This is a genomic window from Methanoplanus limicola DSM 2279 (assembly GCF_000243255.1).
GTDB classification, from domain to species: Archaea; Halobacteriota; Methanomicrobia; order Methanomicrobiales; family Methanomicrobiaceae; genus Methanoplanus; species Methanoplanus limicola.
This window is the reverse complement of the sequence record NZ_CM001436.1, coordinates 1,572,628-1,687,970: the sequence shown is the minus strand read 5'-3', so window position 1 is coordinate 1,687,970 and position 115,343 is coordinate 1,572,628. Positions and strand designations below refer to the sequence as shown.

Sequence of the window (115,343 nt, the reverse complement as noted above, 5' to 3'; positions counted from 1 at the left end):
TTCAACATTTACCGCTTCTGCCGGGTAATTGCAGTAGTCAGTGACACCTACAATTTTATCTCCAAGGCCAAGTGCATACAGTATCTCAGTGTTGGCCGGAGCAAGAGAGATTATTCTCTGTGGATAACCTTTAATTTCAATCTCCTTTCCAAAGTCGTCAATTACAGTCACTACCCTGTCACTGTCCTCCGGAGATACAGCAGGTCCTGAACCGGATGCAGAATCTGAATCTGATGAAAGAGCCGCCGGAGTACTTCCCGACTGGCTGCCTGTTGATGTTTTTGCAACTGAGAGGTGGTCATCATGTTTTATCGGATATGGAAGTCCAAGGAGTGCCGGGACTGCGGCTGAGGTCATTCTGCACGGATTGTCAGTTAAGAGTGATGTCCACATGAAATAACCATCATCTGTTCTGTATGTCAGGAGGTTGTCCACCGGAGATTTGCCGTTCTTTATAAAACTGGTTGGATCTTCCCCGGCGGCGATAAGTGCCTGTATAACCCATGAATCAGATGCAGTATTTGATGAACTCGATCCGCCGTAATTAAAACCACCGTCTTCACCCTGACTGTTCCTGAAGAATTTCATCGCTGATTTGACTGATGAATCAGATGAACTCCTGCCTGCTGAGCAAAGGGCCATAACAGCAGAGGATGTATCATCATTGTCACTTTCAGCATCAATTGTCCACCCAAAGCCTCCGTCATCATTCTGCTGTGATTCAAGCCACTGTATTGACTTTGAAACGTCTTCTCCGGCAGCTGAAAGTGCCATAACAGCCCAGTTGGTAGTATAGATATGATCACCGTACTGCCCGGAATCTTTCTCTTTACTTTTCAGGAGAGAGACAAAATCCGCTCCTTCAAAACTGCGTGGATCTTCACCGGCAGCAATCAGAGTCAGAATCATCTTTGATGTCTCTGATGTACCATCCAGCGCAACAGTCTCAGGTGCAATTGACTTCAGGTAATCTATAGCAGAAACACCTCCGGACTTACATTCAGACAGGTCATCTCCGGCAGCAGAAAGAGCCAACATAACCCATGTTGAAGTACCTGGGTTTGAATCTCGGTCTGATTCACCAAAGCCGCCGTCAGATTTCTGGCATGACTTCATGTAATTTATCGATCCTGTTATCTCCTGGTCTGAAAGACCCATAGGGTAACTGTCTGCCGGGCAGACCAGTACTAACAAAAGTACGGTTAAAAATATTGATAATAATTTTTTTCTCATTTATGATGTCCTCTTTTATATTTCAGAATAATTGCAGCAGAAAGAACTGACATTAAAGCAAATACCGGCATTACAGATGAACCGGATTTTTCCGGATTCTGATTTTCCCCGGGCAGATTATCTTTCTCTGCTGCGGAAATTGCAGAAGAGTCACTCTCTGATGAGATCGTTGCAAGAATGAATGAAGATACACCCTTTTTGGATGTACCCTTAAATGTCACCATACCTCTCTCATCATCATTGAGGATTTCGGGTGTAATTATCTCGGTACTGCCATCATTCAGTATATGAATTATTCTGAATTCAGAGATGCTGCCTTTACTGTTCAGAAGTTCTTCTGACACTGTCATGTATACAGTCGCAGATTCAATATCCACACCGTTTTCAATATTCTCTTTTTCAGCATCAAGCTCATAGACCGCATTGCCGATGATTTTTCCTGTTCCTGAGTTCTTCAGCATCCGGTTAATATTTTCAGAGTCTATTTTATCAGGTATTGACAGAACAAGCTGGCCGTCAACAGGTATGCTGTTCATCTCCATATCAAGGTAAGCTTCAGCTCCGGTTATGGAATCTTTGACCACCGGAGATGTAGACATTAGTATGGATTCTATCTCACCGGAAGTTACACCATCACGGACATTATAATCCTTAAACCTTATTTTTAGAGTTAAATCGCCCCGCGTAATTATCAGCGTATTTTTATCCTGTACAATATCCTCTCCGGAGGATATTGCAGAAATGATATCTATTGATAAATAGATCCTGCTGCCTTCAAGAGTAAGGGAGGAATCCTCCGGCAGTCCGATTACCACATCGACTGAACCGGTTCCTTCAGAAACTTTTCCCCCGGATGTAGTTGCAGCTGCACTACCTCCGCTGAAAGAGCCTGATCCGCCGGAAGAAGATGAGGAAATACTGGCTTTAAGTGCAATCTTCTGAGCCGATTCTTCAGGTACAGTCTCCATGCTCTCGCTGTAATACCATAATACTTCATCCCCGTTGCTTAATTTATAGACATTGGCACCAACACTTGGAGAATTCCCGTTTACCTGATACATCCAGCCGGAACTTCCTTCATTATCCCTGCCCTGCACTGATTTAACAAAGAGCGTACCATATTCGGAAAACCAGTCATCATCAACGACAAACGGAATTCCCTGCACGTGGAGGATACCAAGAGCAGTACCTGTTTCTACAGCATAGACTTTTCCGCTGTTAACAGCAGTTACATTAAATGTACCTGATGTCAGAGTTACAGGAGTATATGTGAGCGAACTTCCACCGCCACTTCCTCCTCCACTGCCGCCGCCTCCGCTGGATTTTGCGTGGGCTGAAATAAGACCATAAACTGAAAATCCAGTGGAACGGACATATATTCTGGTATAATTTCCGGCAGTCGCATATGAAGAAGGTGACAGAATCTCACTCTCTCCGTCATCCTTCCACCTTATTATCCTGACCTTTGAAATCCCGCCCTGACTGTCAATCCAGGTATTTTTTACAGTAAATGTGAGGTTTACTCCCGAAATTGATGATTCATTTGTAAATCCTGTTTTTGTGAAATAGACAGTATATGCAATACTGTCACACACAAGATTTGAATCTGTGCATGCAACAGAGAAAGCATTCTCTGCATCGGGCATCACATCCGGAGAGATGTTAGTCTCAACTGTGGCATTCCCCTGGTAGTCACTCATTGTAAAATTAAAGTTCACTGAGGCATTGCCAACATCAGGACTAATTTCACTGCCGTTTATTCCCGGAGAAGATATTATCACTGAAGTAACTTCACCTGAAAGTACATCACCTGATCTGGTATAATTTCCGGTCTGAATCATCACCCCTGTCCCGTCGGGTTTTGTATATTCTGCAAGTCCGCCTGACTCATTCCAGCCAGAGAGATTAATCTTTATATCCTGTTTCCCGGACTGTGAACCTGAAATTTTTACACCGGGAACATCAGCCGAAACAGAATTTTCGGCTGTTTTATTCACCGGTGCAGTGATTACGTTTATTTTAAGACTAACAGAGCGTGATTCAGTTTCATCACTGTTATATACTGTAAGTTTTGCAGTATATTCACTGACATTTGTGTACGTATGCAGTACGGAAACACCTGAAAGACTGCCGGAGATATGATTGCCGGAACCATCTCCAAAATCAAGGACAAACTTCTTTACATTTTCGCACCCTGTTGCAGAAAAACTTACATTAAGTGGTGATTTTCCGCCTTCAGGGGATGCATACAGATGTGGTTCTCCAAGTGGCATTTCCGGGCCGAAACAGTAGAGAGAATCGTAATATGCACCGCCGATATAGAGCATCTCATTGTCAATTACCGGAGATGAACCCCAGAATGCCGCAAAGTAACCACCGGCAGGTTCTGCCTGTGCATATTCCCATATCCTGCTTCCGTTGACAGGACTTAAACAGATCACCCTGCCGGATTTTTCATTGGTGGCAAAATATACACTGTTCTCTGCAGCAGCAGGAGATGCTGCAACGCCGGCAGATGAATAGGACCATTCTTCAGTCCCGTCTTCTGAACTGTACTTATGAAGACCGTCCTTTTCACCGACATACAAATATCCGTCAATGAATGCAGGCGTGCCTGCACCGTTTGGTGAACTGATGTCAGTTTTCCAGATTTCTTCACCTGAACTCTTGTTTACTGCATAAAGGTACGATGAAGTGGTGAAATAAACTGCATCAGTGCCCATAACAGGGGACGAGAGTATCTTTTCAGGTGATACAAAATTCCAGTTCTCATCAAAGGTCTCATAATTTAAAGAGTAAAGTTTCTGAGAATCTCCGGCAGCGAAATAGACATTTCCGCCGGACACAACAGGAGAACTCCTGTATTCCAGTGTTCCTCCGCCGTTGTAGGTCTTAACCTCATTGCCATCAAAATCAAATTTCCTCAGTATTCCCGTAGTCTGGGAAACTGCAAGAAGATAATTTCCTGAGACTACGGGAGATGAGGTTGCCTGACTCCACCACCGGGGTGAGTTATCAAGTGTTTTTGTCCAGTTGGTTTTTCCGGTACCCATATCAATGGCATACAATACTCCGTTTATGCCTCTGACAAATACTCTGCCCCCACCTGTTGCAGCGGCTGCCAGGTAAGAACCGACTCCGCTGGCAAGTGTGTTCTTCCAGAGATACATACCGTCACTCTGGTTATAGCAGTAGAGGTAATAGTCATCCTTTTTGTTTGTCGTCCACCAAGTGGAGAAGAAGACTTTGCCATCCGCAATTACAGGCGGAGTTTCAACATCGCCGGAGACAGGAGCTGTACTCCAGCGGATGTTGGAGGTTTGTGGACCTTTGATCTGTTTTTTTAGAACAGAAACCGTAATATTGACTGAATTTTCTGAGTCTCCCGGTGCCGGATATATTCCTTTCCCTGAATCACAGAACCCATAGACAAACTGGAGATTGTCCCCGTCTTTTAAAACATTACCGGCAAGCCCTTCTGTTTTTCTCTCACCGTTGATGTATTCAGACCAGCAGTAAGAAAGATCATCTGTCCGGTTTATCCCCTGAATTCCGGTAAGCTCAAAAGTCTTATGCAGAAGGTATGACGAATCATCTGTATAAAATTCAAACCCTCCTGTCTCTGATGCTTGTTTCAGTGCTGCAAGATCAGACGTCGCATTTACTTCATACTCTGCTGAAGGGTTGTTTTTAGGTGAATATCTGAAATCCGGCCCTTCCTCAAGTGTAACTGCACCGTTCCAGCTGAAATTATCTTTACCGAAGCAGTAAAGAGTATTGTAATATGCACCACCAATATAGAGCTTTTCATCATTAATCACCGGAGATGAACCCCAGAATGCTGCGAAGTAACCACCGGCAGGTGCTGCCTGTGCATATTCCCAGATCAAAGTGCCGTCACCGGGATTCAGACAGATTACTTTTCCGCCTTTCTCATTGGTGGCAAAATATACACCGTTCTCTGCAACAGCAGGAGATGCTGCAACGCTTGCTGATGAATAAGACCATTCCTCAGATCCGTCTGCCGAATTGTATTTGTGCAGACCGTCTTTCTCGCCGGCATAGAGATACCCGTCCATGAATGCAGGCGTGCCTGCACCGTTTGGTGAACTGATGTCAGTTTTCCAGAGTTCTTCACCTGAACTCTTATTTACTGCATAAAGGTACGATGAAGTGGTGAAATAAACTGCATCAGTGCCCATAACAGGGGACGAGAGTATCTTTTCAGGTGATACAAAATTCCAGTTCTCATCAAAGGTCTCATAATTTAAAGAGTAAAGTTTCTGAGAATCTCCGGCAGCGAAATAAACATTTCCTCCGGATACAACCGGAGAACTCCTGTGTTCAAGAGTTCCTCCGCCGCTGTAGGTCTGAATCTCATTTCCTTCAAAATCAAACTTTTTTAGTATTCCCGTTGTCTGGGAGACTGCAAGAATACAGTCTCCTGAAACTACAGGAGAAGAAGTTGCCTGGCTCCACCACTGAGGCGAATTATCAAGGGTTTTTGTCCATTCTGTCACCCCTGTATCCATATCAACAGCATACAATACTCCGTTTATGCCTCTGACAAATACTCTGCCCCCACCTGTTGCAGCGGCTGCCAGGTAAGAGCCGACTCCGCTGGCAAGTGTGTTCTTCCAGAGATACATACCGTCACTCTGGTTATAGCAGTAGAGGTAATAGTCATCCTTTTTGTTTGTCGTCCACCAGGTGGAGAAGAAGACTTTGCCATCCGCAATTACAGGCGGAGTTTCAACATCGCCGGAGACAGGGGTTGTATTCCACAAAAGTTCTCCACTTACAGGTCCGGCGCATTCATCTGCTGTATTATCCTCATAATTATAAAAGAGATTATCGCTCTCTGGTTCAGACTGTACAACCGGATTTATAACCTGATTAGTATCTGAAGAATCCGGACTGAAAGATTCAAAAATACCTGAATTTGCAGAATATAACTCTTCTTCACCGGTGTTATTCAGGATATCACCTGTAAAATCTTCCGGACAAATTACTGATTCAGTATCCTGTATGCATAAAGAAGAGTTCATATAATCAGTGTCTGACGCTGAAACTGTCCCTGACAATAGTGTAATAATTAAAAAAAATACTATTACTGAATTAAATGTCCGTGTATTCGTACCAAATATCATAAAATAAACTCCGGAATTAATTTCATAATATTGGAATTCAGAAGATATATAATTCACCCTAATTTTAGATAACTAAAAATAAGTTTGGTTCATTTGCATGATATTTTTGCGCACAACCCCGAGATATCTCCGGAATAATATATTCCGTTAGCTATGGCTCCCAGTGTATCAGGCAGTTTCTTTTCTGAAGTAAAATCAGAAAATTCACCGAAGAGATATACAGGAATATTATTATTCATCGATAAAGCTTCAATATTTACAATATTACTGTCGCCGACACACATGCCGGCAACTATGACCGCATCGGACTGTGAAATAACTTCAGAGAGTTTAGCCAGTATTGCACCATCGGGAGGAGAGAAAGGCATAACCGACAGCACTTCGATCCCAACTGATCTGGCTGCAGAATAATCCGAATCATCAATTGAGAGAATTCCGGCAGTCAGTTCATGTCCGCATTCATAAAGGGCATACATTATCTCACAGCCCGAACCTCCGCCGGAGATGATATGAATTTTAAGTTTTTTAGCTGATTTTTCACCTGATTCAATTAAGGACACTATCCTTGGTTTCTTTGTTATAGGATTTACAGCTACAACTGCATTAATGTCATAAAATTCCGAGAGATTTTTCTGTGTAATGACTTCATTTGGCAGACCGGACAAGCATATTTTTCCTTTATTCAATAAAATTAACCTGTCACAGTACTGGGATGCAAGATTTAAATCATGAAATACTCCTATCTTTGTCACACCGGAAAGACCCTTTATCAGGTTCAGTATCTCCATCTGGTGATTGATATCAAGGTGTGATGTCGCCTCATCCAGCAGAAGCACTTTTGGCTGCTGCGCAAGCGCCCTTGCTATAATCACCCTCTGCCTCTCACCACCGCTTATCTCTTTTACAGATCTCTCTGCAAGATGTCTGATATTGCATTTATCTATTGCCTGATTCACAATTTCAGTATCAGTGGCAGATTCCTGGCTGAATCTGCCTATGTAGGCATGACGGCCCATCATCACAATATCAAAGACTGAATAATCAAAGGATACTGCAGTCTCCTGTGGGACAACACCAAGGGTTTTTGCCATCTCTTTTGGCGAAACCTTTGATATATTAAGATCATTAATATTCACAATTCCTTTGGAGAGGTTTAAAATACCTGCAATGGATTTAAGAAGAGTACTCTTACCCGAACCATTTGGTCCAATAATCCCTACAAATTCCCCTTCTCCCGATGAAAAAGAGATGTCATGGATTATATCCTCCTCACCACCGTATCCAGAAGAGATATCATCTACAATTATCATGCTTTCATCCTCTTTCTGAGCAGGAGCAGGAAGAATGGCGCTCCAACGAATGCAGTAATTACTCCGACCGGCATTTCATTGAAAAATGTTCTTGTCATATTATCAGCCCACAGCAGGAATAATCCTCCGGCAAACAGTGATGAAGGTATAAGCACCCGGTGATCAGGCCCGACAATGAGGCGCATAACATGTGGTGTAATAAGGCCGATAAAACCTATCGCACCCGCAATCGCAACCGCAATTCCGGCAACAAGTGAACTTGCAATAAGAAGAACTTTCTTCAGCAGTTCAACATCAACTCCAAGAGTGCCGGCATCATCCTCACCGAGGGAAAGGATATTCAAATCCCTTGAGAAGAAGAGCAGAAATACTGATGCAAGGATAATTATCAGGCCGGTAAGTGCATCTGTCCACCCCACATTCCAGAATCCACCCATCAGCCAGAAGACTATCTGGTGAAGACTTTTCCCGGCATTATACATAAGAAATGAGAGTATGGCCGAGAAAAACATAGATAATGCAACTCCGGAGAGAAGAAGAGTCTCAACAGGAGCCCGCCCTTTTTTTGTTGCAAGTACATAAACCATAAGTGTCGCCCCGGTTGCACCTGCGAATGCAAAGAACGGAAGACCGGCACCTGCAAAGATTACTATTGAAATCGCAGCACCAAGCGCACCGCCTGAGGATGTACCTATAATATAAGGGTCAGCCATTGAATTTTTAAACAGCCCCTGCATCACAGCACCGGCAACAGCCAGACCGCAGCCTACAAGAAATGCAGAGAGTATTCTTGGCAGCCGGATGTCCAGTATTATCAGATTTGCAGTCTGATCTGCACCTGAAGGATTTAGAAAAATGCCCAGAAGGGTGGACAGTTCTACCTCTGTCGGCCCGAGGGTTATTGAGAAGATAATACTGACTATTGATATTATCAGAAGAATCAGGATTATCAGAATATTTTTTTTCTTCATTACAATTGTAAAATATTATGTTGTGTTAAGTAAAATTATTTTGTATCTGTAAGTTGATCTGAAGACAAATCATTTTATTCACAACACTTCCGAATGAAATATTGTAGGACAATTATGTGCTGTCAATAATTTCTAATTCTGACCGGCTTCTCTTCAGTTAAGAAGGTCTATCTCCGAAGAGGCAATATCATACAGACTGTCCCTACTAAGTTCTGCAAGTGAATAGTAGCTGCCACCCGAATGCTCGGCCAGCATTTTGCAGTAACCAATCTGCATCTTTAAAAAATTATTCTCTGAATTTTCAGTGTCAATAAATACAGCGTGAATGCCATTGCTTCTGATCTCTTCTGAAACTTTTACAAGTTCCTCTTTTATATTTCCGGAGAGTGACCTGTTTGACCTGCCGTCAGTAATACATACAAGCATTGGCATTATTCTGCTGTTCTTCCTTTTTTCCCTTAATAAAGTTTCAAGACCTTTAAAAAGTCCGGCAGACAGGGGCGTCCTCCCCCCGGTTGGGAGTTCTTCAAGAGATTTTTTTGCAAGATCGACACTTGAACAGAGCGGAAGAAGAAGGTCTGCCTTATCGCCCTTAAACGCCACAAGACCAACCCTGTCCCTGTTTATGTAGGAATCACCAAGCATTGACATTACAGCACCTTTTGCAGATTCCATCCGGTTCATTGCACCCATAGATCCGCTTGCATCCACAACAAAAACACATGCAGCAGATACTTTTCCAACCCTGACTTTTTCCATCAGATCCGATTTATTGATACTCACCGCAATACCAGCACTACTGCGCTGGTTCTGATATGGCGCAGCAGCCCTTAATGTAGCGTCAAAGGCTAGGTCCAGACCAGAAGAAGAACTTTTTGATGACCTGTAATGGCCTGTTGAAGATAAAGACTCACTTCTTTTACCGCCGGAATTTCTTCTTTTTAACCGGTCTCTTACTGAAATATATTTAATCTTATCCGAATCCACAGGTTCTCCCGCCAGATGTATTTTTTCAGAAGAGTTTGCCTCACCACTTATGTCACCACAGCTATTTTCAGAAGGTTCCCTTCCCGAGTTCCCGGAATTCCCGTTATTGGAATCAGCACCGCCACTATTGCCCGAATTTTCAGATTTTTCTTCTGTTCCGCTTTTCCGGTTATCACCACTATTTACGGATTTTTCCGGTTCTGAACCGGAAGTTCTGCTTTCAGGAGGGGCTTTTTCATCATCCGGATGGTCATCATTCCGGTTATTAAAAAGATCATCAAGCATCTCCTCATCCAGCTCAGGCTCTTCAAATGGCTTTCTCCTCATCCTGTGAGGAAGGGCAAGCTTCATGGCTTCTCTGATATCCTCATCAGATACAGTCTTCCTTCCGTCAAGAGCGGCTACTGTCTTTGCAGTTCTCATAATAGTGATCTCTGCCCTGTGTGTCTTGATTCCAAGACTTATACAGGTATCAACGATAAGTCTGATTTTTTCATCCGAAATTTCAGTAACAGGGAGGATCTTTTTTGCAGAAACTATTATTTCCCGGAGTTTGTCCTGCATTTCAGAGAATAAAGCACAATATCCTTCAGGATCTCTTTCAAAAAGCTCCGCAGCCCTTACAATGTTCATCCTGAGATCTGGATTGAGTATTCCCTCAACAGTTACCTGAAGACCAAAGCGGTCAAGAAGCTGTGGCCTTAATTCACCCTCCTCAGGGTTCATGGTCCCTATAAGAATGAATTTGGAGGGATGTGAGAGCGAAATGCCCTCCCTTTCAACAACATTAACTCCCATTGCAGCAGAGTCCAGAAGAATGTCTGCAACATGATCATCCAAGAGGTTAACCTCATCTATATACAGTATGCCACGATTTACTTCCGCAAGAATGCCAGGTTCTACAGCTTTTGTACCTTCTTTAATTGCCTTCTCGATATCTATTGTACCAACTACCCGGTCTTCCGTAGCGCCGAGAGGGAGATTAACAATCTTAACCTGCCTTATGGTATAATCATCTCTGCCATCCCTCTTCCGGCATGACTCACACATCTCTTCTTCATTTTCCGGATTACAGTTAAAAGGGCAGTTTTTCATCACAGAAATTTCCGGAAGCACTTCTGATAATGCACGTACAGCCGTTGATTTTGCTGTTCCCTTGTCTCCCCTTATAAGAACTCCACCTATTGCCGGATTAACAGCATTTAACAGCAGGGCTTTTTTCATATATTCCTGCCCCACAATTGCTGAAAAAGGTAATATTCTCCGTTTTATCGGATAAGACATCAATTCAGTTTTGGCACACGAGTTAATAAAAATATGTTATTATTTGTTAATCATTAGCACAAATAAAAAATAATGGCTACGCACAAAAATTGTTTTAAATTTTGCTAACTGGAGCATGAATAAGTACTACCTTTCTCTGTGGATGTTAAGCTCCTTCAATGAATATACATCTATGGAACCACCCTGAATATTACCCCCGGAATCATCCATCCGGTCTTCAATATCGCCTTCAATATCCATGTATGCCTCTTTTAACCGGTCCAGAACATCGGGATCTGCATTCCATAAATTTCTTGCTTCTGCCTCTAAAAGTCTTCTTGAGATCTCCTCAAGTGCCCATGGATTTTTTTCCGAGAAAAAACTCCTGTTATCCTCATCAAGAACAAATGTCTCTGTAATATTATCAAATATTGAATCATCCACTTCTCCGGTTGTTGCTTCCCATCCGTAAACATGTGTTACTCTCTTTGAAATATCCCCGGCACCTTTATATCCATGTCTCTTCATTCCGTCAATCCATTTTGGATTTAACAGTTTTGTCCTGACAACACGCCGGATTTCATCGGCAATTGTTCTCACCTCAACCTCATCCCGGTGCCGCGTATCTCCATAATAAACAGGAACATCCTTATGTGATACTGACCTTGCTGCAATTGTAAGCCCGCCGTGATTGCCGAAATAACAGCAGCACCCAAGCAGATCATATTCATCCGTCATTGCAACATTGAAAGTCATATCTACGGATTTCAGGCTTAAAACCATATCATCTCCTGCCGGAGTTCCAAAATTATCCCTCCCGTAAGAATAGCTGTTCCACTCAAGGAAAATATCTGCAAGGTCCGCCTCTTCTTTCCAGGCGGAAGAATAAACAGCCAGATTTACTCCGTTTCCATAGGTCCCCGGGCGGTTGCCGAATATCCTTGATGTGGAGGGATTTTCCCTGCCATGTTTTCTCAGGAAATTAATCTCATCCGGCTCATCAAGGTTTAAAACTGCTTTTACAGCATCATCCATAAATTCAATGCAGTTGTAGAAATTATCCCGCATTATTCCGCTGATCTTAATTGTTACATCAATTCTTGGTCTGTTCAACTCATCATATGGAATGATCCTGAAAGAGACTACCTTGCCGGATTTCCACACCGGCTCAGCACCTATAAGTTTCAGAATCTGTGAAAATACCTCACCGTCACCCCACATAACATCAGTTGAAACCCAGTAAAATGCAATATTTTCTGGATATTTCCCATTATCATTAATGTACCTGTTAATGACCTCTTCAGCAAGACGGCTGCCTATTCTCCAGGCTGCCTTTGTCGGAACCCTGTATGGATCAAGAGAGTACATATTCCTGCCTGTCGGGAGAATTTCCGGATTTCCTCTTGTGACAAGTCCTGAAGGACCAGGCTCAATAAAACCACCGGAAATTCCGTTCAGAAGCGAACCAATCTCGTCAGTATTCTCAATTCTCTGATTTATGTCATTTATTTTCTCATAAAGCAGCCTGAATTCAGGTTCAAGTCCCGGAGAAAGAGCAACTCCAAAGAGATTTCTGGAAATTATTTCAGGTATTTCCCTGGATATTGTATATGAAATAAAAGATTTTGCAATCCCTTCAGATTCCTTTTTAATCTCAGGATCCACGGCAGAAGCAGGATTATCATTTCCCGGAGCACCAGTCTCCGCTTTTGCCTTATATATAAACTCCAGCAGTTCTCCTTCATATTCAAGTATGGAGTAAATCATCTCCGTCCTTCTGTCACCTTCAGGAAGATGCCCAAATATATGCATGCCATCCGGAATTTTAGTCTCATATGTCTCAGATACCACCTTGTGGGCAGCCTCAATGATCTCATCAAAGGAAGCTTCCATGTACTTCAGACCTCTTAAATTGATGGATAACCCGATTCCCGTCTCTTCAAGGAGATCTTCTATAGTATGTGTCAGGGCATGTGCACGTGCCTTGTCAGTCACAGCAGCCCGGCGATATTCGGAGATCTGATCTTCAAGCTCCTTTAAACTGCCATATAATTCGCTGTTTGCCATGACAGTCTGCATATGATTGACAATTGTTGCACAGGCACGCCTCTTTGCCGTTGTTCCTTCCGGAGGATTGTCAGAATTGTAGATATATAAATGCGGGATATTGCCGATTGCTATGTCCGGATAGCACGAACCGGAAAGACCTATGCTTTTTCCGGGAAGGAACTCAAGATTTCCATGAGTGCCGACATGGATTATAACATCTGCATCAAAGGTTTCACCAATGTAATTGTAAGTTGCAAGATACTGGTGGGTCGGGGGAATCTCCGGGTCATGGAGTAATTTGCAGGCCTTCCCATCACAACGCGAACCGGCACACCCTCTTTTGGGCTGAACACACACTATGGCATTTTCAAAATTCAACCCGCTCACAACAATTTTTCCATTGTAAACCATTGCAGGCGGGACACCATCTATCTCCTCACCCGGAGGATTGCCCCAGGTTTTAATCATATCTGACCGGACTTTCTCAGGAAGGGCAGAAAAAAACTGCATGTAATCATCAGGAGCTATAAGGGCCAGAGCACCACCTTTTTTGACGATCTCATCCACTGATGTCCACCGGAATTCTGATACTGCCTTCTTTGACATAATTTCATTTATCAGATCTTCACCTGATTCAGGCGCTCTTACATTATAGCCTTCCCTCTTCAGTGCCCTGAGAACATTGGATACACTCTCAAGGGTATCAAGATTTGCACCTGATCCAACAGTCCCTTCAGATGATGCACAGGGTTTGTTATGCAGAATAATTGCAATTTTTCTCTCTGCATTTGATTTTTTCGATAACCTCATCCACCTGAAAATGCGTTTTGAAAACCGGACTATTCGCTCTTCTGAAGGGAGGCGAAGATTTGTCTCAGCTCCGGATTCAGCATCTTTCTCGGCAAATGATACAGGGATCATCTCTGTCATCCCTGAAAACTCAGGAAGGGCAACTGTCCATGCCGCCTCCGAACCTGACATGCCGGATCTGGAACTGTGCCATTCTTCCTCAGTGTCATGATAAAATGTGAGTGGATGAAATACCGGAATACTAAGCTCTTTATAGCATCTGATAAGAGCATCCCGATCCCGGCTCTGGATGAAAGATCTCAGATCAATTAAAGCGTCAAGCTTTTCAGGCATATACCTTTTTATACATTCCTCTCCTGAAAGAGCACCGAGATCATCATCACTGCTGCTAAAGCAGAAGACAGCAGTAACATTTGAGAACTTTTCAAACTCCCTGATTAGGGCATCCACACTTCTTAAATCTCCGCAGATCCACTGGGACCTCAGGAAAATAATTCCGACATTATATTCATGCACCTTTCCCCTGTACATAAAATATTCATCAGAACTGTCAAAAATAAAAGGGCTGTCGGGGTGATATATGCCTTCCCAGCGTGTGACTGTGGGTTCATCATAATGCAGATCCATCCCAAGAACTTTTACTGCACAGAATGCAAGCATATTGTACAGATTCTCAAGCCCGCCGTAGAGAAAATATGTGCTCACCGCAGATACAACAGAAAGGGGAACTGTAGACGCCGACCAGAAAAGGTCAGAAAAACCATAGGAGATCACGGGAAGATCTTTTGGAAATCCTTCAATAATATCATCCCAGTAAGAATCATGAGAGGGGTGGATGAGAACAAGATCAGAATCAGCAAATGATTCAATACACGCTCTAACCTTACTATCATCCGCCTTTAATTCATAAACATTCCATGAAGTCAGATTAAAGTCTATTCTCTCAGCAGCCTTCTTCAGGAGTGATATCTCACTCCCCCATGAAATTAATGTAATATTAACCATGTCTGAATTATCCGGATATTATTTTAAAACAGGCTTTACAGGAATAATATACGGCCTGTCAAATTCCATATTTATTTTAACCTCAATTCCGTACACATCTCTGATAATATCATCCTTTAAAAGATCAGCAGGTGTTCCGAAACATTTCATTGACCCTTCGGAGAGCATGACTATTTTGTCACAGTAGCGTGCAGCAAGATTTAAATCATGCACCGAGACAATGACGGTCAGGCCCTTTTCATCTGCCAGCCTGCTTACAGTATCCATAACTTCCATCTGGTGCCGGATATCAAGATTGCTCGTAGGTTCATCCATCAGAATTACAGGTGTCTCCTGCACAATCGACCTTGCAATCATAACCCTCTGCCGTTCACCGCCGGAGAGTTCCTTAACTTTTCTGAATGCATAATCCTCAACTCCCAGCAGTTTCATCCCTCTGTAAACTTTCTCAGAATCTTCCGGACTTATATTCCAGTTCAGATGAGGCTTTCTGCCCATAAGAATGGTCTCAAAAACTCTTGATGAAAGACCGTCGGGGAGTGACTGCGGGACATATGCAATCTGTCTTGCAATATCTGTTCTGTCCATGGATGATATGGGAGAGCCAAAAATGCTGATCTCACCCTCAGGTTTTAATATCCCGTCAATGCACTTAATCAGAGTGGTTTTACCCGAACCATTGGGCCCTACAAGACCTAAAACCTCTCCTTTTTCCGCTTCAAAAGATATTCCGGAAAATACAGGTTTTTCCCGGTATGAGAAGGACAGATCTCTTACAGCTAGTGCTACCATCCGGAATCACTCCTTCTAAGAAAGAGATAAAGGAAGAACGGGACACCGAGAAATGCTGTCATTATCCCAACCGGAATTACAGAAGGATATATAATTATCCTGCTTAAATTGTCGGCACCCAGGAGAATTACTGATCCTACAAGTCCTGAAGCAGGGATAAGTACCCTGTGATCACTTCCGGTGATCATTCTGGTAATATGCGGTGCAACAAGTCCTATAAAGCCGATTGTTCCGGTAAAAGCAATAATTACAGCTGTAATTACTGATGCAATGAACATAAATACAGTCATTGACCTCTCAACAGGAACACCAATGCTCTTTGCAATTTCATCACCTTCCGCAAGGGCATTCAGGTCCCATGCTCTATAGATAACATACGGTGTAAGGATCAGAAGAACAACCGAGACAATGCCTAATTTCATCCATGTCGTCTGGTCAAGCGACCCAAACATCCAGTAAACAACAGCCGCAGCCTGATCAGATGTTCCAAAATACTGAAGAAGTGAAGTTACAGCAGAAAAGAGATACATAATGGCAATTCCGGCAAGTATCATTGAAGATGAATCAAGCCCTTTCTGCCTTGCCATTGCATAAATTCCAAATGATGCGAGCATTGAGAAGAGAAAGGCAAGAATTACAACAAACATGCTGCCTGACAGGAATGCAATACTACCAAAAAGAACAATGGCAACAGAAGCACCACATGATGCAGCAGATGCTATACCAAGCGTAAAAGGGCTTGCAAGCGGGTTTCTCAGTATTCCCTGCATAACAGTTCCGGCAATTGCAAGGCCAAACCCGGCAGCTATTGCAAAAAGGATTCGATGAAGCCTGATATCCCACACCACTATCTCTGCTGTACCCTGCTGTCCCGTAACAGTTCCGGAAATCAAAGAGGATAATCTTTCAGAAAGACCGTTTAAAAATGCCCTGTATGAATCAATAATTGAGAGATCACCTGAGCCTATAGTTATGCCATATCCGGCAAGGAATATTATCAGAGCAATAGCAACTAAAAAAAATATCTTCTTTTTTGCTTTTAACTCCCGGCATTTCTGGTTGAATTGGTCTTCATTGGTCGTCATGATAACAGATTTGCCGATATTTTAAGGAGAGACAAAAACCCCGTGCTCATTTAAGTCATAGTCAAGGCCCTGAAAATCAGAAAGATATTTCTGGTGAATCTCCTGCGGATCTATATCTGAGAATTTCTCCGGGTAGAACCATTTTGCAAGATAAAGAATACCGATAAAATGCTCAGGCCCCCCAAATATGTCATTATTGATTATATGAAAGCGGTTATCCTTTACTGCCGGAAGTGTGCTCCATCCGGTTCTGCTTTTAAGATCATTATACACCTGAAGGGTTTTAGAATTGTCATCATCAGCATAACCTCCAAAAGCAAGCTTTCCTGAGCCTGTAAGTTTTACTATTATTTCCGGACTGCCAAATAATATGGACTCAGGGTTAACCACCGGATATTCAGGTGTCGCATTACTGAAAATATTTTTACCACCGGCAATTGTTATCTTTTCATCATAACCGGACCCTTCGGCACAGCTTTTATAATCATCCCAGCTTTCAAAATAAACCCTGACTTTCTCATCTTCAGGAATTAAATCTGCAATATCCTGTACTGTGTTCATCTGTTTTTCATAAAATTCTGCAAATTCTTCGCCTTCCTCCTCACGGTCAGCAATGACAGATAATAACCTGACCTCATCTGCATAATTTTCCGGATTGAATAAATCAAAACGGAAAACCCGTATATCAGGGTTAAGGGATTGTATATTCTCCTGAATTTCATCAGATTTATCCTTCATAAAATCTGCATATATAAATACCGAGTCAGGTTCCAAAGATATTATTTTCTCAGTATCGGAAGACCATACGCTCCCGACATTTGGAAGATCTGCATATTCTGGGAAAAAGATATCATCTTCAAGAATATACTTCCCGACTCCCGCTATCTTTTCATCATCATAATCAAGTGACCGGAGGGTCTCAAGAATTTCAGAATTCATTATAACAGCCTTTCTTATCGGCTTGTACAGGGTAATTTCCTGCCCGGATGTATCTGCGACTGTCTTTGGCATCCCGTCCCAGTGATTATAGATATATACCCCATCTGCAAGTGAATAATCAGGAGAACCGGTTCCGTTATTTACAGAATATTTATCTGACAGGTAATTTAATATGGCCCTGCTTATCTCATTTTCGCTTATTACTCCGTTATTGTCCGTATCTTCCGGAAGAACAGATGCTACAGCCATAACTCCGTGGACAGAGCATGACATAATCAGTGTAATAAATGCAGTTATTAATATTGCCCGGATACAGTTCATTATTTACCACCTCTTCTTACAATAAATGCAATTAAACCCGGAATGATCAGAAATGATAAGAGCGAAATATTCAGAGGACTCTTTTCTGCCTCTGCTGGTTTGTCAGAATTAATATCATTTACAAAATTAGAATTATCACCTGACATACAATTTCCTGATTTATCATAAATTGCAGTAAATGCTCTGGAATTTTCAATATCTTCCACTATAACTGTAACCGGATTATCACAAATATCAGGACATTTTACATTAAAAGAGAATATTTCGTCTCCGGGAAGAGTGATTAACAGACTATTTCCTGTAATTCGGTACATATCATCCGGCATACCGGACCTGATAAGTTCAAAATTTCCGGGAAAACAGACTGCAAGAGCAGACAAAAAATCATTGGAACCTGTAACTGTAATTTCATATTCATCTTCCCCACCGGAAACGGGATATATTGAATATTTAATATCATCAGCCCCAGTACCTGCCGAAACTCCTGCAATACAGAAAGTCAGCAGTATTAAAAGTTCAAAATATCTGAATCTCATTATGACAATATCTGATATGATTTTAACTATTAATAAATTTTTTAAAAGTGTTACAGATTAAACATAAATAGATTTTTTTAAAATCAAGTGTTATCATTAATTATATTATGGATAATTCATATTGCAAAAAACAAAAAACCATAGAATATTTATATTTTCTGGAAATCTCTTCGTATATGAATAACATGATTTAAACAGAAGAATGTAAATTTCAGATTGTATCATCTGATTAGATTATAACTGATAAATGTAGCTTAAACCGTATAAATTAATACCATAAAACTTACAATAATGATACTTAATATGAGGGAAAAAAAGATAGTTGCTAACTTTGCCATAACAACAACAATATTATTATGTTTGTGCCTGTTATTATTTACTGTCCCTGTGGCTGCGGTATTTGAATTTGAAGGCATACCGCTGGAGATATCAGCTCAGGGCAAAGTCAGCGGTGAAATTCTTACGTTCGGAGATTATGGAGTGAGAGAACCTCCGGCAGAATTGTCTTTTAACCTCCCGTCCAATCCGGAAATGGCCAGAATTTATGTAGGAGTATGGGGTGGGACTGAAAAATATACCGGCAGCGCAGAGATTAATGTCAATAATCTCGAAAAGATAACATACAGACTCTTTGGTGAACGCGATAAAACCGGAAATATCTATGTTTCCGGCCATGGAGTTTACTGGATTGCAGATGACATTTCAGAATCGCTCCATCCCGGAGAAAATCACATATATATTAATACAAGCCGTGGTGAAGAGGGAAATAAACTTGATGGCAGACTGTACTGTGTATTTGTGGTTGCGGCAGTTGAGGATAACAGCGGTTATATCACCCAGTACTGGATTGCCGAAGGGAATGAAAACCTTCATGGAGAAGGATGGTCCGGAACTAATCCCACAAGACATGATTTCACAGAATATGTATTTGATGGAGCAAATCTGAATGGTCTTGAATCGGCAGAACTTACTGCGGTTATGCTTGCAACAAATAAAGGGCAACCGGATTATATAATTTTTAACGGGCAGGATCTTGGCATTGAACCAAATAATGCAGATGCTTATCCGGCAGGTGCTAGAGACATAGGAAATGAAATATCAATGGATGCCAATGGTGGTACCGGAACTGAAAGCAGATATGTCGATGCTGAAATATTCGATGTAACCGGACTTATCAGTGGAGATAATACCGTTATTTTTGAGAGGGGAAGAGACTCAGATGGTGATGGTAAGATGGATACATCAGGTACAATACCTGAAGGAGAAGACTATATCCATGCATGCAGCGCCATCCTGGCTATAAAAACAAAAGACGATTTATCACCAAAATTTCCGGATTATAGAATAGATTCTGTTACTACAGAGAATGCCTACGATGGAGAAGATGCAGTAATCAAAGCAGAAATACGAAATTATGGATTTTATTCAGCAGAACCTGTCACTGTTATATTCAGTATAAATGGAGTTGAAATAGGCAGTGAAACCATAACTCCTGAAAAGACAGGCATATTTAATGCACAAACCGGATGGAATGCAAAAAAAGGTGATCATAAACTGACGGCTGAGATTAGAGGTACTGATGTATTAGCCGGAGATAATTCTAAAAACCATATCTCTGAAAAACAGATTACCATTGGCACACTTCCGGACCTTTCTGTAAAAATACAGAAGCCATACAAAAAAGGTGAAGATAATGAAGAAACCGAGAAAACTCCATTATCGCCTCTGCCTCTGATAGGCGGACTTATTGGATTTTTTATGCTCCGGAATAATGGCCGGAAAAAAACAGCACTGATTATGGCATTACTGGTTGTTATATCATTTGCTGCAATAGCACTGCCTGTTTCAGCTGAAAGTCAGACATATTCTGAATATACACTTCCTATAGAGATTACCAACAGTGGAGGAAGCAGTGTTGATGAATATACCATAACCCTGTATATGGACGATGAAAAAGCTGCATTTAAGATAGTTTCAGAACCGATTCAGCCGGGTGAGAGCACGAAAGTAGATCTCTTCGTATTTACTGTTCCGGGAAATCATAAACTTAAGGCAATAATTAATGAAGACAGTTCCATGAAAGAATCTGACACTTCAAATAACATCTTTGAGGGATATTTTGAATTTGATTAAATATGAGGCAGTAATTTTAATTCTAATCTCTTTTGCAGCTGCATCATCAGCAACATATGCCGGTGACAATCCTATAACTACCGTATATAATGAAAAGATCAACGGAGGTTATATCTTCTCAACCGGAAACAGCACTTACAGCGGACAGTTGAACCCGGATGACAGTTACTCTGTATCATTTGATACAGCACTTCCGGAAAATTCCGAAGTGAAATTCAGCAGGGCATATGTGTACTGGGGATGGAGCAAAAACGGACAGTCAGCAGTTTATCCGGACATCTCACTATCAAGAACAGATGAAATAACGGGAGATATCAGCACTGATAATTCCGGAGATATCGCAGCAGAACTGAACAAAGTATCTGAATATACAGACAGCAAAGGATTTGTCAGCTCAAATGATTTCTTCTCAGGTGTTTATGCCTTTGAAACAGGAGACATTACTCCAGGTATAAATAAATTTATCCTGACAGCAGAAAACACCGGCGATAATGAGAGTACATTTGTAATACAGGGAATTGGCATCCTGGCTGTATATGAAGATCCTTCCGGGAAAACCGGGACTATATGGATAAATGAAGGGTGCGATATGCTCTCTGCAACATATGGGATTACTCCGGAGATGGCAACCGGAACTGCATTCTTTGAGGGAAACATTGAGAAAAGCAGGGTAAATTCTGCAAAGATGCATCTTATTGCACCTTCCGGCGGATATACCAGAACTGACACTCCTGAAAAAAATGCTGTTTATTTCAACAGGAAAGATGAAAATAAGATGCCCGGTTTCTTTGAATCAATTTTACTCATGCTCTTTCCGGGATACAACGGAAAAACCTGGACTGATGCATTTGATTCAGATGAAATACAGCAGATAGGCATTGACACCCGTGATGTGACGCCGTGGTTAAAGGAGAGCGGGAATTTTGTAAAAGTCCGTGATCAGGGAGATTACATGCTTTTCACAAACGCGATACTGTTTACTGAAGAGGAGACATAAAGAGATGCAGCTCTTAAAAACTGAAAAAATATCAAAAACCTATAACAATTCCCTGAATGCCCTCTCAGAAGTTAGTTTTACACTTGAAAAAGGTGAATTTACGGCAATTTCCGGACGGAGTGGAAGCGGGAAAAGTACATTAATGAATATTCTTGGCTGCCTTGACAGGCCCACATCCGGCAGTATATATATTAATTCAGAAACTGTGAATTATTCAGATACAGGAAAACTTGTACATCTCAGAAGAACAGTTTTTGGATTTATTTTTCAGCAGTTTAACCTGATACCAAATCTTACTGCAAAAGAGAATATCGAATATCCGCTGCTCTTTAACTACCATGACAAAAAGAGCAGATCTAAAAGGTCAACAGTTCTTCTTGAAAGAGTCGGACTTTCAGACAGGGCAAAGCATTATCCGTCAGAACTCTCCGGAGGAGAACAGCAGAGGGTCGCTATCGCAAGAGCACTAATTAATAACCCGTTAATTGTGCTTGCCGATGAGCCAACCGGAAATCTGGACCTTAGAACCGGACAGGAAATACTCGGGCTGATGCGTGAGATAAACAGGACGCAGAATACTACATTTCTTCTGGTTACACATGACAAAGACTGTGCTTCCTATACTGACCGGGTGATCACCCTTGCAGACGGAAAAATGATCTCAGATGAAAAAAGAGAGAATGACAATAAAGAACATCCTTTCAGCCGTGAACCGGATGGAGGTGCTTAATGTCCCGAATTGCTGACTTTGCAGTAATATCTGCAAGGCAGGTGTTAAGAAAACGGGCAAGGCTTTTCCTTACCGCACTGGGTATTGCCATAGGAGTTGCGGCTGTAATCGGTATTGTGTCACTCGGAGAGGGAATAAGATACCAGTCTGTCGAGATGATCAAGGACCAGTCAGATCTTACATTCATTGAAATCACCGGAGATATGCGTGGAGGAACTATAATACCGCTTACAGATTCAAAACTAAGTGCCATATCATCAGTTCCGGGAATTTCATATTCAGAACCGGTTCTGAAAGGGTCCTTTGCATCTGAAAGGCAGACATATCTGAGTGTGACCGGCATAGATCCGGGAGGCTTTAAAGAACTTTTTTCACCGGAATTCCAGAGTGGGGAGATTTATAAAGAGAATAGTTATGAAGTTATTCTTGGAAGTGATATTGCTGAAAAGTTAAGGCGGTACGAAGGAATAAGATATGGGGATACTTTCACTGTTCTTATAAGAGGATATGATGAATCAGGAATGCCTGAAGATCTAAAAGAAGAGCTGACTGTTGCAGGAATACTTCGGGAGAGAGGTGATGATACTGACAATCTGGTTATTATGGACAGGAATACTCTCCATGAGATTATAGAGTCCGGTGATTATTATGATTCTGTCTATGCAAGAGCCGTTTCACCTGAAGATGTATTCCCTGTTGCAGACAGTATAAAAGAGATGGGCCTTGGAGTCACAGGTTCATTTGAAGAGATTGAATCGGTAAACAGGCTGATGGATACGGTTATTCTTGTCCTCTCGTTTTTTACAGGAATTTCACTGATTATTGGTGCCCTTATGATCATCAACACAATGGTTATATCAGTATTTGAGAGAACACGGGAGATTGGGATAACTATGGCAGTCGGAGCTTCGCACAGGGATGTCATATTACTCATTCTCCTTGAGTGCCTGTACATCGGAATAATAGGCGGAATTCTCGGAGATGTTGCCGGAATTATTCTATCTGCCGGAATTAACACAATTGGAAAACCATTTGTCATCTCACAGATGGGTGAGGGTTTTTCAGGGTTTGCAGAAACTGACATCACCCTGATAACTCCTGAGCTGCTCGCTGCCGGAATAATAATAGCCGTCTTCCTTGCAATTGCCTCAGGCATTTATCCTGCAATAAAGGCATCAAGGCTAAACCCCGTTGAAGCAATCCGCTCTGTAAGGTGATGTGTGTAATATGACCCGGGATATCAAAGCAGAAAGTGAAAAAACAAGTCATTCCCACAAATTCGGAAATTCACGTGAGATACAGAATTCAAAAATAATTTTATTATTTTCTGTTTTTTTTGCCACACTTCTCTTATTCCCTCAGGCAGTCTCTGCTGACAGTTATGTGGGCGGTAAACCTCCTGAAACAATACATGACGGTGTTGTTTCCGGCGGACTATGGTTTGATTCCCTGCATGGTCCCGCAGGCTCATCCGGGCAGCCAAACAGCATAGAAAAAGAGTTCAGCATTCCGGAATTTGATAACATTGAATGGGCCCGCCTCTATGTTGTAGTTTACTGCGGCAATATGCAGAAGAATTATGAGGGTATTGCCGAGGTCAGCTTCAACGGCGGAGAAGGGACCAGAATCCTGGGTACTGAAATACTGGACAGGGAATATGTATTTGAGATGGATGGCGGAACAACCCCTGTAGAAGTAAACGGACACTGTAACCGCGTTTCAAGTGACTATCTGATGTGGTATGATGTTGCAGATGCAATTAAATCAGGAGATGTAACAGCATACGTAAGCACTGATAAGGCTCCGGGATATACTGGTACATTTGACGGGAGAATTAAAATCCTGACGCTTGTTGTGGCATACAATGACGGAGATAATGACGAGGTGTATTACTGGGTTAATCAGGGACATGATGTTCATTCCTATTATGTTGAAGATGATGGAAAGACATACGAAGGCAAAACCTCCTTTGATACAACAGATCTTCCTGAAGAATTCAGTGAAGATCCGGCAGCATATCTTTCAGCAGTCCATCTTGCAAGCGAAAACGGGATATATACATTCAACAACGGTTACCTTGATTCCAATCCATCACAGGGAGGTTACAGCGGTTCTCAGACATGGGATGTTACGGATTCTGTAACTGATTTCAGAAACAGCGTAATGACCTATTCAAGAGATGTTGACGAGGGGGCATTTTATAAGATAATTCTTGCAATGCTTTCTGTACGCTATCCCGGAGAAGATGCAGGGGATATAACTGTACAGTCTATTCCTTCCGGAGCTGAAATTATTCTTGACGGAGATAAGACCGGATTTAATACAAACTTCACAATAAAATCAGTTGAAACCGGCGAACACAAAGTGTCGGTAAGTCTTGAAGGTTATAAAGAACCAGATGAGAGAACAGTTAACGTTCAGAGAGGAGAAGAGAGCGTATCCGTATTTAAACTGGTGCCCCTGACCGGTTCAGTCAGCGTCTCTTCAGAACCTTCCGGAGCAAAAATATATCTTGACGGTACTGACACCGGAAAAATAACAGATTCGGAATTAGAAGAGATATTAGTTGGTGAGCATACTGTCTCAGTAAGTCTTGGAGGGTATGAACCTTCATCAAAAGAGATTACAGTTGATGAAGATGAAACCACAGATGTTTCCTTTACTCTCACGCCAATAACAAACGGAAACGAAGATGGTACATACGGATATTCCGGAAAAAAACTGAATGAATGGAAGACAGAGACTCTTAACGGCGGACTGATTATAGCAGATTCAGGCAGCTACAGTGGACTTCTGGATAATGGTGATTCAAAAGATTATCAAATTAAAGCCAGTATTCCAGAAAATGCTTCATTAAAGGAAGCAAGGCTTTACATCTATTATACCTGGTCACATGATACGGATAAGAGAACCGGCCTTAAACCTTCTGCTGAAGTTCTCTTTGATGGTTCACTGCTGCTGAAAGATGCTTCATATTCTGACAGAAAAGGGGAAGGAGTATATGATTATCTGGTTCAGACTGAGTGTTTTGACGTTACTGAAAAATTTGACCCCGAAAACGGAAACCTGATTTCGGTTAAAAATCAGGGAGGAGAGGATACAGCCTTTGCTGTGTACGGGGCACTTCTGGCAGTAGTATATGAAGATCCTGATGCTCCGCTTATTACGTACTGGATTGATGAGGGGTGTGATGCAGTTTTAGCATCAGATCAATTTGAAACAACAAGCGAGCAATGCACAACCACTGCAAAATTCAGTGGCAATATAATACAGAATTCCATAAATCAGTCAAGCCTGATTATAATAAGCACTGCTGCAACAGGGGAAAATGATGAAGACAATAAAATTATATTCAATGGCTGGGAATGGCAGAATTATCTTAAAGGTGGGGCCTCCTCGATATCACAGGCCACCCTTGACGCAAAAGCACTTATTAAAAATACCGAAAACCTGGCTGAAATTCAGAGCTACATAGCAACAGAAAATGGGGATTACCTTGAAAACAGGAATGCATTTTTAGTTGTTGAATATGATAACTCAAAAACGGCAGAGAGTATTGAAGAAGAAATAAAAAATGAATATGAAGATCTGTATAATTACGAATCCACAGAATTTTCACCCTCTTCATCTCCAGGAAGTTACCCCGCAAAATATCTAATCACGACTAAAAACGGTTATTCAGAACCTGTGCAGATAACTCACGACAATGGCACCCTGACTCTGATTATAAGTCAGGGAAGCAGGATAGAAGACAGTTTTGGGTATACTGTAAATCAGGTTCTGATAAGAGAGGAAACAATCAAAAACGAAACCCTATGGAAATACACAATCGGACCTATAGGATCCGGTTCTGACATTCCTATAAGGCTGAATGGAGCTTTCAGAGCCAGCAATTCCGGAACAGATTATGAATCAGATTCAGGAGAATATGAGTATAAATATTCTCTTCTGAGGCATTCCTCAGAAGAAGAAACAGAGGAGATAAGTGCCACATTTATAGACGGAAGTTTTTCAGCTTTAATTAATAATTTCGGCACTTATGAACTGATCCGGAGCAAAAGCCTGATAAATCAAAGTGATGAAAAAGAGGACGCTACGCCTGAAAGCAGTCAGTTTTACAAAAATTTATTCCTTAATGGAATTAATTATCTGTTTAATAAAGATGTTATTGGCAATCATTCAGCAACTGAAATATTATATAACAAATCAAAAGAGAAGGGAAATAAAGCTCTCATACAGACGCGGGAAAATATATCCTGCTTATATGAAAAAGCTGTTGTCAGAGAAAGACTGGATCTCTCTGCACAGCTCTTTAATCTCTCGGTTTATTCCAATCCTTCAGGTGCCGGGATCTATGTTGATGGTGACTATACCGGAAAGACAACTCCTGTAGTTATCAATGACCTTGCCGGGGGAAAGCACAGTATATCCCTTATATCATCAGGATATAAAACACTTGTAGAGAAGATTTTCCTGACCGGAGATTCTGAACTGACTTTTGACCTTGATTCCGGAAACAATCACCTTCTTGAAGAAAAAAAAGATGAATCCATTGCAACATATAATGACCTTCCTGATGTTGGCGGAATATATGTGACATCATCCATAGAAGGTGCTGATGTTTATATTGACGGCTATAATACCGGCATGACTACACCTGCGGTTTTCAATGGGCTTGGTTCTGGAAAACATACAGTTAAAATCAAAAAAGGAAAGATTGAGTTCAATAATGACAAAATCAAAATTCAGGTTGTGAAGAACCGAATTACAAGAGTTCAGTTTGACAATGCAAACCATTACTATCTAAATGCAGAGGTTGTCTCAGATAGTTATGAAGACCTGCCATTTACAGTAAACGGTAGGCCTCCTGAATATGAAATTCCAAAGACGGCCGAAGTAAACCTTGGATACTCATTCATTACAATTCTGAATAACGGAACATATCTCTCACACAGCATTAATGTATTCAGCGATGATGAAACCGAAAAGATAAATCCAAGGGATTACAGGTTTGGAAAAGTTTTTGTCGATTCAGTACCAGCAGGTGCTGAAATCTATGTTGACGGATTCGCCACCGGATACAGTACGCCCTATTCAATAGATAACATCTCTGACGGCAGGCATATTATTTCTGTATCCAGACCGGGCTACATTGATGAAGAGAAGGAGATTCTCTTCGCACCGGATATTTCAGATATTGATAAATCAGTTAAATTTATCCTTAAGCCATATCTGTACGGTTCACTTGAAGTGACAAGCACACCTCCCGGCGCTAAAATTTATCTTTATGGTAAAAATACAGGTGAGGTAACTCCGCAGATATTCAGATATATGGATCTTGGTGCGATTGACATCCGGATTGTCGGAGACAATAATGCAGTTCTTAGAGAGGATGTTATTATTGAACCTTATTCTCTTACAAGATGTAATGTCACCCTTTCAGGGTGAAATTGTATCTCATAAAAAGTCATTAATTACCAGCTGGTTCACAGATAATGAATGAAAAAGTACACTGGTTTATAGGAGCAAAGATCAAAATTAACAGCATTTCAAAAGAAATTCCTGCATATCAGCAGCATATAAATATATTAGTTTTTATGCAGCTACGTGGCTTAAATATAGAAAGGAGAGACTATTTGACCAGGGGGAATCGTCAATGCAGTTCATCAAATAAGATGAAAATAAAGCATAATTTGAGCTTAAATTAGACAATAGCCAATTATTAGATCATATTTTGTTCTCAGAAAACCTCTCAGGATTAAATCACGCACAATATACTGCCGGAAGAACCGAGAAAATCAAATACGTATGAATCAGAATCTTACGGACATAACAACATAAGCAATATTCCTGATAGTAAAGGCACTAAAATGAAGGCAATAAATTTATTTTTAAAAAATATTGATTATAGCTGGTTTATCCTGCCAATGAAGTACCAGGCTATCTTTGCTGCATCTCCCGTATCGACATATCCGTTGTCATTGAAATCAGCTTCCGGCAGTATCTCAGTGGTTTTCCCGGCTACCATATAAGCAACATTGGAAACGTCACCAATATCAACATATCCGTTTTTATTGAAATCTCCTCTCTGCGTTACAGTGAATGTCCCATCCTTAAAGCCCATATTATGATAAATAAATGATTTGTCACTCCATGATGCATTTTTGCCTTCAAATACACAGGTTTTACCGGCTTTGTCTGCCGCAGCTTTAACTATAAGGTCAATTACAGGTACATCACCGGCAGCTGTAATTCCCGCTGTGTTTGTAACAGCAAATTCCGCATAACCTGAAGTGAGATTTGCATACAATGAGGAATTTGTAATCACTGATTCATTTACAACTATATCAGTTATACTGGCAATTGAAGTATCCCAGGTTATTGTTGCAGCAACTCCTGCTGCATCTGTAATATTTCTTACAAAGACCGGAATAGTAACACTTCCATTATCATATATACTCATATCCGGAACTACAAATGACGGCTCTGAACTGTCAATATACTCAATCTTCAGGATTGATGCCATTGCATACATGTTGTCACCCTTTACAGGGTCATAGCTCTGCATTGCTGCGGTGTTTGCACCGTCCTTAAGAGCATCCTTTACATCATATGCTGAAAATCCAACCTGAGGTTTACTCTCATATTCGGGCCAGAAGCCTTCATATTCCATATCATTGAAGAAGAATCTGCTCTTATTCACATCGCCGGCACTTGCGAGGAGTGCAACAGATATAGCTGAAGAAACACCGGATGACTCAACATGGGTATATTCAGCAAAGGCTGTAGCCTCCTCACTTGTAACAGCATAATTTGAATAGGCATAGATCATGTCAAATTCTTCGTTTATGATAATGCTTCTCACCGGTTCTGAGGCAGATTCATAGACTAAAACAAGACTGGCTCCGTAGATGCCGTAGTTGTTGTCCGTATCATTGGTTATGACCATACTGTTGCCGGTTGTGTCAAATTCATCTGTCACGTCAAAGACATACAGGCCGTACGGATAGTCATAACTTCCAAAGCTCTTCTGGTCAGAATATTTCGCAACCGGAGAGACAGTCTCGCCATTAAACGCCAGGGTGTAAGCCGGGTCACTGCCTTTCTTGTTGTAGGTGTACGGCTGATAAAGGCGTGCTTCAGTTACAGTTGCACCTTCCGGAACAGGAAGATCGTCGTAAGTCCAGTTGAACTGCATCTCGGACCAGAAAGAACCGCTGTAGGCAGTATCTCCCGTAGAATACAGAAGATCATAATGTCCTTCAAATGAAGATACCGTCTCAAGGTCACTTCCGCCAGTATAGCTCTTGCCTTTATATCCGTTGTAAACAACAGTCTCTGAAATAGTCATCCGGTTGTTGGTCTCATCTGTTTCTGTGACTGATGAACCCGAGTCAGCAAGTGCAGTGATATTTACAGACTCTCCAAAGGAACGGATCTCAGGATCGATTATACTGATAGTTGTGCTGTTGCCGGCACCAAGTCCTGAAACAGGGACTGTAGTCATATTTCCGTTTACTGTAAATAAGACACTAAAGGAGTCTGATGCAGTTGTACCATTGTTCCTAACTACGGCAGTAACTGTATTTGGTTCATTTGCAAAAACCTCATTTGCATTTGAAGATAAGCTCACAATTTCAAGGTCAACAGATGGTGCAGATGAATACTCAATCTTCAGGATTGATGCCATTGCATACATGTTATCACCCTTTACCAGGTCATAGCTCTGCATTGCTACGGTGTTTGCACCGTCCTTAAGAGCATCCTTTACATCATATACTGAAAAACCAATCTGTGAAGTACTGTCGTAATCACTCCAGAATCCGGCATATTCATCCCCATTGAAGAAAAATTTACTTTTACCGGTTTCATCGGCATTTGCAAGTACTGCTATAGTAGTTGCTCCATCAACATTTTCTGAGTCAACATCTTCAAAATTAGAATAAGCGGTTGCTTCCTCACTTGATGCAGCATATTTTGCATACGAATAAAGATTGTCAAATTCCTCATTTATCCAGATCTTCTGGTAAGGTCCGGAATTATCCTGCTGATAGACCACAACAAGGAAACTGCCCCAGATTGCATAATTATTCTCCGCTTCAGGAGTCAGTGTGACACAGTTCCCGGATTTAACAAAAGAATCTGTCACATTATATACATACATACCGGAAGGAACATCATAATAGCCAAAATATTTCCTGTCCATATACTCTGATTCAGGATCATATTTCACACTGTTAAATTCAAGTGTAAAGGAAGGATCACTTTCCATGCTGTTCCAGGAATATCCCTGATAAAGGTAAGCACCAGCAATTTCAGCATTATCCGGAACCATAAGATCTTCATTACTCCAGGAATAGGTCTTTTCAGTCCAGTAAGCGCCATTGTAGGCAGTATTTCCGGATGAGTACAAAACATCAACATATCCTTCAAAATATGCTGTGGTATTCAGATCGCCGCCTCCGGTGTATCTCTTGCCCTTATAACCGTTGTAAACCGCAGTTTCAGTTATTTCAAGATAATTGTCTGATTCATCAGTTTCCAAGATTGCTTCACCGGAATCAGCAAAAACTGAGATATTGACACTCTGCCCGTCTGAAAATATTGACTCATCAAGAATTTCCACTGTTGTTGAATTTCCGGCGCCAAGGCTTTCTGCTTCAATTTTTGTGACACTTCCAGCAATATTAAAGGAAACTTCAAATGGCCCTGAAGCATCTGTGCCATTGTTTTTAATCTCAGCTATAATTGTATTCGGTTCACTTGCGAAAACCTCATTTGCATTGCTCTTAAGGCTCAATACTTCAAGATTTACATCAGATTCCGGATAGCTTACACACATTGCGGAAATAATAATTTTATAATACGAGCCTGTCCTGTCATACTCAAAGGCATTGGATTCACCTGCGCTAATTACTCCACCAATATCCCAGGTATTATTACCAAAAAAAGCACCTACAGGCGTTCCGGAAGTGAGAACATCACTGTTAAATGAATATGTCCCGTCTTCACTTACCAGATAAATTGACGAAAGATTTGCGCCTGCAAAACCATCGTCAGCAGATGATAAATCATATGTTACTGAACCTGTGTATGATTCATCATAATGTGAAACAACATCGTGGCCCTGCTTAATCCAGTACATGACTTCTTCCCCGTCTCCGTCATCATAGGCAATCAAAAGAACAACTGCTTTTATTCTTCCGTCAAAAGTGCTGTCAACCTTGGATGTCCATGCCTTAACTCCAACATTTTCAGAAGAGATCTGATCTTTTACATCATACCAGACAAGATAATCACTTGTAACACGGTTACAGTGGTCATTTACTTCAACCGGCCCTGTGCCACCTTCACCAGGGAAAGAATATGGTACATTAAACTCCTGTATGCCCAGCAGATCATAGCTGTCATCTCCGTCACCGTCGAATTCAACCGTAAGATTGCCTCTTCTGTTATCTTCCATATTTCCACAGTAAACAACGGCATAGAGTCTTGCCCATTTTATATCCGTGGTTTCCGGGAGTGTAAATTCCTTCTCTGCTGAAGTTTCCATCGCGTGGTAAGAATCAAACCAGATTCCGCCGGAAACAGTTCCTGTTTTAACATCTGAAAGCTCAATTCCTCCGACATAACTGTCTGCCGAAACCACCCCACAAATTGAGATAAATCCAATAATAATAAGAAATATCAACAATTTACTTAAAAATAATGAGTTCCCGGAGATATCGGGATCAACAGATATTTTTTTTAACCCACACAAAGTAATATTTTTTTCAATCATTTTAACACATCATGAATACAATCATGTAGTTATTAATACCAAATATAATTTTTTAAATAATCTCAAAAAAGTCATTCATGAAACAGTGAACTGTTTCATAGGAGTAAATCATATCCGCCCATAGATATACAAATATAAATAATCGTACATAAACTGATCTTAAAAGAGGACAAAAACCAGAACAATAGTTATTATTTTTGCCAACATGCTTACAGCATATGTCTTACATGTAATAATAAATCCATCTTTGCCAAAAAGTGAAAGGTACAGTGGGAAAGAATATTTAAGATATATTATTGTAATTACCACCATACTACCCATAACGAGAGTAACCAATGCCTGTTCCATATTCAGAACCCCGGTTTCCATCAGGGTACCAACAATTGCATATCCGGCAGAAAAATGCATAAACTGAGCAACAAGAGCCGCTGTACTCTCACCGGGAAGTCCGATAAGATTTAATACAGGACCAAAGATGGAAGCTATCATATCCATAAATCCGGCAAGGGATAAAAGATAAAATATCATTATTGCACCCGCAGTTATAGGAATTATCTTTTTAAGCCTCGGTAGAGATTTCTGAACCCCTGCTTTTAAAGTCACGCGGTTTATTTTTTTCAAACCGGAATCTGCATCACGAACGATGGATTTTGAACCTACAGGCTCAGTATTTTTTTCAACAAACATATGGCTGTATATCACTGCCCCGGCAGCCTGAATAAAGGATGAAAACAGATTCAACAAAGTATATATTATTCCGGTAACAGGGCCAAGAAGAACTATTGCGGTTGGAAACTGAACCCTTAAAAGAGATTCACCAAGCACTGTTGGAAATGTTCCGATTAACAAAGACGGAACAATCTCCTTCTGACTGATTTTACCTTCGCGATAATATTCGGCAAGAATTGATTTTCCGGCTGTGGAATTAATGGCCATTGACACTATTGATAATGAAGATGCATATGAAAGACCCGATATCCTGCTTAAAGGTCTGCTTATTATCTCAAATTTCCTAATCAGACCGGTTTCATTCAGTATATTCACAAATATTATTCCAATACTAATAAGAACGACAGCTTTGATTAAATATTCCAGAATAATAAAAAAGGAGACGTAGTAAGACATATTTTATTAAATGTACCCTATAGTCAGAATAATTAATTAATAATTCTCATTTTGAATCAGCAAAAATGCAATCATTCGGATAACTGTGGCAGATAGTTGGATAATCCATAAAATGTAGTAAAGTCAGTCCTTTTTGCGCAGGACAAAAAATACCAGAAATAAAATTCCAATTGCAAGTACAGGAACACCTGCCGGAAGAGCAGATTTTTCAGAAGATGAAGGCTGTACATCTCCGGCGCTTTCTTCGGTTCCAGTAACCACTGCATCCGCATCACTGATATTTTCCATACTGCTGACAGAAACGGCACCGGATTCAGATTCAGATTCAGTTTTCATCACAGAGATAGCATCTTCAGTTTTTTCACCCCCGGTTCCTGCAACCACCCCCGTTTTAGCCGTAATCATTCCGCCTTCTGCTCCGGCAGTCACATATGGCCGTACAATCTTTACAACCGTCATGGAATAGTCGGCGGATGAAATATCATTCAGACCTACAGGTCTGCTTGCAGCATAAACCCTGTATAATCCCGGATCAGGCGTGCCTGAAGCCGTGGAAGTATCCCATTTATAATTCCACCTGCCACTGTTTACTGTAACCCTTACAAAACTGCCGGGATCATCAGTAACAACCGCAGACTGAATGTCTTCAGGGTTTGCACCGCCGGATGGAAGATTTGGCCCTGCAACAAAGAGATATACATAATCTGAAGGTGAACTGCCCCCAAGACTGATGACATCTCCGGCATAGAAATCTTCTGCTGACGAAGGAGAAATAAATATCAGACATATAATAATAAATATGACAGAGGCAACTCTAAAAACAGAATTTTTATTCAAACCGGAATAATTCATGTAATTCTGAATTGGATCTTAAATACCAAATAACCTTCGCCTGAAATAATTCAGGAACAATAAGCAGGCGAATCCCTTTACAAATCTGCGGGAACAACCTTAGTTTATAATAGTCATCCCTGTACTGGTAATTCAGCCTGTACAAAGATAAAAGATGAAACATTATGATAATCGATACAGACATTTCATGAAGAGATCAATCTGACGATAGCAGACTATAAACAGTTTAAACTGCATAAATACCGGGATATATGATACCCGGAAAAGTGCTCGTGGCATATGCTACACGATACGGTTCAACCAAAGATATAGCCGAAGCAGTCTCAAAAACAATCAGAGAAATGGGCATTGAAACGGACTGTATGGATATCAATTCAATCAACCCTGAAAACCTCTCTGATTATGATGCCTTTTTTGTCGGAAGTCCGCTTCACCTTGGAAAATGGCTTCCGGAAGCAAAGGAATTCATGCAGTTCCGAAGAGACATCCTGAATAAAAAACCGGTTTTTATTTTTACATGCGGAATTACAATCAAAGATAAGACAGAGCATATTCTGAAAAAAGCTGAATTTGCAATATATGAATTCTCAGAATACATAAAGATAGATGAAAAGGGATTTTTCCCCGGAAAACTGACAGTTTCAGATCTAAATGAATCTGACAGCCAGATTGTCCGCCTTGCAGGAGTTGGCGAAGGAGATTTCACAGATACTGTATCTGTCATAATATGGACAAAAGATATCGCAGATAAATATTTTGTAGATGAATAATTCAGAGATGATAATTCAATATATTTTGGGTGTATAATAAATGGAAGACAAAAAATGGTTCATATCGCTTGCAGGTATGCTGATATTTGTCTCTTTCCTTCTTTACTTCCTGCATTTCCTGATATTTCATGATCTTCACCATATTGAAATTTTTGCACTGCATGAACTTGCATTCCTGCCAATAGAAGTATTAATAGTTACACTTGTAATTCACAGGATGCTTGAGAGCCGTGAGAAAAAAAAGAGACTCGATAAGATGAATATGGTCATTGGAACATTCTTCAGCGTCATTGGGACTGAACTGCTTGAGATTTTCTCAAAGGATAACCCTAATATCGAAGATGCCGGGAAAGAACTTAAAATATCAGGAGAATGGACAGACAGTAAATTCAGAGAGGTAACAGAGAGGATAAAGAGATATTCATTTAAAATAAGTGAATCAGGAGTTGACATCTGTTATCTTAAAAATTTCATGAAAGAAAAAGAAGATTTTCTGATAAAAATGCTTGAAAACCCGGTTCTCCTTGAACATGAGTCATTTACTGATCTCCTGCAGGCCACATTTCACCTGGCAGAAGAACTTCATAAAAGGACAGATATCTCCCTCTGTCCGGAAACTGACATTAGACATCTTGAAGGGGACATAAACCGGGTATATCCTCTGCTTGTTACAGAATGGCTGTCATACCTAAAACATCTGAAAGACAATTTCCCGTATCTTTTCTCACTTGCTATAAGGACAAATCCTTTTGACAGAGATGCAGAAATATTTGTCCGGAATTAAAACTCTATATATTATTTATTCCGCCGAATTGTGCCAGGGACAATTCGGGCAATATTTACAGCAGGAAAGATTCATATAATTCAATAACTATATTGCACAGAACAGGGGATAAAAAACCGAAATGTTAAAGATAAATTTTATAATTATAGTGAAGAATAAACCGGAGAATTCTTTAAAATGATAAAAACAGACATTTTGCTTGATTTCATAGAGTCAAATACAGGCAAACCGTTATCTTCGCCAAGGTCGCTGTTTGGAACAGGTGATGAAAAATTATTTGGAATAACAGAATTGTGCAGAGAAACAGGCAGTATAATATTAAAAACAGAAGATGGAGAAGAATTTGTTCTATCAATAACCAATGCGAAACAGGTGATAGAACTCCTGCTCACAAATCCGGTTGTAGCACTAGATACAATAGAGAATGAAGAAATCCCAGCATATATTGAAGAAATTGCAACAGATAAAGAAGAAGATGAAACCAAAAGCGGTAAAAATAAAAAAACACTTCTGTACATATCTGACCTCGTAGTTCTCTCAGGCATTGCATCATATGGATGGGCAAAAACCCCAAAAGGAGATAAATTCAGAGCTATTGCAATCCGCAGGAGACAGATCAGCAGTAATAATGACCACAAATTAAAAGAAAACAAGTTAAAAGAATCAAAATCTGTTACAGAAAGCAAGGCTAAGAGATTATTAACTGAAAACAAGAAAGAACCGGCTAAAAAAAACACAAGTATAAAGGATAAAAATATTGATAAAAAAGAAAATAAGCCGGCAATCCTGATAACTTACGTTACAAAACACGGCTCAACCGCAGATATAGCCTGGACTATAAGAAATAGTTTCTTCGATGCCGGATATAAGGCAGATGTCAAAAAAATTCAGGATGCAGAAGATATAAGGCAGTATTCACTCATTATTATCGGAACTCCTATTTATGAGGGTAAATTAATGCCTGAAACTGAAGAATTCGTAAAACTTCACAGAAATTATCTAAACAAAAAAAATACTGCACTTTTCATAACCGGATACTCACTCAGAAATAAAAGTCCTGCCGGAATACAAAAAGCTGAAAAGCTTGCAGAAAAATTAGCCCGGCATGTTGATCTTGTAACAACCGGTTACTTTGGTGGAAAACTGGATGCAAAAAATATACCTGTAAAAGAAAAGATCAGCTCACTATTCAGAGAGGGTAAAATTCCCGGAGACTACAGAGACTGGCGGCTTATCGGGGAGTGGGCAGACAGCCTTAAAGAATATATATGATATTTATCTCAAATTTAATTTAACACCTGAATACTATTTCCGATCTGAAAATAAGTCATTAATATTCAGTTCTTCCCTGATGAAACAGAAAGGATCTTCTGAATAAAAGTCATTATTCATGTAATTAGCGCGGACTCTGCATCCGCCACCACATAGCATTTTATGCTGACAGTTTTTACATTTCCCTTCAAGCAAGAGTGTTTTCTTTCGGAAAAGTGCTATTACAGGATTATTACCGTCACCCCAGAGACTGCTGAAAGGTATTTCATTTATGTCACCTATACAAAATTCATCAGACTGTGCAAACTGACATGGATAAACATACCCCCTGTGACTGATATTTGCCACCCTGGTTCCGGCACTGCACCCGCCATTCAATGATGCAACAAGATGTTTTGCAGCAGCAAGATCCTCTGAACCGTCACGGTTCATAGAAGCCAGAAGATGAATTGCATCCTGCGGCGCATCAACGGTTAAAAACTCCATAACAGCAGGACTGATCTCTTTTGCTTTTCTGTACAGAAGACTTAACACACCATTAACTTCGTTTTCCTCAAGCTGAAAATTATTGTAGGCTTCAGCTCCTCTGCCACTTGGAACAAGCCAGTACAGGCAGAACCTTGATGCACCAAGATTTACAGCAAGATCAATCAAATCCTCAAGTTCGCCATAATTTTCTTTGTTAATAGTTACACGAACTCCGCTTCTTAAACCGGCATTCCGGCAATGTTTAAATGCAGTAGTTGTGAGTTCAAAAGCATCAGAAGAACCACGAAACCGGTTATGGGTTTCGGCACTGGCTCCGTCAAGGGAAATACCAACATAGTCAATACCGCTGTTTTTTATATCAAATGCAGATTTAGCAGTAATCAGAGTTCCGTTAGAGCTTAATGCAGTAGCAATTCCCTTACTGCGAGCATAACCTGCCAGTTCAAATATATCCTCACGGAGCAGAGGTTCACCGCCGGTAAATATAATCAGCGGAATACCCATACCCGAGAGATCATCAATTAAAGAAAGAGCCTGTGAATTTGACAAATCTTCATTCCCTGAATCTGACCCTGAACTGCTGTAGCAGTGTTTACAGAACAGATTACATCTGTTTGTGACATTCCAGAATATTACTGGCTTATCAGTCCCTGAAAATGCAATATTTCTCCCTGATGACTGATTTCTGGAACCATGAAGGTGGCGGGACATCTCACTGACAGTTCCCCTTCCATGCAGACACTGCGTTATTCTGTTCATCTCAGACCATCTCCGTTTTCATCAATCCTGACTGCCGGGACACGCTTGAGCTCCTCTGAACTGAACATTACAACATAATCCCTGACAGGTATACTTTCTGCAATTTTTTTGACCTCCTCATGTACTTCTTCCCTGCTGAACCTGTGGTGAACGGTATAAACCGTATAATTCCATTTATCTGGGACAGATTTCCGGAGATAACAATGGGAAACACCTGCATGCGAAGCAAGTTCATCATAACCATCCCAGTCCGGTGGGACACTCCAGGCAACCAGGGCATTCGCCATTATACCAATTTTCCTCTGATTAATCCTGGCACTGATTTTTCTTATAGCGCCCTCATCCTTAAGATTTTTAATACGGAAAATTACCTCTTCACCACTGATTCCAATTTTTCTCCCTACTGCGTTAAAAGGTTCCTCCTCAGAAGGCAGACCCCTCTCAAGTTCCTTAATCAGCATGTAATCAATCCTGTCCAAAATTTTCATCTCCGGTAAAACAGGTGAAACGAACGTCAATTTTATATTTACAGATTGTTGGGAGGTTAATAATGTCTTCAGCCATTACGCCGGTTCTCTGCATAATATCAGATAATATCTCAGAAATTCTCTCTTCTGTCGGTGCAGAAATGGTAAACCAGACAGAGTAGTAATGCTCACGTAGATAATTGTGAGATACTTCTGAATAACTGTTTATAATCTCCGTAATCTCATGATGCCGGTTATCGGGCATATGAATCGCAACAAGGGTTCCGGCTTTAAGCCCAAACTTCCGTGACTCAAGAGCCGGAATAATCCCCCTGATTATGCCGCACTCCTGAAGTGACAGGAGCCTGCTGAGCAGTTCACCGACTGAAATCCCGATTCTTGTGGCAATCAGATCCCATGGCTTTGCAACAAGAGGAAAATCATCCTGAAGGGCATCAAGAAGGATGAGATCAGTCCTGTCAATGCAAATATCAGAATCTATAGTATCACCCCATCCGGTTCGTACGGGCACCAGGGATCTTCTCCAAGTATTTCTGTATCGTCATAATCCGGCATTTTAAGACCGTCACACCACCCTGCACCCGGATTCTGCATTCTGGCATACGCCCGTGCACGACATCCACCGCAGACCGTTTTATAGCCACACTGTCCACATTTCCCCTTAAGCTGACTCTGATCCCTTAAGGAATTAAACAGAACTGAATGTTCCCATATATCTTTAAAAGAAGTTTCACGAAGACTGCCTGCACTAACAGGAAGGTAAGGGCACGGAGTCACTTCTCCGGTTGCAAATATACGGCAGTATGATATTCCGGCAATACAGCCACGTCCCCATCCTTTATCTTTAAGCCCGGACTCATCAGCAATACGGCGAAACTGCGGGGCACAGGTTGGTCTTACAGAAATATCGCCATCTCTGTACCTGAACAGAACTTTTTGAATAAGGGATTCATAATCATCGGGGTTCTGCAGTCCCATTTTACCTCCTCTTCCTGTATGAACCGGAAAGAAGAGATGATAGTCAGAAACATCCATTGAAGTACCCATATCTATCACATCTTCAATATATTCAATCTCAGGCTGCATCACAGTCATATTAATTTTGACCCTTATTCCGGCATCATGACAATGCCCAACTGCTGCCACTGCCTTATCCCATGCTCCCCTAACCCCCCGGAATTCATCATGAACCTCAGGATTCACAGAATCAATACTGATAGCAGCTGCTTTCAAACCGCAATTTTTAAGTTTAACAGCTATTTTTTTATCAAGGAGAAAACCTGAAGTTCCAATAGCCATTGTAAGTCCGCATTCATTCCCGTACTCTACAATATCAAATATATCCTCCCTGAGCAGAGGTTCTCCCCCGCTCAGGATCAAAACAGGGTCTCCTGTCTCTTTTATCCCATCAATGACGGCCTTTGCCTCATTTGTTGAGAGTATATCGTCAGGATCCATGTTTCCGGCATCCACATAGCAGTGTGCGCACTTCAGAGGACATCTGAGAGTAATATTCCACGAAATCAGGCGCGGAGGATTATATCCGGCGTTCAATTATTCATTCCCTCGGCCACACGCTCCCCCAGTTCATGATCAGCCTCTGATAAATTAATAATCATTCTCTTCTGAATTTCTTCATCTGCATGCATCAGTGCATCGGCAATATTACCCACAAGGTGATCCTGCTCAGATTCCGATAAAGATCTGTACCTCTCACCGGCCTGCTGAAAATCATTCATACGGGTTATCTTCTTTCTGGTCATTACACCATGAAGAGAGCGTCCAGGAAAGGTTGGCCCGCCAGTCTCACGTGGAAATCCGCCTTCAAGGCTGTTTGGTTCAAAATTAACAGTTCCGGTAAACTGTGGTGACATCTGCATATTGCCGTCCTGCTGGTGGTTGGTGACCGGAACTTTGGGGCGGTTGACCGGAATCTGGAGGTAATTTGGGCCGAGACGATGCCGCTGTGTATCAGCATATGAAAACATCCTCCCCTGAAGAAGTCTGTCAGCAGAAGGTTCTATCCCGGGAACAATTGAAGCCGGACAGAATGCAGCCTGTTCGATCTCTGCAAAATAATTTTCAGGATTTTTATTCAGGATCATCCTTCCGACCGGCATTAGTGGATATTTATCTTCAGGCCATGTTTTTGTTGCATCAAGAGGGTCAAATTCAAGCTTCTCTTCGTCTTCAAATTCCATCATCTGAACACATAGTTCATACTCAACATCTTTTCCGGATGCTATCCATTCGTAGAGATCACGGGTTGCGCAGTCCGGATCCTCTCCTGCAAGGCGGGTTGACTCAAAACGGTCAATCGTTTCTATGCCGGCGGAAGGTTTCCAGTGATATTTGATATAAATTCCTTTTCCTTCTTCGTTTACCCAGATGTATGTGTTGACACCAAAACCTTCCATTTTCCTGTAGCTTTTAATCGTACCTCGATCAGAGAAAAGCCAGGTTATCATATGGGTTGATTCGGGTGAAAGTGATATAAAATCCCAAAAACGACTGTTTGCAGCCGAACTTGTAGGGTAATTTGTATCAGGTGCAGGTTTAAATGAATGCACCATGTCAGGAAATTTGATAGCATCCCTGATAAAAAATACAGGAAGATGATTTCCGACAAGGTCATAATTGCCGTCTTCAGTATAAAACTTTACAGCAAAGCCACGTGGATCACGCACTGAATCAGCAGAACCTTTTGATCCTACTACTGTTGAAAAACGTACAAAAACAGGGGTTCTGACATCCGGATCCTGAAGGAATTTTGCTTTTGTATAGGGAGCCATGCTCCTGTAAACCTGAAAATATCCATGAGCACCCGCTCCATTTGCGTGAACAACGCGTTCAGGAATACGCTCACGGTCAAAGTGTGCAAGTTTCTCAATCAGGTGTACGTCCTGCAGCAGAACACCGCCTCTTTCTCCTGCTGTAAGGGAATTCTGGTTGTCACTAACCGGCACTCCCTGATTTGTTGTAAGGGTGTTTTTTTCCATCTCCCATCACATGCTATAATCATCCAGATCAGACTTATAATTTATGTTTATCAAATTTATTAAGAACTAAAATTAAATCGACTGAAACCTGACTTCACGCCATTGTTAGGCACAGTATCTTAAGAAATGTCTAATTTATGACTCATTTATTAGGATTAAATGCCTTATAGAACATGAAAATTAAATATAACAGCTCAAATTATGTGTCTGATTCATAAGCACATCATATTATAAATTTCGGAGAATATGTCAGCATTATTCAGTTTCAGGCTGATTTTAAATCTATGTGCTTAAATTTCCGGGAATTTGAACTGAAAGTAAGGGTAGATAAAAAAATTGTAAAAAATAGATTATGGCGGTACAAATACTATTTTACGGATATAATTATCAGGACACTGCCAATATTCACCGGTCATTACCAGCTAAAAAAAGAAAATTTGGCCGGAAATAATTTACAGAACAAAGGGTGTCAGTTTTTCAGCGAGGCTTTCAACCTGGGATATTGCCGTCCCAATATAATTGTCCGGGAGTAAAAGCTCTTCAATCTCTTCAAATGTCAGATACTTTGAAACACCCGGATTTTCGGCAAGAATTGCAGCAAGCGGCCTGTGCAGTTCAAGTGCAGTCATGCTGCTCATTCTTATAATTTCATGGGCCTCCTGCCTGTCCATTCCTCTCTTTGTAAGTTCAATCATAACAGATTCTGCCATATTGACACCATTAAGAATATTCAGATTCTTCCGGATGTTATCTTCATTGAGTTTCAAACCGGAAATTACTCCGATCATGAGATTTAAGATATGGTCTGTCAGAATTGATGATTCCGGGAATGTTACCCTTTCGCATGATGAATTGGTAAGATCCCTTTCATCCCACAGAGTATTGTTCATAAGTGCAGGTTCAACCATCGCCCTTACAATACGTGCAAGCCCGCAGACCTGTTCTGATTTTATAGGATTTCTCTTATGGGGCATGGTGGATGATCCGACCTGTTTTTTGCCGAATGCCTCTTCCATCTCACCGATCTCAGATCTCTGCATCATTCTGACCTCAACCCCTATTTTGTCAAGTGTGGTTGAGACATTTGCCAGAAACATGACATATTCTGCATACCTGTCACGCTGAATAATCTGGTTTGAGACATCTACCGGATGAAGTCCAAGATATGCCATCATCGAGACCATAATTTCATGACCGGATTTTCCCATTGCTGCCTGGGTTCCGACAGCACCGGTCATCTGTCCTACTGCGACACGCGGCCTCATCTGCTCAAGCCTTTCTATATGCCTTGCAACCTCACTCGCCCAGATAGCAAACCTGAGGCCATACGTTGTCGGAACTCCAATCTGTCCATGCGTTCTTCCGGCGCAGACAAGCGTTTTTGTCTCCGTTGCCCTTTCAAGAAGTACACTTAAAAGTTTTCTGAGTTTTCCCTCTATCAGAAACATGCTCTCTTTGAGCTGAATACCCGTAGCAGTATCAAGGATATCATTTGATGTCGCGCCATAGTGAATCCATCTTCCGGACTCACCGCAGACTTCAGTTACAGCTTTGACTATTGCCATCATGTCATGGCTGATCTCATCCTCGATCTCTTTGGCGCGTGTTAGTGATGCATTCTTTGCCAGTTTAACGATCTCATCCGCTGCTTTTTCAGGAATCATACCGTGATCTGCTTCTGCCTTTGCAAGCGCAACTTCTGCCTGAACAACAGCAGCAAAACGATTTTCTTCGCCCCAGATCTTCTTCATCTCAGGTGTACCGTATCTGAAATCAATGGGATGTATTGCCATAGTAATTACTGGTATGTAACTCGTTTATAAAATTGGTTTTCAGTCATGTTCCGGACATTCAGATAAATATCTCATAAAAACTGTAAATATTATCAGGATTCAAAGAGAAATTAAGATTTAATTTTAAATTCAGCATCAATAACGTCCTTATCTTCCTCATCCGGCAGCAGTACCCATCCGGCGACATATGCAATAATGCCTGCGCCGTATGCAAGAGCCATAACAACAAATACTATCCTTACAATATTCGGGTCAATGTCCAGTCCTCTGCCTATTCCACTGCATACACCAGCTAAAATCCTGTCATCTTTACTTCTGTATATCTTATTCATTAAATTCACCTCTGCGGTGCCTGCACAGGCACAGCACAATAATACAAAATGTGGCAACACCAAATATGTAAGTAATGGGTAATATTGAAGACTGGTTTCCTTACGAGAGTTTCAGGCCAAACCAGGAGACGATGTTAAATACAGCCGCAGAAGCGGCACGGGAGAATAAAATCTGCCTTATTGATGCACCTACAGGGAGCGGAAAGTCAAGCATAATCTCGGCAATGCTTGCAAACGCAAACGGAAGGAAAATTGTAGTCGCAGTAAGGACAGTGAGTCAGCTGAATATTTTTATCCGGGAGATTGAACTTATTAAAAGGAAGAAAAGAGTTAAAGCAGCCTATCTCATAGGCAAACGGAATATGTGCCCTATGACCGGAGAAGGAGACATATATCACCTTTGTGAAGGACTTAAATCCTTCTCATCATCTATAATGAGAGACCGTGCGCAGAAGGGATCTCTCGTTCCGGCCAATGATGCGGTTATAAAAAATCAGATCAAAAGGCAGGATCCGGATCGCCCGCTCTTATGCCCGTATTATATCAAATCCAAAGTATTTGTTGAAAATGACGGCATGAAGATGATACCATCAAACGGTCTGAGGGCAAAAGGTGAGGAAGTATCAAAAAGCCTTGTAAACCCTGACAGGATCAAAACCCTCTGTAATGAGATCTGCCCTTATGAGGTGATGCTTCAGGCAGCCAGGGATGCAGACATTATACTTCTCAACTTCCATCATCTCTTCAACGAGACAATAAGGGAGCAGATGTATCTCTCAATCGGGATTGAAGAGAACAATACCATGCTCCTTATTGATGAGGCTCACAACTGCTCTGACACTGTGCAGAGCATTCAGACTATAAGCATAAGCGAAAAGACCCTTGATCATGCCCAGAATGAACTGACCCACATGAAGAGCAGAATAAAGGGAGTTGAGGCAGTACAGGGAATGCTTCCAAGGGTCAGGAAATTTATGGATGGACTTAGAAGATCAGTTAAAAAAGAGGACTATTTCGATCCGGCAATGTTCTCAAGATTCATACTCAATGAATCCCTCTACAGCAAAATGGAGGATATATATGATGACCTCAACCGCATCTATGAAGCAATAAAAGAGAAGAAGATCCAGGAGGGAGATTTTAAAGAAATACCGCTTGAGAGAGTGATGGAATTTTTCTTCAGAATTATTCAGGCAACAAAAGATCCGGCATTTCTCACAATATACAAAAAAAATGATAATATGATCTCACTTGAGGTCAGAAATATTGATCCGGCATCAACCCTAAAAGAAATTGCTAAAAACCATTCATCATGTATAATGATAAGCGGCACTCTTTCTCCGGTTGAGAGCTTTAAAAAGCTCTATTTTGAGGACACTCCGGCGGTGACACTCTCACTGCCAAATTCATTCCCTAAAAAAAACCGGGCGATTTACTGCTCAAAAGATGTTACTTCCACATTTTCAAAGAGAAAGGACAGAGATAACCTTGAGAGAATTCACAGGTACATTCAGGAATTTGCAAAAGTAAAAGGAAACCTTGCGGTGTACTTCCCGTCATATGATATGCTCAACAATATTGCAGTTGACATTCCACAAAAAATAAACGGAAAGGAGGTATTCATAGAATCACCGGAAGCACAGGTTGCCAACCGCGATTTAAGGAAATTTCTGTCACTTCCGGAGACTGGCAAATCCGGAATAATATTTGGCGTATGTGGAGGAAAATGGAGTGAGGGGCTTGACTACAGAGGTGATCTATTAAACGGGGCAATAGTGATAGGGCTGCCTCTTGCACCATATAATGATGTCAGAAAGATGGTCATTGACTATTTCAGAAGTAAATTCGGTCCTGAGGGTGAGTTTATATCATACACACTTCCGGCAATAAACAAAGCCCTTCAGGCTCTTGGAAGAGTACTCAGGACTCCGGATGATACAGGTGTTCTGCTTATTGGTGAGGCACGTTTCCTTGAATCCGGGGTGAAGAAAGGACTTCCGCCATGGATGCAGGACGAGATGGTTGTCTGTGATATATCACAGTTTTCAAAGGATATGACCAGGTGGAGATGAAAAATAAATGGTATTCAGATACATCTGAGGAATAATGAAGATTAATTCCGGGAGATACCCATTTAATTACTGGTATGTCAATGTATGGTGGAGTGATGAGAGAATAATCAGAGTCAGTTTTTCCAGGAAGCAGGATGTGACAGGTGGTGAGATCCCGCCGGAGATAATGCTGTACCTCAACGGTAAAAACCGGAATCTTTCAATGTTTAAATCAGCTGCAACAGAAGAAGGACATCCATACTGCGGAATTTACAGCATTGTGAAAGAGATCCCGTACGGAGAGACAATGGCTTATGGTGAGGTTGCAGAGAAAGCAGGGACAAATGCGAGAGTTGTCGGCACTGCAATGAAGAGAAATCCGACACCGCTGATTGTTCCATGTCACCGTGTTGTTGCCAAATCCGGAATCGGAGGGTTTAATCCTTCTGTTGAGATTAAAGAGGCACTCCTCCGGATGGAAGGAGTTAAAATATTAAACCACAATATTATTTCCACCACGGAAAAACACCCTGACGGTCATAAATAAAACAGTGAGAATTATTTCCTGCATGAATCTGAAAGAATTGACGTGGCAGAGCAGATGTAGTATCTTTCAGTTGATAATTCAAATTAATCGCCATATTACCTTCTGAAAAATATCCTGATTGTCCGGTGTTAAATGATCTCTATTTATGAATTCCGGAAGCTAAAATTAATACATGAAAATTGCAGTCCTTGGTGCCGGTGCTGTCGGCCTGTGCGTTGCCGGAATGCTCTCTAAAGTATGTGACGTACATGCAGTTACACGCCGGAGGAATGCAGATGCAATAAATAAAGACGGCCTTATCATGACCGGAATCTGGGGCAGTGAAACTTTTCACTTTCCATGTTCAGAAAATCTGCCTGAGGGTGCTGATTTTGACTACATCTTTATCACATCAAAATCTATTGCAACGAGGGATATATGTGAACAGTTCAGTGACCGGTTCGGAGATGCTGATGTCATCAGTCTTCAGAACGGAATCGGCAATGAAGAAATCATTGCAGGTTATACTGACAGGGTTATTGGTGCAATGATAATCACCGGATTTGAATGGCGTGGCGACGGGAAAGTCCATGTCTCAGTTGAGGCAGCTCCTGCAAAATTAGGCAGATTTCCGGGAGGTACAGACGAAAGGGTCGAAACCATCGTAAAGCTTCTTCAGAGTTCCGGAATAAACGCTCTTGCTGATGATAATGTCAGGGGGTCTCTGTGGGGAAAAACCCTGTACAACTCTGCACTAAATCCACTTGGAGCAGTTATGATGGTGCCCTACAAAGAACTTCTGGATAAAAATGCATTTAATATCATAAAAGAGATCATAAACGAAGCTTTTCTGGTTCTTAAAGAAGAAGGCATTAATCCGGGCTGGGATAATGCAGAAAGCTACCTGAAATACCTTAAAGAAAAGCAGATTCCGGATACTGCTGATCATCATTCTTCAATGTACCAGGATATATCAATGGGCAAAAAGACCGAGATTGATTTTATCAACGGTGCAATAACTGATCTTGGCAATAAACACAATATAGATACACCTGTAAACAGAACAATTGTAAATCTGATAAAATTCAGGGAAAATCTGAAAAATGCCTGACAAAACTCCTGCAAAACCGGCATTCCGGACAGCAATAATTCTTGCAGGCGGAGAGGGAAAAAGAGCCGGGGGCAGGGATAAATACTTTTTTTCTTACAGGGGAGAGACATTTATAAAAAGGCTGATTGAAAGTCTTGAAAATGTCGTTGATGAAATAATAATCGTTGCCAAAAACGAAGAGAAATGCAGTCATTTTTATGGTATTGAAAACGTCCATATTGTAAGTGATATCGTTAAGGGGAGAGGGCCGATAGGAGGACTTCAGGCAGGTGTACCTGAAGCAAAAGGAGAAGTAATATTTGTATCTGCCTGTGATATGCCTTTTTTAAATCCTGATGCCGTTAACTGGCTTTTTGAGCATATAAATGATCATGATGCCATAATTCCGGCATGGGATGAAGATAAGATAGAACCGCTTCACGCTATTTACAGGCGTGACGCCCTTGTGAAATATCTTAAAACCCATAAATCACTCTCCCTTAGGGCCATGATTCGTGAACTGAACTCAAAATTCATCAGCGTTGAAGAGTTCAGAGATGTTGATCCAAATCTCAGGACATTCACAAATATCAATAAATTGGAAGAACTTGAAAAACTTGAAGAAGTAAATAAAATACACTGACATGCCCGCACAGGTCCGTATCATTGCAATAGGAAAAATAAAAGAGAGATATATCAGTGAAGGCATTGAAGAATATTTAAAGAGGCTTCGACCATACGCCGGAACTGAAATTATGCAGGTGCCCGATGAGAGCATTCCGGAAAAAGCATCGCCTGCAACAGAAAAATCTATTCTCAATAAGGAAGGAGATAAGGTCTTAAAATATATAGGCTGTGAAGACTTTGTAATCCTTCTTGACCTTTGGGGAAAGGAGTACTCTTCTGAAAACATTGCAGAGATAATCAGTGAACAGGAACTCTCCTGCCGTGGAAAAATTATATTCTGCATAGGGGGCAGCCTTGGGGTATCGGATGCACTAAAAAGCCGTGCAGATATCAGATGGAAACTCTCCAGCCTCACATTCCCGCACCAGTTCGTCCGGCTGCTTATTGTAGAGCAGATATACAGGGCTTTTAAAATATCACGAAAAGAGAAATATCACAGGTAATTATAGTATAATGCAGAACTTTCCAGAATAGTCCGGAAAGTTTGCTTATTACTATGAAGTGCGGTATAAGTGCATGGTTTGGAATAATCTCCGTCACACTCCGATTATCGCAAAACATTATGCAGTGCACTATAAAACCTGGAAAAAACAGTTAAAATTTTGATTGGGGCTCGAATCAGAATCAAAAATTTACTATATTAATTTCAGTGCCCGCCACCCGACACTCTTCTTCCTGTGGCATCCCTGGAATAATTACCAAACTCAAAACTTTTCAGGAGGTCAGTACCACTGAATACAGGGCCGTCCCTGCATACCCGAAGCCCGGCGTCATCAAGGCAGCATGAACCGCAGATGCCGACTCCGCACTTCATGTATCTCACAAGCGAGAACTGCGCCCGGTCAGAGAGATCCTTCTCATTAAGAATCCTGAGGACATTCTTCATCATGATCTCCGGACCGCAGACACAGATTGTATCGTAGTCTTCCGGATCAACCCCGGATCCACCCCGACCGGCACCTGCCAGAAGATCAGTTACAAAACCATGATGACCATAACTTCCGTCATCTGTCGATATACGAAGATCTGTTAGACTGCCAAGTTCATCCTTATAAACAATCTCATCAGCAGTCCTTGCACCAAGAATGAAAGTATCTGCAAGACCTTCAAGAGCAAGCGGGCGCAGTGGTGCAGCGCCAACCCCTCCGGCAATCACAAGAACACGCCCCTCTGGAGTATATCCGTTTCCAAGCGGTCCTTTTATGCCGATTGTATCCCCGACATTAAGGGAGAATAGCGCCTCCGTTGCCTCTCCGACTTTCTGAACAGTAATTGACGAAGGTGATGAAAATCCCATTGGCACCTCATCAACGCCCGGAATCCAGACCATACAGAACTGCCCTGCCTTTGAACTGAAGCATCCGTCAAATTCAAACGTCTTTATAGTTGGTGTCTCATCCCTGATTTCAGTAATTTTTACCGGAACCGATGCTATCTCATGCATGTGCACAACCTCTTAAATCCTCAATATTTTCGCCTTCTTCAGAGTACAGATCGCCGCATATCTCAGAAAAGATCCCGACATTATCCAGAACCCCACTGCCGATCTCAACCGCAGATGCGCCTGCCATAATCATCTCAATGACATTGTCTGCATCCGATATGCCGCCGCAGCCGACAACCGGAATTCTGCATGCTTCATACAGATCATAGACGCATTTAACGGCAACCGGAAATATGGCCGGCCCTGAAAGGCCACCTGACCCGTTTCCAAGCACAGGCCGTCTCATAGCAGTGGAAATCCTCATCGCACGGACTGTGTTCACTGCAACTACGGCAGAAGCACCGCCCTCCTCTGCCGCAAGACCTGACTCAGTTATATCAGTAACATTCGGAGTGAGTTTAACCCATACCGGAATTCCGGTTTTCACAACAGCCTCTGTGCACTCCTGCACAAGTTCAGGATTACTGCCGATCTGTGCGCCATAACCTTCAGCATGCGGGCATGAAACATTCAGCTCAAAACCTCGAACCGAAGCCATACCTGAAAACCAGGACGCAACCTTAGAGAATTCATCCGGATCTCCTCCAAATATGCTGACAATAACCGGCCTGCCCTCAAGCCCCGACAATTCAACCTTAAAATCCTCAGAAGGGTTTGGAAGCCCCATTGCATTCATTACAGCACCGTCATATACCTGAACGCATGGTCCTTTGTGTCCTCCTTTTGGATAAGGACCTATTGATTTTGTCACAACCCCGCCTGCACCAAGTGAGAGCATCCTCTTAAGTGAAGCACCTGTAGTACCGAGCACACCTGCGGCAAGAATTAGGTGGTTGTCAAGACTGACACCACCGACAGCAATATTTTCCTCTTTTAACAATGACACCATAACAACTGAGATAGTATTTGGAGTTATTTTATTATTATTGTGTTTAAAATGTGTACACACTAATGACAGTCCTCTCAGTAATCGGTGCAGGTAAAGTTGGAAGTGAAGTGGCATTCCTTTCAGCTGTAAGAGGTCTCGCAGATGAGATAATTCTTTATGACAATATACCTGACTTTTTAAATGCCCAGAAACTGGATCTCCTCCATACCGGAATTAAAACTGAAATATCAACAGATCCGGAGAAGATAAAGGACTCTGACATTGCAGTTTTCGCAGCCGGAATTCCGAGGACACCTGCAATAAAAACAAGAGCAGACCTGCTTGAGGCAAACCTTGCTGTTGCAGGTGAATGCGCACAGTATCTTAAAGGTTTTTCCGGAATTCTGATCACAGTCACAAACCCGATGGATGCCAACAACTACTTCTTCAAAAAGGCGCTTGGACTGAAAAGAGAGCAGTGCATCGGTTTTGGCGGACAGCTCGACTCGGCACGCTTTTCACTGTACCTCAAAGAAAGGGGATTTGCCGGAGATGCATTTGTTATCGGGGAGCATGGTGAGCACCAGGTACCGCTGTTCTCAAAAACAGACGGGGCAGGCCGCAAAATTGACGTAATAACAAGGGAAGAGATTCTCTCGGAGATGCAAAGGGCCAGTATGCCGGTTATATCAGGCAAAGGGGGAACAGTCTTCGGCCCGGCGTACCACATATCATCATTACTTGATGTAGTGATATCCGACAGGCGTGAGATAATGCCCTGTTCGGTAGTGCTTGACGGTGAATATGGCCTTAAAGACTGCTCGATGGGCGTTCCGGCAAGAATCGGTCGTGAAGGTATTATTGAAATAATCGAGTGGGAACTTGACGAGTGGGAATATGAAAAGATAAAAATGGCTTCAGAACACTTAAACTGCCTGTGCAGGAAGGTCTGAAATATGCAGCAGAGCCTATTTACCAGCATAGAAGAGAGAATACAGAATGACGTAAACAGGGACGGCCGGAGCAACAGCCGTCCGGAAAACAAAAAGGAAATAAAAGGCTTAAATAACGACAATCCAAAATTTACAGCAGAAGATGCCGGAGTGAAAAATCCGGATGAGATAAATATAGCTATAAACCAGGTTGAATACTCAAACGAATTTAACGGATCTGTCGTCCATATATTTGGCAGGGAAGAATCAGGTAAAGCCCGACATATTCAGGTTACAGGTTTTCGGCCCTACTTTTATGCACCCAAAGAGGCAGTGCAGGAGGCCTGGCTTCCCGGAGGATATGACCGGGATTTATCCGGGAACTACATCTCAATTCAGGGTGAAAAACTTGGAAGAATAATTACCGCAAAACCCGGAGATGTCAGGGAATTCCGTGAGGGCTTTAAACATTTTGAGGCGGATATACCCTTTGCAACCAGGTTTATGATAGACAACGGACTTACAGGAGGAGTCTCTGTAAAAACTGAGATTACAGATTACAGAGAGATCACTTCATCAGAAGTAAACTCTCCGGCAAGAGTCTGCATAATCGACATAGAGTGTGAGGATGAGAGAGGATTTCCGGATGCAAACCGCGAGAGGATCAACTGCATAACCTGCTGGGACTCCTATGACAATGAATATCAGACATTTGTATGGCTTATAAACGAAAACGGGCCAGAGACTGTTTCAACATGCAACAACTGCCACAAAGTTGTAATCTGTGGGAATGAGAAGGATCTCCTGAAACGGTTTATTGCATATATTGCAGAAAAGGATCCCGATGTTCTCTCCGGGTGGAACTTCACCGATTTTGATATGCCCTATATCCAGAAGAGAATAGAAGTCCTTGGGGTGAGTGACGAAGGACTCTCAAGACTGCCCGGAGGACCGTCAGCAAGAAACCCTGTCCGAGGTAGGGCAGTCTTTGACCTTCTGACCGGATATAAGAAGATGCAGGGCGGGAGAAAAGAGTCATACCGCCTTGATGCAATTGCCGAAGAGGAGATAGGCGAAGGCAAGATACGCTACACAGGAACAGTATCTGATCTCTGGAAATACGACCCGAATAAGCTTATCGAGTACAATGTAAAAGACGTTGAACTCTGCGTAGGCATAAACAATAAAAATAAAATTGTTGAATTTTACAGAGAGATTGCAAGATATGTCGGCTGTCCTTTAGACCGGACGCTTAACTCTTCAAATGTAATTGATATTTTTGTGCTCCGGAAAGCCTATGGCAAATACATACTTCCGTCAAAAGGCTATGCAGATGCCGAGGAATTTGAGGGAGCAACAGTCTTTGACCCTTCAAAGGGCGTAAAGGAGAATGTCATTGTCCTTGACTTAAAATCACTCTATCCTATGTGCATGATGACTATTAATGCCTCACCTGAAACAAAAGATAAGAACGGCGAGCTAAGGGCACCCAACGGTATCCGGTTCAGAAAAGAGCCTGATGGCCTTACAAGAAGCATTATCAGCGATCTTTTAAAGGAGAGGGATGAGAGAAAGGCAGAGAGGAATAATTATGACTACGGCAGTCCGGAATACGAACTATATGACATACAGCAGAATGTCTTAAAAGTCATCATGAACACTTACTACGGAGTAAGCGGATATGCACGGTTCAGGCTCTATGACCGTGATATCGGATCAGCTGTCACATCAGTAGGACGTGCCATAATTGAACATACAAGGAAAATAATTGAGGGGATGGGATATGCCGTAATATATGGAGATACCGATTCCTGTATGGTAAACCTTCCTGTAATGGAGAGAGAGGAGACGATAAAAACTGCCCGTAAAATTGAAGAACGCCTTAATGAGAGTTATTCAGAATTTTCACAAGACGTTCTTAATGCAGAAAGCCACTACTTCTCGATAAAATTTGAAAAGATCTATGAGAGGTTCTTCCAGGCCGGAAAGAAGAAGAGATATGCCGGATATCTCGTCTGGAAAGAGGGAAAAGAAGTCGATCAGATTGATATTGTCGGTTTTGAGATGAAAAGAAGCGACTCACCCCACATTACGAAGGAAGTTCAGCTGAAGGTCATGGACCTGATCCTTAAGGGAGCTGATAAATCAGAGCTTAAAAATTATCTGGGGGCTGTAATTAAAACCTACAGAAAAGGTGGATATACTCTTGACGATGTCGGAATTCCCGGTGGCATCGGAAAAGAACTATTAAGTTATGAAAATAAGGATGCACACATAAGAGGTGCAATCTATTCAAATGAGAATCTCGGTACTGACTTTAAACGCGGCAGCAAGCCAAAAAGAGTCTATATAAAAACTGTTACTGCAAAATATCAAAAGACCGACGTTCTCTGCTTTGAGTATGCTGATCAGGTACCCAATGAATTTATAATTGACTGGGAGACGATGCTGGATAAAACAATCAAACAGCCGATATCAAGAATTATTGAAGCCATAGGGATTCCATGGGACGAAGTTGATCCTTCAAGAACAACTCTCTTTGATTTCGGAATGTGATTAAATGAACCGGGAAAATAATGAAATTAAATTAAGGGGCTGGATTGAGAAGGGAGGCAGAGTTTTCTTCAGGGATGACCTCGCGAAATTAATCCGGGACTGTCCCGAAGTTGTGCCGGAATGGCTCTCAGACTGCGGCGGGGAGTTTTATCTGGAATGGAACGGGTGCCATGCAAGGGATTATATGGGTATCATTCCGGGCAGAGGAGATGCCGGAATAATTTTCTGCAATGAGTCTGAAAACAGAAGAATTGTTCCTGATCTGCCTCAACTTTCCGTTGAAGAAGCGGTCACAGAATCTGTCAGGCTGAGAGCAGAATGCCTCCCACCCGGAAAAAAGGCTGTTGTGGCATTTTCAGGAGGCGTTGACTCCGCTCTGATTGCAAAGCTTGCCGGACTGCCGTGCGTAACAGTCGGACTTAAAGGTTCACATGACCTGAAGCATGCTGAAGAGGTTGCCTGCATGGCAGGTATTTCAGATGTCGAATTTATTGAGATTGACAAAAATGAGATTAAACCCGCACTACATAAGGTACTTGGTGTAATTCCGGAGAAGACACCTGTTGAGGCATCTATCGCAGCAACAATGTACTTCGTAACTAAATGGGCGGGCGAAAACGGGTACGAGAGGGTGCTTGCCGGACAGGGCGCGGATGAACTTTTCGGAGGGTACGCAAGGTACCTGGAAACGGATGACATCAGAGAAACACTAAAACAGGATTTTAAAAGCCTTTCCCGGCAGGGGATGCGTGATCAGTCGGTTGCTGAGATGAACGGTACATACCTCTCATGCCCATATCTGGATATGAGAGTCGTGCGCGCTGCACAGTCCCTGCCGCCTGAAACACTGATTGTGAATGGTATACGGAAATATCCCCTGAGAGTCACTGCATCCGCCCATATGCCAAAAGAAGCCGCATTCTACGCTAAAAAAGCGATGCAGTATGGCAGTGGCATCTGGAAAGACATACAAAGGCAGGCACGTCAATATGGTTATAAAAATTCGGTACAACAGTACCTGGAACATTTAATAGTATAACATAAAAGAGGGTCTTTGAATAATGGTTTCTGATAACGAAGTTGAAAGCATAGCAAATCTTGCTGACATAACAATTGATAAAGATAAACTGAAGCAGTTCACAACACGCTTCAATGATATTCTGGAATATTTTGACATACTGGACCGTGTAGAGATGAAAGAAAACACAGGCTTTGACCTTGAAAATGTATTCAGGGATGATATAGTTGAAGAGTCATTAACACAGGAAGAGGCACTATTAAACGCCGGTGAGACCGAAGACGGCTATATCAAAGCGCCAAAGGTGATGTAATGCAGAGTTTTTCATTTACGGAAGAGGACAGGTATAATGCATTTATCACAAGAATTGATGAAGCAGAATACGGAGAAGGAGTCTTATCCGGAATTCCGGTTGCGGTAAAGGACAATATATGTACAAGAGGGATAGAGACAACCGCAGGATCAGCAATACTGAAGGGATTTACATCGCCATACGACGCTCACGTAGTTACACTCCTGAAAAAAGCCGGTGCCGCAATTATCGGAAAGACAAATATGGATGAATTCGGCATGGGTACAACAACGGAAAGTTCAGCATTCGGACCTACATTAAATCCAATAGATCCCGAACGTGTACCCGGCGGATCGTCAGGCGGAAGTGCTGCGGCAGTCGCATCCGGAATGGTTCCAATGGCTCTTGGAACAGACACAGGAGGTTCAATCAGGTGCCCTGCATCGTACTGCGGAATAGTCGGACTTAAACCGTCATTTGGGCGTGTATCAAGATATGGTCTTATAGCATACTCAAATTCACTTGAGCAGATCGGCCCCATGGCAGAAAATGTATCCGATGTCTCAAAGCTCATGGGTGTTATTGCCGGATATGACAGAAGGGATTCAACTGCATATGATCGCCCTTACAGTCACACACCTAATGCCGATATAAAAGGCAAAAAGATCGGGATTCCAAAGGAATACTTCGGAGAAGGCGTCAACGAAAAAGTTGCAGAGACAGTCAGGGATGCAATATCAGTTCTTGAATCACTCGGCGCTGAAACTGTTGAATGCACGATACCATCAATGGAATATGCACTTGCAGCCTACTATGTCACATGCACAAGCGAGGCATCATCCAACCTATCAAGATTTGACGGCGTAAGGTTTGGTCCACGGGTTGAAAAGAAGAAACAGTGGCATGCCGAATACAGGGATTTACGCGGCGAAAAGTTCGGAGAGGAAGTACAGAGAAGGATCATGCTCGGAACATTTGCACTCTCGGCCGGATATTACGGCAAATACTACGCAAAGGCATGCACTGCAAGGGCCAATATCAAAAATGACTTCCTAAGAGTATTAAAAGATGTAGATCTCATAGCGGGGCCGACAATGCCCAATATAGCACCAAAGATTGGAGAGCTTGAGGATCCGCTTGAGATGTACTTAAGTGACATTCTGACAGTCCCTGCAAACCTTGCCGGAGTGCCTGCTATATCAGTGCCATGTGGAAAAGTTACCGGAATGCCTGTAGGGCTTCAGTTAATTGGAACACACTTCAATGAAGAGGGTGTGGTTGATGCTGCATATGCCTTTGAAGAGGAGGTGGCATAAAATGTCTGAAGCAGATTCAGTCAAATCTCCGGAGATGAAAAAGGATCCAAAAGATCTTAAAATCATTATTGGTCTTGAGATCCACTGCCAGTTGAACACAAAAACCAAACTCTTCTGCGGATGTTCAACCGACTACCGTGATGATGAACCAAACACCCATGTATGTCCCATATGCCTCGGACTCCCAGGTGCCCTGCCAAAACTGAACAGACAGGCAGTAATATATGCACTTAAAGTTGCCAAGGCACTCAACCTTGAGATTCCGGAATATTCCGAGTTTTCAAGGAAGAACTACTTCTACCCCGACCTTCCAAAGGGATATCAGGTAAGCCAGTACGACAAACCGGTTGCGGAAAGAGGTATTCTCACAGTCGAAGATGACGAGGGTCATGAAAAACCAATTAGAATAACAAGAATTCACCTGGAAGAAGATCCCGGAAGGCTGGTTCACAAGACCGGGAGGGACAGGGCAGGCTACTCACTTGTAGATTACAACAGGAGTTCAATACCACTCATTGAGATAGTCACCGAACCGGACATATCATCGCCAAAAGAGGCACGCCGCTTCTTAAATAAACTGAGATCAACACTCGAATATCTTGATGTATTTGACGGTGAGCGCGAGGGTTCGATCAGAGTGGATGCAAATATATCACTTGAAGGGCACAGCCGTGTGGAGTGCAAGAACATCTCTTCCTACAAAGGTGTGGAAAAAGCCCTCAACTTTGAGATCACAAGACAGAGAAATATGATCAGAAGAGGGCAGGAGATAACCATGGAGACCCGTCATTTCATGGAGGCAAGAGGTATTACCCAGGGTTCAAGAAGCAAAGAGGAGGAGAGCGATTACCGTTACTTCCCGGAACCGGACCTAAGACCACTGAGGGTCAGTTCATGGGTTGCAGATATAGAACTGCCCGAACTGCCTGACGCACGCCGCCAGAGGTTCATTGACCAGTACAGCCTCTCTCCAAACCATTCCAAAACCCTCATCGGTGACATTAAGGTTGCAGATTTCTATGAGGAAATTGTAAAACCAGGATGTGATCCTGGCCTTGCAGCAACCTGGGTTGCAGATACACTCCTTGGAGAACTTTACTACAGGGAGATGAAGATAGACTCAGTTCCGGTTGAAAACTTTGTTGACCTTATTGCTCTCCTGAAGCAGAATGAGATCACCGACAGAGTTGGGGTCGATGTTCTCCGGATAATGCTTGACGAAGTAAAAGAAGGAAAGGAAGCAGAGATGCCATCTGATATTGTGCAGAGGCTTTCACTTGGTAAAGCCGGAGACAATGAATTTGATGACATTATCGCCAGAATCGTAGATGCAAATCCACAGGCTGTCGCCGACTATCACGAAGGTAAGCAGAATGCCCTGAATTTCCTTGTCGGGCAGGTTATGAAAGAGACGAGAGGGCGTGCAGACCCGAAGGCTCTCAATAAAATAATGGCAGAAAAGATTGCCCCAAAGGAGTGAAAATCCTAATATGCATCTTATCATCGCAGAGAAAAACATAGCAGCACAGAGAATTGCAGGCTTTTTAAGCAGCAGCGGGAAACCAAAAACTGAGAAAGACAATAATGTCAGTATTTACAGATTCGATGATAAAGTTGCTCTTGGGCTTCGCGGCCATGTGGTGGAAGTAGACTTTGAGGAAGGGTACAAAAACTGGCGAAGCGAGACACACACACCAAGAACACTCATCGATGCAGGAATTATAAGAAAACCCACCGAGAAGAAGATTGTTGCACTGATTAAAAAACTCTCAAAAAAGGCAGATCTTGTAACAATAGCTACTGATTATGACCGTGAGGGGGAGTTGATCGGTAAAGAGGCATATGAGATCGTACGGGAAGCCAATAAAAAAGTTCCTGTGAACAGAGCAAGATTTTCAGCCATTACAAAACAGGAGATATCAGCCGCATTTGATAATCCGGCAGAGATCGATTTTGACCTTGCCGCAGCCGGTGAAGCCAGACAGGAGATTGATCTCGTCTGGGGGGCATCACTTACACGGTTTATATCGATAGCTGCAAAGAGGGGAGGTAAAAATATTCTCTCTGTAGGAAGGGTGCAGAGTCCTACTCTGGCAATGATCGTTGACAGGGAGAAAGAGATTGGAGAATTTGTACCTGTACCATACTGGATGCTCAGTATCATCTCTGAAAAGGATAAAGAGCAGTTTGAGGCAAGACATACACATGGGAGATTCGACCTGAAAGAAGAGGCCGAAAGCGCACTCTCAGGTACAAAAGAGCCGGTGGAGGTCACAGAAAAGAAGGAAGGTTCAAGAACCGACAAGGCACCTGCACCTTTCGATACCACAGGATATATCGTTGCAGCATCAAGGCTTGGCCTTAGTGCATCAAATGCAATGAGGGTTGCAGAAGACCTCTATATGAACGGATATATATCATATCCAAGAACGGACAATACCGTATATCCGGACTCACTTGACATAAAAGGAATTTTAAATGAAATTAAGAAATCTTTCAGACGTGATACGGAATGGGTCATTGCCAATATAAGGGATACCCCAACAAAAGGCAAGAAGACAAGTACTGACCACCCGCCAATTCACCCGACAGGAGCAGCAAAACCCGCTGATCTTGATGAAAAATCATGGAAGGTTTATGAATTAATTGTCAGGAGATTTCTGGCAACACTCTCTCCTGACGCAAGATGGAAGACACTAAAATATCTGTTAAATGCCGGGGGGGAAGAGTACACATCCACCGGGCAGAGGCTTGAATATGAGGGCTACAGAATGGTGTACCCCTACAGCCAGGCCAAAGAACAGGTGCTGCCCGATTTATCAGAAGGTGAAAAACTCCCGCTTGTAGATACAGTACTTGAGGAGAAGGAAACACAGCCTCCGCCCAGGTATTCACAAAGCAAATTAATCCAGCAGATGGAAGAACTCGGTCTTGGTACAAAATCAACAAGGCACGAAGTAATCGGAAAACTTATTTCAAGACGTTATGTTGAGGACAATCCCTTAAAACCCACCCAGGTGGGTATGGCAGTCACAGAGTCACTTGAAAAGCATGCGACCCTGATTACAAAGCCCGACATGACAAAAACTATTGAAGACCATATGGAGGAGATCAAGAGATCAAGCCGCTCTAAAGAGGAAGCGGTGAATGAATCCAGAGGTATGCTCAACCAGATCTTCGATGACCTTGAGAAGAATGAGGAGGCTATCGGTGAGGAGATCATGGACCGCACTGCTGAGGAGAGGATTGTCGGCAAATGTCCGGTCTGCAACTCAAATCTCATGATTAGAACCACAAAGGGAATGGCACAGTTTGTTGGCTGTACCAATTATCCTGACTGTTCATTCAACCTGAATCTTCCTTCTGTACAGTGGGGCAAGGCAATACGTGACGATGACAACATCTGTGATCAGCACAACCTGCACCATGTAAAGCTCATAAGGGCTGGTGCAAGGCCATGGGAGATAGGATGTCCGCTCTGCAACCACATAAGATCAAACATTGAAGCTCTTGAGATGATGGATTCAGTCAGTCCCGAGATTATCAGAAGAATGCATGAAAATCACATATACTCTGTTTTTGAGATCTCAAAGCTGCCTGTTGCAGAAATTGCATCCAAAATGAACTTTTCTGATAAACAGGCTTTTGAATTTAAAAAAGAAGCAGAAGGCGTTCTGGAAGAACTGAGAAAGAGGTCTGAGGTTAAGAAATTTGTCAGAAAAACCATCCCTCCAAAGAAGGGAAGGAGCCACTCCAAAGTTTCAAACGGGCTGTTTTCTCTGGGTATAACTGATCTTGGAAGACTCAGCTGTGCCAATAAGGATTCACTGAAGTCCCTGAAATTAAATGACGAAGAAGCAGAGAAATTAATCTTTGAGGCAAAACTGATCCATAACAAAGGAATTTTTAAGGAGGTGGGAATTCCCGCGATCAGCGTTAATAAGTATTTCAAAGCCGGATTTATAGGTCCTAATGACTTATCTACAACTCATCCGGCGTATTTAAGCTATAAGTCCGGAATCAATATTGATACTGTTCACAAGCACGTAAGCATTATCTGTGAGAATAACGGTATAGCTCCGCCAGCAGGGATGTCACGTAAGACCTTTGAAAAAGGCAGAACTGAACTTATGTCACTGAAAAGCTTTGAAGAGGAGATGCTTGAAAAAATGTATTATGCAGGAGTGCTGAACTTTAAGACTCTTATTGAAGCAGATGCAGACAGACTTGCAAAGATTACCGGAATTACCAGGAAAAAAATTATGGACTTTAAAAAAGAGGCGGAGAATAATAAGTGAGAACAATGATTGACTGGAAGAAGTGGAGACATATCACAAAACTTGATCCTGACAAGATCCTCAATCCGGCCGATATTGAAGATATTGCAACAAGCGGCACTGACGCGCTGATGCTCTCAGGGACACTGAATATTACAGAGGAAAACCTGACATTACTGAGAGAGCAGGTCAGGGAATATGGTGTACCGATGGTTGTTGAACCTGCTGATCCTTCAGCTGTTCTGTACGAGGGTATTCAGGGCCTTTTTGTACCAAGTGTTCTGAATACTCCGGATATCACCTGGGTTGTAGGCAAGCACCAGTACTGGGTAAAGAAAAACCGAAATATTAACTGGGATATGGTTGTTCCGGAGGCATATATTGTATTAAATCCAGACTCTTCAGTAGGAAAAGTTACAAAGGCACTCTGCAATATTTCCATTGACGAGGTTGTCGCATATGCAACTGTTGCTGACCGCTATTTTAAGTTCCCAATTGTATATATCGAATATTCCGGCACATACGGAAATCCCGAAGTAGTTAAGGCAGTATCTGAAGTTATGGAATACTCAGTACTATACTATGGCGGCGGTATCAACTGTGGTGAAAAAGCGGCTGAAATGGGAGAATTTGCCGATACAATAGTTGTCGGAAATGCAGTATATGACGAGGGTGCAAAGGCACTTATTGAGACAGTTAAGGCTGTCAAATAATTTTTATGCCGGAAATTGAGATTGTTCTTTTAGAGCCGATATATGAGGGAAATATCGGCTTTGCAGCCCGTGTCATGAAAAATTTCGGGTTTTTAAACCTCACTCTCATAAACCCTCCGCCTATTGGTGATGAGGCTATTGCAAGATCATCTCATGCCAGGGATGTTTTGGATAACGCAAGGTATGCTGAGAGCCTTGATGAGATTATTGAGAAGAGCAATATGCTTATTGCCACAACAGGCGGTCTTTCAAAGTCAGTCTCCAACCCGATGAGGATGCCTTATTATTCACCGGATGAGATCAGGGATATTATCGGTGACGTAAAAGGCAGGGTCTCAATAATATTTGGCAGGGAGGATCAGGGCCTTTCAAATGAGGAGATCAGGCGCTGTGACGTGATCTGTACAATTCCAAGTTCCTATAAATATCCGATTGTTAATATATCACATGCTGTCGGGATTATTGCCTATGAACTTGCCGAAATAAAAAAAGAAGAATTTCCTCTCGCTACAAGGATTGAGATGGACTCATTTTATGACCATTTTGATCATTTTCTGGATGTGATCGGTCATCCGGATCACAAGATGGAAAATACATCAACTATGATCAGAAGGATATTCGGCCGGACAAAACTTACAACAAGGGAAGTATCCACCCTTCACGGGCTTTTGAGGCGTGCGGAATGGCATATCTCAGGTGATGAAGACGATCTTATGTATTAATAATTCAGGTTCTTATCCATTTTTCTGAAATAATCCTATGAAACAGCGCACTGTTTCATTCATCATCTGTGAACCCGCAGGCTCATGAGTGACTTTTTTGATATTACTTATATCGGCAGAATCCGGAATGACCGGAATCAATACCGGCAATGCAATGATTTTCCAAAAAACAATATTACTAATATAATATATTAACCGGTTTTAGGATGTAACCCAAATTGTGCCGGCCCTGAAAATTTAAAAAAGAAAAAATTCAGGTTAAAATAGACCTCAGTCAGCAATCGCGATAAAATTCTCAAGAATTTTAAGCCCGGCGTCACCGCTTTTTTCCGGGTGGAACTGTGTCCCCCAGGCATTCTTATTCCTGACAGCTGATGAAAAAGGACAGATATAATCAGTTTCTGCGATTGTATATTCCGGAGCTGTATCTGCATAGTATGAATGGACAAAGTACACATATGTCTGATCTTTTATGCCCTCAAAAAGAGGATCACTGCCGGTTAAAGTCAGATTATTCCAGCCCATATGCGGAATTTTAAATCCCTCCTTCTTCTCAAAACCCCTGACTCTTCCGGGTACAAGTCCAAGGCCCTCATGAATACCATATTCCTCACTTATTTCAAGAAGCATCTGCATTCCAAGACATATGCCAAGAACAGGGCGTTTTTCAACAAATTCAAAAAGAGTGCCCTTCATATCATCCAACTGTTCCATCCCTTCCGAAAATGCCCCGACTCCGGGAAGGACAACCCCGTCAGATGCCATAATCTCCTCACAGTCAGATGTAATAACAGCTTTTGCTCCGGCCTTTTCAAGGCCTTTCTTTACACTCCTTATATTCCCAAGCCCGTAATCAAGAATAGCTACTTGTGTCATCCGGTCCTCCTCTTTTTCTCCATTCTCCTTTTGTAATCCATTCTTCAGAAAGATTGTTCTTCTCCTTCCATGAATTCAGCTTCTCTTCCCATGTACTCCAGAGTTCAGGGTAATTTTCCTTAATAATCTCAAATGTTGCAAGGTCACTTGACGGACACATGAAACACCCGATTCTGTCTATCCTCTCTTCATAAAGTTCATTATAAGGTGCCCCTTCCCTGAAGAGATAGAGAAACACATGCATTGCTGTCCAGTGCTGTATCGGTGCGGCAGAAAGCTGCACCTGCACCTTGAAATTACGCCATATGCGGGGGCTTTTCATCCTTGCAAGTGATTCATATTTTCTCTGTCCGATAAATGAAAGGCATTCACCCCATTTTTCGGTGATGATGGACTTTACAGGGTTAAGTTTGCATACGGCGCAGCACCATCTGACATCCACCGCAGGCGGGCCATGAATTTCAAATTTATTAATAAATTCTTCAGCGCCACTTGTATTTATAATCTCAAGTCCGTATTTTTCAGAAACATCAGTTATATTTTTGTAGGTCTCAGGAAATTCAAGTCCTGTATCTGAAAATATCAGCGGAACTTTGCCGATTGCCTTCAGAACAATCAGAAGTGTTGCAAGGCTGTCCTTTCCGCCGGAATACGAGACAGTTGCAGGCATATTCGGGTTTTTTTCAACTACAGAATTTGTAAATCTTACTGCTTCGGACTCATGACTGTCCATAATATATTTATTGGAATTTACTGCATCATCCCAGGTTGCAGCGCCGGGTACGCACACCGAGGGTTTTGGCTTTCTGGTCCTGACAATCTGCCCTCTCTCCATCTCCTTTGATTCTTCATATCCGACCTTCGACCTTCCGACAGCTATAGCTTCCATATCTCTTGAAACCAGGAATACTTCATCTCCGGCTTTCACATCCGGATGCATATTCACAAGACCGGGGGCTAAAAGACTTGTTCCGGATTTAACAGGTTCTACTGCACCATTGTCAGCTATTACATAGCCTTTCTCCGGTCTGAAATACTGTGATGCATGGACACGCGGCAGAACTTCCCATCTCTTCTCATCCGGAAGATAGCGTATGGCACAGACGACTGCTCCACCCATGATAACCTCCTCCATCCGATCCTTATCAGGAACTTTATTGAGGATTACAAGGTGACCTTCCGGAATGAGTATGGTGCCGAAATATTCAGAATATATTTTATTGATATGCTCAATATCCTTCTCAAATGCCGGCCTGATGTCGCCGGGTGGTGTAACAGAGACCTGTCTGGTCTCTGCACCGCATGAGCATTTTTTCCCCAGAACAGGAGTATGACAGGCATCGCACCAGTTCAGGACAAGTTTTCCAAGAAATGCTTTGGACATTATCCTTAATATCTGGTTTTAACCGGATAAAAGAGGTCGTTTTTTGCAGTACCTTTTTTTATTCATGTCACCGAAATCATAATTAATTATCATAATATATATTCTTACATATCTGATTGTGTAAGTTTCAGATTTTTAAAATTTGTGACTAATCCGGATTTCTCTGGTGATAATATGAGACCTATTCTGATAACTGCGCTGTTTGCATTCCTTCTGTACCTCTTCCTCACCGCAGGGTCCGGAAATGATGTACCTGGTATTTGGTCTTATGGGGAAATTGTAGCCGGAATTATTGTTGCAGGGCTGACTGGTCTAATATCCGGGAGGTTCTTCTGCGGTAGCAAAAATTACCGCATGGCAAATCCCGCAAGATGGATTTTACTGATTGCCTACATAATTCCTTTCTTCACAGAGATGACAAGGGCAAACCTGGACGTTGCCGCAAGAGTGATTACCGGAAATATACGCCCTGGAATTGTCAGAATTTCACCGGGGCTTAAGAGTGACCTGGGCATTACAATCCTGGCAAATTCAATAACTCTCACTCCCGGAACCCTGACCGTTGATACAGATGAAGAGTCCGGAGACCTCTTTATCCATATGATAAATGTCCCAACGGGTGTGGAGGACAGAAAAATAACGGATGATAAATACCTCTTCTCTTATTTTAACCTTAAAGAGTGGGTCAGGAGAATTACAGAATGAAAGGAATCTGGATAATTCCGGCGATTTTCCTTGTCATGCTGATCCTCCTGGCAATGGTCAGGCTTTTTGCCGGCCCTACATCACCTGACAGGGTTGTAGCCTTTGATTCAATAAACACCCTGACCGTTGCACTGATGGTAATCTTAGGCATATTCTTTGGGGAGCTCTTCTTCGTTGAGGTTGCGATAGTCTATGCCCTCCTGTCCTTTGTCGGGACCTTGTTCATATCCAAATACCTTGGAGGAGAAATATGAACATTTCCGGCATTCTTATACCGGTTTTTCTGGCCATAGGACTGGCATTCAATGCACTCGGGGTAATCGGAATTCTGAGATTTCCGGATGTCTATACAAGGCTTCATGCAGAGACAAAGATGACCACATTCGGAACGATATTTATCTGCCTTGCAGGGATTGTGTACTGTATATCTGAATACTTAACTATGGCAGACAACCGGTTTATTGACCTTGCAGCGAACATAATTATTGTCCTTATAGCACTTGCATTCACAAATTCAGTTGGGTCACATGCAATTGCAAGGGCTGCATATAAATCCGGTCAGAAACCCAATCCATCGGTTGTAGACAGACTTTCGGAGGTTTCCGATGACAGTTGATCCAGTACTTATATTCCATGCCATTCTGCTTACAGGGCTTGTTATCTCTGCCTTAGCAATATATCACCTTAAAAATCTCCTTTCGGCAGCGATTGCATTCGGAGTTTTCAGTTTTCTCCTCTCACTTGAATTTTACCTGCTCCAGGCGCCTGATGTTGCAATTGCTGAAGCCGGAATCGGTGCAGGCCTTACAACAGCAATTTTTGTCATTGCTATTCGCGGGACAGATGCGGATGATGAAGAGAGGGAGGCCTTAAGATGAATGCAAAAAAGATCCTGACATCAGTCATAATCATAATTATTGCAGGAGCATTTATTCTCCCGGCTGCTACCCTTGAATTCGGCAGTCCGGCTAACGGAGATATGGACAGTTACATTATAGAAAACGGTCAGGAGATGGCCGGAGCAAATAATATCGTATCAGGTGTTGTCTTTGATTTCAGGGGATTTGACACTCTCGGTGAGGCAACTGTCCTTTTTACTGCTGTTATAGGTGTAACTCTTATTTTCAGGAAAAGAGGGGAGGATGAAGAGTATGAATATGAGTAAAATTGTCCGGACATCGGCGAATATTATCCTGCCGTTTATTCTTGTATTCGGGTTTTACATAATAATCCATGGTCATCTGACACCCGGAGGAGGTTTTCAGGGCGGGGCTGTTGTCGCAACCGGAATTGTACTCATGATTGCCGCAAACCGGTACGAAAGAATTTCAGAGATTTTTAAGTCTGAAACGATGAAAAATTTAGAGTATCTTGGCCTTCTGCTCTTCATATTCACAGCATTCACAGCAGTCCTTTCAGGGTCAGCATTCTTCTTCAACTGGCTTGCCAATGGCGGGATAATTTTTGGAGATACTGTAACTTACGGGGCAAATCCTGGTTTTCTGAATACTGCGGGTGTCATTCCGGTGATGAATATTGCAGTAGGTATTGAAGTTTTTGGGGCTATGAGTGTGATTATTCTTTATATGCTTCACGGGATTAAGGAGGAATCATGATATGATTCTTCAGAATTTTCCGTATTTTGCAGCCGGAATTATTATCATTATCGGGATTGTGATAATGGTCACTCAAAAAAAACTGATAAAAATTATTATGGGGCTGGCACTGGCGGAAGCGGGTGTTAATCTGTTTCTGGTTTCAACGGGATACATATACGGATCTTCTGCACCTATATTTACCAATGCAGAACCGGGCACAATGTCATACCCGGTTGTCCAGGCGATGACGCTTACAAATATTGTAATCGGGATTGCAACAACCGCTCTTCTTCTGTCATTTGTGATAATAATATACAAAAAATACGGCACTGCCGATGTCGATGAGGTAAGGAGGCTTCGGGGATGATTCCGGCAGTGATTATGGACAATCTCCCTGCACTTCTTATTGCAGTGCCTCTGATTGGCGCATTTACAGTACCCATTGCAGGCAGGTTCAGTGATTCTTTAAGATCTCTCTGGTTTATTCTGATAAGTCTTGCAACTCTTGCTGTAGCATTACTCCTGACATACGAGGTTCTCTCCTTTGGAACTGTAGTCTATACATTTGGTGCATCCAGCCCTTCCCTTACAGTTCCTCAGGATTCAGGCGGAATTCCATTCAGGATTATTTTTACTGTTGATGCAATGAGTGCCTTTATGGCAGTATCTGCATCTATAGTTGGTTTTACCGTTGCTCTGTATTCAATAGTATCAGATTCGGGACTTTCCATAAAAGATAACTATTTTGCACTTATTCTTCTGATGCAGGCCGGAATTTTAGGCATGGTCTGTACTGGAGATCTGTTTAACTTCTTTGTATTTCTGGAGATAAACTCACTTGCAGGAGCTGCCCTTGTTGCCTGCAGGGTTGATAAAGGGGTTGCAGTCGAGGCCGGACTTAAATATGCAGTATTATCAACTCTGAGCTGCCTCATGATTCTCTTCGCTGTCGGGCTTTTCTATGGGCAGTATGACGCACTCAATATGGCAGTAATTGCAGATAATATACAGTACGGGATGCTGGATAAAATTGCACTTGTGCTGATGGTTGCTGCACTTGCGATGAAATCCGGTGCAGTGCCTATGCACTTCTGGACACCTGACGGCTATTCTATGGCACCTTCATCTGCAACTGCATTTCTGGTTGTTGCAAGCCAGGCAAGCCTTTACGGACTCTTCAGGGTTATCTTTACTATATATAATATAACGCTCAACTGGGCCCTTTTAGGCTGGATAATAATTATAACCGGAATTTTATCAATGGTTATAGGTGTCACAATGGCTATCCCGCAGAAAGATGTAAAGAGGCTTATGGCCTACCATGCAGTATCGCAAACAGGATATATGCTCCTTGGAGTTGGTGTTGGCCTTGCAGTACTTGGTGATGACATAATGATGAATAATATCGGGATAACTGCTATAGAAGGAGGAATATTCCATATCATCAACCATGCAATTTATGCGAGTCTGCTCTTTCTAACCGCAGGTGCAGTCTTTTACAGGACGAGGACAAGAAATATGAATAAACTCGGCGGTCTTGGGCACAATATGAAGTGGACCATGCTATTTTTTATTATAGGTGCACTGGCAATTGCCGGAATTCCGCCTTTAAACGGTTTTTCATCAAAACTTCTGATTTATAAGTCTATCTTCGTGTTTAATCCGGTACTATCTATAATTGTAATGATAGTGTCGGTTCTGACACTTGCGTCCTTTGTAAAGGTATTTCATTCAATCTTTATGGGGCCTAAACTTCCCGAGTATGAAAATGTCAGGGAAGTTCCACGTCCTATGCTGATTGGAATGGGTATTCTTGCATTACTTATATTTTTCTTTGGAGTATATCCGCAGGCAGTGGTAGATGTTCTGATTACACCCGCAACAAATGCCCTTGTAAATCAGGACGGATACATATCGGCAGTTCTTGGAGGTAGCTGAAATGGTCCTGCCCGAGACACTGTATACGGAATATGGTGCCTGGAGTCCGTTATACTGGATTATCGGATTTATAGTCGCGCTTATAATATCCTGGATTTTCCTTTTGATGGGTGAATCAGACTACAAGAGTTATACAGAACAGGTAAAACCATATCTGTCAGGCAATGCCGAACCGGATAAAGGTGATGTACACATCCGTGCCGGAAATATGTACTGGGGTTTTACAAAAGCACTTAAAAGATATTATGATATTCTTATTCCGGTTCATACCGGAATTTTGACTGATTATATTCTCTGGTTTCTCGGAGCTATGGCCCTTATAATGGTAATTATTCTTGGAGGCGATCTGTTATGAGGCTTTCAGAATCGTTTAACAGGTCACTGTGGTTATTTCACTTCAATTCCGGATCGTGCAATGGTTGTGATATTGAGATAATTGCAACCCTGATGCCCAGATATGACCCAGAGAGGTTTGGAATGAAGCTTGTAGGGTCACCAAGGCATGCCGATGTCCTTCTTGTTACAGGGCCGGTAGTTCATGCAATGGCAGACCGGCTCAGAAGAGTCTATCTTCAGATGGCTGATCCGAAGGTTGTAATCTGCATCGGTTCCTGCGGGCAGTCAGGAGGGGTTTTTTTTGATTCCTACAACCTTGACGGCCCTGTCGGTGATGTTATTCCGGTTGATATATATGTGCCCGGATGTGCACCGCGGCCCGAAGCAATAATTGACGGTGTTGTGAAAGCGATATCAAAACTTGAGAGGCTTGAGGGGGAGAAGAGATGACTGCAGCTAAGAGGATAGTTCTGGATATTTCAGAGGTTGAAGAGAGACTTAAGAGTTCACTTGGCAGAAAGGTAATATCCTCTGAAGTAAAGATTCACGCCGAAGGAAGGGCAGGAAAGAGGAATGAATCCCTCTGGATGAAAATCGAAAGGGAAGTAATACATGATGCTGTCAGAGAGGTAATTGACATTGACTTTCCCCATCTTGGAGTGATCTCTGCTGTTGACGCCGGAGATGAGATAGAACTGATCTACCATTTCTACATATTTTTTGGTCTTTACGGGTCTGAAAAAGCGATTTACTTTACTGTACCGGTACCCAAAAAGGATCCGGTCATCCCCACAATCTCAGATCTCATTCCCGGGGCGGTATATACAGAAAGAGAGAAGCAGGAGATGATCGGGATTACAGTTGAAGGTATTCCTGACAGACGCAGGCTCTTTCTCCCCCCTGATTTTCCTGAAGATGTATATCCCTGGAGAAAGGATGAATGTGGCATTCCTGATTCAATGATAAAAAACCTCTGGAAATCAGAGAGACCCACAGGCAGGCCAAATCCTCCTGTAAAGCCAAAGGAGAAGAAAAAAACGGGTTCTACGAGAGATGGAAAAGATGGAAATAATTCCGGAAAGGAAAATGATTCCCCGTTAAAAGCAGATGAAACTGAAGGCTCAAAGCCGGCAGGTGAGAAATCCGGAGAAAATAATAACTCATCTGAAAGACAGCAGGTGAACAAAAATGAGTGACCCTTCAAAAAGACCCACATATAATATCCCGATTGGCCCGACACACCCATCACTGAAAGAACCGGTTCATTTCACATTTAAGATGAACGGTGAGGTTATTGAAGATCTGGATTTTGAGCCGGGTAAGGTGCACAGGGGTATCGAATGGATGGGCATGCGCAGAAATCCGGTTCAGATCGTTCACCTGACTGACAGGATATGCGGGATCTGCGGAGTGTCGCACACCCTCTCTTTTGCAAAGGCAGTCGAGCAGATCGCTGGCATTGAAGTTCCGGAGAGGGCACATTATATCAGGACTATCCTTGCCGAGTTTGAGAGGATACAGTCACATATACTCTGGGCCGGAGTTGCTGCACATGAACTTGGCTTTGACACACTCTTCAATCTGGCATGGCGTGTGAGGGAGGAGTCTATGGACCTTCTGGAACTCATCACCGGAAACAGGATCAATTACGGGATTGTTCAGGTAGGAGGCGTCAGAAGGGACATTGAACCGCACAAATATCAAAGAATTGAAGAAGGACTTTCATATTATGAGAATCTGCTTGACAAACTGCTGAAATTATTTCTGCATGATAAGTCTATCACTGTCAGGTGCAGGCACTGCGGGATTCTTACATACAAAGCAGCCCTTGAGTTGTGCACCGTAGGCCCGACTGCCCGTGCAAGCGGTGTCAGTATGGATGTCAGGGCCGATTCGCCTTATGCAGCCTATGGAGATGTGAAATTTGATGTTATACTGCCGGATGTGTACACTGATAAAATAACCGGGGATGTGTATGACAGAATTGTTGTCCGGCTGCTTGAGGTCGGTCAGTCTGTTTCGATTATCCGGCAGTGCATCTCACAGATGGAGGACGGGTCGGTTTTGTGGGAAGAAAAAATGCCAAAACTGCTTGCGGCCTGCAAAAAAGCAGAAGGAGAAGCGGTTGGAAGGGTTGAAGCACCCAGAGGAGAATGCCTGCATTATGTACGGATGCAGAAGGCTGACGCACCATATTCGTGGAAGGTCAAGGCTTCAACGTACTCCAATCAGATGTCATGGCTTGAGATTCTCCGTGGCGAACAGATTGCAGATATTCCAATAATAATTGCCTCAATTGATCCCTGCATGTCATGCACAGACAGAATTACGGTTGTCAGGAATACAGATTGTGGTATGGGAAGTAAAATGCTCACCAAATCAGAACTTCATAAAATGTCTGTTGAAAAGACACGGAGGATTTTGGGATGAGTTTTATCTCCGGAATCCTGACTGCGGCTCTTGGCACTGTGGCCATTGCAGTTTTTGGAATTGTTGCCGGGCTGCTCCTCCTTGGAATTGACAGAAAATTTGCCGCACACATGCAGGCAAGAGTCGGCCCTCCATTAAGGCAACCGTTCATAGATGTTGCAAAACTTTTCTGCAAGGATAACATCGTCCCGGAGAGTGCGGTCCCGTCAATATTCAATGTTGCACCTGTTATAGCTCTGGCATCCTCAATAACCATTTTACTTTATATTCCGGTGGGGAGTACTGCACCTCTGCTTGGTAAATTCGGAGATATCATTCTTGTTATGTACCTGCTTAATGTGCCTGCTCTTGCAATGATTGCCGGTGGGTTCTCATCCGGTTCTCCATATGCGACAATCGGAGCACAGCGGGAAATGATAACTATGATTGCATATGAACTTCCCCTGATAATTGTAGTCATTACAGTTGCCTGGAGGCTCTCGGCTGCCGGATTATCTGATCCCTTCTCTCTGGGTGTGATTTCGGGAGTAACATCCAAAATTATAATCTGGGATGTGCTCGGCCCTGTGGGAATTGTTGGCTGTATACTTTTTATGCTGATTCTTGTATTTGTAACTCCGGCCGAACTTTCAAGAGTGCCCTGTGATACTCCGGAAGCTGAAACTGAACTATGTGGAGGGCTTTTGGTTGAATATTCCGGGAGAAACCTTGCATTATTTTATCTTGCCGGGGGCGTTAAGACATTAGCAATGCTGGCCCTTATTGTAGCAGTGTTTCTGCCCTGGAATCTGTCATGGTTTATTTCACTGCCTACGATGATTGCTCCGGTTGTTGACCTTTTATTTTACTTTCTAAAACTGGTTGTGGTTCTCTTTTTCTCAGTAACTTTAATCAGGGTGAGCATGGCAAGATTCAGAATAAACCATTTGGTTTCGTTTTACTGGATATACATCACTCTAATCGGTCTCTTTGCGCTGTTCCTCGTCGGAATTGATGCTTTTATTCTGGAGGGTGTTTAAGTATGAAATTTATGCCCACGGTTGCAGAGGTGTTAAGACAGGTTATCAAAAAGCCGGCAACAAACCTTTTCCCCGCAAAATATCTGCCAAAGTCAGTTAACGGATTTTTATCAGATGTATCCGAAGGGAAGGCACGAATAAATCCGGCAGTTAATACTCCGGATAACTACAGGGGTAAAATTATATATGACCATGACATCTGCATAGGCTGTAAAATATGCACAAGAGTCTGCCCCGCTCATGCAATAGAATTCATTGATGATACAAGAACCATCAGAATTTATGTGACTCAGTGCATATTCTGCGGACAGTGCAATGATGTATGTCCGGTAAAATGCCTGCATATGTCAGATGAATTCCTCCTGGCAAATGAGAACAGGTACGCTGAAGATCTGATTGTGGAATAATAGTCCTGCAATTAAGAACCGAAACAGCATATTCTTTTAATGCACGGACGCCCTTTCAGGAATTATCAGAGTATAACTGAGAGAATTTTGGAAAGTGTACCTTCATTGCAACAGGCATTCACTAATTTTACAGCAGTCTGTCTGCACACAGACGATATATATGATATTCAGGTAATGAGCGTAATTTTTCATAAGATATATTCTCCATTATTCAGTCTGTTTTATCTCCGGTGAGGGCGGCAGGATCACTCCCCTTATCCATCATTAGTTCACTCTTAATCTCTTTAATCAGATCTCCAGTATGATCGGCTCCTGTCAGTTTCACCAGAATTCCGGCAGACTCAAATACATATTCAGCCGATTTTCCTGCAAGCGGCTGTTTTGAATATATGACATCCGGCTTGCAGGTTAAGAGAAATTCCGCAGAACGGATCCCTTTCTGTCTTTCCAGGCCGACCACAGGATTGGATATTGTCTCCTTTCGCATAAGTTTTGCATCTTTGATACTGAATTCCAGAATTGTGAAATACGGGGCTTCTCCAAAGTGAGGACAGATTTTCCCTTCCGGATTTTCTGTCGGGACGGCATATCTCAGGTGTAATTTCTCTTTTGGTTCGTAATGGATAACAACCCTCTCAACATTTGGAACAATTTCATTGATTTTTAATTCTATCCTTTCGCTTGCATTATGAGCCTCTGAAAGATCTAATCTCTTCATATTGACAGTTGCTTCAACAAAGATGAAACGCCCGGAATTTCTTGCAGTTAGATCTTTTATTCCAGTCACCATTGGGTCTGATAATATTGCAGATTTGATCCTGTCCCTTGTATCATAATCTATTGACGCATCAAGCAGGGTTCTCATACTGTCTTTTAGTATCTCCCACCCGGAATATGCAATGAAAAATGCCACTATTGCAGCTGCAATGCTGTCCACCGGAATTCCAAAGTACTGGGCAAAGAGTGCAGAGAATACCACTGATGTTGAGAGTACATCAACGATATGCTGTTTTCCGTCTGCTATCAGACCAGGAGAGTTGTATTTTCTACCCATCCGGACTTCATATCTGCCAAGAATATATGGAACGGAGATCAGCGCAGCAACTGCAAAGAGCACCCAACCGCTGAATGATACAGTAGTATCTCCTCCGGATACAGCCTCAGTAAGTATCTCCCAGGCTGTCAGGAATACGAGGAAGGCAATAATCACAGAGACCAGATTTTCAATTTTGTACAGTCCGTACGGATAATTTTCTCTCTTGAGACATGAGAGCCAGATACCGGCAATAAGTGCAATTGAAGCAAGAACGTCTATGAATGAATGTATAGCATCTGCTTCAAGTGCAAGGCTGCCTGATACCCATGAGAGGTACAGTTTTACAATTACAAGCATTGTATTGACTATAAGTGAATACCATGCCACCCTTCTGACAATTGAGTCCTCAGCTTTCCGGTCTAAATTTCCGGTAATTTCTTCCTCCATATTTCTGCCTGCAATTATTATTTTTTCAGATAATCTCTGTTTATTTGATTCTTAATTCAGAGAACTGCTTTATGAGACAATATCGTGATAATTATCCTGCCTTAATCTCAATAAATAATATCGGATTTGGTATTGTTAATTTATTCCCTAAATTTTATGAATCAGAGATAAATTCTAACCGGAAAGTTCCAAATCCGGATGAGGTATTCTTTATGAGTAAGTTGATATGCCCTTTTTGTTCACCGGAAGAAAAAGATATTGTTTTTAAAAATTCACTGTGGTATGCAAGATGGGATGATTATCCCGCAAGTCCGGGGCATCTTCTGATCATTCCCTTACGTCATTGTGTGGATTATTTTGTACTGACTGGTGCTGAGATAAAAAAACTTCCTGAGATGATAATTCAGGCAAAAGAAATTCTTGATGAGAAGTTTTCACCCGGAGGATACAATATTGTCACAAATGTCGGTGAGGCTGCTGAGCAGACAGTTATGCACTGCCATATCCATATAATCCCTCGCTATTATGATAAACCGGACTTTCCTACGGGCGGGATTAAAAAAATAGTATTCAATAAAAAGAAATTCTGAGCAGAAACATATGATTAAAAATATTATTTTTAGTCAATCCCGCAGAAGTTCATATAATAGACACATTATAATTATCTTCCGCCGGCGCCACCACCGCCAAAACCTCCTCCGGCACCAAATCCCCCTCCGCTTCCGCCCTGCGAAGGCGGCGTGAATGTGCTTATGGAGTAAAATCCTGCATACCAGAGATAGTGGGGATAGAAGTACCCGGACTCAGATATGTTTATATTGAGTTCCTTCATCGCCTTTTCGACATTTTTGCCTGCGCCGAGTGCAGTGCCGTAGATGAGCCATTCGCCCCACATATTGATGTCGTCAGGACTGTATTTCTTTATCTGGCTTAAGTCGGAGAGGAAATTTTTGAATGAGTCCCATTCAAGCTTCTCTTTGTAGTAATCCTCTTTCCAGTTTCCAAATACTGTGGAAGGAAATACCATTGCCACCACTGCCTGGACAATCATCACTATTCCAAGGAATATTGCTATGAAGATCATTCCTGCCGCATCTTCGGCAAATACAAAGAGGGCAACTGCCAGCAGAATGTAAATTATTCCTCCGATTATGAAGGGCAGAAGAAGGCCCCTTCCGTCTGTTGCATATTTTCCGGATATGGACTGATCAGAACCACTGGTGAGTGACTGGAGGTTCTCCTTTACTGCGAGGGCCAGATGTTCATCGGCCGATGAATGTTTTGCACTCTTTGCAATGCTCTCAAAGTATTCTGTATCGAGAATATTGTCATCTCCGGAATAAAGGGAGACAAAGTTTAAGACATTCTGTTCATATCTGTCCGGACTTTCAGGATCAAGAAGTTCTATCAGGATGCCTTTCTTATCCGGCTTTTCACTCATCCGGAGTTTTTTCTGCTTATGGAGAGAGAGTAGGGTTGCATAAAAGCCGTTCTCGTCAGATTCAAAGGCATCTTTGCTGAATACGAGGTTTACCTGCCAGGGAGTAAGTTTTTTGTTCGGAATTGTGCTCAGGTATTCCGGGACTGTAAACTTTTTTTCCCGCCCCGATTTAAGGTAGAGCAGTACAAATAAAAACGGCGTCAGGATAACGAGTATCTTTCCGATTAGCAGTAAAATATCTGCAAGGAAAAATCCAATGCTGTAACTGTCATTTGCAGATTCTGTCTTCTCTTTTACTCCGGAGATCTGCCTCTTGTATCCTTTAAGTGACTGTAATGCCTCCGGATTCATCAGGAATTCAGTCTCTATTATTTCATCCTCTGGTGAACTTCCGGTGATGACTACCCTGCCATCTTCCTTTTCGATATTGTATGAAGGTGGATGTGTGAATACTTCGGTTATGTCATCCGATTCAAGAACAATTTTTACATTTTTATAGGGAATATGCTCACTTGCAAACATCAGGTTTACATGGACTGCTTCATCGTCATATTCGATTGGAGGGTAGATGTTGTATGTATATTCAACCTCATATTTTCCAGGCTCAAAGTAATTGAGGTTTAAGATTCCGGCCTCGTTTTCGTACGCTTTGTCTGTTACAAATGATTTTGCCTGAGAATCTTTGCCGATTATATACACTGCACCGGACTTTGTTTTGACATATCCAACGGTTCCATCCGGCGCTCTGACTCCGGTGAGTTCTATATATCCGCTGTTCTGTATTTCATCCGGGTTTTCTGACCATGTAAGCGGAGCTGCCCAGACTCTGTACAGCATGCGGTATTCTCCGGATGACTGTACGTTATAGACATATTTTTCAGTCAGGGTACCGTCTTCACTCCAGGTGACTTCATAGGATTCGGCTGTGAGATCTCCTCCAAAGTCTGCCGGCAGTGACTGGAATGCCCCTGCAATGATTATAGAAAATAGGCCGATTAAAAGGGTTGCAGTTATAATTACTGCAATCTGTTTCTTTTCATCCATTATGGTTTACCCATTCAGAATTTTATTTCCGGAGCTTTTTCAAGGTTTTCGTCCGCAAATTCAAGGTAATCTAGCTTCTGCATGTGGATCATGTTTCCGATTATGTTTGACGGGATTGTCTCAAGCATGGTGTTGAACTGCTGTGAGATGTTGTTGTACGTATATCTCTGCCTTGCAATCTCATCTTCAATATCCTTTATTGATGACATAAGTTCCTGCACTGTCTGTGATGTCTTGAGATCAGGGTAATTTTCCATCACTGCAAAGAGCCTGCCGAGAACTGATCTTGATTCAGCCTCGATTTTGTTCAGATCTCCTGCACCTGCGCTGCCTACGCTGCTTCTCATCTTTGTTACAGATTCAAGTGTTGATTTCTCAAATTCTGCATAGCTTTTAACTGAGCCGAGAAGCTGTGAGATCATGTCAAGACGCTTTTTCATAGCGACTTTGATCTGTCCGAGTGTTGCCTCTGATGAGTTTTTAAGGCTGAAGTATCTGTTGTAGATGCTTACTGACCACAGTATGAGCACTATTACAACCAGTATGATGACTCCGCCGATAATTAGTCCTAACATTTTTAATCCTCGTGTTTTTTTGTATTAGTTCAGTTTTAATTCAGTTTATATTAATTTATATGATGATCCGGGTATTCTAAACGATCAGAAGTATTTATCCGGAGAATTCATTTCATCTCTGATAGCTTAATTCCGGCAGAGTGCACCTTCCGGATGAGATCATCATCACGGAGCACTGATCCTTTTTCAAAATAGCCGCGTATTGCCATTTTATCAGTAATATTGTATCCAAGGGCCTCAAGCGGCCTTGACATGGCATCTATTGCAAAATCATTCTCTTTTGGATCAATCTGTTCACAGACTGAAAAGACGAGTGCTTCCCTCTTTTTATCCTGAAGCCGTGAGCTGTATCTGCCAGGCCTTTTGCCATGAAATGTATAGTAAGGATATAATCTGTCAATAAATGTCTTAATGAGGCTTGTTATGTTGTAGTTGTACACCGGAGAACCGGTGATTAATATGTCTGCTTCCTCTACTTTGGGGTAGATCAGATTCATTCCGTCATTGAACTGTGAGCAGGTCAATGATTTTCTGCATTTTTCGCACCCAATGCATGAATTTAGGGTATAGTCACGCAGGAACAGGATTTCAGTTTCCATGCCGGAATTTTCTGCACCGCGGAGGATCTCTTTCAGGATTATATCAGTATTGCCACCTTTTCTCGGACTGCCACTGATGCCAAGTACTTTCATGAGTATTCTGTTTTTCCGGGAAGGTTGATATAATTATTTTGTAATTGTGATTTACAGTTTCTAAAATCCAACAGCAGGTATTCTGTGAATTTTCAGATTTCAGAACCTGTAATTCGGGTATTAATTTTACCGGAATTTCATGATAGTATAAAACTCCGGCCAGTGGATGGAGAAATCAGTTGTACCACATTTCCGGATCAAAACCGATTCTTTTTAAATGTAGATCGTTCAATAAAATATTATATTACCACATTTATCAGGATATATATAACATGAATATTGAGAGCCGGATTGAACTGCTGAAAAAAGAGATCATTAAGGATGATTTTCTACAGGGGCGGGGACTTGGCAACGAAGTTCCTTTCTGGATTTTTGATTACCCGCCTGAGAGTGAACTGCTTATCCGGCATTCAATGGAGAAGATCGGAGATATACTGGATAACAATTCCATTGGCTATATTGAGATTGATCTCTATGAGATGTGCCTTGAGACGATAAACAAAAAGATCAGACCGGAAAAACTGATTGATTTTGAAGCAAAGAAAGGTTCTGATGAACTGCTTAAAAAACTTAAAATTATTCTGAAACCCGATACCGTCAAACAGATTCTAAAAGAAAGAATTGAATCTGACGGCAATGTGAAGATAATATTTCTGACAGGAATCGGCAAGGCCTGGCCACTGATACGTTCACATTCAATTCTCAATAACTTACAGCCGGTAACAGGCAATATTCCTCTTGTGGCATTTTATCCTGGGGAATACAGAAATTATGAATTAAGCCTGTTCGGAAGATTTAAGGATGCCAATTACTACCGGGCATTCAGAATGATAAACGAAAATACTGCCTGATTGCGGGGATTACAGTCATGGATACAAAAATAGAGGATTTATTCTATAACGATATTAAAAGGGAGATTAACGGAGTAATCAAGGTTGATCAGGATGATGAAGAGAATGTATATACTGAACTTAATGAGTATGTTGTAACAAAGGAGTCACTAAAACATATTGACACCTTTTTTGATAGATTTTTAAAGTCAGTCACAACTCCGACTGACAAAATCGGGACATGGATCTCCGGAGATTTTGGTTCAGGAAAATCCCATTTTCTGAAGACATTATCTTACCTGCTTGAAAATAAGACAGTCCGAGGTAAAAGCGCACCTGAATTCTTTGAAGATAAAATTTCTGACCCGGAGATACTGAATACAATTGATAAAGCTGTAAATTCCGGAACAAAAGATGTAATATTATTCAATATTGATTCAAAATCCGGGGAGACCTCTGAGAGAATTGTTGACATTATGATGAGAGTCTTCAATGAAAAGAGGGGTTATTTCGGAGATGTATTCTGGATTGCGGAACTTGAGGAAGATCTCGACAAAAAAGGCCTTTTTGGTAACTTTAAAGAGGAAATTCTGAAAATTAACGGGAATTGCTGGGAAGAGATACGGAAAAGTTACGCCTTTGAACAGGACGATATTATTGAGGCACTCACAAACTGCGGTTTTCAGAGCAGGGAAGCCTGTGAGAGAATGTTTGAATCTGACGGGCAGAATTACAGGATTACTCCGGAATCTTTTGCAAAGGATATTGAGAGATACTGTAAATCAAAAGGAAGAGATCATAAGATAATATTTCTCATTGATGAAATCGGGCAGTATATCGGAGATGACAGCCAGCTTATGCTCAATCTTCAGTCCGTTGCTGAGGAATTCGGAACAATATTAAAAGGGCGTGCCTGGATAATTGTCACATCCCAGGTAAATATTGAAGCCACTATTAAAAGAGTAAAGGATAATGACAAAAAGCAGGACTTTTCAAAAATTCAGGCCCGTTTTGATACCCGGCTCAGCCTGTCCAGTGCAAATGTCGATGAAGTGATTAAGAAGAGGATTCTGAAGAAGAAGGCCGGAGATGAGGAGATGCTCTCCCTGTATTATGAAGAGAAGAAGATAATCCTGAAAAACCTGATCTCCTTCTCGCAGGGCAGTGCTGAGATGAAAAATTACAGGCAGGCAGAAGACTTCATTTCAGTGTACCCGTTTGTCCCCTACCAGTTCAGCGTCCTGCAGAAGGTATTTGAAAAGATACGCACCACCGGTTTTACCGGCAAGCATCTTGCAAAGGGCGAGCGCTCAATGCTCAACGCATACAAAGAATCGGCTGAGAAATACGGCAGCAATTCTGTCGGAACGCTGATTCCTTTTTATTCATTCTATGATACCATAGAGAGTTTTCTTGATCCGATTATTATAAAAACGGTCAGGCAGGCGGATGAGAACGATAATCTTGAGGAGTTTGACTGCCGGATAATCAAGACCCTCTTTATGATCCGGCATGTTAAGGAATTGCAGCCGAATCTGGACAATATAGTGGTGCTCTCACTCACAGATATTGATGAGGATAAATTAGAGCTGAGGGAGAAGGTTGCGCAGTCCCTCAACCGGCTTGAAAGAGAGACCCTGATAAGCAAATCCGGGGATACTTTCCATTTTCTGACAAATGAAGAGCAGGAGATAAGCCGTGAGATAAAGGATGTGCATATTGAGGAACGCAAGATTACCAATGAGATTTATGAAGAGATTTTCAGTTCCGGAAATATATGCCCAAAAGCCATTGGCGATTATAAATTCAGCAGGACTGTGGACGATATTGTCAAAAATATTTCCGGGGCTGATCTGACTGTTAAATTCTTAACTCCGCTCTCTGATGAAATTTCAAGGGGCAGCGGACAGCATACGCTTGACGGTTCAAATTTAAGCAATATTGATTCAAAGGATACTCTGCTCTTTGTTTTTCCGGAAGATAGCAGATTTATATCACATATTGAAAGTTACCTTCAGATTCAGAAATACTTAAAGCAGAGCAGCTCCACCAGGGATGACGAACAGATTCAGGAGATTCTCTTTGCAAAGAGGCGCGAGGCAGAGAGACTTAAAGAGCTGTCTCTTACCGGGATATCTGACGGTGTGAGAGAGTCACGAATCTTTATTGACGGCAGGGAAGTAACCACCATTGAATCCAAAAATCCTAAGGAGATGATTAAAGAGGGTTATGAGAAGCTTGTTGAGAATGTGTACAGCAAGTCGGATTATGTCACACGGAATTTTGAGTCTGAGAACGAAATCCTCAGTCTTCTCCGGTCTGATGACCTTGAGCGGTACGGTGCAGGGAGGTCAGATACAAATAAACTTGCCCTTGAAGAGGTGCTGAATTATATTGCCGTAAAGTATGAGAAGAAAAATTCTGTCCTTCTGAGTGAGTTGAAGGAATATTTCATGAAAAAGCCGTACGGCTGGAGCAGTATGACTGTCTCCGGACTTCTTGCAGTGCTTTTCATGAGTGAGGATATCAAACTGAGGCATCAGAAGAGATATCTCGCATCCGATACTGCGGAGATGACAAAATATCTTGCAAGAAAAGAGTACTCTGACAAAGTGATTCTGGAAATCCGGAAGAAGACCGGAGCTGAGACTGTCAGCAATGTTAAATCTGTTCTGATGGATGTCTTTGATAAAGCTGTGGTTTCGGATAAGGAAAATGATCTCTTTGAATCCGCAAAGGAGATCTTTGATGAGCAGAGGGGGCTGTTGTCACAGATAATGGGGAAATATTCTGTGGAAGAGAGATATCCGGGCAGAAAGGCGATTGAGGATTATAACAATCTGTTATCTTCACTTTCCGGGGTGTCTGATCCGCAGACCTTTCTGCGAAAAGTTTCTGATGAGATGGGTGAGATTGAGGAGCTGCATAGCAGAGCAGGGCCTGTCATCCGGTTTTTTGAGGGGAAGCAGTCAGAAATATTCGGGAGAATTCTTGGGAAGTATGAAAATTACCGGAGGAATGAGCAGTTTCTGGATGAGGATGCCAGAAGAAGCCTCTCAGAGACGGAGAGGATATTATCTCTCGATGAGCCTTATCCGGAGATAAAGAGGCTTTCAGGTCTTGAGGCCCGGATTGAATCATCGCTTGCTGAATCGGTTGAGAATCTGAAAGAGGAATTCAGGGAAGAGCTTGAATCCTATAAGAGTAAGCTGAACGGGGAGTTTACATATGAGGATTATCCGGACCGCGGCAGTAATCCGGTAAATGATGCCTTCTCTTATTCACAGAATAAGGTTGAGGGATCAGATGACTGCTCTCTGATTAAGCTTGAAACCGGAAGGCTTGCAGAACTGTATAAAAAGGCTTTCAGGGAGACTGAGGAGAAGAGGAAGAGTCTGAAATCTGTGCAGGAGGATTTCACATATGAGTCTGAGAAGAGAGATGTTGAGATCATTAATAAGACTTCAGTTTTCAGGACTGAGAAGATAATTGAGACTGAGGGTGACCTTGAAGATTATCTCTCTGCTGTCCGGAGTAAGTTAAAGGAAATTCTGAAGAAGAACAGCATTCAGGTGATCTGAGCATGGATAAAGCTAAGGTACTGGCATTTTCCGGAACACTCCGGAATAGTCTTTTAGAGGAGACTAAGAAGCGTGCCGCCCATTTTGGCATTTTTCCGGGTGAGACGTTAGAGGTTGAGAGGGAGTTTGAGGATTCGGTTATAATCGGCGGGAAGATCTTCAGTGTAAAGATTAAAAAGCAGAGGGAAGTTTTAGTCAGGGAGATCAGGCAGAAGGGCTATATGCAGGTTATTGAGGAGATCACTTATATCTGGTTTAACCGTTTTGTTGCCATCCGGTTTATGGAGGCGAACGGGTATATGCCTGTCAGGGTTTTTTCTTCAAAGGATGAGGGGAGGAATGAACCGGAAATTTTAACGAAGGCCCTCAATCTTAAATTTCTGCACCTTGACCGGGATTATGTGCTGGATCTGAAGTCTGAAGGTGAGGATGAGGAGTTATACAGGTATCTGATAATGAGGCTGTGTAATTACCTGCATATTACAATGCCCTTTATGTTTGAGAATATTGAGGATTATTCTGAGCTTCTGTTTCCTGAAAGGCTGCTTCATACCGATTCCCTGCTTGGCTGCCTGAATGATATCATCAGTGAGGATGACTGGAGGGAGGCTGAGATCATCGGCTGGATTTATCAGGATTATATTGCTGATAAGAAGGATGAGCTGATGAAGGCGAAGAAGGCTTATGCACCGAATCAGATTCCGGCTGTGACACAGCTTTTTACTCCGAAGTGGATTGTGCAGTACCTGGTTGAGAATTCGCTTGGCCGCCTCTGGATGCTTAACCGTCCGGATTCAGGGCTTTGTGAAGAGATGGAGTATTATATTATTCCGGAGGAGAAGGAGAAGGATTTTCTCCGGATCTTTTCTCCGGAGGAGATTAAGGTCTGTGATCCGGCCTGTGGTTCGGGGCATATGCTGGTGTATGCCTTTGATCTTCTCTGCTCCATATATGAGGAGGAGGGTTACTCAGAGTCTGAAATTCCGGAGATTATCCTGAAGAATAATCTCTATGGCATTGAGATTGACGGGCGTGCAGGTTCTCTTGCGGCTTTTGCCCTGGTTATGAAGGCAAGGAAGAGGAATAAGAAGTTCTTTGACAGCCCGGTTCAGCCAAATATCTGTGTCCTTGAAAATATTGAGTTTGATGATGAAGAGCTTAAAGATTATATGGCTTCAGTGGGAAACAATCTCTTCTCCACCGGACTAAAAGAGACTCTTCTTCAGTTTAAGGAGACTGACAATTTCGGATCACTCATCCGCCCGGCTGCAACGGGAACAGATCCCTCTGAAACACTCCGGATGCTTAAGGAGAAGAATCTCTCATCCTCTCTTACTCTGTTTGCCACCCATAAAAAGGTCAAAAGAGCACTTGAGCAGGCTGATTATCTGAGCCGGAAGTATCATGTGGTTGTTGCCAATCCGCCATATATGGGCAATAAGGGCATGAATAGCGACCTAAAAAAGTTTGCAAAGGACAATTATCCGGAGAGCAAATCAGATCTCTTTGCCATGTTTATTGAACGGAATCTTGATCTCTCCGTGAAGAAAGGGCTTATTGCTATGATTACCATGCAGAGCTGGATGTTTTTATCGTCATATGAAAAACTGCGGGACAGAATTTTAGACAATGAAACTATCCTTACTATGGCGCATCTCGGTCCGAGAGCTTTTGACAGTATTGGCGGAGAAGTAGTTTCAACAACTGCATTTGTCATTGAGAATAATCATAAGCCGGATTATAAAGGTGCATACATACGGCTTGTTGATGGCAGAAATGAAGACGAGAAAAAAAGATCTCTTCGTGAGGCAGTTGTTCAGTCCGGGAAAATAATTTAGAGATATGGTGATCTTATGACTTATCAGGAATCATTCTGCAAACTCCGATTCTGTCACCCGGAATTATATGGGGCAGAAATATGAGCAATACTGACAGAAAACCGATCAGAAACAGCAAAGCCGAATTTCTGATCTTCACTTCAGAGAGTGGCGAAGAATCGATTGAGGTCAGGTATGAGGATGAAACAATATGGCTCAGCCAGAAGATGATGGCTGTACTCTTTGATGTGACAACTCCGACAATAAATAAACACCTGAAAAATATCTACCGGAGCGGGGAACTGAAACATGAGGCAACTATTAGGAAATTCCGAATAGTTCAGGACAGGCTGTATGAGAGTGACTCTGACCGGATGCTGAAAGAGACAAAACTGCCGGAAGAATGAAACCCTATAACCAGACATTTGGACAATACAAAACTAATTTCGACCCAGTTACCGACCCAGTCACCGACCCAGTCACCGACCCAGTCACCGACCCAGTCACCGACTCGGTTACCGACCCAGTCACCGACTCGGTTACCGAACAAGTAAGAAGGCTTATGATCTGCCTTGATGAAAAACCTCTGAGTGTAAAAGATGCAATGGACTGTCCTGGACTGAACCACCGCCCTACATTTATGTACGATTATCTGAAACCGGCAATAAAAGGTGGTTTTGTTGAGATGACACAGCCAGAGTTACGGCCAGAGTCACAGCCAGAGTCACAAGAACAAGTAACCGAACAAGTAACCGAACAAGTAACCGAACAAGTAACCGAACAAGTAACCGAACAAGTAACCGAACAAGTAACCGAACAAGTAACCGAACAAGTAACCGAACAAGTAACCGAACAAGTAACCGAACAAGTAACCGAACAAGTAACCGAACAAGTAAGAAGGCTTATGATCTGCCTCAGGGAAAAATCACCGAGCGTTAAAGATGCAATGGGCTGTCCTGGACTGAACCACCGCCCTACATTTATGTATGATTACCTGAAGAAACAGGGGATAAGATCAAATGACTTTGTATGAAGGAAATAACAGGGATAACTCTTCTGAAGAGAACAATAACAGCAGTAATACTTTATTTTCCCGTGTTGCCTCCATAATTGAGCAGGCAAGAACAAACACAGTCCGGGCCGTCAATTCCAATATGGTTCTTTGTTACTGGTTTATCGGCAGGGAGATTGTCGAAGAGGTACAGGAAGGAAAGGAGAGGGCCGAATACGGCAGACAGGTACTTGAAGAACTTTCAGACAACCTGAACAGACAGTACGGAAAAGGATTTTCAAAAGCAAATCTCAGGTTATTCAGGCAGTTCTATATGACATATCCTGATCGTATGCCGGATAACCCGGAATATGATGATTATGAAAATAACCTGGCATCTTCTTCCAAAAGTTCTGCCACAACCTCAATTAGTAATTCTGATGAAGATGATGGGACCGACAAATTTAAATCATATGAATTTGCTACCCAACGGGTAGCGAATTCAGATAGTCCATTAAATAAGGACAAAACAGAAAAAAATACTTCAAATGTGGGTTTTAATCCACAACTTGGATGGTCGCATTACCGGGCATTAATGCGGGTAAAAAAACCTGAAGCACGACTCTTCTATAAACAGGAAGCCGCAGAGTGTACCTGGGATAAGCGAACACTGGAACGGCATATTCACTCACAATATTACGAGCGTATGCTGAAAAGTCAGCATCCGGAAAAGATGCAGGAAGATATGCGTAATTCCGGCTGTGAAATCTCAAAATCAACAGCAAAATCCAGAGCATCTTCAGCACTTAGCTCAGAAGTTATGCCCATATCCACAGCAATAGCCATAGATTCATTAAAAGATCCATATGTCCTGGAATTTCTTGATCTGCCGGAAACTCCGGACCTCCGTGAAAGTCATCTGGAATCTGCAATCATTACACACCTTCAGTCTTTTTTAATGGAACTTGGCAAAGGTTTTGCATTTGTCGGAAGACAGAAGAGAATGAGGTTTGATGATACTGATCTCTATGTCGATCTCGTCTTTTACAACTGCATCCTGAAGTGCTACCTGTTAATTGATCTCAAGATGGGAGATATCTCATACAGGGATGTCGGGCAGATGGACGGTTATGTGAGGATGTTTGACGATCTCTGCATAGCAGAAGATGACAACCCAACAATCGGCCTTATTCTCTGCACCGGCAAAAACGATGCAGTAGCCAGGTACTCAGTCCTGAGCGAGAGAAAACAGATCTTTGCCTCAAAATATATGCTCTATCTCCCGACAGAAGAAGAGCTTGCAGCCGAAATTCTGAGAAAGCGCCGGATGATTGAGGATAGATTAAACGAAAACGGACCAAACGAAGAATAACCAGGCAAAGAAAAAAGTGAATCCAAGGAAAAAAGAATCAAAGGAAATATGAATAAAATAAAGCCAGCCGGAGAAATCAATCATGACATCTGAAAATAAAATAATAGCAGAATCGGAATCCAAATCCAGATCCAGCAACCCTGTCCCGAACTTCTACCGGGCCTCTGCCGAGGATTTCAGGAAAATTCCCGGGAGTCCCATTGCATACTCTTTGAGCAATAATATTAGAAATATTTTTTGTGCAAAACCACCATTAGGGAATATCGTTCCAACAAGGGTAGGTCTGATGACTTCGGATAATGACAAATTCATGAGATTTTTTTGGGAAGTCACCTTAAATTCAATCTGTTTTAATGCACTAAATAAAGAAGAGGTATTTAGAAGTAAAAAAAAGTGGGTTCCACATAATAAAGGAGGGCAATTTCGTAAATGGTCAGGCAACCAAGAATATTTATTGTCATATGATAAAAAAAGCAGAGACCTTTTAAAAAGAATTGGTAACCACTTACCTTCTGAAAAATTATATTTCAAACCAGCAGTATCTTGGTCAGAAATAACCTCAAGTAGTACAGCTTTTAGATATTACCCCAATGGTTTTACTTTCAATATTAAAGGCATGTGTGCATTTCCTGACTTAAAATGTACAATTGAGCAAATATTAGTATTAGGTAATTGTAAATTCACAAATCATATCATCAAAATTATAAATCCTACAATTAGTTTTGGAGCAGGTAACTTTAATTCTCTACCATCAGCGTTTATTGAAAATAGCAAAATTGAAGAAAATGCCCAATCCTTAATTTGTTATGCAAAAAACGACTGGGACTCCTATGAAACGTCATGGGACTTTGAAAATTTGCCTTTGCTCAGAGCGGAATTTAAGTGTCTGACTGTTGAGGAATCTTATTCGCGGGTTCGTGCACACTGGCAGGAGATGACTGATGAGATGCAGAAACTTGAGGAGGAGAATAACAGGATTTTTATTGAGGCATATGGTCTTGAGGATGAACTGACTCCGGATGTTCCTCTGTCTGAGATTACGTTAACCTGCAATCCATACTACAGGTACAAAGGAGATAAGTCTGAAGAAGAACTTGAGGCACTGCTGCTTGCTGATACGATGAAGGAACTCATATCATATGCAGTCGGGTGCATGTTCGGGCGGTATTCTGTCGATAAGCCGGGCCTTATTCTTGCAAATCAGGGAGAGGCCATAAAGGATTATCTTGAAAAAGTCCCTGTGCCGTCATTCATGCCGGATGATGACAATATCATCCCTGTTCTGGATGATGAATACTTCACAGATGACATTGTGACAAGGTTTAAGGAATTCTTAAAAGTTGCATTCGGACCGGAAAATCTGTCACAGAATTTTGATTTCATTGCCGGAGGACTGTCCGGAAAGGGCAGTCTTAATCAGGCTCATGGCTCCGGTTCAGGATCAGCATCATCTGAGAGTGTTATCCGGAATTACTTCATCAAAGACTTTTACAGAGACCATCTCAAAAGATACAAAAAGAGGCCGATATACTGGATGTTCTCATCCGGAAAGAGTCAGGGATTCAATGCCCTCATTTACATGCACAGATATGATAAATCCACTCTGGCAAAGATGAGGACAGACTATCTCCTTGAACTTGAATCAAAACTGATTTCAGAGAGAGGAATGCTTTCAGATACTTCAGCAGGCAATAAGAAGAGAATAGATAAGATAAATAAACAGATTGCTGAAATAAAAGAATATGACGAACTCCTGAACAACAGGGCACTGGCAATGATTGAAATTGACCTTGATGACGGGGTTGCAGTAAACTACGCCGGATTTGAAGGACTGGTACAGAAGATCTGAACGTCCGGCGGAAAATTCAGGACAAAAATATAATTCCGCTGAATAAGGAAAATAAACAAAATCAGAATATATGAATATATAAAAACATCAATCGGGGAAACAGACAGAATCAGAACATATGAATCAGAATAACAAGCAGAATCAGAATATATAAACATCAGTCAGGGAAACAGACAAAATCAGAATATATGAACCGGAATTACAAGCACAATCAGAATCAGAATATATGAATATATGAATATATAAAAATATCAGTCAGGGGAAGAGAAAAAACATGCCGATATTCAGCCTGGAAAAGACAACAGACGCAATACTTGAGAAGTTCAGCAGACCGTCAGACTACGGGATAAGAAGAATAGTATTCTGGTACGACAGGGACACAACAGCCGGAGAAAAAGATCTTGAATACATAACAGAGGCCCTCCGGCAGAAGAAGATAAAACTGCACATACTTAAGAACAACTTCTACGAAACAAAAAAACTCCTCGAACATGACGATCTAAAATCAGACTTCCTGATATACTCCCCACAGGCAGAAAGACCATACAAAGAGAACTGGCTTCTGGATATACAGCTCTACTCCGGCCGGTTTGAAAACAGCCGGATCTCCGACCTGAAAACAGAGATCGGAATCGAAGGATACAGGCATGACAGCTTCCTTGAAGAGCAGAAAAAATTCTTTGCAAACAAAAGAAGAGTCGCAGCCTTCAAAAAATTCTACCGGAATACATGGAATGAAGAGGATTTCATATCCGGAATTTTCGCCGTACTCACAGGATCAAACGTCATAGACGAGAATGAAAACATCAGAACCCTCCTGATGAATTCACTAAACGAAGATGAAAACACAGTCTGGCAGGAGATCCTCCGCTACAACCTCTCAGATAAATTCTGGGAGAGAACAGGGCGGCATTACGGATATTATTCAGAACACCCAACACTGAAAAAACTCTTCTTAAGCTTCCTGATAACCCACATAGACCTCAATACAGAACTGCCCCTAAAAACCCTTAAAAATTACATCAACCACAACAGACAGAGCAATGAATGCGAGATCTTCATCTCCGGCTGGATGAACAATTCAAAAGACTCATGGCGCTTTGATGAATACTGCACAAACCTTCTCCGTGAAGATAACAGCAGACTTGAAGCGGCACTCACATCAGAACTGAAAAAATCAAAGACTGAAAGCTACATCAGTGCAGAATCACCCGACATTATTGATAAAACCATCATCCGCAACATAGTCGGCACAATCACAGAAGGCGGCAGGGACTACAGCAGATACTTAAGCTGGATAGAAGAACGGAAGACAAAACACTACTATCAGAAATTCCATGACATATACTCCGCCTTAAAATACGGAATAATGCTTCTCAGCCTCTCAGAAGAGACAGAAAAGAAGGGAATACACCAGGAAAACCTCAACGGACTCTTCACAGAATACAGAAAAAACTATTACCTTCATGATCTTTATTACCGGAAATTCTATCTCCACTATGACAGGGATAGTGACAAAGAGATACTCAGAAACGGCATACGCGAGATAATAGAGAGAGAATACCGCCGCATAAACGAAAAAATCCTGATGAAATGGAGTGACCTGACAGAGTCAGAGATGAACGGAAAATGGGGCATAGAACTCATTGACAACCAGAGCGACTTCTTCACAGACCACGTATCAAAGATCATCAGCAGAAACGAGAGAGACAAAGCAGCAGTCATAATTTCGGATGCGCTGAGATACGAAGTCGCAGCCGAACTAAAAGAGGTCCTAAACACCAGCACAAACGGCACAATAGAGATGAGTGCAATGGCCGGATGCCTCCCGTCATATACAAAACTCGGAATGGCATCACTGCTTCCCCACAGCAATCTGGAGTACAGAGACGAGCTGATATTCGCAGACGGAATAAACACAGACGGCCTCTCAAACCGGGAAAAAATTCTGCTCGCAGAAGAGAGAGAATCCATCGCCTTCAGCTTCAGGGACCTCTGGAAACTGAAGACCGATGAAGCAAGGGAACAGCTCAGAGGAAAGAGAATTATTTACATCTATCACAACAGCATAGACGAAACCGGAGATAAACACTCATCACAGGACGATGTCTTCACTGCCGCAGAATCGGCAATAAATGATATTGACGCTATGGTAAACCGCCTCAGCCGGAACTTAAACATAAACAACATTATCATAACAGCAGATCACGGCTTCATCTACAGCAGGGATTCGCTTGAGAGTGCCGACATTGTCAATACAGACACCTTTGACAGGGACAAATGGATCACATCCAATAAGAGATTCATAATCAGCAGCGAGAAGACAGACCTGCCAAACACCCACAGATTCAGTCTGACCATAAATTCCGGGCATGAAAAACCGCTGTACATCTACACACCCTATGCCGATCTGCGTTTCAGACTGTCAGGAGGCGGCAGAAACTTCGTTCACGGCGGTGCTGCACTCCAGGAGATTGTAATTCCGGTCCTGCTGTACAACCACAATAAATCGTTATCAGACCTTGACAGAAAAGGAATTGAATACGGAACAGTCGGAATTACAGTTATCGAACAAAACAGAAAGATCACAGGCAACCCTTTCAGGATCAGACTCTTCCAGACCGAAAATGTGACTGATAAGCGTGAACCATTAACATGCAGAATAGGGCTGTACGATAATTCCGGAAACAGAGTCAGTGACGAAAAAACAGTGATAGCAGATAAAAGCTCAGATGAACCAAACGAGAGAATATCAGAGGTGATACTGACAATGAGCAGCTCAACTGAAAACGGAATATATCATTTAAAGGCATTCAAAGAGGATAAAAATGAATTATACGGCGATGTCTTTGACATCCCTGTAGAGGTAGATCTTCTGATAACAGACGACTTTTAAAGCTGAGGTGCAACAAATGACCGGGCCAGAATCAACAAAGGAAACAGACAACAAACTGAATAAATATTTCTCCGGAAGAGTAGTCAGAAAAGACCTTACAAAGAAGCTGAAAGGCAGTGACAACGTTCCTGTATATGTTCTTGAATACCTGCTTGGTTCAAACTGTGCTACCGATGACGAAGAACTCATTAAAAAGGGTGTAAGCAGAGTAAAAAAGATACTCTCAGACAATTATGTACGCCCCGATGAAGCCGAACTCATCAAATCAAGGATAAAAGAGACCGGATACTATACAATAATAGACAAAATAACAGTCAGGCTCAATGAGAGAAGGGACATATACGAAGCCGAATTCTCATCACTTGGAATAAGAGAGATTGAGATCGACTCCGAGACTGTTAAAAAATATGACAAACTTCTCGGCGGCGGCATCTGGTGCATAGTCAAGATGGAGTACATGCCGGAATCCTCACCAAGAACCCCCTTTGTCATCTCCGGCTTAAAACCCATTCAGATCCCAAATATGGATATAAACGAGATCATCGGGAGAAGAAAAGAGTTCACAAAGGATGAATGGATAGACATACTTCTCAGAACAACCGGAATAGAACCGTCAAAATTAAAATATCCTGCCAAATGGCATCTCCTTGAGAGGCTTGTTCCGCTTGCTGAAAACAACTATAACCTCTGTGAATTAGGGCCGAGAAGCACAGGCAAATCACATATCTACAAGGAAATTTCACCAAATACAATTCTCATATCAGGAGGGCAGACAACCGTTGCAAACCTCTTTTACAACCTCAGCTCCAGACAGGTTGGCCTTGTAGGACTCTGGGATGTTGTAGCCTTTGATGAGGTCGCCGGAATAAGATTCAAGGACAAAGACGGCATTCAGATCCTCAAAGACTATATGGCATCCGGATCTTTTGCCAGGGGAAAGGATCAGATCAATGCAAACGCCTCAATTGTCTTTGTCGGAAACGTAAACCAGAGCATACCATCACTGCTAAAGACCGCTCATCTCTTTGCACCGTTTCCGGATGCGATAAACAGCGACAGCGCATTCTTTGACAGGATTCATTATTACCTGCCCGGATGGGAGGTGCCGAAATTCAGACCGGAGCATTTCACTGACGGTTACGGATTCATAGTGGATTATCTTGCCGAGTACCTGAGAGAGATGAGAAAGAGATCATTTGCCGATCATATCGGGAACTATTTCAGACTTGGGAATAATCTCAACCAGAGGGATGTAATAGCAGTAAGAAAGACCTACTCCGGACTCATGAAGCTCATATATCCGGATGGCAGCATCACAAAAGAAGAAGCACGTGAGATACTTGAATATGCCCTTACAGGAAGAAGAAGAGTTAAGGAGCAGCTTAAAAAGATCGGCGGCATTGAGTTTTATGATGTCAATTTCTCATATATCGACCTTGAAGAGAACTCTGAACATTTTGTAACTGTTCCTGAAAGCGGTGGCAGCAAATTAATTCCGGAAGGGATGGGCAGGCCCGGACAGGTTTTTGCAGTGAACAGAAACGACTCCGGCAAAATCGGGGTTTACAGGATGGAGCTTCAGGTTGTTCCGGGAACAGGCAGATATGAAAAATCAGGGCTTGGCTCAGATTCAAAGGCAAAAGAGGCAGTTCAGACAGCATTCAGTTATTTCAAAGCCAATGCAAAATCAGTAAGTCAGAGCATATCCACAAAGGAGAAGGATTATCAGCTTCATGTGCAGGACCTGAACGGTGCCGGCATGACTGACGGACTTGCACTGGCAGCCTTTATCAGCCTCTGCTCAGGTGCACTTGAAAAGCCGGTACATGAGCAGACAGCAGTTCTTGGAAGCTTCACAATCGGAGGTTCAGTCAGTTCGATTGATAACCTCTCTGACCTTCTTCAGGTCTGCCTTGATGCCGGAGCAAAGAAGGTGCTGATACCCATATCATCTGCCAGAAAGATATCTGCCGTTCCGCCGGAACTCTTCAGCAAATTCCAGATTTCTTTCTATGAAGATCCGGTTGACGCCGTTTATAAGGCACTTGTGCTGAACTGAAGAAAAAATATTCCCTCAATTCATGTCATGAACTTATCTGAAATGATGCCTCCTATCTCTTTATCAGTTCAAATTCGCAGATATTTCCTGCCATATGAACTCTAACAAATCCCGATTCAGCCATTTTATCCAGATATCTCCGGACTGTGCCTCTTGAAGGGTTAAGGCCGTTTCTGTTCAGCTCAATGAGAGTACTTGTTACAGTCACGGGATTGTTAAAACTCTTTAGATGTTTCAGGATTATAGTCTTTATTTCCGGAGGAGATGACCTCTGAATACCATTTTTATTTTCTTCAATTTCTGAAGCTTTCTTAAATGCAGTCATGTAAGCGCACCTGTTTATGAGAAATATGTTGCTCAGGCATTATAATTAATCCGGGTTTGGTATTTAATTGCAGGGCAATTCAGCCAGATATAATCTGAATCAAAGTCAATTAACGATTGGAATATAGATGATATTTCAGAATGATTACAGAAATAATATAATTACAAAATAAAAAAGAAGGGCGTTGAACCCTGTATTTTAACGCCCCGACCGGACGTACGGAAGGTCAGTTCTTACGCTTACGCGGATTTGTGCCGTTACTGAAAAACTGTCTCACTATAAGTCCATTAAAATATTAATGGAGATGTGAGGACATGAAGCAGACAAAAACCAGTTTTAAAAAATCCCCTGAAAGGCAGCGGTGGGAAGCTGAAAAGGTACGACAGTTTGATGAAGCCCCAACTATGGATGAGTTTATCCGGTTGGTAAAGGAGGCAGAACAAGAAGAGATCATCCTGTGGGGGCGGAAGGAATGATCTATAAAATTCATCTTGCAAGTGATGATCGAACTGTGGAAATATCTTCAGTCAAAGCCGTTAAAAAATGGCTGAAGAACAATAATTTCTATGCCGAGCCGAACGCCGATCTTTATGGAATGGCTACAACCATCAAAAGCCAGGGGCAGGTTTTCATTTATGAAAATGGGAACAACTCAGATCATGCAGACGGCAGCATAACATTATTGGAAGGGGGCGATAAACTCCCCTTTCATAGATCCCCGGAAGAGTTCAAAAAATATGGGGATTTGGGGTTACAATACGCTATAGATGAAGGCCGGATTACCGAGGCAGACGCACAAATGATAAAGCAGTTTGTCCGGCAGACGAAGCAAGAGAACAGAATAGGGGCAGCACGAGAGTTTAAAATTATGAATGCTCTCTGCAATGCAACCAGATACATAAAAACACCCTTCAAAGAATGCACAATCTTTGATTTTTACGGCTTTATGGAGAAAATAGAGACCGGCACCAAACACAAGAAAATTAAGGGCACGGATGGAGAATGGCACACTATAGATACAAAGCAGCAACTGAAGCCGAACACGATCCGCGACTATCAACGATTCATGAAAAGGTTATTCCTGTGGATGGTTGCAGAAGGTTATTCAGACATACCACAGGACAAACTCCAAAAAGTGAAGGCAGTCCCGGCAGACTCAAAGACAAAGACCACTGAAGACGTATTTACCGAACAGGAGATCATGGACATGATTGAGGCCGCCAGCAGCACACGGGACAAAGCGATCATTATCCTGATGTATGAAGCATGCCTCCGCAGCATGGAGATCGGGCTGATGAAGTGGTCAGATGTTGATTTCTCCGATCCGCACTTTGCAGTTGTCAGGGTGAGATGTAAGACCGAGTTTGAACGCACGATCCCGGTACACACCAGCAGACCATATTTATTAACGTGGATGAACCATTATCCAGCAGAGATAAAAGCAGACAGTCCGGTATTTGTTAATCAATTTGGGCAAAGTTTGACTTATCCAGCACTGAAAAAACAGGTCAGGATTATTGCAGCAAAAGCCGGCATTAAGCGACACATTAAACTTCATGATTTCCGGCACTCCGGCATAACTCAAAAGGTTAAAGCCGGTTGGTCTGATGCAATGGTTCAACAAGTCGCATGGGGGCACGTTAACGCCCGTGAGTTTGAGACTTACACGCATTTGAGCGGTAAGGACATATTGAACTATTCCAGGCAGCAGAACGGCATTCAGGCACCACCAGAAGAGGCACAGGAGGACGTATTAAAGCCGAGGCAGTGCACAAGGTGTTATTCATTGAATGAGCCAACAGCACGCTTTTGTGGCACCTGTGGGGCACCTTTAACGGCAGATGTTGCAGCAGACCTTCAGAGCATGAAAGATGAAATACACGCCGATCCGGCATTCCTGCAATTGAAGGCAAAGGCCGAGGAACAACTAAAATTATTTTCCTGAATTCTTTTTTTTATTGTTGTATTCATTCCGGCACTTATCACAACAATATTTAGCATTTGACCGCGTGACAGGATTACCACAGTTTAAGCAATATTTGAGAACTGTTTTATTATCAATCCGATCCTTAAGTTTATCCAGGTGAATACATGCCTCTTCAATTTCAGCAGATGTACCCAAAGCGATCAGATCATTGTAAGTTCTGAATTCATCAGTCCGGCATAATTCACGGAAGGCAGCAGCACATTTTTTAGAGCAGAATGTTTTATCATTCCTGCCGGAAATAGGGGCATCACACCAGAGGCACCGCCGGACAGGATAGAGATCATCTACAGCATAACCCAGGGCTGAATAATGGCTGATGATTTCTTCCTTGTGGGCATCTGAAAGGAACTCCCCGGACTTATCCGGGACATAAACATTATTAGTGAACTGCCGATCCGGGTAAATATTCCATAATTCCGGTGAGAACTGAAGAGGAACACCAGCAGGGCGGGCTTTTTGCCTAATCTCTTCAGTATGAAATACCTGATAAAGACCTTCATAGACCACAATGCAGCCGGGCACACCTTGAGGGGCGCCGTTAAAATCTATATAATATTTCTTAATTAGCCGCGCAAATTTAGCCTTTTTAAATATACTTGCATTCATGCCGGTATTTTACTTTCTTCTTTAATGGTTTTTAAAGATTTCCTCTTCAATGAGAGATGAGAAGAAGAGGTAAAACGAAGAAGTAGAAGTATAATTCAACCGTATTTTTAGGAAATATAGCTTTTATCGGCGCGCAGCTTTATAAAGGATTAGAACATATAATGTATTGAGGCAGGCGCGCATACTTCAGATCGCGCACTGCCGGAGGTATAAAATTATGGATAAAATCAACCTTCAAAAATCGGAATTTAGGCCGATGTGTAACGTAAATGTTAGACTGCCCGTAGATATGAGATTAAAAGCGCATGATTACGGGCTAAATATTTCCGCATTATGCAGGGCAGGACTTGAGAGAGTTCTTACAGAATATGAAGAGGGCTTAAAGAAATGACATTAAAAGAAAATGCCAGAGTTACGCCAATAACTCCAGCAGCAAAAAACAACTATGCTTCATCAAATGTTATGCCTTGCAACAGTATTAAACAGTCTGCCGCGCGAGTTATTGATCCGGAACTAATCCAGAAATTGGACCCGTTAGAAGCTCTTATCTGCCAGAAATTCGTTAACGAAGGCAGATGGATAATCAGAGCGGAATAAAAAAAGGAGACTTTATGCCAGACAGTAATAAGACCTTACATTATTTAAACATTCCGGAGGAACTGCGAGAGCGGGAGCAATGGGGCTTGTGGAAATCTGAAGTTATGCCAAATGGCAAAACGGATAAAATACCATGTGATGCTTACGGGATAAGCGTAGCACACCAATCATTTAATAGGTCTTGTAAGGAAGCAGCAGCAGAGTATAATCATAAAATTCATGCAGGCTTGGGGTATTCCTTCCGGCAGGATGATCCTTATGTTGGTGTGGATTACGATCATGTTCTTGATGTGAACCAGGACATAACCGATCCTGACATAGCAGAGGAGATCACCAATTTAGATTCTTACACCGAGTTTAGTCAGTCCGGGGAAGGTCTGCACACACTACTAAAAACAGATGACTGTCCGGATTCTTTGAAGGCTAAAGGAATCCATACCAAAAAAGGAGAGATCTATTTTACAGGGAGATTCTTTGCTGTAACAGGTAATATTTACCGTGACTATCCTTCTGAGATCCGGCAGGTTGACCAGGACACAATCTTAAAGATCTGTCACAGACTCAGACCACCAGTAGTTAATCCTTTCAGAGCGCCTGCAAGGCGTACCAGAGTCACACAGACCGCGTTAAGTGATGATCAGGTAATGGAACACATCCGGAATAATTCTAAATCCCAGGCGCTTTATGACGGCAATACAGCAGGGTATAATTCCATATCAGAGGCAACATTAGGACTTTGTAATTATCTTGCATTCTATACGCAGGACGCCGGGCAGATCGACAGTATATTCAGGTCTTCCGGACTGATGCGCCCAAAATGGGATGAAGCCCGCGGGAACAGCACTTGGGGCAAAGATCAGATCGATAAGGCACTTGCAGACTTGAAAGACACATATGATCCTAACTATTATTGTCAGAAAGAGATCGCACAAGGCAAAGCACTTGCAGACGGCATATTTACCAGTAAAGAGCAACCACCGGACGCTAAAGACCTTCAGTCCGGATATAAAGCCAACAAACTAAAGCTTGATCTTTCAGATATTCCAGCCGATAATCTGATAATGCAATATGCCCAGCATATGGCAAAGCGATCAGATAGTTACTCTGAGTATCAATACGCCGGGGCACTATTCACCATTTCCACACTTATGAGAGGAAATGCAGTTGTTAGATTCCGGCACGGGGATATACATAGCAACTTGTGGATAATGAACTTGGGTTTATCCACAGTCTCAAGAAAGACAACAGCAGTAAAAAAGATAAATTCTTTACTCAGTGCTGTATTGCAGAATTCAGGCACACTTATAGACCTCGAAGCACCTCACAGGTGTGAGAACTCATTCAGCCCAGAGGCTTTTATAGAGTCGATGGCAGAACACAGCACACAGTATCTTATTCTTGATGAGTGCGGGCAGTTATTAGCCGATATGCAAAAGGCGTATATGGCAAACATGCGGGATATTTTTTGCAATATTTACGACCGCAGCGATTACACCCGGAAACTGAGATCGAAAAAGAATAAAGATGAAAAAACAGATTTCAAAATTGAGAAGCCATATTTTACGATCCTTAGTGCAACTGTACCAGATACACTATGCAGGCATAGCAGCACGCTTGATCTTCAGTCCGGATGGCTACTCAGATTTATGTTCACTCTTCCGGAATACCAAAAAGACTATTTGGCATTTGAGCCGGCAGATCATACTTTAGATCGTGAATACCAGGATATTATTTCAGGCTTTAACAAAGTCCGGAAAATATTTGAAACTCATAACTTTGAGTTTGTCTTATCACAGGATGCACTCCGGCATTATCAAAACTGGCAGCGCCGGATTGAGATCGCACTATCGGAAGAAGGGGATGAGATCAAATTATCGGCATTTGGCCGACTTGCAGACAATGTGATTAAGATTGCAATGTGCCTTGCAGTAGGGGACCCGGCATTTAACGAACACCCACACAGTAGCAGCATATGGACAATTGAACAGAGAGAACTTAAGATCGCATGTTCTCAAGTCGAACAGTATTTTATACCTATATTCTGTGAAGTAGCAGAGCGGGTGAATCGGCAGGACTCTAAAAACTTGCAGGATAAGATCATTGCATTTCTGAAGCGCAAAGGCGGAAAAAGCACCCGGAGCGCTCTTCTTAAATATATCCACAGAAAAGCATCAGATATAAATCCGGAAATCGGCACTCTGATAGAATCTAATGAGTTGTACGAGACAGAAGCAAAAAGCGACAAAGGGAGGTTAGAAAGATGGTATGTATTAAACTAATTCACAATATTATCAAAAAGAACATAATTTACATAATTAACAAAATTCCCCAGAGTAATTATAGAGATATTTCTCTATATTATCATAATTTACATAATTATCATAATTATCATAATTCCCCATTAGATAGATCTGATTTTCATAATGGGACATTTGGGAACTTTGCACATGTTGTAAAGTCCGGGTATTTTGTGCACTGTGGAAAATATCCAGGAAGACCACCGCAGCCGACACCATGCAGGAGGCACACATTATGACATACTGGTTTGATCCACAAATAAAGGACGTAATAGGCTACATTTCACCAAATGGACTTAAAGTAGCTTTTATTTGTCCGTATAAAGCAATACGAAGAGATATTGACCTCGAAGATATTCGGGGCGGACAATATCGGTATAGAAGACAGAACATTTCGCATTTATCCGTTAATTTTGTGGAATTTAAGACAGATAAATTCCCGGTTGATGAATTGGCGAGGCTACAGAATGAAAGAATAAAAGGGAGTTTATGAAAATGGGATCTATAGTTCAACATTCACAGCTACAAAATTACAAAACACACGCCCAGCATTTAGCCAGGCAGACAGCCAAATTTCAGAAAAAGCAGGTAAAAAAAGCAGAAAAAATAAAAAAGGAGAAATAATTATGTTAGTAAAATTACAGCCAGAACAGGCGATATATATCGCACGTAAAGCAGAGAAACACGGATTATCATTTGATGAAGCGCTTGAACAGCTATTAGAAGTTGCTTTTGAGTTACGGCAGGACAAAACTGTTCTCTTAAAGGAAAGCAGGATTCCGGAAAATGTCCGGACCGGGTACATCCTTCAAGAAAGGGCGACCAGGACAAATAAATCATATATTGATCTATCTCCGGAAATCACAGAAAAGATTAATCACAGAATGGCAGAAAATTCTGTTTTGTCTGAAGATGATGTAATTAGCGATATGATCGACTTTTTAAGACGTGAAACGGGGGCGATCTAATGCAGCCGGTTGTATTCAACCAGATCAGGTTATCAGATGAACTATGCGACTATCTCCGGATGAGATCATCCGGAAAAAGCATAGCTGATTCTGCACTTGAAGCGATAAAGATCGCCGAGGCAGTAGAGAAGAAAGATCCAAAGTCCAAACTGAGAAGACAGATCGCAACTAAGGAACGAGTAGCAAAGAACAGTGCAGAAGGTAAAATCCGGGATGCAGCAAAGCCGAAGCCAGTTTACAGGCTTGGGAGGTGGTTCTAATGTCAGGTATTATGGGGCCGTTTGTGATTCCTGCTGAATTGTGGAGGAATTACTTCTTAAGGCGTGTTCCAAATCCACACACCCCAGCAACAGACAATTTAAAAGAAGTGTTAGAGGTTGCACGACAGGCAGAACTTCAGGACAAAAACAGCCAGTATTATAAGGCTTATTCGGCAGAGCAGGCGAAAAAAGAGCGGATGAGAGCGGCACGGGCAAACCATATCAGGAACGATCCTTTTTTTAAGGCATGCGAAGCAGCAGAGAAGAAACTATGATGTCAGATAAAAGCCAGATTGAGCCGGAAATAATGAACAGGAAGGAATTATTAGCGCTATGCGCTAAAATCCTTCAAAAATTGGATAAAAAAATATCCGGACGTTATCGACCGAATGAGAATGAAGCACTTTACTTGCAGACCATCAGAGCACTTTCATCATTTGTTGATGTCACAAATAAAATTCTTAAAGATTCTGAGATCGAAGAGTTAGAAGATCGCATTAAAGAACTTGAGACCAAACAGCAGAAGGAAAAGATCCGGGAGTGTGTTTGATGAAAACTATAAGTCAGTTACACCGGCAGATCGATCAGTTGGTGAAAGAATCCGGGAAGGAAATATTTCAATATGTATTCATTACCGATCCGGATGGCAGCATTAAGCAGGAAGACCAGGGGAACTATGATCGGGCTGTGGATGAAGGAACAAGTGTAATTATCCTGCCGGACAATCACAGATACCAAAGATCATAACTCTTTTTTTTAATCCTATAGAAAAACATCCACACAGAAGGCACACAAGGTATTATCTCCGGTTAGGTAATGGTAAACATCCTGTGAAAAAACATGCCTGTAAAATAGCTACAAATTGATTATATAAAATTCTCAGAATTTGGAAAAAGTATATATCCTATAGCCTCAATAATAATAGTTGAGGCAGTGAGGAAGTACATACTATCCGTTAAGACGCCCCGACCGGGACTCGAACCCGGGTCAAAAGCTCCGCAAGCTTCTAGGATATCCACTACCCTATCGGGACACTCACATTAGAGTTGCCTACATACATTAGATCATCTCACATATATGTCTGCCGAAATTAAATTCGATGACACAAAACGGCAATAAAGAACCCATTTAAGAATTAAAATAAGAAATGAACTTAGATATTATTAATAAGAATTAAATTTCATAAGATCAACAGGATGCTGATGTCGCATTTATGTTATCGGGCGCGACCCTGATCCTTGTTTTGACATCTGCAAGAGCACCATATAATTCAATATGCATCCTTCCGGGTGAAAATATTTTCAGTTCCCCTTTCTGACTGAGTTTTGCAAACTGATCAATACCGGTTTTTTTCAGCAGTTCACCCGAACAGTCATCATATACACTCACATAATAAAATGCAGCAGGATTCGGACTTGCTGTAGTCACAGAATAACTGCTTTTGTCACCAAACTGACTGCTGCCACTCTTTGTATCAGATACACTCTTTGTCGTAGCCTCATAGTCAATTATCATAGGGGGATAGATGAGATTATAATCAAAAGAGACAACATCCCCTTTAAAATAGTGCTTATCTTCATAAATGAGGGAATAATTCACCTGACTGCTCATATCATCCGGAGGGTTAGTATATGTCGGCCTTGCTTCAGGAGTAGGTGTTGGAACCGGCGTTGAATAATTCACATACTCAGAAATATATCCGGAAGTGGTCGGAGAAGGAGTAACTGTACTTGTCGGGGGAGGCGCCGTAAAAGTTTCCTCAATCTCTTCAGGAAGTTCAGTACAGCCGCAAGTTACCATAACAGAAAATACAACAAGAACAATAAAATAAAAATTCCGACCAACCATATTATCATTTTTTATGTCAGCCAGATATAAAAAGATTGTACATTCAAAAACAGCCTCTAAAACAAAGTTTTGTTAATGACTACCCGGAATCTGCTATGGCAGACTCGACCTCGTTAAAGAGATCAGACGGCCTGCATGGCTTATTGAGATATCTGAAAGGTTCATTTTTTGCAAATTTTCTGAATATTTCATCCTTTGAATAAGCCGTCAGAAAAATAACAGGAATATCAAATTCGGACTTTATCTTCTCGGCCGTTTCAATACCATTAAGATCACCCTTAAGATTAATATCCATAATTAAAAGGTCAGGTTTTTCCTTAGCCAGATGACGAAAAACTTCCTCACCACTCTGTACAATCCCGGAAATGCCATAACCAAAAGATTTCAGGGTATCCTGTATCCCCATGGCAACAATTGCCTCATCTTCTGCAATAAGTATTTTTTTATTTGACAGCATTTCAGAACAAACCATATCTACAATCCCTGCACACCCATATATCAACAACATATTACTTATACCTAACCATAAACACAAATAAAAAATAATCGACATAATTGACACATATTGTCAAATAAAAGATAATTTACGTGAAAATACCAAAAAATCAAATGAAATGATTCTCATAAATGATATACATAATACATAACTACCAACTAAAAAAAGTAATTATAGCAAAAAACTAATAGTGATACTATGGATCCATCACATATTACCAAAGTTACAATAAATGCAGGCGTAATAACCGTATCAACAACAAGAGATAAAGATACAGACACAAGTGGAAAAATAATCTGTGACCTCTTTAAACTTCACAATATAAATGTAAATTATTATGAAATAGTCCCCGACATAGAAGAAGAAATCATAAAATCACTCAATAAAGCATTAGAATCCTCCAATTATATCGTATTTAACGGAGGAACAGGAATAACACCGGATGACTGTACAATAGAAGCCATTGAACCACTTCTTCAGAAAAAAATTGATGGATTCGGAGAATATTTCAGGCTTAAAAGTTTTGATGATGTAGGTACAAGAGCCATACTGTCAAGGGCAATTGCAGGAATAATAGAGAAAAAAGCAGTTTTCTGTATTCCGGGGTCCAATGCGGCAGTAAAACTTGCGATGGAAAAAATAATCCTGAAAGAAGCATCTCATATTATTACACATGCAGGAAAATCATTAAAAAATAAATAAACTTATGAAATTCCCGGAACAACTGCAAAAAATAAATAAAGGACTAATACATGAAAAATCCGGTTGAAATACTAAAAATAGCAACAATAATAGCATCATCATTACTATGTATTTCAGTCAGTTTCATATTCTTAAATGAAAATCTCTTTGCAGTCTTCCCGCATCTCTATTACATACCAATTATTCTTTCATCCTACTGGTACTTAAAAAAAGGTTTGTTTTATTCGTTAATTCTGAGCACCATTTACCTCATATCTGTCTTCAGTTACACAACATACTACAATGAAATGTTTATACATGCACTGATCAGATATTGCGTATTCATAGGAATATCACTGGTTGTAGTAATCCTGGCCGGAAAAGAAGCAGAATTATTGACCACAGTATCTAAAAGCGATTCCAGATTCCGTGAACTAATGACCAACATAAGCAGCGGAGTCTGTATATTAAAAAAAGGGAAAAAAGATTCTGAGTACATAATAGACAAGACAAACTTATCAGCAGGGCAGATCGAAGGTTTTCTCACGGAGGAAGCAGAAGGAAAAACAATAGCAGAATTGAAAACAAAATACTCTTTTTCACACCTCATTCCGGAAATAAATTCAGTCTTCATCTCGGAAAAACCCCTGAAAATTCCAGTAGGGTATTATAATAACATCAAAAATCCAGGCTGGCGTGACTACTACATTTATAAATTATCATCCGGCGAGATTGTGATCACCTTTAATGATGTCACTGAACTCAAAAATACCGAGATTAAACTCGCTGAATCAGAAGAAAGATTTAATCTTGCACTTAAAAGTACAAATCTTGGAGTATGGGACTGGAATTACTCCACCGGAAATATAGAAATTAATGACCAGTATTCAAAAATATATGGATATACTCCTGAAGAGATAAATAATGACCCGGAACTGCTGAGGAAAAATATATTCCCGGAAGATAAGGAATTACTAAATAAATCATTCCTGAAGCATCTCAGTAAAAAAAGTGACTATTACGAAGCTGAATTCCGCAATATCACAAAAGAGGGACATCTTATCTGGGTACATATAATAGGTAAAATCGTTAAATGGGAGAGTGGCAGACCATTAAGAATAATTGGCATAATTATGGACATTACGGAGAGGAAAAGAGATCAGGAGGCCCTAAAAACCGCAAACAAAAAATTAAATCTTCTCTCCGGAATTACAAGACATGATATACTGAACCAGATCACCGGAGCAACCCTGTTTCTGGAACTGTTAAGAGATGAATGCCAGGAAAACAGCAGGGCAGCCGAAAATCTGGACATAATATTTTCAGCAGTGGAAAAAATCCAGGAACAGATTGAATTTACCAAAGATTACCAGAATTTAGGTCTTAAAGAACCTGTGTGGCAGAATGTCAGAGAAATATCATGCAAATCATTCAGTCTTCTTGGCTATGAAAATATTGACTTTATCCCATGCAGGAACAGTTTTGAAATTCTGGCAGATGCTATGCTTGAAAAAATATTTTATAATCTCTTTGAAAACTCATTCAGGCACGGTGGCAACATCACTGAAATACGGGTTTCATGTTTTACAGATAATTATGGAAAAGGGAAAATAATTGTAGAAGACGATGGCAGAGGAATTCCTGAAGAGATAAAAGATGAAATATTTGACCGGGGTTTTGGAGAAAATACCGGTCTGGGTCTATTCCTCACAAGAGAGATTCTTGATATATCCGGCATAACAATAACTGAAAACGGTATTCCGGGAAAAGGAGTGCGTTTTGAAATCACAGTTCCGGAAAGAAACTGGAGAGAATTAAAATAAATGACGATGCAAATACGCATCCGTTCAAATATGGCCGGATTCTTCCTAAAACCAGAACCAAAATTATTCATAATTCATTCAGGGACCTTCTGAGATATCCCTGTGTCCACGGACACACTGCAATACATATACCGCAGACCGGATGGTTTGATCCCGCAGATTTTCCGGCTTTTGAGCTATATTCAAAACATGCCTTCCCGTCCCAGAAGTCATCCCTCAACAGTCCGGGGTACCATTCTTTTCCGGAAACTGCGCCGGCCGGACATTTTTTCAGGCATTCCGTGCATCCGCCGCAATAAGATTTTTCAACCGGAATTCCGGTTTTAAGGGGTGCATCGGTGAATATTGTCGTTATACGGAGAGCAGCACCGAACTCTTTTGTAATCAGAAGTGCTGACTTTCCGATCCACCCAAGCCCGGCAAGTGTTGCTGCCGTTTTATGTGGAAAAGGAGAATAAAGTTCATCTTTACTGTTAACGGGCATTGTTGGCGGAATAATCCCGGCACTATACCCAAGCCCGGCAATAAATGACTTTATATCATCTGCAACCTCCGAAAGTTTCCGGTTCACCTCAGAATATTCAGCCGCATATTCCCTGTCAGGACCGGACACCAGTGATTTTACAATAGAAGGATTAAGCGCAATTCCGATTGTAATTCCGGTTTTAAGATTAGGAAATGGCAGGTTCTCAACAACCGAGAGATCTGAGAATCCATATATGGAAATTTCACTCCCTTTTACCGCCGATTCTATCTTCCCGCAAATCACAGAATCATATACCATATATTATCACTAACAATATATTTTATCAACACTGAATAATTATGACGGCATTATTCCTGCACATCTTTATCCCTGCACTCTTTAAAAATCCTTAAGGAAGGTGCAAGAATCGAAGTCCGTCCAAGTGCAGCCGGAATCATAATTGCATCAAGTACCTGGTCCATCGTTGCACCGGCTTTCAGGGCAGCACCTATATGAACCTTAAGGCAGGCGGTTGCACCAAGTGCAGTTGCAGATGCAACAGAGATAAGTTCTGCTGTGGCAGCGTCAAGACTTTTTGGCCTTATGGTCTCAAAATCACCAAGTGCGTTAAATACAAATGATTCAGGTCTTTCCTTAAGAATCTCCAGTATAAAAGGAACTTTCCCGAATAATTCCTTTGATTCTTCAAGTATTTCAGCACTTATCTCATCTTTGCCGGTCAGGAATTCCTCTATGGCTTTTTTAGACTGATCATTCATAAATGAAATTTAATGCCTTAAACAGTAAATAATTACGATTTTAATTTGTAATTTTCAGTAAATACTGGATATACTCATCAGGCATCTGAAATAATATAGCCAATATATTATAGTGAGATTTGAGACCAATAGAATATTACCTTGTAGTAAAATAACAATGAACTGAAAATATCAAGGAACTGCCGCAATCAACTACCAAAAAATATATCGCATGAAAAATCAATTCACAGTGGAGGCGACTGAAATGGTAAATCAGAATCAGCAGTATGGAAGGCAGAGAAGAGGGAATGCCCCGACAAAATGTATCTGTCCGGATTGTGGTTATGAGACAGACAAAATAAGAGGAGTTCCATGCAGGGAGGCAAAATGCCCTGAATGCGGAACAACAATGATGGGAAAATAATTCCGGGCAGTATCATATAACAGCCGGAAATATCATTTTTTTAATTATCATAAGATCATATCAAAACCATCAGATTATGAAAGTTTACTACTGTTCCAGATGTGTCAATTTCTCATGCCCGCTCAATACCGTTGAAAAAAGGATATTTGATGAATATCTGCTTAAAAATGACGTTATGATGGATGCCTGGAAAAAATACGGATATAAAACCGGGTAAAAACTCAAACTCTCTTTTTTTGTAATTTAACCGGGATCTGCCAAGCATACCTGAAATCACAATAATATTTCGCATCTGAATTTCAGGTATGATTATATTTTAAGATTTTAAAGTCTGCCCTGCAACCATTAATATAAATCTGAGGTCATTTCGATTTAGTTCCATAATGAATGGGGGGAATTCGCGAAATGAAAAATCAAATCATATTATTGACAATAGTTGAAGCAATTTTTGTATTATCAATCATAACAATGCCGGCAATGGCCGGAAACACCGAACTGGTCGCCTGGGGCTGCAATGGCGACGGGCAGTGTAATGTACCGCCATCTACTGACTATAAAGACATGGGGGGAGGAGGATATCACAGTGTGGGATACAAATCTGACGGTTCGGTTCTTGCCTGGGGGGCCAATAACTATGGACAATGTAATATCCCACCCGGAAATATATTCCATTCTGTGTCATCCGGCTACAGACACAATCATTTGATACTCACCAATGGTTCAGTACTTTCATGCGGGTGTAATACGTACAACCAATGTGAAACACCACCAGGCAATAATTATCAGAAAGTAGCCTGTGGAAACTACCACAGTCTTGCAATAAAATCTGACGGTTCACTGGATTCATGGGGGCGTAATATATACGGCCTGCTCAATGTGCCATCAGGAAATGATTTTGTTGACATTGCCTGTGGTGACAGGCACAGCCTCGCATTGAGATCAGACGGTTCACTCATTGCATGGGGATACACAGGTTACAATCTCTGTGACGTGCCACCGGGAAATGATTTTACAGCATTATCATGTGGATTTCATCACAGCCTTGCCCTGAGAGAGAACGGCTCCCTTGTTGCATGGGGTGAGAATTTCCTTGGTCAGTGTAATGTCCCTGCCGGAAATGACTTTACAGATATTTCATGTGGCGGATTTCACAACCTGGCCCTGAGAGAGAATGGATCTATTGCAGCATGGGGATTAAATAATTATGGCCAGTGCAAAGCACCGACAGGCAACGATTTCATTGAAATTGAAGGTGGAGGACTTCACAGTCTTGCAATAAGAACAACAGATCCAAGACCTGTACCTGAATTCCCCATTATACTGACTCCCGTAATGACAATAGTGGCGGCATCCGGAATTATAATCTATTCAGTAAAAAGACGAAGATAAATTCATATCTAACCCTTAACCCTATGAAAAACTTCTATTTTTGATCCACAATCTGTAAGTCAATGCCTGTGATTTACTGTTTAAATAATCCAAAATTTAATCCACGGAAAGTATAAAAATTTCACAGTCAAATAATCTGCCCAGTGGTCTTAAAATGAATCTTGGCCACTTTATTAAGTTCTTTTTTGCCATATTTATTAACATATTTTTTACCGGCAGCAATTACGGCCGGCGATGCACCCTTTGGCAACCTGACATCATACTCCCGGGACAGCCTCTCCATCCCTTCAACAAATACAGATCTTGCAAGAATGGAAGCCGCAGCAACGGCAATGTTCTGCTCAGCCCTGTTCATCTGGATAATCTCAACCTCCTTTCCCCTCTCCCGCAACTTTTCCAGAATAACCCTGTCATCCGCAAATTTATCCACAAGGGCCATTTTACATATATTTCCGGATAAAATCTCCTCAATAACCTCAGCATGGCACCATGCAAGCAAATCATTCAAATTTTCATTCTTTGCTCTGAACTGAACATACAGTTCATTATACCTCTCAGGCATTATTTCAGCAACAGCATACCGCCCTTTACAGACTTCACGTATCTTTCCGGCTATGAACATTATATCGGAATCATTCATCTCCTTGCTGTCTCTAACGCCAAGATATTTCAGCTGAAGAGCTGATACTTCATCCACAAGAACTCCGGCAGTGACAAGAGGACCAAAATAATCACCTTTGCCGGATTCATCTGTACCTATAACCGGATAACCAAGATCATATCCGGCACTGCCTTTTTTATATCTCTGCTGATACTGACCAAATCCTGCAATCCTGATTTCTCCTGATGAATCAGTATATCCGGATTTTTCGCTGGCACCTGCGAATTTATCAAAATTTGACTGGACATTCCCCCTCCTTTTCTCTATAACAGAACAGGGTTCATAACCATCCTCAATGATTTTTTTTATCATTCCCAGGGATTCCCTTCTTTTTATCTGTGAATAGTCATATTTTATAATCCCCTTCCCATTCTGATAAATTCTCATAATCTCCGGATTACCTTTTATATTCACCTTAAACTGGATGCCATAGCTAATCTTCTTCAGTTTATCAACCACAATGCTGTTTTTTTTCATACTACGGCATATTTCATCGAATAATACCGTGAGATCATCCCTTGTATCCATAACACACGACCATATATCAAATATTTATTTTCCCAAAAAATCACTAAATATTCAGATAATTAATTATAATTATAGCACGGGCAGAACAAAGCAAAATAATTATCCGGCAACTTTCTGATGCACAGAAAATTAATATTTGATTTAAGGATGCGCCCGTTAAATATTTCGGGTATGAATTGAGATAAACCAGATATAAAGATATTCAGCTGTTTTTTTATGACAGATTGAGAATATCTGATTAATCAATAAAACTTAGTTCCGCCTGCAGCAGAGCAGATAATAAAGATAATTAATGCAACATATAATAAATAAAAATTAAGCCTCTGGCGGGAATCGAACCCGCGGCCTCCACCTTACCAAGGTGGCGCAATACCGCTATGCCACAGAGGCGCTCTGAATAAATGTCTTAACTCCCAGGAAGTAGTCAGAAAGCATAAATCCTTACCAAGGACGCTCTATGCCGGCTAAGTCACTGGCGCAGTCAAAACTGCATCATAATGTCGTCACACACACTATAAAATCCTGTCGATATACCTCCGGAGAAAACCGGAACCCTATAAATATTACATCAACATTAAAGCAGCAATTGACAAATTCGTCCCTGAAAATAAGTAAACACGCAGTAAAATATCACAATGCTTCAGGAAAAAAGACCTTCAGAGAATCATTACTTCAGAAATGCTGGTTATCAGTAAATACAGAATTTTCCGAAATTAAAGGAAAGAGACCAAAGAACCTTAATTCTGCATATTCAGATAATATTTTGGCCATAAAAGGCTTAAAAAAATGTTTTAGATTAAGAAAATTTATTCTTCAGATACGATCTCAACAAGCTCTATATCAAATGTAAGAGAAAGACCTGCAAGAGGGTGATTGGCATCAATAGTTACATTTTCCTCAGTGACATCTGTAATCACAACAGGAAGAACAGCACCTTCCGACTGTTGGATGTGCAGCTGCATGCCAAGTTCAGGTACACATTCTTCAGGAAGTGAGCTCCTTTCAATCTCCAGAACCAGCTGCTCATTCCTCTGACCGTAGCCTTCCTCAACCGGAATCTCATTGGTCTTCTCTTCTCCGGGCTTCATGCCTAAAACTGCATTCTCAAAGCCGGAAATAACCATTCCTCCCCCAATAACAAACTCAATTGGCTCTTTTCCCTGAGATGAATCAAAAACTGTACCGTCTTCAAGTTTTCCCGTATAATGAATCCTTACGGTATCACCCATTTTTGCATAGGCAGACTCTTCTGTCATGGAGAGAGGCGTTGATCCTGACAACATATATTTCTTCCGGGAAATATCTCAAATAAATGAAAATAACAGAGAAAATAACTCATTAATGGCATATATCGCATGTGATCATATGACAATAATTCAGGCCATCATTCTTCCGGTGTGCGGCTCTGCTATCAGATCCCAAGTTTATCCTTAACGAGACTATAACTTCTCTTTGCCCCTTCAAACGATCCTACTTCAATTATTGCCGAACAGTCATTCTTCCGGATAGCATCATAAACAGGCTCAAAATAAATATTTCCCTTTCCAATCGTGAAATGATCATCCTCGGCCCCATAGTTGTCGTGAAGATGAAAATGTGAGATCCTAACCTGCAGAAATTCATCCAGACATGAATTCAGATTTGCATGCCCGACATCAAGAACAAAACCAAAATCTGTAATCAGAGGGAGATCTTTGGGCGTTTTGAGGAAAAAATACGGCCATTTAGTCATGTTCTCAACAAAAAGAGGGACTGAATAATTTTCTGACAGCTCCTTTAATTCAAGAAGCGACTTCTGAAGCTGAAAGACAGCAACATCGCGATCCTTCTCCCATGCAAAATATCCCGGATGAAAAACAACACCGCCAGCATCAATATGTGCCGCGATTTCAATTGTTTCAGATATAACCTCAACGCTACCTCTTCTTATCGGTTCAAGATGAGAGGCAATATTTACACTTCTCGAAGGCGCGTGCATGAAATATTTATAATCAAAAAGCAGAGGAATATCAGGATTTTCAATATGATGCATGCCATCATTCATAATTTCAACAACGTCACATACTTTATCCAGTGCAGACAGGGCATTTTCCAGCGGCATTTCCATCAGACAGTGGGTTGAAATTCCGAGCATCATACTAATCACAAATCATTATAATATAACTTTTAGTTCAGGAATACTGTACGGACAGCATTTAAGACATATTCCACAACCAATACAATGCCCCCTTAACACAACAAAGCAATCTTTTTCAGGGTCATATACAATAGCATGCTCCGGACATTTCTCCTGACATGAACCACACAATACACACCTATTTACATCTATAATTGCATATTTCTCAGTACGTATATCTTTTTTCGACATGAAAATCTGATTATGAGTATTATTAAACTTATTCACAATAACTGTTACCGCAGCAGAACCAAACAGAAATATTATTTAATCATATAAAAACAAAAGAGATAAATGTGATGTTTTAGCTAAAATATCGTTACGTTATCTGGAAAAATTGTTTAAATGGAGCAAAAATATGTCTGACAATAAAAGATCAAGCAGTCTGGCCGGATTTGATTCTGATACTCTTAAAGATATTATTTCAGTTTTTCCGGACGGACTGATAATAACCAGTACGTCCGGAAGGATCATATACCACAATGAAAATGCTGAAAAAATATTTGGTTATAATTCTGAAGAATTTTCAGAGCTAAAAGCAGAATATCTGATAAATGATGATTACAACAGTGAATTATCAGAAGAATATAAATCAATCAAAAAGGCTGCATTAAACCCCGGAAAAATAGTCAAGCTTAATTTAAAAGGTATAAATAAAGATAAAAAATTGTTATTTTTAAATGTAACTGCATCCTGTATCCAGATTTCAGGTAAACCACATATAATTTTAGCTGTAAAGGATTTTACCGAAAGAAAAAAGTACAAGGCCGAGCACGAATATCTTTCACAGATTGTAAATCACTCCAATGACGCAATAATTGGCATAGCAAAGGACTATTCCGTTGTATCCTGGAACAAAGGTGCTGAAAGAATGTACGGTTTTAAAGAGCAGGAGATGATCGGCAAAAATGTCTCTGTGATAGTACCTCCTGAAAGAATGAAATTTTTTGAAAAAGAACTCAATAAAGTATTCTCAGGGGAAACAATGGATGTTATTGAGGTTATCAGAGTTACAAAATCCGGCCAGAAACTCAATGTTCTTATAAGCAATTCACCGATATACGATGAATACGGCAATATAAAAGGAGCATCTGTCATTGCAACCGACATAACTCTTGAGAAAAAGATGTTTGACACAATGATAAAATACATCTCAGAAGCAGTTATGCGACTTAGAAATCCATCAGAACTTGTAAGAATAAACCTGATAAACCTTGTAGAACTTCTCAAAAAAGATGCCCTCAGCAAGGAAGATCTTCTGATACACCTTCAGGTCCAGATAAAAAATACAGAGCAGATTACCCACAACCTCCGGGAGCTGACACAGACTATAATAGGCAGTTATAATGAAATTCCGGCAGAATACAGAGAATATTTTGATAATTAGCCGTAAATATGAGCCGGAGTTTTAGTGATAATAGTCTTGTCCTGATATTATCCAATGCCATGGACCTAAAAGAGGAGAATGTAGCATTAACTTCAGTTCTGTCCAGAAATAATTATAATGTTGTGATAATTACATCCAATCTTCCGGCATCAATTCTCACTAAAGAATATGAATCAAAAGGCATTGAGATGAAGAATGTCTATTTTATAGATCTAATAACAAGATATGCCCTCGGATCAAACCCGGGAAATTCAGATTCAGTCCAGTATGTCAGTACACCTGAAAACCTCACTGAGATCGGCATTGCAATAACTAAATTACTGAATAATATCGAAAATGACAGAATTGTCTTTCTCTTTGATTCTGTCACTTCAATGCTGATATATACATCTTCAGATAAGATAACCAGATTTCTCCATTTTATAGTCAACAAAATAAGGCTTAAAAATTCAAAGGGTATTTTTATGGCCACCGGAGGTGGTATAAATCCAGCACTCCTCATGCAGCTGAGAACCTTTGTTGACGCCGTAATTGAGGATAAAGAAGAGATAGATGATTTTTTTTCCAGTTAAATCATCATTATAACTATTGCATCTGTCAAATAACTTAAACAGCATTTTAGCGCAGCAAAAACAAAATCCGAGCCTGCTACTATTATACTCTTAAAACACACACATATATTGCACATATGGAATAAAATTATTGACCAGAAATCAGAATTCCATTCATCAGTAAATACCGGAAGATATTCTCCATATGATATTTCTGAATCTCTAAGAACTTTTGAATATGAATAAATCATATTAAAATTAAATATTTTTTAATTATGGCTGAGGGAAAGGACATTAAAAAAGCACTTGACGATATTGTCGACCGGAAATATACATTCATGCATATCTGCGGCACACATGAAGCTGCAATAGCAAAATCAGGCCTTAGAAGTATTCTTCCGGACGATTTGAAGATTGTAATGGGGCCGGGCTGCCCGGTATGTATCACCCCGCAGGGTGAAATTGACGCTGCAATAGAAATGGCTGAAAAAGGCTGTATTGTGGCAACCTACGGTGACCTGATGAGAGTTCCCGGAACAAAAGGATCACTGGACTCTATAGATGGCGATGTACGTGTTGTGCAGGGCGTTCACAAGGCAGTTGAAATTGCGGAGAAGACAGATAAAGAAGTTGTCTTCATATCTGTCGGATTTGAGACAACTGCACCTACAGTTGCCGCAGCACTGCTTACAAACCCCCCGGAAAATTTCAGCATTGTATGCTGCCACAGGTTCGTTCCTCCGGCAATGAAGTATCTTCTTGAACAGGGCGAGGCACAGATTGACGGATTCATGCTTCCGGGGCACGTATGTGTCGTAGCCGGGTACGAAGATTACGAAAAATTCAGAGTGCCTCAGGTTGTTGCAGGCTTTGAAGCAGACGATATTTTACTTGGCCTGTATATGCTTGTAAAACAGGTGAAGGAAGGAAGGGCTGAGGTTGAAAATGCCTATCCGCGTGCTGTTTCAAGAGAAGGAAATAAAAAGGCTATGGAAATGATGTACCGGGTATTTGAATCACATGATGTGGACTGGAGAGGTTTTCCTGTCATTCCGGACTCCGGCCTTAAACTAAAACCGGAATTTGAGAAATATGACGCACTGAAAAAATTTAATGTTGAAATCAGGCATGTTGAGAAACATTCAGCCTGCATCTGCGATAAGGTCTTGAGAGGAGTTGCTGATCCAACCGACTGCAGACTCTTTGGCAAAGCCTGTACACCGCAAAAACCTGTCGGCCCTTGTATGGTCAGCCACGAAGGCGCATGTAAAATCTGGGCACTGTATAATCAGAAAAGATGAAAGGGCCGTTTTGAGAGATACACAACCATTCCCTCCGGATTTTTAGAGATTATAAAAATATCCCTGACCGAAATTTCCCGGTTCAGACCTGATATTTTTATCAATGTTCAGAACCAATAGTTGTTAGACATTTTAGCCAGTGTTATGCCTCGATAGGGTAGTGGACATCCTGGAAGCTTCCGGAGCTTTCGACCCGGGTTCGAGTCCCGGCCGGGGCACTCATATTTGCCGGAATATCTTTTTT

At 41.6% G+C, this 115,343-nt stretch carries 102 protein-coding genes and 3 tRNA genes (1 of these 105 running past the window's edge); 65 read left to right on the top strand and 40 right to left on the bottom strand.

Features of this window, described 5'->3' with window-relative positions; all coding sequences use genetic code 11:
• The 10 genes from METLIM_RS08085 to METLIM_RS08040 form a co-directional block, all read right to left on the bottom strand.
• Window positions 1-1,233: the 5' portion of a helical backbone metal receptor gene (locus tag METLIM_RS08085; RefSeq protein ID WP_004077468.1), read on the bottom strand. 774 nt of this gene lie to the left of the window's left edge; only the first 1,233 of its 2,007 coding nucleotides appear in the window; the start codon lies at window positions 1,231-1,233; the stop codon falls past the left edge of the window.
• Window positions 1,230-6,383 carry an outer membrane protein assembly factor BamB family protein gene (locus METLIM_RS08080; RefSeq protein ID WP_004077467.1) on the bottom strand — a complete coding sequence of 1,718 codons (5,154 nt, stop codon included), beginning with the start codon at window positions 6,381-6,383 and terminating at the stop codon, window positions 1,230-1,232. The genes METLIM_RS08085 and METLIM_RS08080 overlap by 4 nt, the downstream gene beginning before the upstream one ends.
• Window positions 6,384-6,472: 89 nt before the next feature.
• On the bottom strand, window positions 6,473-7,693 hold the full coding sequence (locus METLIM_RS08075; RefSeq protein WP_004077466.1) for an ABC transporter ATP-binding protein: 1,221 nt from the start codon (window positions 7,691-7,693) through the stop codon (window positions 6,473-6,475).
• Window positions 7,690-8,664: a FecCD family ABC transporter permease gene (locus METLIM_RS08070; RefSeq protein ID WP_004077465.1), complete on the bottom strand. Its 975-nt coding sequence runs from the start codon at window positions 8,662-8,664 to the stop codon at window positions 7,690-7,692. The genes METLIM_RS08075 and METLIM_RS08070 overlap by 4 nt, the downstream gene beginning before the upstream one ends.
• Before the next feature lie 153 nt (window positions 8,665-8,817).
• Window positions 8,818-10,935, bottom strand: coding sequence for a magnesium chelatase subunit D family protein (locus METLIM_RS08065; protein ID WP_004077464.1), 2,118 nt, complete (start codon window positions 10,933-10,935; stop codon window positions 8,818-8,820).
• A gap of 126 nt (window positions 10,936-11,061) precedes the next feature.
• Window positions 11,062-14,778 carry a cobaltochelatase subunit CobN gene (cobN, locus tag METLIM_RS08060; protein ID WP_004077463.1) on the bottom strand — a complete coding sequence of 1,239 codons (3,717 nt, stop codon included), beginning with the start codon at window positions 14,776-14,778 and terminating at the stop codon, window positions 11,062-11,064.
• A gap of 18 nt (window positions 14,779-14,796) precedes the next feature.
• Window positions 14,797-15,570, bottom strand: coding sequence for an ABC transporter ATP-binding protein (locus METLIM_RS08055; protein WP_004077462.1), 774 nt, complete (start codon window positions 15,568-15,570; stop codon window positions 14,797-14,799).
• Window positions 15,564-16,655 carry a FecCD family ABC transporter permease gene (locus METLIM_RS08050; RefSeq protein ID WP_004077461.1) on the bottom strand — a complete coding sequence of 364 codons (1,092 nt, stop codon included), beginning with the start codon at window positions 16,653-16,655 and terminating at the stop codon, window positions 15,564-15,566. Before METLIM_RS08050 ends, METLIM_RS08055 begins: the two co-directional genes overlap by 7 nt.
• A gap of 21 nt (window positions 16,656-16,676) precedes the next feature.
• The gene (locus METLIM_RS08045) at window positions 16,677-17,915 is read right to left on the bottom strand and encodes an ABC transporter substrate-binding protein (protein WP_004077460.1); all 1,239 of its coding nucleotides are present in this window, start codon (window positions 17,913-17,915) and stop codon (window positions 16,677-16,679) included.
• Complete coding sequence (locus METLIM_RS08040) at window positions 17,915-18,451, bottom strand: hypothetical protein (protein WP_004077459.1); 537 nt, start codon at window positions 18,449-18,451, stop codon at window positions 17,915-17,917. Before METLIM_RS08040 ends, METLIM_RS08045 begins: the two co-directional genes overlap by 1 nt.
• Before the next feature lie 303 nt (window positions 18,452-18,754).
• Here METLIM_RS08040 and METLIM_RS08035 point away from each other — a divergent pair, with 303 nt between their 5' ends.
• Genes METLIM_RS08035 through METLIM_RS08015 form a run of 5 tightly spaced genes read left to right on the top strand, consistent with a single transcriptional unit; the run spans window position 18,755 to window position 27,759 of the window.
• A complete protein-coding gene (locus tag METLIM_RS08035) occupies window positions 18,755-20,584 on the top strand; it encodes a DUF3344 domain-containing protein (protein ID WP_169312374.1) in 1,830 nt (609 codons plus the stop codon).
• On the top strand, window positions 20,577-21,581 hold the full coding sequence (locus tag METLIM_RS08030) for a DUF3344 domain-containing protein (RefSeq protein ID WP_245543513.1): 1,005 nt from the start codon (window positions 20,577-20,579) through the stop codon (window positions 21,579-21,581). The genes METLIM_RS08035 and METLIM_RS08030 overlap by 8 nt, the downstream gene beginning before the upstream one ends.
• Before the next feature lie 4 nt (window positions 21,582-21,585).
• A complete protein-coding gene (locus tag METLIM_RS08025) occupies window positions 21,586-22,311 on the top strand; it encodes an ABC transporter ATP-binding protein (protein ID WP_004077456.1) in 726 nt (241 codons plus the stop codon).
• Window positions 22,311-23,528 carry an ABC transporter permease gene (locus tag METLIM_RS08020; RefSeq protein WP_004077455.1) on the top strand — a complete coding sequence of 406 codons (1,218 nt, stop codon included), beginning with the start codon at window positions 22,311-22,313 and terminating at the stop codon, window positions 23,526-23,528. Before METLIM_RS08025 ends, METLIM_RS08020 begins: the two co-directional genes overlap by 1 nt.
• A gap of 10 nt (window positions 23,529-23,538) precedes the next feature.
• Window positions 23,539-27,759, top strand: coding sequence for a DUF3344 domain-containing protein (locus METLIM_RS08015; RefSeq protein WP_004077454.1), 4,221 nt, complete (start codon window positions 23,539-23,541; stop codon window positions 27,757-27,759).
• A gap of 457 nt (window positions 27,760-28,216) precedes the next feature.
• Here the strand turns inward: METLIM_RS08015 and METLIM_RS08005 are convergent, their stop codons facing one another.
• The 3 genes from METLIM_RS08005 to METLIM_RS15580 form a co-directional block, all read right to left on the bottom strand.
• The gene (locus tag METLIM_RS08005; protein WP_004077453.1) at window positions 28,217-32,092 is read right to left on the bottom strand and encodes a DUF3344 domain-containing protein; all 3,876 of its coding nucleotides are present in this window, start codon (window positions 32,090-32,092) and stop codon (window positions 28,217-28,219) included.
• Between the two features lie 159 nt (window positions 32,093-32,251).
• On the bottom strand, window positions 32,252-33,136 hold the full coding sequence (locus tag METLIM_RS08000) for a nucleoside recognition domain-containing protein (protein WP_245543512.1): 885 nt from the start codon (window positions 33,134-33,136) through the stop codon (window positions 32,252-32,254).
• Window positions 33,137-33,340: 204 nt separating this feature from the next.
• Window positions 33,341-34,054 carry a hypothetical protein gene (locus METLIM_RS15580; protein WP_157202263.1) on the bottom strand — a complete coding sequence of 238 codons (714 nt, stop codon included), beginning with the start codon at window positions 34,052-34,054 and terminating at the stop codon, window positions 33,341-33,343.
• A gap of 266 nt (window positions 34,055-34,320) precedes the next feature.
• Between METLIM_RS15580 and METLIM_RS07990 the strand changes: the two genes are divergently transcribed.
• From METLIM_RS07990 to METLIM_RS07980, 3 genes are all read left to right on the top strand, one after another.
• On the top strand, window positions 34,321-34,839 hold the full coding sequence (locus METLIM_RS07990; protein ID WP_004077450.1) for a flavodoxin domain-containing protein: 519 nt from the start codon (window positions 34,321-34,323) through the stop codon (window positions 34,837-34,839).
• Between the two features lie 40 nt (window positions 34,840-34,879).
• On the top strand, window positions 34,880-35,623 hold the full coding sequence (locus tag METLIM_RS07985; protein ID WP_004077449.1) for a hypothetical protein: 744 nt from the start codon (window positions 34,880-34,882) through the stop codon (window positions 35,621-35,623).
• Between the two features lie 177 nt (window positions 35,624-35,800).
• A complete protein-coding gene (locus tag METLIM_RS07980; protein WP_004077448.1) occupies window positions 35,801-36,895 on the top strand; it encodes a flavodoxin/nitric oxide synthase in 1,095 nt (364 codons plus the stop codon).
• A 33-nt stretch (window positions 36,896-36,928) separates the two neighbouring features.
• Here METLIM_RS07980 and METLIM_RS07975 read toward each other — a convergent pair whose 3' ends face one another.
• The 7 genes from METLIM_RS07975 to METLIM_RS07945 all read right to left on the bottom strand — a co-directional run bounded on the left by METLIM_RS07975 (window position 36,929) and on the right by METLIM_RS07945 (window position 43,755).
• Window positions 36,929-38,143 (bottom strand): radical SAM/SPASM domain-containing protein, encoded by a 1,215-nt coding sequence (locus METLIM_RS07975; protein WP_004077447.1) that lies wholly within the window; start codon window positions 38,141-38,143, stop codon window positions 36,929-36,931.
• Complete coding sequence (gene ahbB, locus METLIM_RS07970) at window positions 38,140-38,631, bottom strand: siroheme decarboxylase subunit beta (RefSeq protein ID WP_004077446.1); 492 nt, start codon at window positions 38,629-38,631, stop codon at window positions 38,140-38,142. The genes METLIM_RS07975 and ahbB overlap by 4 nt, the downstream gene beginning before the upstream one ends.
• A complete protein-coding gene (locus METLIM_RS07965; protein WP_004077445.1) occupies window positions 38,609-39,142 on the bottom strand; it encodes an Lrp/AsnC family transcriptional regulator in 534 nt (177 codons plus the stop codon). Before METLIM_RS07965 ends, ahbB begins: the two co-directional genes overlap by 23 nt.
• Window positions 39,109-40,185, bottom strand: coding sequence for a radical SAM/SPASM domain-containing protein (locus METLIM_RS07960; protein WP_004077444.1), 1,077 nt, complete (start codon window positions 40,183-40,185; stop codon window positions 39,109-39,111). The genes METLIM_RS07965 and METLIM_RS07960 overlap by 34 nt, the downstream gene beginning before the upstream one ends.
• On the bottom strand, window positions 40,182-41,630 hold the full coding sequence (locus METLIM_RS07955) for a catalase (protein ID WP_004077443.1): 1,449 nt from the start codon (window positions 41,628-41,630) through the stop codon (window positions 40,182-40,184). The genes METLIM_RS07960 and METLIM_RS07955 overlap by 4 nt, the downstream gene beginning before the upstream one ends.
• Window positions 41,631-42,082: 452 nt before the next feature.
• Window positions 42,083-43,423 carry an adenylosuccinate lyase gene (gene purB / locus METLIM_RS07950; protein WP_004077442.1) on the bottom strand — a complete coding sequence of 447 codons (1,341 nt, stop codon included), beginning with the start codon at window positions 43,421-43,423 and terminating at the stop codon, window positions 42,083-42,085.
• 110 nt (window positions 43,424-43,533) lie between these two features.
• Entirely contained in the window at window positions 43,534-43,755 is a 222-nt protein-coding gene (locus METLIM_RS07945; protein ID WP_004077441.1) for a PspC domain-containing protein, read from the bottom strand.
• A gap of 74 nt (window positions 43,756-43,829) precedes the next feature.
• On the opposite strand from METLIM_RS07945, the gene METLIM_RS07940 reads away from it, so the two are divergent.
• The 5 genes from METLIM_RS07940 to rlmH all read left to right on the top strand — a co-directional run bounded on the left by METLIM_RS07940 (window position 43,830) and on the right by rlmH (window position 48,552).
• On the top strand, window positions 43,830-45,827 hold the full coding sequence (locus tag METLIM_RS07940) for an ATP-dependent DNA helicase (RefSeq protein ID WP_004077440.1): 1,998 nt from the start codon (window positions 43,830-43,832) through the stop codon (window positions 45,825-45,827).
• 34 nt (window positions 45,828-45,861) lie between these two features.
• On the top strand, window positions 45,862-46,353 hold the full coding sequence (locus METLIM_RS07935) for an MGMT family protein (RefSeq protein ID WP_004077439.1): 492 nt from the start codon (window positions 45,862-45,864) through the stop codon (window positions 46,351-46,353).
• A 172-nt stretch (window positions 46,354-46,525) separates the two neighbouring features.
• A complete protein-coding gene (locus tag METLIM_RS07930) occupies window positions 46,526-47,443 on the top strand; it encodes a ketopantoate reductase family protein (RefSeq protein ID WP_004077438.1) in 918 nt (305 codons plus the stop codon).
• Window positions 47,436-48,065: a molybdenum cofactor guanylyltransferase gene (mobA, locus tag METLIM_RS07925; protein ID WP_004077437.1), complete on the top strand. Its 630-nt coding sequence runs from the start codon at window positions 47,436-47,438 to the stop codon at window positions 48,063-48,065. Before METLIM_RS07930 ends, mobA begins: the two co-directional genes overlap by 8 nt.
• Window position 48,066: 1 nt before the next feature.
• Window positions 48,067-48,552, top strand: a complete 486-nt coding sequence (gene rlmH, locus METLIM_RS07920) for a 23S rRNA (pseudouridine(1915)-N(3))-methyltransferase RlmH (RefSeq protein WP_004077435.1) — start codon at window positions 48,067-48,069, stop codon at window positions 48,550-48,552.
• A 203-nt stretch (window positions 48,553-48,755) separates the two neighbouring features.
• Here rlmH and METLIM_RS07915 read toward each other — a convergent pair whose 3' ends face one another.
• Together METLIM_RS07915 and METLIM_RS07910 are read right to left on the bottom strand one after the other, a co-directional pair.
• Complete coding sequence (locus METLIM_RS07915) at window positions 48,756-49,553, bottom strand: dihydroorotate dehydrogenase electron transfer subunit (protein WP_004077434.1); 798 nt, start codon at window positions 49,551-49,553, stop codon at window positions 48,756-48,758.
• Window positions 49,546-50,442: a dihydroorotate dehydrogenase gene (locus METLIM_RS07910; RefSeq protein WP_004077433.1), complete on the bottom strand. Its 897-nt coding sequence runs from the start codon at window positions 50,440-50,442 to the stop codon at window positions 49,546-49,548. The genes METLIM_RS07915 and METLIM_RS07910 overlap by 8 nt, the downstream gene beginning before the upstream one ends.
• A 62-nt stretch (window positions 50,443-50,504) precedes the next feature.
• Here METLIM_RS07910 and METLIM_RS07905 point away from each other — a divergent pair, with 62 nt between their 5' ends.
• The 9 genes from METLIM_RS07905 to METLIM_RS07865 are packed head-to-tail and all read left to right on the top strand — an operon-like array spanning window position 50,505 to window position 62,247.
• A complete protein-coding gene (locus METLIM_RS07905) occupies window positions 50,505-51,374 on the top strand; it encodes a malate dehydrogenase (RefSeq protein ID WP_004077432.1) in 870 nt (289 codons plus the stop codon).
• Between the two features lie 3 nt (window positions 51,375-51,377).
• The gene (locus tag METLIM_RS07900; protein WP_004077431.1) at window positions 51,378-53,909 is read left to right on the top strand and encodes a DNA-directed DNA polymerase; all 2,532 of its coding nucleotides are present in this window, start codon (window positions 51,378-51,380) and stop codon (window positions 53,907-53,909) included.
• A 4-nt stretch (window positions 53,910-53,913) separates the two neighbouring features.
• Complete coding sequence (locus tag METLIM_RS07895) at window positions 53,914-54,948, top strand: asparagine synthase C-terminal domain-containing protein (RefSeq protein WP_004077430.1); 1,035 nt, start codon at window positions 53,914-53,916, stop codon at window positions 54,946-54,948.
• 22 nt (window positions 54,949-54,970) lie between these two features.
• Complete coding sequence (gatC, locus tag METLIM_RS07890; protein WP_004077429.1) at window positions 54,971-55,240, top strand: Asp-tRNA(Asn)/Glu-tRNA(Gln) amidotransferase subunit GatC; 270 nt, start codon at window positions 54,971-54,973, stop codon at window positions 55,238-55,240.
• Window positions 55,240-56,535, top strand: a complete 1,296-nt coding sequence (gatA, locus tag METLIM_RS07885; RefSeq protein WP_004077428.1) for an Asp-tRNA(Asn)/Glu-tRNA(Gln) amidotransferase subunit GatA — start codon at window positions 55,240-55,242, stop codon at window positions 56,533-56,535. The genes gatC and gatA overlap by 1 nt, the downstream gene beginning before the upstream one ends.
• 1 nt (window position 56,536) lies before the next feature.
• Window positions 56,537-58,015: an Asp-tRNA(Asn)/Glu-tRNA(Gln) amidotransferase subunit GatB gene (gene gatB / locus METLIM_RS07880; RefSeq protein ID WP_004077427.1), complete on the top strand. Its 1,479-nt coding sequence runs from the start codon at window positions 56,537-56,539 to the stop codon at window positions 58,013-58,015.
• A gap of 10 nt (window positions 58,016-58,025) precedes the next feature.
• Window positions 58,026-60,833 (top strand): DNA topoisomerase I, encoded by a 2,808-nt coding sequence (locus METLIM_RS07875; protein ID WP_004077426.1) that lies wholly within the window; start codon window positions 58,026-58,028, stop codon window positions 60,831-60,833.
• Window positions 60,834-60,838: 5 nt separating this feature from the next.
• Window positions 60,839-61,525, top strand: coding sequence for a phosphoglycerol geranylgeranyltransferase (locus METLIM_RS07870; protein WP_048146291.1), 687 nt, complete (start codon window positions 60,839-60,841; stop codon window positions 61,523-61,525).
• A 5-nt stretch (window positions 61,526-61,530) separates the two neighbouring features.
• Window positions 61,531-62,247 (top strand): RNA methyltransferase, encoded by a 717-nt coding sequence (locus METLIM_RS07865; RefSeq protein ID WP_004077424.1) that lies wholly within the window; start codon window positions 61,531-61,533, stop codon window positions 62,245-62,247.
• A 270-nt stretch (window positions 62,248-62,517) separates the two neighbouring features.
• On the opposite strand, the gene hisH is transcribed toward METLIM_RS07865, so the two are convergent.
• Both hisH and METLIM_RS07855 read right to left on the bottom strand, forming a co-directional pair.
• On the bottom strand, window positions 62,518-63,123 hold the full coding sequence (gene hisH, locus METLIM_RS07860) for an imidazole glycerol phosphate synthase subunit HisH (RefSeq protein WP_004077423.1): 606 nt from the start codon (window positions 63,121-63,123) through the stop codon (window positions 62,518-62,520).
• Window positions 63,101-64,507, bottom strand: a complete 1,407-nt coding sequence (locus tag METLIM_RS07855; protein ID WP_004077422.1) for a phosphoadenosine phosphosulfate reductase domain-containing protein — start codon at window positions 64,505-64,507, stop codon at window positions 63,101-63,103. The genes hisH and METLIM_RS07855 overlap by 23 nt, the downstream gene beginning before the upstream one ends.
• Window positions 64,508-64,681: 174 nt before the next feature.
• Between METLIM_RS07855 and METLIM_RS07850 the strand changes: the two genes are divergently transcribed.
• From METLIM_RS07850 to METLIM_RS07785, 14 genes are read left to right on the top strand one after another with little or no spacing between them, the layout of a single operon-like run.
• On the top strand, window positions 64,682-65,212 hold the full coding sequence (locus METLIM_RS07850; protein ID WP_004077421.1) for a Na+/H+ antiporter subunit E: 531 nt from the start codon (window positions 64,682-64,684) through the stop codon (window positions 65,210-65,212).
• Window positions 65,209-65,466 (top strand): monovalent cation/H+ antiporter complex subunit F, encoded by a 258-nt coding sequence (locus METLIM_RS07845; RefSeq protein WP_004077420.1) that lies wholly within the window; start codon window positions 65,209-65,211, stop codon window positions 65,464-65,466. Before METLIM_RS07850 ends, METLIM_RS07845 begins: the two co-directional genes overlap by 4 nt.
• Window positions 65,463-65,828, top strand: coding sequence for a monovalent cation/H(+) antiporter subunit G (mnhG, locus tag METLIM_RS07840; RefSeq protein WP_004077419.1), 366 nt, complete (start codon window positions 65,463-65,465; stop codon window positions 65,826-65,828). Before METLIM_RS07845 ends, mnhG begins: the two co-directional genes overlap by 4 nt.
• On the top strand, window positions 65,818-66,090 hold the full coding sequence (locus tag METLIM_RS07835) for a Na(+)/H(+) antiporter subunit B (protein WP_004077418.1): 273 nt from the start codon (window positions 65,818-65,820) through the stop codon (window positions 66,088-66,090). Before mnhG ends, METLIM_RS07835 begins: the two co-directional genes overlap by 11 nt.
• Window positions 66,087-66,377 (top strand): hydrogen gas-evolving membrane-bound hydrogenase subunit E, encoded by a 291-nt coding sequence (gene mbhE, locus METLIM_RS07830; RefSeq protein ID WP_004077417.1) that lies wholly within the window; start codon window positions 66,087-66,089, stop codon window positions 66,375-66,377. Before METLIM_RS07835 ends, mbhE begins: the two co-directional genes overlap by 4 nt.
• A complete protein-coding gene (locus tag METLIM_RS07825) occupies window positions 66,370-66,828 on the top strand; it encodes an MnhB domain-containing protein (protein ID WP_245543511.1) in 459 nt (152 codons plus the stop codon). The genes mbhE and METLIM_RS07825 overlap by 8 nt, the downstream gene beginning before the upstream one ends.
• Before the next feature lies 1 nt (window position 66,829).
• On the top strand, window positions 66,830-67,177 hold the full coding sequence (locus METLIM_RS07820) for a sodium:proton antiporter (protein ID WP_004077415.1): 348 nt from the start codon (window positions 66,830-66,832) through the stop codon (window positions 67,175-67,177).
• Window positions 67,174-68,748 carry a proton-conducting transporter transmembrane domain-containing protein gene (locus tag METLIM_RS07815; RefSeq protein ID WP_004077414.1) on the top strand — a complete coding sequence of 525 codons (1,575 nt, stop codon included), beginning with the start codon at window positions 67,174-67,176 and terminating at the stop codon, window positions 68,746-68,748. Before METLIM_RS07820 ends, METLIM_RS07815 begins: the two co-directional genes overlap by 4 nt.
• Window positions 68,735-69,103 carry a hydrogenase gene (locus METLIM_RS07810; RefSeq protein WP_245543510.1) on the top strand — a complete coding sequence of 123 codons (369 nt, stop codon included), beginning with the start codon at window positions 68,735-68,737 and terminating at the stop codon, window positions 69,101-69,103. Before METLIM_RS07815 ends, METLIM_RS07810 begins: the two co-directional genes overlap by 14 nt.
• On the top strand, window positions 69,100-69,534 hold the full coding sequence (locus METLIM_RS07805) for an NADH-quinone oxidoreductase subunit B family protein (RefSeq protein ID WP_004077412.1): 435 nt from the start codon (window positions 69,100-69,102) through the stop codon (window positions 69,532-69,534). The genes METLIM_RS07810 and METLIM_RS07805 overlap by 4 nt, the downstream gene beginning before the upstream one ends.
• Complete coding sequence (locus METLIM_RS07800; RefSeq protein WP_004077411.1) at window positions 69,531-70,280, top strand: NADH-quinone oxidoreductase subunit C; 750 nt, start codon at window positions 69,531-69,533, stop codon at window positions 70,278-70,280. The genes METLIM_RS07805 and METLIM_RS07800 overlap by 4 nt, the downstream gene beginning before the upstream one ends.
• Window positions 70,273-71,514: a hydrogenase large subunit gene (locus METLIM_RS07795; RefSeq protein WP_004077410.1), complete on the top strand. Its 1,242-nt coding sequence runs from the start codon at window positions 70,273-70,275 to the stop codon at window positions 71,512-71,514. Before METLIM_RS07800 ends, METLIM_RS07795 begins: the two co-directional genes overlap by 8 nt.
• Window positions 71,511-72,533, top strand: a complete 1,023-nt coding sequence (locus tag METLIM_RS07790; RefSeq protein ID WP_004077409.1) for a respiratory chain complex I subunit 1 family protein — start codon at window positions 71,511-71,513, stop codon at window positions 72,531-72,533. The genes METLIM_RS07795 and METLIM_RS07790 overlap by 4 nt, the downstream gene beginning before the upstream one ends.
• 2 nt (window positions 72,534-72,535) lie before the next feature.
• Complete coding sequence (locus METLIM_RS07785; protein WP_004077408.1) at window positions 72,536-72,940, top strand: 4Fe-4S dicluster domain-containing protein; 405 nt, start codon at window positions 72,536-72,538, stop codon at window positions 72,938-72,940.
• 211 nt (window positions 72,941-73,151) lie between these two features.
• Here METLIM_RS07785 and METLIM_RS07780 read toward each other — a convergent pair whose 3' ends face one another.
• The gene (locus METLIM_RS07780; protein ID WP_004077407.1) at window positions 73,152-74,423 is read right to left on the bottom strand and encodes a cation diffusion facilitator family transporter; all 1,272 of its coding nucleotides are present in this window, start codon (window positions 74,421-74,423) and stop codon (window positions 73,152-73,154) included.
• 212 nt (window positions 74,424-74,635) lie between these two features.
• Here METLIM_RS07780 and METLIM_RS07775 point away from each other — a divergent pair, with 212 nt between their 5' ends.
• Window positions 74,636-75,013: an HIT family protein gene (locus tag METLIM_RS07775; RefSeq protein ID WP_048146288.1), complete on the top strand. Its 378-nt coding sequence runs from the start codon at window positions 74,636-74,638 to the stop codon at window positions 75,011-75,013.
• A gap of 71 nt (window positions 75,014-75,084) precedes the next feature.
• Here the strand turns inward: METLIM_RS07775 and METLIM_RS07770 are convergent, their stop codons facing one another.
• The 3 genes from METLIM_RS07770 to METLIM_RS07760 all read right to left on the bottom strand — a co-directional run bounded on the left by METLIM_RS07770 (window position 75,085) and on the right by METLIM_RS07760 (window position 78,175).
• On the bottom strand, window positions 75,085-76,908 hold the full coding sequence (locus METLIM_RS07770; RefSeq protein WP_004077405.1) for a DUF2207 domain-containing protein: 1,824 nt from the start codon (window positions 76,906-76,908) through the stop codon (window positions 75,085-75,087).
• Window positions 76,909-76,922: 14 nt separating this feature from the next.
• Window positions 76,923-77,483, bottom strand: coding sequence for a LemA family protein (locus tag METLIM_RS07765; protein WP_004077404.1), 561 nt, complete (start codon window positions 77,481-77,483; stop codon window positions 76,923-76,925).
• A gap of 107 nt (window positions 77,484-77,590) precedes the next feature.
• The gene (locus tag METLIM_RS07760; protein WP_004077403.1) at window positions 77,591-78,175 is read right to left on the bottom strand and encodes a flavodoxin family protein; all 585 of its coding nucleotides are present in this window, start codon (window positions 78,173-78,175) and stop codon (window positions 77,591-77,593) included.
• Between the two features lie 272 nt (window positions 78,176-78,447).
• Between METLIM_RS07760 and METLIM_RS07755 the strand changes: the two genes are divergently transcribed.
• From METLIM_RS07755 to brxL, 9 genes are all read left to right on the top strand, one after another.
• Complete coding sequence (locus METLIM_RS07755; protein ID WP_004077402.1) at window positions 78,448-79,026, top strand: DUF1788 domain-containing protein; 579 nt, start codon at window positions 78,448-78,450, stop codon at window positions 79,024-79,026.
• 17 nt (window positions 79,027-79,043) lie between these two features.
• Window positions 79,044-82,586 carry a BREX system P-loop protein BrxC gene (gene brxC / locus METLIM_RS07750; protein ID WP_004077401.1) on the top strand — a complete coding sequence of 1,181 codons (3,543 nt, stop codon included), beginning with the start codon at window positions 79,044-79,046 and terminating at the stop codon, window positions 82,584-82,586.
• 2 nt (window positions 82,587-82,588) lie between these two features.
• Window positions 82,589-84,424, top strand: a complete 1,836-nt coding sequence (gene pglX, locus METLIM_RS07745) for a BREX-1 system adenine-specific DNA-methyltransferase PglX (RefSeq protein ID WP_004077400.1) — start codon at window positions 82,589-82,591, stop codon at window positions 84,422-84,424.
• A gap of 80 nt (window positions 84,425-84,504) precedes the next feature.
• The gene (locus METLIM_RS07740; protein WP_004077399.1) at window positions 84,505-84,810 is read left to right on the top strand and encodes a hypothetical protein; all 306 of its coding nucleotides are present in this window, start codon (window positions 84,505-84,507) and stop codon (window positions 84,808-84,810) included.
• Window positions 84,807-85,436, top strand: a complete 630-nt coding sequence (locus METLIM_RS17060) for a Fic family protein (RefSeq protein ID WP_004077398.1) — start codon at window positions 84,807-84,809, stop codon at window positions 85,434-85,436. The genes METLIM_RS07740 and METLIM_RS17060 overlap by 4 nt, the downstream gene beginning before the upstream one ends.
• Entirely contained in the window at window positions 85,423-86,766 is a 1,344-nt protein-coding gene (locus METLIM_RS07730) for a PDDEXK nuclease domain-containing protein (protein WP_004077397.1), read from the top strand. Before METLIM_RS17060 ends, METLIM_RS07730 begins: the two co-directional genes overlap by 14 nt.
• 82 nt (window positions 86,767-86,848) lie before the next feature.
• On the top strand, window positions 86,849-88,615 hold the full coding sequence (gene pglX / locus METLIM_RS07725; protein ID WP_004077396.1) for a BREX-1 system adenine-specific DNA-methyltransferase PglX: 1,767 nt from the start codon (window positions 86,849-86,851) through the stop codon (window positions 88,613-88,615).
• Window positions 88,616-88,889: 274 nt separating this feature from the next.
• Window positions 88,890-91,511: a BREX-1 system phosphatase PglZ type A gene (gene pglZ / locus METLIM_RS07715; protein WP_004077395.1), complete on the top strand. Its 2,622-nt coding sequence runs from the start codon at window positions 88,890-88,892 to the stop codon at window positions 91,509-91,511.
• Between the two features lie 16 nt (window positions 91,512-91,527).
• Window positions 91,528-93,570, top strand: a complete 2,043-nt coding sequence (brxL, locus tag METLIM_RS07710; RefSeq protein WP_004077394.1) for a protease Lon-related BREX system protein BrxL — start codon at window positions 91,528-91,530, stop codon at window positions 93,568-93,570.
• 52 nt (window positions 93,571-93,622) lie between these two features.
• Here the strand turns inward: brxL and METLIM_RS07705 are convergent, their stop codons facing one another.
• On the bottom strand, window positions 93,623-93,895 hold the full coding sequence (locus tag METLIM_RS07705) for a helix-turn-helix domain-containing protein (protein ID WP_004077393.1): 273 nt from the start codon (window positions 93,893-93,895) through the stop codon (window positions 93,623-93,625).
• Window positions 93,896-94,209: 314 nt separating this feature from the next.
• Between METLIM_RS07705 and METLIM_RS16585 the strand changes: the two genes are divergently transcribed.
• On the top strand, window positions 94,210-94,371 hold the full coding sequence (locus tag METLIM_RS16585) for a hypothetical protein (protein ID WP_004077392.1): 162 nt from the start codon (window positions 94,210-94,212) through the stop codon (window positions 94,369-94,371).
• Window positions 94,368-95,840 (top strand): site-specific integrase, encoded by a 1,473-nt coding sequence (locus METLIM_RS07700; RefSeq protein ID WP_004077391.1) that lies wholly within the window; start codon window positions 94,368-94,370, stop codon window positions 95,838-95,840. The genes METLIM_RS16585 and METLIM_RS07700 overlap by 4 nt, the downstream gene beginning before the upstream one ends.
• Here METLIM_RS07700 and METLIM_RS07695 read toward each other — a convergent pair.
• A complete protein-coding gene (locus tag METLIM_RS07695; RefSeq protein WP_157202262.1) occupies window positions 95,829-96,389 on the bottom strand; it encodes a hypothetical protein in 561 nt (186 codons plus the stop codon). The genes METLIM_RS07700 and METLIM_RS07695 overlap by 12 nt on opposite strands.
• A 316-nt stretch (window positions 96,390-96,705) precedes the next feature.
• Here METLIM_RS07695 and METLIM_RS16580 point away from each other — a divergent pair, with 316 nt between their 5' ends.
• The 8 genes from METLIM_RS16580 to METLIM_RS07660 all read left to right on the top strand — a co-directional run bounded on the left by METLIM_RS16580 (window position 96,706) and on the right by METLIM_RS07660 (window position 101,160).
• Window positions 96,706-96,879 carry a type II toxin-antitoxin system CcdA family antitoxin gene (locus tag METLIM_RS16580; protein ID WP_004077389.1) on the top strand — a complete coding sequence of 58 codons (174 nt, stop codon included), beginning with the start codon at window positions 96,706-96,708 and terminating at the stop codon, window positions 96,877-96,879.
• Window positions 96,876-97,085 carry a hypothetical protein gene (locus tag METLIM_RS07690; RefSeq protein WP_004077388.1) on the top strand — a complete coding sequence of 70 codons (210 nt, stop codon included), beginning with the start codon at window positions 96,876-96,878 and terminating at the stop codon, window positions 97,083-97,085. The genes METLIM_RS16580 and METLIM_RS07690 overlap by 4 nt, the downstream gene beginning before the upstream one ends.
• Window positions 97,086-97,171: 86 nt before the next feature.
• The gene (locus tag METLIM_RS07685) at window positions 97,172-99,364 is read left to right on the top strand and encodes a phage NrS-1 polymerase family protein (RefSeq protein ID WP_169312372.1); all 2,193 of its coding nucleotides are present in this window, start codon (window positions 97,172-97,174) and stop codon (window positions 99,362-99,364) included.
• Between the two features lie 253 nt (window positions 99,365-99,617).
• Window positions 99,618-99,875: a hypothetical protein gene (locus tag METLIM_RS07680; protein WP_004077385.1), complete on the top strand. Its 258-nt coding sequence runs from the start codon at window positions 99,618-99,620 to the stop codon at window positions 99,873-99,875.
• 133 nt (window positions 99,876-100,008) lie between these two features.
• Complete coding sequence (locus METLIM_RS07675; protein WP_004077383.1) at window positions 100,009-100,350, top strand: hypothetical protein; 342 nt, start codon at window positions 100,009-100,011, stop codon at window positions 100,348-100,350.
• Window positions 100,350-100,610 (top strand): hypothetical protein, encoded by a 261-nt coding sequence (locus tag METLIM_RS07670; protein ID WP_004077382.1) that lies wholly within the window; start codon window positions 100,350-100,352, stop codon window positions 100,608-100,610. Before METLIM_RS07675 ends, METLIM_RS07670 begins: the two co-directional genes overlap by 1 nt.
• Entirely contained in the window at window positions 100,610-100,885 is a 276-nt protein-coding gene (locus METLIM_RS07665) for a hypothetical protein (protein WP_004077381.1), read from the top strand. The genes METLIM_RS07670 and METLIM_RS07665 overlap by 1 nt, the downstream gene beginning before the upstream one ends.
• Window positions 100,882-101,160 (top strand): hypothetical protein, encoded by a 279-nt coding sequence (locus METLIM_RS07660; protein ID WP_004077380.1) that lies wholly within the window; start codon window positions 100,882-100,884, stop codon window positions 101,158-101,160. Before METLIM_RS07665 ends, METLIM_RS07660 begins: the two co-directional genes overlap by 4 nt.
• 411 nt (window positions 101,161-101,571) lie before the next feature.
• Here METLIM_RS07660 and METLIM_RS07650 read toward each other — a convergent pair.
• The 3 genes from METLIM_RS07650 to METLIM_RS07640 all read right to left on the bottom strand — a co-directional run bounded on the left by METLIM_RS07650 (window position 101,572) and on the right by METLIM_RS07640 (window position 102,930).
• Window positions 101,572-101,643, bottom strand: a tRNA-Arg gene (locus METLIM_RS07650).
• A 155-nt stretch (window positions 101,644-101,798) separates the two neighbouring features.
• Window positions 101,799-102,410 (bottom strand): hypothetical protein, encoded by a 612-nt coding sequence (locus METLIM_RS07645; protein ID WP_157202261.1) that lies wholly within the window; start codon window positions 102,408-102,410, stop codon window positions 101,799-101,801.
• 127 nt (window positions 102,411-102,537) lie between these two features.
• The gene (locus tag METLIM_RS07640) at window positions 102,538-102,930 is read right to left on the bottom strand and encodes a response regulator (RefSeq protein WP_169312370.1); all 393 of its coding nucleotides are present in this window, start codon (window positions 102,928-102,930) and stop codon (window positions 102,538-102,540) included.
• A gap of 222 nt (window positions 102,931-103,152) precedes the next feature.
• On the opposite strand from METLIM_RS07640, the gene METLIM_RS07635 reads away from it, so the two are divergent.
• Together METLIM_RS07635 and METLIM_RS15570 are read left to right on the top strand one after the other, a co-directional pair.
• Window positions 103,153-103,656: a MogA/MoaB family molybdenum cofactor biosynthesis protein gene (locus tag METLIM_RS07635; protein WP_004077376.1), complete on the top strand. Its 504-nt coding sequence runs from the start codon at window positions 103,153-103,155 to the stop codon at window positions 103,654-103,656.
• A 50-nt stretch (window positions 103,657-103,706) separates the two neighbouring features.
• Window positions 103,707-105,458 carry a sensor histidine kinase gene (locus METLIM_RS15570; protein WP_004077375.1) on the top strand — a complete coding sequence of 584 codons (1,752 nt, stop codon included), beginning with the start codon at window positions 103,707-103,709 and terminating at the stop codon, window positions 105,456-105,458.
• Between the two features lie 67 nt (window positions 105,459-105,525).
• On the opposite strand, the gene METLIM_RS07625 is transcribed toward METLIM_RS15570, so the two are convergent.
• Together METLIM_RS07625 and METLIM_RS07620 are read right to left on the bottom strand one after the other, a co-directional pair.
• Entirely contained in the window at window positions 105,526-106,227 is a 702-nt protein-coding gene (locus METLIM_RS07625) for a 4Fe-4S double cluster binding domain-containing protein (RefSeq protein WP_245543617.1), read from the bottom strand.
• Between the two features lie 65 nt (window positions 106,228-106,292).
• Entirely contained in the window at window positions 106,293-106,703 is a 411-nt protein-coding gene (locus tag METLIM_RS07620; RefSeq protein ID WP_004077373.1) for a carboxymuconolactone decarboxylase family protein, read from the bottom strand.
• Between the two features lie 244 nt (window positions 106,704-106,947).
• Here METLIM_RS07620 and METLIM_RS07615 point away from each other — a divergent pair, with 244 nt between their 5' ends.
• The 3 genes from METLIM_RS07615 (at window position 106,948) to METLIM_RS07610 (ending at window position 108,495) form a co-directional block, all read left to right on the top strand.
• A complete protein-coding gene (locus tag METLIM_RS07615; RefSeq protein ID WP_157202260.1) occupies window positions 106,948-107,106 on the top strand; it encodes a hypothetical protein in 159 nt (52 codons plus the stop codon).
• 76 nt (window positions 107,107-107,182) lie between these two features.
• Entirely contained in the window at window positions 107,183-107,323 is a 141-nt protein-coding gene (locus tag METLIM_RS16575; protein WP_004077372.1) for a hypothetical protein, read from the top strand.
• 188 nt (window positions 107,324-107,511) lie between these two features.
• Complete coding sequence (locus METLIM_RS07610) at window positions 107,512-108,495, top strand: RCC1 domain-containing protein (protein WP_004077371.1); 984 nt, start codon at window positions 107,512-107,514, stop codon at window positions 108,493-108,495.
• A 127-nt stretch (window positions 108,496-108,622) separates the two neighbouring features.
• Here the strand turns inward: METLIM_RS07610 and rnhC are convergent, their stop codons facing one another.
• The 5 genes from rnhC to METLIM_RS17680 form a co-directional block, all read right to left on the bottom strand.
• Window positions 108,623-109,684, bottom strand: coding sequence for a ribonuclease HIII (gene rnhC / locus METLIM_RS07605; RefSeq protein WP_004077370.1), 1,062 nt, complete (start codon window positions 109,682-109,684; stop codon window positions 108,623-108,625).
• 318 nt (window positions 109,685-110,002) lie between these two features.
• A tRNA-Thr gene (locus METLIM_RS07600) sits at window positions 110,003-110,074 on the bottom strand.
• Window positions 110,075-110,490: 416 nt separating this feature from the next.
• On the bottom strand, window positions 110,491-110,967 hold the full coding sequence (locus tag METLIM_RS07595) for an FKBP-type peptidyl-prolyl cis-trans isomerase (RefSeq protein WP_004077368.1): 477 nt from the start codon (window positions 110,965-110,967) through the stop codon (window positions 110,491-110,493).
• Between the two features lie 128 nt (window positions 110,968-111,095).
• Window positions 111,096-111,821 carry a sugar phosphate isomerase/epimerase family protein gene (locus METLIM_RS07590; protein ID WP_004077367.1) on the bottom strand — a complete coding sequence of 242 codons (726 nt, stop codon included), beginning with the start codon at window positions 111,819-111,821 and terminating at the stop codon, window positions 111,096-111,098.
• A 15-nt stretch (window positions 111,822-111,836) separates the two neighbouring features.
• Window positions 111,837-112,052, bottom strand: a complete 216-nt coding sequence (locus METLIM_RS17680; protein WP_157202259.1) for an ATP-binding protein — start codon at window positions 112,050-112,052, stop codon at window positions 111,837-111,839.
• Between the two features lie 166 nt (window positions 112,053-112,218).
• Between METLIM_RS17680 and METLIM_RS07585 the strand changes: the two genes are divergently transcribed.
• From METLIM_RS07585 to METLIM_RS07565, 4 genes are all read left to right on the top strand, one after another.
• Complete coding sequence (locus METLIM_RS07585; RefSeq protein WP_004077365.1) at window positions 112,219-113,247, top strand: PAS domain-containing protein; 1,029 nt, start codon at window positions 112,219-112,221, stop codon at window positions 113,245-113,247.
• 8 nt (window positions 113,248-113,255) lie between these two features.
• On the top strand, window positions 113,256-113,819 hold the full coding sequence (locus METLIM_RS07580; protein ID WP_004077364.1) for a DUF7504 family protein: 564 nt from the start codon (window positions 113,256-113,258) through the stop codon (window positions 113,817-113,819).
• Window positions 113,820-114,073: 254 nt separating this feature from the next.
• Window positions 114,074-115,099 carry a hydrogenase formation protein HypD gene (hypD, locus tag METLIM_RS07570; protein ID WP_004077362.1) on the top strand — a complete coding sequence of 342 codons (1,026 nt, stop codon included), beginning with the start codon at window positions 114,074-114,076 and terminating at the stop codon, window positions 115,097-115,099.
• Between the two features lie 146 nt (window positions 115,100-115,245).
• Window positions 115,246-115,317 (top strand) — tRNA-Arg (locus tag METLIM_RS07565).
• Window positions 115,318-115,343: the final 26 nt, after the last annotated feature.

Coding starts and splice junctions, on each gene's coding strand:
- METLIM_RS08080 (WP_004077467.1), bottom strand. CDS start 6,383: ATGATATTTGGTACGAATACACGGACATTTAATTCAGTAATAGTATTT.
- METLIM_RS08075 (WP_004077466.1), bottom strand. CDS start 7,693: ATGATAATTGTAGATGATATCTCTTCTGGATACGGTGGTGAGGAGGAT.
- METLIM_RS08070 (WP_004077465.1), bottom strand. CDS start 8,664: ATGAAGAAAAAAAATATTCTGATAATCCTGATTCTTCTGATAATATCA.
- METLIM_RS08065 (WP_004077464.1), bottom strand. CDS start 10,935: ATGTCTTATCCGATAAAACGGAGAATATTACCTTTTTCAGCAATTGTG.
- cobN (WP_004077463.1), bottom strand. CDS start 14,778: ATGGTTAATATTACATTAATTTCATGGGGGAGTGAGATATCACTCCTG.
- METLIM_RS08055 (WP_004077462.1), bottom strand. CDS start 15,570: ATGGTAGCACTAGCTGTAAGAGATCTGTCCTTCTCATACCGGGAAAAA.
- METLIM_RS08050 (WP_004077461.1), bottom strand. CDS start 16,655: ATGACGACCAATGAAGACCAATTCAACCAGAAATGCCGGGAGTTAAAA.
- METLIM_RS08045 (WP_004077460.1), bottom strand. CDS start 17,915: ATGAACTGTATCCGGGCAATATTAATAACTGCATTTATTACACTGATT.
- METLIM_RS08040 (WP_004077459.1), bottom strand. CDS start 18,451: ATGAGATTCAGATATTTTGAACTTTTAATACTGCTGACTTTCTGTATT.
- METLIM_RS08035 (WP_169312374.1), top strand. CDS start 18,755: ATGAGGGAAAAAAAGATAGTTGCTAACTTTGCCATAACAACAACAATA.
- METLIM_RS08025 (WP_004077456.1), top strand. CDS start 21,586: ATGCAGCTCTTAAAAACTGAAAAAATATCAAAAACCTATAACAATTCC.
- METLIM_RS08020 (WP_004077455.1), top strand. CDS start 22,311: ATGTCCCGAATTGCTGACTTTGCAGTAATATCTGCAAGGCAGGTGTTA.
- METLIM_RS08015 (WP_004077454.1), top strand. CDS start 23,539: ATGACCCGGGATATCAAAGCAGAAAGTGAAAAAACAAGTCATTCCCAC.
- METLIM_RS08005 (WP_004077453.1), bottom strand. CDS start 32,092: ATGATTGAAAAAAATATTACTTTGTGTGGGTTAAAAAAAATATCTGTT.
- METLIM_RS07990 (WP_004077450.1), top strand. CDS start 34,321: ATGATACCCGGAAAAGTGCTCGTGGCATATGCTACACGATACGGTTCA.
- METLIM_RS07985 (WP_004077449.1), top strand. CDS start 34,880: ATGGAAGACAAAAAATGGTTCATATCGCTTGCAGGTATGCTGATATTT.
- METLIM_RS07980 (WP_004077448.1), top strand. CDS start 35,801: ATGATAAAAACAGACATTTTGCTTGATTTCATAGAGTCAAATACAGGC.
- METLIM_RS07975 (WP_004077447.1), bottom strand. CDS start 38,143: ATGAACAGAATAACGCAGTGTCTGCATGGAAGGGGAACTGTCAGTGAG.
- ahbB (WP_004077446.1), bottom strand. CDS start 38,631: ATGAAAATTTTGGACAGGATTGATTACATGCTGATTAAGGAACTTGAG.
- METLIM_RS07955 (WP_004077443.1), bottom strand. CDS start 41,630: ATGGAAAAAAACACCCTTACAACAAATCAGGGAGTGCCGGTTAGTGAC.
- purB (WP_004077442.1), bottom strand. CDS start 43,423: ATGGCAATACATCCCATTGATTTCAGATACGGTACACCTGAGATGAAG.
- METLIM_RS07945 (WP_004077441.1), bottom strand. CDS start 43,755: ATGAATAAGATATACAGAAGTAAAGATGACAGGATTTTAGCTGGTGTA.
- METLIM_RS07940 (WP_004077440.1), top strand. CDS start 43,830: ATGGGTAATATTGAAGACTGGTTTCCTTACGAGAGTTTCAGGCCAAAC.
- METLIM_RS07935 (WP_004077439.1), top strand. CDS start 45,862: ATGAAGATTAATTCCGGGAGATACCCATTTAATTACTGGTATGTCAAT.
- METLIM_RS07930 (WP_004077438.1), top strand. CDS start 46,526: ATGAAAATTGCAGTCCTTGGTGCCGGTGCTGTCGGCCTGTGCGTTGCC.
- mobA (WP_004077437.1), top strand. CDS start 47,436: ATGCCTGACAAAACTCCTGCAAAACCGGCATTCCGGACAGCAATAATT.
- rlmH (WP_004077435.1), top strand. CDS start 48,067: ATGCCCGCACAGGTCCGTATCATTGCAATAGGAAAAATAAAAGAGAGA.
- METLIM_RS07915 (WP_004077434.1), bottom strand. CDS start 49,553: ATGCATGAGATAGCATCGGTTCCGGTAAAAATTACTGAAATCAGGGAT.
- METLIM_RS07910 (WP_004077433.1), bottom strand. CDS start 50,442: ATGGTGTCATTGTTAAAAGAGGAAAATATTGCTGTCGGTGGTGTCAGT.
- METLIM_RS07905 (WP_004077432.1), top strand. CDS start 50,505: ATGACAGTCCTCTCAGTAATCGGTGCAGGTAAAGTTGGAAGTGAAGTG.
- METLIM_RS07900 (WP_004077431.1), top strand. CDS start 51,378: ATGCAGCAGAGCCTATTTACCAGCATAGAAGAGAGAATACAGAATGAC.
- METLIM_RS07895 (WP_004077430.1), top strand. CDS start 53,914: ATGAACCGGGAAAATAATGAAATTAAATTAAGGGGCTGGATTGAGAAG.
- gatC (WP_004077429.1), top strand. CDS start 54,971: ATGGTTTCTGATAACGAAGTTGAAAGCATAGCAAATCTTGCTGACATA.
- gatA (WP_004077428.1), top strand. CDS start 55,240: ATGCAGAGTTTTTCATTTACGGAAGAGGACAGGTATAATGCATTTATC.
- gatB (WP_004077427.1), top strand. CDS start 56,537: ATGTCTGAAGCAGATTCAGTCAAATCTCCGGAGATGAAAAAGGATCCA.
- METLIM_RS07875 (WP_004077426.1), top strand. CDS start 58,026: ATGCATCTTATCATCGCAGAGAAAAACATAGCAGCACAGAGAATTGCA.
- METLIM_RS07870 (WP_048146291.1), top strand. CDS start 60,839: ATGATTGACTGGAAGAAGTGGAGACATATCACAAAACTTGATCCTGAC.
- METLIM_RS07865 (WP_004077424.1), top strand. CDS start 61,531: ATGCCGGAAATTGAGATTGTTCTTTTAGAGCCGATATATGAGGGAAAT.
- hisH (WP_004077423.1), bottom strand. CDS start 63,123: ATGACACAAGTAGCTATTCTTGATTACGGGCTTGGGAATATAAGGAGT.
- METLIM_RS07855 (WP_004077422.1), bottom strand. CDS start 64,507: ATGTCCAAAGCATTTCTTGGAAAACTTGTCCTGAACTGGTGCGATGCC.
- METLIM_RS07850 (WP_004077421.1), top strand. CDS start 64,682: ATGAGACCTATTCTGATAACTGCGCTGTTTGCATTCCTTCTGTACCTC.
- METLIM_RS07845 (WP_004077420.1), top strand. CDS start 65,209: ATGAAAGGAATCTGGATAATTCCGGCGATTTTCCTTGTCATGCTGATC.
- mnhG (WP_004077419.1), top strand. CDS start 65,463: ATGAACATTTCCGGCATTCTTATACCGGTTTTTCTGGCCATAGGACTG.
- METLIM_RS07835 (WP_004077418.1), top strand. CDS start 65,818: ATGACAGTTGATCCAGTACTTATATTCCATGCCATTCTGCTTACAGGG.
- mbhE (WP_004077417.1), top strand. CDS start 66,087: ATGAATGCAAAAAAGATCCTGACATCAGTCATAATCATAATTATTGCA.
- METLIM_RS07825 (WP_245543511.1), top strand. CDS start 66,370: ATGAGTAAAATTGTCCGGACATCGGCGAATATTATCCTGCCGTTTATT.
- METLIM_RS07820 (WP_004077415.1), top strand. CDS start 66,830: ATGATTCTTCAGAATTTTCCGTATTTTGCAGCCGGAATTATTATCATT.
- METLIM_RS07815 (WP_004077414.1), top strand. CDS start 67,174: ATGATTCCGGCAGTGATTATGGACAATCTCCCTGCACTTCTTATTGCA.
- METLIM_RS07805 (WP_004077412.1), top strand. CDS start 69,100: ATGAGGCTTTCAGAATCGTTTAACAGGTCACTGTGGTTATTTCACTTC.
- METLIM_RS07800 (WP_004077411.1), top strand. CDS start 69,531: ATGACTGCAGCTAAGAGGATAGTTCTGGATATTTCAGAGGTTGAAGAG.
- METLIM_RS07795 (WP_004077410.1), top strand. CDS start 70,273: ATGAGTGACCCTTCAAAAAGACCCACATATAATATCCCGATTGGCCCG.
- METLIM_RS07790 (WP_004077409.1), top strand. CDS start 71,511: ATGAGTTTTATCTCCGGAATCCTGACTGCGGCTCTTGGCACTGTGGCC.
- METLIM_RS07785 (WP_004077408.1), top strand. CDS start 72,536: ATGAAATTTATGCCCACGGTTGCAGAGGTGTTAAGACAGGTTATCAAA.
- METLIM_RS07780 (WP_004077407.1), bottom strand. CDS start 74,423: ATGGAGGAAGAAATTACCGGAAATTTAGACCGGAAAGCTGAGGACTCA.
- METLIM_RS07775 (WP_048146288.1), top strand. CDS start 74,636: ATGAGTAAGTTGATATGCCCTTTTTGTTCACCGGAAGAAAAAGATATT.
- METLIM_RS07770 (WP_004077405.1), bottom strand. CDS start 76,908: ATGGATGAAAAGAAACAGATTGCAGTAATTATAACTGCAACCCTTTTA.
- METLIM_RS07765 (WP_004077404.1), bottom strand. CDS start 77,483: ATGTTAGGACTAATTATCGGCGGAGTCATCATACTGGTTGTAATAGTG.
- METLIM_RS07760 (WP_004077403.1), bottom strand. CDS start 78,175: ATGAAAGTACTTGGCATCAGTGGCAGTCCGAGAAAAGGTGGCAATACT.
- METLIM_RS07755 (WP_004077402.1), top strand. CDS start 78,448: ATGAATATTGAGAGCCGGATTGAACTGCTGAAAAAAGAGATCATTAAG.
- brxC (WP_004077401.1), top strand. CDS start 79,044: ATGGATACAAAAATAGAGGATTTATTCTATAACGATATTAAAAGGGAG.
- pglX (WP_004077400.1), top strand. CDS start 82,589: ATGGATAAAGCTAAGGTACTGGCATTTTCCGGAACACTCCGGAATAGT.
- METLIM_RS07740 (WP_004077399.1), top strand. CDS start 84,505: ATGAGCAATACTGACAGAAAACCGATCAGAAACAGCAAAGCCGAATTT.
- METLIM_RS17060 (WP_004077398.1), top strand. CDS start 84,807: ATGAAACCCTATAACCAGACATTTGGACAATACAAAACTAATTTCGAC.
- METLIM_RS07730 (WP_004077397.1), top strand. CDS start 85,423: ATGACTTTGTATGAAGGAAATAACAGGGATAACTCTTCTGAAGAGAAC.
- pglX (WP_004077396.1), top strand. CDS start 86,849: ATGACATCTGAAAATAAAATAATAGCAGAATCGGAATCCAAATCCAGA.
- pglZ (WP_004077395.1), top strand. CDS start 88,890: ATGCCGATATTCAGCCTGGAAAAGACAACAGACGCAATACTTGAGAAG.
- brxL (WP_004077394.1), top strand. CDS start 91,528: ATGACCGGGCCAGAATCAACAAAGGAAACAGACAACAAACTGAATAAA.
- METLIM_RS07705 (WP_004077393.1), bottom strand. CDS start 93,895: ATGACTGCATTTAAGAAAGCTTCAGAAATTGAAGAAAATAAAAATGGT.
- METLIM_RS16585 (WP_004077392.1), top strand. CDS start 94,210: ATGAAGCAGACAAAAACCAGTTTTAAAAAATCCCCTGAAAGGCAGCGG.
- METLIM_RS07700 (WP_004077391.1), top strand. CDS start 94,368: ATGATCTATAAAATTCATCTTGCAAGTGATGATCGAACTGTGGAAATA.
- METLIM_RS16580 (WP_004077389.1), top strand. CDS start 96,706: ATGGATAAAATCAACCTTCAAAAATCGGAATTTAGGCCGATGTGTAAC.
- METLIM_RS07690 (WP_004077388.1), top strand. CDS start 96,876: ATGACATTAAAAGAAAATGCCAGAGTTACGCCAATAACTCCAGCAGCA.
- METLIM_RS07680 (WP_004077385.1), top strand. CDS start 99,618: ATGACATACTGGTTTGATCCACAAATAAAGGACGTAATAGGCTACATT.
- METLIM_RS07675 (WP_004077383.1), top strand. CDS start 100,009: ATGTTAGTAAAATTACAGCCAGAACAGGCGATATATATCGCACGTAAA.
- METLIM_RS07670 (WP_004077382.1), top strand. CDS start 100,350: ATGCAGCCGGTTGTATTCAACCAGATCAGGTTATCAGATGAACTATGC.
- METLIM_RS07665 (WP_004077381.1), top strand. CDS start 100,610: ATGTCAGGTATTATGGGGCCGTTTGTGATTCCTGCTGAATTGTGGAGG.
- METLIM_RS07660 (WP_004077380.1), top strand. CDS start 100,882: ATGATGTCAGATAAAAGCCAGATTGAGCCGGAAATAATGAACAGGAAG.
- METLIM_RS07645 (WP_157202261.1), bottom strand. CDS start 102,410: ATGGTAACTTGCGGCTGTACTGAACTTCCTGAAGAGATTGAGGAAACT.
- METLIM_RS07640 (WP_169312370.1), bottom strand. CDS start 102,930: ATGGTTTGTTCTGAAATGCTGTCAAATAAAAAAATACTTATTGCAGAA.
- METLIM_RS07635 (WP_004077376.1), top strand. CDS start 103,153: ATGGATCCATCACATATTACCAAAGTTACAATAAATGCAGGCGTAATA.
- METLIM_RS15570 (WP_004077375.1), top strand. CDS start 103,707: ATGAAAAATCCGGTTGAAATACTAAAAATAGCAACAATAATAGCATCA.
- METLIM_RS07620 (WP_004077373.1), bottom strand. CDS start 106,703: ATGAATGATCAGTCTAAAAAAGCCATAGAGGAATTCCTGACCGGCAAA.
- METLIM_RS07615 (WP_157202260.1), top strand. CDS start 106,948: ATGGTAAATCAGAATCAGCAGTATGGAAGGCAGAGAAGAGGGAATGCC.
- METLIM_RS16575 (WP_004077372.1), top strand. CDS start 107,183: ATGAAAGTTTACTACTGTTCCAGATGTGTCAATTTCTCATGCCCGCTC.
- METLIM_RS07610 (WP_004077371.1), top strand. CDS start 107,512: ATGAAAAATCAAATCATATTATTGACAATAGTTGAAGCAATTTTTGTA.
- rnhC (WP_004077370.1), bottom strand. CDS start 109,684: ATGGATACAAGGGATGATCTCACGGTATTATTCGATGAAATATGCCGT.
- METLIM_RS07595 (WP_004077368.1), bottom strand. CDS start 110,967: ATGTTGTCAGGATCAACGCCTCTCTCCATGACAGAAGAGTCTGCCTAT.
- METLIM_RS07590 (WP_004077367.1), bottom strand. CDS start 111,821: ATGATGCTCGGAATTTCAACCCACTGTCTGATGGAAATGCCGCTGGAA.
- METLIM_RS17680 (WP_157202259.1), bottom strand. CDS start 112,052: ATGTCGAAAAAAGATATACGTACTGAGAAATATGCAATTATAGATGTA.
- METLIM_RS07585 (WP_004077365.1), top strand. CDS start 112,219: ATGTCTGACAATAAAAGATCAAGCAGTCTGGCCGGATTTGATTCTGAT.
- METLIM_RS07580 (WP_004077364.1), top strand. CDS start 113,256: ATGAGCCGGAGTTTTAGTGATAATAGTCTTGTCCTGATATTATCCAAT.
- hypD (WP_004077362.1), top strand. CDS start 114,074: ATGGCTGAGGGAAAGGACATTAAAAAAGCACTTGACGATATTGTCGAC.